General features: G+C 42.8%; 109 protein-coding genes, 5 tRNA genes, 2 pseudogenes and 1 riboswitch (2 of these 117 only partly in view). Of the genes and pseudogenes, 59 read left to right on the plus strand and 57 right to left on the minus strand.

The genetic code is table 11. The features are described 5' to 3' along the window. The 3 genes from ruvC to ruvB all read left to right on the plus strand — a co-directional run. Positions 1-178, plus strand: the final stretch of a protein-coding gene (gene ruvC, locus AC30SH_RS02585; protein WP_212509851.1) for a crossover junction endodeoxyribonuclease RuvC. It extends 395 nt beyond the left edge of the window; 178 of the gene's 573 nt are visible here — the last part of the coding sequence; its start codon lies beyond the left edge, outside the window; its stop codon occupies positions 176-178. A 63-nt stretch (positions 179-241) separates the two neighbouring features. Next, the gene (gene ruvA, locus AC30SH_RS02590; RefSeq protein ID WP_048749051.1) at positions 242-856 is read left to right on the plus strand and encodes a Holliday junction branch migration protein RuvA; all 615 of its coding nucleotides are present in this window, start codon (positions 242-244) and stop codon (positions 854-856) included. Positions 857-871: 15 nt separating this feature from the next. After that, positions 872-1,885 (plus strand): Holliday junction branch migration DNA helicase RuvB, encoded by a 1,014-nt coding sequence (gene ruvB / locus AC30SH_RS02595; protein WP_109860031.1) that lies wholly within the window; start codon positions 872-874, stop codon positions 1,883-1,885. Between the two features lie 51 nt (positions 1,886-1,936). Here the strand turns inward: ruvB and AC30SH_RS02600 are convergent, their stop codons facing one another. After that, positions 1,937-2,260: a DUF5339 domain-containing protein gene (locus tag AC30SH_RS02600; RefSeq protein ID WP_109860032.1), complete on the minus strand. Its 324-nt coding sequence runs from the start codon at positions 2,258-2,260 to the stop codon at positions 1,937-1,939. A gap of 444 nt (positions 2,261-2,704) precedes the next feature. Here AC30SH_RS02600 and AC30SH_RS02605 point away from each other — a divergent pair, with 444 nt between their 5' ends. From AC30SH_RS02605 to recC, 17 genes are all read left to right on the plus strand, one after another. Then, positions 2,705-4,270, plus strand: a complete 1,566-nt coding sequence (locus tag AC30SH_RS02605; protein ID WP_048749055.1) for a cytochrome ubiquinol oxidase subunit I — start codon at positions 2,705-2,707, stop codon at positions 4,268-4,270. Between the two features lie 14 nt (positions 4,271-4,284). Next, on the plus strand, positions 4,285-5,424 hold the full coding sequence (gene cydB / locus AC30SH_RS02610) for a cytochrome d ubiquinol oxidase subunit II (protein ID WP_212509848.1): 1,140 nt from the start codon (positions 4,285-4,287) through the stop codon (positions 5,422-5,424). A gap of 113 nt (positions 5,425-5,537) precedes the next feature. Beyond that, on the plus strand, positions 5,538-5,825 hold the full coding sequence (gene ybgE / locus AC30SH_RS02615) for a cyd operon protein YbgE (protein WP_006719001.1): 288 nt from the start codon (positions 5,538-5,540) through the stop codon (positions 5,823-5,825). A gap of 114 nt (positions 5,826-5,939) precedes the next feature. Then, positions 5,940-6,344 carry a tol-pal system-associated acyl-CoA thioesterase gene (ybgC, locus tag AC30SH_RS02620; RefSeq protein ID WP_006718999.1) on the plus strand — a complete coding sequence of 135 codons (405 nt, stop codon included), beginning with the start codon at positions 5,940-5,942 and terminating at the stop codon, positions 6,342-6,344. Between the two features lie 29 nt (positions 6,345-6,373). Continuing rightward, positions 6,374-7,063, plus strand: coding sequence for a protein TolQ (gene tolQ / locus AC30SH_RS02625; protein WP_006718998.1), 690 nt, complete (start codon positions 6,374-6,376; stop codon positions 7,061-7,063). An 85-nt stretch (positions 7,064-7,148) separates the two neighbouring features. Next, positions 7,149-7,571 carry a colicin uptake protein TolR gene (gene tolR, locus AC30SH_RS02630; protein WP_006718996.1) on the plus strand — a complete coding sequence of 141 codons (423 nt, stop codon included), beginning with the start codon at positions 7,149-7,151 and terminating at the stop codon, positions 7,569-7,571. Positions 7,572-7,588: 17 nt separating this feature from the next. After that, positions 7,589-8,704, plus strand: coding sequence for a cell envelope integrity protein TolA (gene tolA / locus AC30SH_RS02635; protein ID WP_314885284.1), 1,116 nt, complete (start codon positions 7,589-7,591; stop codon positions 8,702-8,704). A gap of 33 nt (positions 8,705-8,737) precedes the next feature. Beyond that, positions 8,738-10,018 (plus strand): Tol-Pal system beta propeller repeat protein TolB, encoded by a 1,281-nt coding sequence (gene tolB / locus AC30SH_RS02640; protein WP_212509846.1) that lies wholly within the window; start codon positions 8,738-8,740, stop codon positions 10,016-10,018. 14 nt (positions 10,019-10,032) lie between these two features. After that, a complete protein-coding gene (pal, locus tag AC30SH_RS02645; protein WP_006718991.1) occupies positions 10,033-10,485 on the plus strand; it encodes a peptidoglycan-associated lipoprotein Pal in 453 nt (150 codons plus the stop codon). A gap of 197 nt (positions 10,486-10,682) precedes the next feature. Beyond that, positions 10,683-10,758: transfer RNA gene (locus AC30SH_RS02650), tRNA-Lys, on the plus strand. Between the two features lie 24 nt (positions 10,759-10,782). Beyond that, positions 10,783-10,858: transfer RNA gene (locus tag AC30SH_RS02655), tRNA-Lys, on the plus strand. Positions 10,859-10,883: 25 nt separating this feature from the next. Next, positions 10,884-10,960: transfer RNA gene (locus AC30SH_RS02660), tRNA-Lys, on the plus strand. A 218-nt stretch (positions 10,961-11,178) separates the two neighbouring features. After that, complete coding sequence (locus AC30SH_RS02665) at positions 11,179-11,700, plus strand: prepilin-type N-terminal cleavage/methylation domain-containing protein (protein WP_212509845.1); 522 nt, start codon at positions 11,179-11,181, stop codon at positions 11,698-11,700. Next, positions 11,687-12,430 (plus strand): hypothetical protein, encoded by a 744-nt coding sequence (locus tag AC30SH_RS02670; protein WP_371817614.1) that lies wholly within the window; start codon positions 11,687-11,689, stop codon positions 12,428-12,430. The genes AC30SH_RS02665 and AC30SH_RS02670 overlap by 14 nt, the downstream gene beginning before the upstream one ends. Then, complete coding sequence (locus tag AC30SH_RS02675) at positions 12,427-13,122, plus strand: DUF2572 family protein (protein WP_212509844.1); 696 nt, start codon at positions 12,427-12,429, stop codon at positions 13,120-13,122. The genes AC30SH_RS02670 and AC30SH_RS02675 overlap by 4 nt, the downstream gene beginning before the upstream one ends. Beyond that, a complete protein-coding gene (locus tag AC30SH_RS02680) occupies positions 13,097-13,399 on the plus strand; it encodes a DUF5374 domain-containing protein (protein ID WP_212509843.1) in 303 nt (100 codons plus the stop codon). The genes AC30SH_RS02675 and AC30SH_RS02680 overlap by 26 nt, the downstream gene beginning before the upstream one ends. 38 nt (positions 13,400-13,437) lie before the next feature. Then, positions 13,438-16,833, plus strand: a complete 3,396-nt coding sequence (gene recC / locus AC30SH_RS02685; RefSeq protein ID WP_212509842.1) for an exodeoxyribonuclease V subunit gamma — start codon at positions 13,438-13,440, stop codon at positions 16,831-16,833. 2 nt (positions 16,834-16,835) lie between these two features. Here recC and rimI read toward each other — a convergent pair whose 3' ends face one another. Both rimI and AC30SH_RS02695 read right to left on the minus strand, forming a co-directional pair. Further along, a complete protein-coding gene (gene rimI / locus AC30SH_RS02690) occupies positions 16,836-17,279 on the minus strand; it encodes a ribosomal protein S18-alanine N-acetyltransferase (protein WP_212509841.1) in 444 nt (147 codons plus the stop codon). Between the two features lie 12 nt (positions 17,280-17,291). Continuing rightward, positions 17,292-17,732: a DNA polymerase III subunit psi gene (locus AC30SH_RS02695; protein WP_212509840.1), complete on the minus strand. Its 441-nt coding sequence runs from the start codon at positions 17,730-17,732 to the stop codon at positions 17,292-17,294. A gap of 67 nt (positions 17,733-17,799) precedes the next feature. Here AC30SH_RS02695 and rsmC point away from each other — a divergent pair, with 67 nt between their 5' ends. The 5 genes from rsmC to glyA all read left to right on the plus strand — a co-directional run bounded on the left by rsmC (position 17,800) and on the right by glyA (position 25,059). Further along, positions 17,800-18,804: a 16S rRNA (guanine(1207)-N(2))-methyltransferase RsmC gene (gene rsmC, locus AC30SH_RS02700; protein ID WP_212509839.1), complete on the plus strand. Its 1,005-nt coding sequence runs from the start codon at positions 17,800-17,802 to the stop codon at positions 18,802-18,804. Between the two features lie 85 nt (positions 18,805-18,889). Beyond that, on the plus strand, positions 18,890-20,311 hold the full coding sequence (locus tag AC30SH_RS02705) for a sucrose-specific PTS transporter subunit IIBC (protein WP_314885288.1): 1,422 nt from the start codon (positions 18,890-18,892) through the stop codon (positions 20,309-20,311). A 189-nt stretch (positions 20,312-20,500) separates the two neighbouring features. Continuing rightward, positions 20,501-22,102 (plus strand): bifunctional phosphoribosylaminoimidazolecarboxamide formyltransferase/IMP cyclohydrolase, encoded by a 1,602-nt coding sequence (gene purH, locus AC30SH_RS02710; RefSeq protein WP_315028453.1) that lies wholly within the window; start codon positions 20,501-20,503, stop codon positions 22,100-22,102. A 191-nt stretch (positions 22,103-22,293) separates the two neighbouring features. Further along, a complete protein-coding gene (gene purD, locus AC30SH_RS02715) occupies positions 22,294-23,583 on the plus strand; it encodes a phosphoribosylamine--glycine ligase (RefSeq protein WP_212509836.1) in 1,290 nt (429 codons plus the stop codon). 213 nt (positions 23,584-23,796) lie between these two features. Further along, entirely contained in the window at positions 23,797-25,059 is a 1,263-nt protein-coding gene (gene glyA, locus AC30SH_RS02720) for a serine hydroxymethyltransferase (protein WP_006718964.1), read from the plus strand. 161 nt (positions 25,060-25,220) lie between these two features. Here glyA and secF read toward each other — a convergent pair whose 3' ends face one another. From secF to AC30SH_RS02785, 13 genes are all read right to left on the minus strand, one after another. Next, positions 25,221-26,186, minus strand: a complete 966-nt coding sequence (secF, locus tag AC30SH_RS02725; RefSeq protein ID WP_032997941.1) for a protein translocase subunit SecF — start codon at positions 26,184-26,186, stop codon at positions 25,221-25,223. 17 nt (positions 26,187-26,203) lie between these two features. After that, the gene (gene secD, locus AC30SH_RS02730) at positions 26,204-28,054 is read right to left on the minus strand and encodes a protein translocase subunit SecD (RefSeq protein WP_212509835.1); all 1,851 of its coding nucleotides are present in this window, start codon (positions 28,052-28,054) and stop codon (positions 26,204-26,206) included. 30 nt (positions 28,055-28,084) lie between these two features. Further along, positions 28,085-28,384, minus strand: coding sequence for a preprotein translocase subunit YajC (yajC, locus tag AC30SH_RS02735; protein ID WP_006718961.1), 300 nt, complete (start codon positions 28,382-28,384; stop codon positions 28,085-28,087). Positions 28,385-28,546: 162 nt separating this feature from the next. Continuing rightward, on the minus strand, positions 28,547-28,768 hold the full coding sequence (locus tag AC30SH_RS02740; protein ID WP_212509834.1) for a sulfurtransferase TusA family protein: 222 nt from the start codon (positions 28,766-28,768) through the stop codon (positions 28,547-28,549). 19 nt (positions 28,769-28,787) lie between these two features. Then, the gene (locus tag AC30SH_RS02745; protein ID WP_314885293.1) at positions 28,788-29,306 is read right to left on the minus strand and encodes a hemerythrin domain-containing protein; all 519 of its coding nucleotides are present in this window, start codon (positions 29,304-29,306) and stop codon (positions 28,788-28,790) included. Positions 29,307-29,375: 69 nt separating this feature from the next. Continuing rightward, the gene (tgt, locus tag AC30SH_RS02750; RefSeq protein WP_111305335.1) at positions 29,376-30,527 is read right to left on the minus strand and encodes a tRNA guanosine(34) transglycosylase Tgt; all 1,152 of its coding nucleotides are present in this window, start codon (positions 30,525-30,527) and stop codon (positions 29,376-29,378) included. A 109-nt stretch (positions 30,528-30,636) separates the two neighbouring features. Continuing rightward, positions 30,637-31,728 carry a tRNA preQ1(34) S-adenosylmethionine ribosyltransferase-isomerase QueA gene (gene queA, locus AC30SH_RS02755; RefSeq protein ID WP_314885294.1) on the minus strand — a complete coding sequence of 364 codons (1,092 nt, stop codon included), beginning with the start codon at positions 31,726-31,728 and terminating at the stop codon, positions 30,637-30,639. A gap of 282 nt (positions 31,729-32,010) precedes the next feature. After that, a complete protein-coding gene (gene trhP / locus AC30SH_RS02760; RefSeq protein ID WP_212509830.1) occupies positions 32,011-33,399 on the minus strand; it encodes a prephenate-dependent tRNA uridine(34) hydroxylase TrhP in 1,389 nt (462 codons plus the stop codon). Between the two features lie 178 nt (positions 33,400-33,577). Further along, entirely contained in the window at positions 33,578-35,593 is a 2,016-nt protein-coding gene (locus AC30SH_RS02765) for a YdgA family protein (protein WP_212509829.1), read from the minus strand. Positions 35,594-35,726: 133 nt separating this feature from the next. Then, on the minus strand, positions 35,727-36,773 hold the full coding sequence (gene fbpC / locus AC30SH_RS02770; protein WP_111305338.1) for a ferric ABC transporter ATP-binding protein: 1,047 nt from the start codon (positions 36,771-36,773) through the stop codon (positions 35,727-35,729). A gap of 16 nt (positions 36,774-36,789) precedes the next feature. Beyond that, positions 36,790-38,847 carry an ABC transporter permease gene (locus AC30SH_RS02775; protein ID WP_212509828.1) on the minus strand — a complete coding sequence of 686 codons (2,058 nt, stop codon included), beginning with the start codon at positions 38,845-38,847 and terminating at the stop codon, positions 36,790-36,792. Positions 38,848-38,871: 24 nt separating this feature from the next. Beyond that, positions 38,872-39,915, minus strand: a complete 1,044-nt coding sequence (locus AC30SH_RS02780) for an ABC transporter substrate-binding protein (protein WP_048749849.1) — start codon at positions 39,913-39,915, stop codon at positions 38,872-38,874. 155 nt (positions 39,916-40,070) lie between these two features. Continuing rightward, on the minus strand, positions 40,071-41,111 hold the full coding sequence (locus tag AC30SH_RS02785; protein WP_212509827.1) for an ABC transporter substrate-binding protein: 1,041 nt from the start codon (positions 41,109-41,111) through the stop codon (positions 40,071-40,073). A gap of 264 nt (positions 41,112-41,375) precedes the next feature. Here AC30SH_RS02785 and udk point away from each other — a divergent pair, with 264 nt between their 5' ends. From udk to AC30SH_RS02810, 5 genes are read left to right on the plus strand one after another with little or no spacing between them, the layout of a single operon-like run. After that, positions 41,376-42,026, plus strand: coding sequence for a uridine kinase (gene udk / locus AC30SH_RS02790; protein WP_048749854.1), 651 nt, complete (start codon positions 41,376-41,378; stop codon positions 42,024-42,026). 9 nt (positions 42,027-42,035) lie between these two features. After that, positions 42,036-42,620: a dCTP deaminase gene (dcd, locus tag AC30SH_RS02795; RefSeq protein ID WP_212509826.1), complete on the plus strand. Its 585-nt coding sequence runs from the start codon at positions 42,036-42,038 to the stop codon at positions 42,618-42,620. Continuing rightward, positions 42,621-43,823, plus strand: coding sequence for an AsmA-like C-terminal region-containing protein (locus AC30SH_RS02800; protein ID WP_212509825.1), 1,203 nt, complete (start codon positions 42,621-42,623; stop codon positions 43,821-43,823). A 2-nt stretch (positions 43,824-43,825) separates the two neighbouring features. Further along, the gene (locus tag AC30SH_RS02805) at positions 43,826-45,016 is read left to right on the plus strand and encodes a sugar transporter (protein WP_212509824.1); all 1,191 of its coding nucleotides are present in this window, start codon (positions 43,826-43,828) and stop codon (positions 45,014-45,016) included. Between the two features lie 18 nt (positions 45,017-45,034). Further along, entirely contained in the window at positions 45,035-46,858 is a 1,824-nt protein-coding gene (locus AC30SH_RS02810; RefSeq protein WP_212509823.1) for a DUF4153 domain-containing protein, read from the plus strand. Between the two features lie 40 nt (positions 46,859-46,898). On the opposite strand, the gene der is transcribed toward AC30SH_RS02810, so the two are convergent. From der to dnaQ, 4 genes are all read right to left on the minus strand, one after another. Continuing rightward, positions 46,899-48,440 carry a ribosome biogenesis GTPase Der gene (der, locus tag AC30SH_RS02815; protein WP_212509822.1) on the minus strand — a complete coding sequence of 514 codons (1,542 nt, stop codon included), beginning with the start codon at positions 48,438-48,440 and terminating at the stop codon, positions 46,899-46,901. A 203-nt stretch (positions 48,441-48,643) separates the two neighbouring features. Beyond that, positions 48,644-48,720, minus strand: a tRNA-Asp gene (locus tag AC30SH_RS02820). A 19-nt stretch (positions 48,721-48,739) separates the two neighbouring features. Beyond that, positions 48,740-48,816: transfer RNA gene (locus AC30SH_RS02825), tRNA-Asp, on the minus strand. A 93-nt stretch (positions 48,817-48,909) separates the two neighbouring features. Next, on the minus strand, positions 48,910-49,671 hold the full coding sequence (dnaQ, locus tag AC30SH_RS02830; protein WP_212509821.1) for a DNA polymerase III subunit epsilon: 762 nt from the start codon (positions 49,669-49,671) through the stop codon (positions 48,910-48,912). 67 nt (positions 49,672-49,738) lie between these two features. Here dnaQ and rnhA point away from each other — a divergent pair, with 67 nt between their 5' ends. Next, positions 49,739-50,206, plus strand: a complete 468-nt coding sequence (rnhA, locus tag AC30SH_RS02835) for a ribonuclease HI (protein WP_048750227.1) — start codon at positions 49,739-49,741, stop codon at positions 50,204-50,206. A gap of 67 nt (positions 50,207-50,273) precedes the next feature. On the opposite strand, the gene aroA is transcribed toward rnhA, so the two are convergent. From aroA to serC, 3 genes are all read right to left on the minus strand, one after another. After that, a complete protein-coding gene (aroA, locus tag AC30SH_RS02840; RefSeq protein ID WP_212509820.1) occupies positions 50,274-51,602 on the minus strand; it encodes a 3-phosphoshikimate 1-carboxyvinyltransferase in 1,329 nt (442 codons plus the stop codon). A gap of 10 nt (positions 51,603-51,612) precedes the next feature. Then, positions 51,613-52,710, minus strand: coding sequence for a histidinol-phosphate transaminase (gene hisC, locus AC30SH_RS02845; RefSeq protein WP_489582077.1), 1,098 nt, complete (start codon positions 52,708-52,710; stop codon positions 51,613-51,615). A gap of 79 nt (positions 52,711-52,789) precedes the next feature. Then, the gene (gene serC, locus AC30SH_RS02850) at positions 52,790-53,872 is read right to left on the minus strand and encodes a 3-phosphoserine/phosphohydroxythreonine transaminase (protein WP_489582078.1); all 1,083 of its coding nucleotides are present in this window, start codon (positions 53,870-53,872) and stop codon (positions 52,790-52,792) included. Positions 53,873-54,069: 197 nt separating this feature from the next. Between serC and AC30SH_RS02855 the strand changes: the two genes are divergently transcribed. Further along, positions 54,070-54,405, plus strand: a complete 336-nt coding sequence (locus AC30SH_RS02855; protein ID WP_109859429.1) for a DUF496 family protein — start codon at positions 54,070-54,072, stop codon at positions 54,403-54,405. Between the two features lie 130 nt (positions 54,406-54,535). Here the strand turns inward: AC30SH_RS02855 and AC30SH_RS02860 are convergent, their stop codons facing one another. Together AC30SH_RS02860 and AC30SH_RS02865 are read right to left on the minus strand one after the other, a co-directional pair. Continuing rightward, positions 54,536-55,750 carry an aromatic amino acid transporter gene (locus AC30SH_RS02860; RefSeq protein ID WP_489582079.1) on the minus strand — a complete coding sequence of 405 codons (1,215 nt, stop codon included), beginning with the start codon at positions 55,748-55,750 and terminating at the stop codon, positions 54,536-54,538. Positions 55,751-56,162: 412 nt separating this feature from the next. Further along, positions 56,163-56,426 carry a GrxA family glutaredoxin gene (locus AC30SH_RS02865; protein WP_048750232.1) on the minus strand — a complete coding sequence of 88 codons (264 nt, stop codon included), beginning with the start codon at positions 56,424-56,426 and terminating at the stop codon, positions 56,163-56,165. Between the two features lie 135 nt (positions 56,427-56,561). Here AC30SH_RS02865 and nfsA point away from each other — a divergent pair, with 135 nt between their 5' ends. Genes nfsA through ycfP form a run of 3 tightly spaced genes read left to right on the plus strand, consistent with a single transcriptional unit; the run spans position 56,562 to position 58,756 of the window. Then, entirely contained in the window at positions 56,562-57,296 is a 735-nt protein-coding gene (gene nfsA / locus AC30SH_RS02870; protein WP_489582080.1) for an oxygen-insensitive NADPH nitroreductase, read from the plus strand. A gap of 6 nt (positions 57,297-57,302) precedes the next feature. Further along, complete coding sequence (locus AC30SH_RS02875) at positions 57,303-58,220, plus strand: ATP-grasp domain-containing protein (RefSeq protein WP_489582081.1); 918 nt, start codon at positions 57,303-57,305, stop codon at positions 58,218-58,220. Further along, entirely contained in the window at positions 58,217-58,756 is a 540-nt protein-coding gene (ycfP, locus tag AC30SH_RS02880) for an alpha/beta hydrolase YcfP (protein ID WP_489582082.1), read from the plus strand. Before AC30SH_RS02875 ends, ycfP begins: the two co-directional genes overlap by 4 nt. Before the next feature lie 52 nt (positions 58,757-58,808). Here the strand turns inward: ycfP and AC30SH_RS02885 are convergent, their stop codons facing one another. Continuing rightward, positions 58,809-59,414 carry a hypothetical protein gene (locus tag AC30SH_RS02885; RefSeq protein WP_489582083.1) on the minus strand — a complete coding sequence of 202 codons (606 nt, stop codon included), beginning with the start codon at positions 59,412-59,414 and terminating at the stop codon, positions 58,809-58,811. A 97-nt stretch (positions 59,415-59,511) separates the two neighbouring features. Continuing rightward, on the minus strand, positions 59,512-60,906 hold the full coding sequence (fumC, locus tag AC30SH_RS02890) for a class II fumarate hydratase (protein ID WP_109128058.1): 1,395 nt from the start codon (positions 60,904-60,906) through the stop codon (positions 59,512-59,514). Between the two features lie 221 nt (positions 60,907-61,127). Between fumC and AC30SH_RS02895 the strand changes: the two genes are divergently transcribed. The 4 genes from AC30SH_RS02895 to AC30SH_RS02910 all read left to right on the plus strand — a co-directional run bounded on the left by AC30SH_RS02895 (position 61,128) and on the right by AC30SH_RS02910 (position 65,506). Continuing rightward, positions 61,128-61,574: a DNA polymerase III subunit chi gene (locus AC30SH_RS02895; RefSeq protein WP_489582084.1), complete on the plus strand. Its 447-nt coding sequence runs from the start codon at positions 61,128-61,130 to the stop codon at positions 61,572-61,574. A gap of 76 nt (positions 61,575-61,650) precedes the next feature. Then, a complete protein-coding gene (gene yqfB, locus AC30SH_RS02900) occupies positions 61,651-61,959 on the plus strand; it encodes a N(4)-acetylcytidine aminohydrolase (protein WP_489582085.1) in 309 nt (102 codons plus the stop codon). 12 nt (positions 61,960-61,971) lie between these two features. Then, positions 61,972-62,604 carry a hypothetical protein gene (locus AC30SH_RS02905; protein WP_489582086.1) on the plus strand — a complete coding sequence of 211 codons (633 nt, stop codon included), beginning with the start codon at positions 61,972-61,974 and terminating at the stop codon, positions 62,602-62,604. Positions 62,605-62,641: 37 nt separating this feature from the next. Next, the gene (locus AC30SH_RS02910; RefSeq protein ID WP_489582087.1) at positions 62,642-65,506 is read left to right on the plus strand and encodes a valine--tRNA ligase; all 2,865 of its coding nucleotides are present in this window, start codon (positions 62,642-62,644) and stop codon (positions 65,504-65,506) included. Positions 65,507-65,588: 82 nt separating this feature from the next. Here AC30SH_RS02910 and AC30SH_RS02915 read toward each other — a convergent pair whose 3' ends face one another. From AC30SH_RS02915 to AC30SH_RS02935, 5 genes are all read right to left on the minus strand, one after another. Further along, entirely contained in the window at positions 65,589-66,869 is a 1,281-nt protein-coding gene (locus AC30SH_RS02915; RefSeq protein ID WP_315028466.1) for a type II toxin-antitoxin system HipA family toxin, read from the minus strand. After that, complete coding sequence (locus AC30SH_RS02920; RefSeq protein WP_315028469.1) at positions 66,869-67,147, minus strand: helix-turn-helix domain-containing protein; 279 nt, start codon at positions 67,145-67,147, stop codon at positions 66,869-66,871. The genes AC30SH_RS02915 and AC30SH_RS02920 overlap by 1 nt, the downstream gene beginning before the upstream one ends. Positions 67,148-67,301: 154 nt before the next feature. Beyond that, the gene (locus tag AC30SH_RS02925; protein WP_315028472.1) at positions 67,302-68,357 is read right to left on the minus strand and encodes an ABC transporter substrate-binding protein; all 1,056 of its coding nucleotides are present in this window, start codon (positions 68,355-68,357) and stop codon (positions 67,302-67,304) included. Between the two features lie 82 nt (positions 68,358-68,439). Continuing rightward, positions 68,440-68,542: riboswitch (TPP riboswitch) on the minus strand. Between the two features lie 67 nt (positions 68,543-68,609). Beyond that, positions 68,610-70,127 carry a DHA2 family efflux MFS transporter permease subunit gene (locus tag AC30SH_RS02930; protein ID WP_314885380.1) on the minus strand — a complete coding sequence of 506 codons (1,518 nt, stop codon included), beginning with the start codon at positions 70,125-70,127 and terminating at the stop codon, positions 68,610-68,612. A 9-nt stretch (positions 70,128-70,136) separates the two neighbouring features. Further along, positions 70,137-71,297, minus strand: coding sequence for an EmrA/EmrK family multidrug efflux transporter periplasmic adaptor subunit (locus tag AC30SH_RS02935; RefSeq protein ID WP_489582088.1), 1,161 nt, complete (start codon positions 71,295-71,297; stop codon positions 70,137-70,139). A 189-nt stretch (positions 71,298-71,486) separates the two neighbouring features. On the opposite strand from AC30SH_RS02935, the gene AC30SH_RS02940 reads away from it, so the two are divergent. Further along, positions 71,487-71,969, plus strand: coding sequence for a Dps family protein (locus AC30SH_RS02940; RefSeq protein ID WP_314885334.1), 483 nt, complete (start codon positions 71,487-71,489; stop codon positions 71,967-71,969). 122 nt (positions 71,970-72,091) lie between these two features. Here AC30SH_RS02940 and rnb read toward each other — a convergent pair whose 3' ends face one another. The 12 genes and pseudogenes from rnb to AC30SH_RS03000 form a co-directional block, all read right to left on the minus strand. Continuing rightward, on the minus strand, positions 72,092-74,071 hold the full coding sequence (rnb, locus tag AC30SH_RS02945; RefSeq protein ID WP_314885336.1) for an exoribonuclease II: 1,980 nt from the start codon (positions 74,069-74,071) through the stop codon (positions 72,092-72,094). Between the two features lie 122 nt (positions 74,072-74,193). Continuing rightward, entirely contained in the window at positions 74,194-74,982 is a 789-nt protein-coding gene (locus AC30SH_RS02950) for an enoyl-ACP reductase FabI (protein ID WP_486130760.1), read from the minus strand. A 116-nt stretch (positions 74,983-75,098) separates the two neighbouring features. Next, positions 75,099-75,377, minus strand: coding sequence for a hypothetical protein (locus AC30SH_RS02955; protein WP_489582089.1), 279 nt, complete (start codon positions 75,375-75,377; stop codon positions 75,099-75,101). 11 nt (positions 75,378-75,388) lie between these two features. Beyond that, a complete protein-coding gene (locus AC30SH_RS02960) occupies positions 75,389-75,772 on the minus strand; it encodes a phage holin family protein (protein WP_297928911.1) in 384 nt (127 codons plus the stop codon). 95 nt (positions 75,773-75,867) lie between these two features. Next, the gene (locus tag AC30SH_RS02965; RefSeq protein ID WP_021615926.1) at positions 75,868-76,179 is read right to left on the minus strand and encodes an ElaB/YgaM/YqjD family protein; all 312 of its coding nucleotides are present in this window, start codon (positions 76,177-76,179) and stop codon (positions 75,868-75,870) included. Between the two features lie 117 nt (positions 76,180-76,296). Beyond that, positions 76,297-76,646: pseudogene (locus AC30SH_RS02970) on the minus strand (Nif3-like dinuclear metal center hexameric protein); the annotation flags it as partial. 2 nt (positions 76,647-76,648) lie between these two features. Continuing rightward, positions 76,649-76,855: pseudogene (locus AC30SH_RS02975) on the minus strand (exoribonuclease II); the annotation flags it as partial. A 122-nt stretch (positions 76,856-76,977) separates the two neighbouring features. Beyond that, positions 76,978-77,766 carry an enoyl-ACP reductase FabI gene (locus tag AC30SH_RS02980; protein WP_005703676.1) on the minus strand — a complete coding sequence of 263 codons (789 nt, stop codon included), beginning with the start codon at positions 77,764-77,766 and terminating at the stop codon, positions 76,978-76,980. Positions 77,767-77,856: 90 nt separating this feature from the next. Continuing rightward, the gene (locus tag AC30SH_RS02985; protein WP_212509797.1) at positions 77,857-78,612 is read right to left on the minus strand and encodes a Nif3-like dinuclear metal center hexameric protein; all 756 of its coding nucleotides are present in this window, start codon (positions 78,610-78,612) and stop codon (positions 77,857-77,859) included. 326 nt (positions 78,613-78,938) lie between these two features. Then, positions 78,939-80,447: a lysine--tRNA ligase gene (gene lysS, locus AC30SH_RS02990; protein WP_212509796.1), complete on the minus strand. Its 1,509-nt coding sequence runs from the start codon at positions 80,445-80,447 to the stop codon at positions 78,939-78,941. A 49-nt stretch (positions 80,448-80,496) separates the two neighbouring features. Next, positions 80,497-81,595, minus strand: a protein-coding gene (gene prfB / locus AC30SH_RS02995; RefSeq protein ID WP_111305374.1) for a peptide chain release factor 2 whose coding sequence is annotated in 2 segments (ribosomal slippage) — positions 80,497-81,519 and positions 81,521-81,595 — 1,098 coding nt in all. Because the reading frame shifts where the segments join, the coding sequence is not laid out codon by codon here. A gap of 140 nt (positions 81,596-81,735) precedes the next feature. Then, positions 81,736-82,206, minus strand: coding sequence for a hypothetical protein (locus AC30SH_RS03000; RefSeq protein WP_048750251.1), 471 nt, complete (start codon positions 82,204-82,206; stop codon positions 81,736-81,738). 193 nt (positions 82,207-82,399) lie between these two features. Here AC30SH_RS03000 and dsbC point away from each other — a divergent pair, with 193 nt between their 5' ends. The 12 genes from dsbC to hypE all read left to right on the plus strand — a co-directional run bounded on the left by dsbC (position 82,400) and on the right by hypE (position 92,525). Next, a complete protein-coding gene (dsbC, locus tag AC30SH_RS03005; RefSeq protein WP_109128038.1) occupies positions 82,400-83,083 on the plus strand; it encodes a bifunctional protein-disulfide isomerase/oxidoreductase DsbC in 684 nt (227 codons plus the stop codon). A gap of 12 nt (positions 83,084-83,095) precedes the next feature. Continuing rightward, positions 83,096-84,829 (plus strand): single-stranded-DNA-specific exonuclease RecJ, encoded by a 1,734-nt coding sequence (gene recJ / locus AC30SH_RS03010; RefSeq protein WP_489582090.1) that lies wholly within the window; start codon positions 83,096-83,098, stop codon positions 84,827-84,829. 7 nt (positions 84,830-84,836) lie between these two features. Continuing rightward, a complete protein-coding gene (locus AC30SH_RS03015) occupies positions 84,837-85,517 on the plus strand; it encodes a thiol:disulfide interchange protein DsbA/DsbL (RefSeq protein WP_314885382.1) in 681 nt (226 codons plus the stop codon). Between the two features lie 2 nt (positions 85,518-85,519). After that, positions 85,520-86,212 (plus strand): 5'-methylthioadenosine/adenosylhomocysteine nucleosidase, encoded by a 693-nt coding sequence (locus AC30SH_RS03020; RefSeq protein WP_314311262.1) that lies wholly within the window; start codon positions 85,520-85,522, stop codon positions 86,210-86,212. A 151-nt stretch (positions 86,213-86,363) separates the two neighbouring features. After that, positions 86,364-87,059: a DUF4198 domain-containing protein gene (locus AC30SH_RS03025; RefSeq protein WP_314311260.1), complete on the plus strand. Its 696-nt coding sequence runs from the start codon at positions 86,364-86,366 to the stop codon at positions 87,057-87,059. A 4-nt stretch (positions 87,060-87,063) separates the two neighbouring features. Then, positions 87,064-87,564, plus strand: a complete 501-nt coding sequence (locus tag AC30SH_RS03030; RefSeq protein WP_314311259.1) for a carboxypeptidase regulatory-like domain-containing protein — start codon at positions 87,064-87,066, stop codon at positions 87,562-87,564. Positions 87,565-87,566: 2 nt separating this feature from the next. Beyond that, positions 87,567-88,217, plus strand: a complete 651-nt coding sequence (gene cbiM / locus AC30SH_RS03035) for a cobalt transporter CbiM (protein WP_314311255.1) — start codon at positions 87,567-87,569, stop codon at positions 88,215-88,217. Beyond that, the gene (locus AC30SH_RS03040; RefSeq protein ID WP_314311252.1) at positions 88,214-88,879 is read left to right on the plus strand and encodes an energy-coupling factor transporter transmembrane component T family protein; all 666 of its coding nucleotides are present in this window, start codon (positions 88,214-88,216) and stop codon (positions 88,877-88,879) included. Before cbiM ends, AC30SH_RS03040 begins: the two co-directional genes overlap by 4 nt. Further along, positions 88,876-89,499: an energy-coupling factor ABC transporter ATP-binding protein gene (locus AC30SH_RS03045; protein ID WP_212509790.1), complete on the plus strand. Its 624-nt coding sequence runs from the start codon at positions 88,876-88,878 to the stop codon at positions 89,497-89,499. Before AC30SH_RS03040 ends, AC30SH_RS03045 begins: the two co-directional genes overlap by 4 nt. Before the next feature lie 78 nt (positions 89,500-89,577). Then, positions 89,578-90,384 (plus strand): hydrogenase nickel incorporation protein HypB, encoded by an 807-nt coding sequence (gene hypB / locus AC30SH_RS03050; RefSeq protein ID WP_212509789.1) that lies wholly within the window; start codon positions 89,578-89,580, stop codon positions 90,382-90,384. 15 nt (positions 90,385-90,399) lie between these two features. Next, on the plus strand, positions 90,400-91,512 hold the full coding sequence (hypD, locus tag AC30SH_RS03055; protein WP_212509788.1) for a hydrogenase formation protein HypD: 1,113 nt from the start codon (positions 90,400-90,402) through the stop codon (positions 91,510-91,512). Next, positions 91,512-92,525, plus strand: coding sequence for a hydrogenase expression/formation protein HypE (gene hypE, locus AC30SH_RS03060; protein ID WP_212509787.1), 1,014 nt, complete (start codon positions 91,512-91,514; stop codon positions 92,523-92,525). The genes hypD and hypE overlap by 1 nt, the downstream gene beginning before the upstream one ends. 349 nt (positions 92,526-92,874) lie before the next feature. On the opposite strand, the gene AC30SH_RS03065 is transcribed toward hypE, so the two are convergent. From AC30SH_RS03065 to AC30SH_RS03085, 5 genes are all read right to left on the minus strand, one after another. Beyond that, entirely contained in the window at positions 92,875-93,243 is a 369-nt protein-coding gene (locus AC30SH_RS03065; RefSeq protein ID WP_212509786.1) for a hypothetical protein, read from the minus strand. Beyond that, positions 93,236-93,979 (minus strand): tetratricopeptide repeat protein, encoded by a 744-nt coding sequence (locus AC30SH_RS03070; RefSeq protein WP_212509785.1) that lies wholly within the window; start codon positions 93,977-93,979, stop codon positions 93,236-93,238. Before AC30SH_RS03070 ends, AC30SH_RS03065 begins: the two co-directional genes overlap by 8 nt. A 200-nt stretch (positions 93,980-94,179) precedes the next feature. Beyond that, positions 94,180-94,995 (minus strand): shikimate 5-dehydrogenase, encoded by an 816-nt coding sequence (locus tag AC30SH_RS03075; protein ID WP_314311247.1) that lies wholly within the window; start codon positions 94,993-94,995, stop codon positions 94,180-94,182. A gap of 260 nt (positions 94,996-95,255) precedes the next feature. Further along, a complete protein-coding gene (gene hypF, locus AC30SH_RS03080; protein ID WP_489582091.1) occupies positions 95,256-97,541 on the minus strand; it encodes a carbamoyltransferase HypF in 2,286 nt (761 codons plus the stop codon). 291 nt (positions 97,542-97,832) lie between these two features. Continuing rightward, on the minus strand, positions 97,833-99,323 hold the full coding sequence (locus AC30SH_RS03085) for a leucyl aminopeptidase (RefSeq protein WP_314885342.1): 1,491 nt from the start codon (positions 99,321-99,323) through the stop codon (positions 97,833-97,835). A 152-nt stretch (positions 99,324-99,475) separates the two neighbouring features. Between AC30SH_RS03085 and lptF the strand changes: the two genes are divergently transcribed. From lptF to metF, 3 genes are all read left to right on the plus strand, one after another. Continuing rightward, the gene (gene lptF, locus AC30SH_RS03090) at positions 99,476-100,570 is read left to right on the plus strand and encodes an LPS export ABC transporter permease LptF (protein ID WP_048750268.1); all 1,095 of its coding nucleotides are present in this window, start codon (positions 99,476-99,478) and stop codon (positions 100,568-100,570) included. Positions 100,571-100,585: 15 nt separating this feature from the next. After that, the gene (gene lptG / locus AC30SH_RS03095; protein ID WP_048750269.1) at positions 100,586-101,653 is read left to right on the plus strand and encodes an LPS export ABC transporter permease LptG; all 1,068 of its coding nucleotides are present in this window, start codon (positions 100,586-100,588) and stop codon (positions 101,651-101,653) included. 173 nt (positions 101,654-101,826) lie between these two features. Next, the gene (metF, locus tag AC30SH_RS03100) at positions 101,827-102,711 is read left to right on the plus strand and encodes a methylenetetrahydrofolate reductase (RefSeq protein WP_109104167.1); all 885 of its coding nucleotides are present in this window, start codon (positions 101,827-101,829) and stop codon (positions 102,709-102,711) included. 88 nt (positions 102,712-102,799) lie between these two features. On the opposite strand, the gene znuB is transcribed toward metF, so the two are convergent. Continuing rightward, positions 102,800-103,585: a zinc ABC transporter permease subunit ZnuB gene (znuB, locus tag AC30SH_RS03105; RefSeq protein ID WP_212509781.1), complete on the minus strand. Its 786-nt coding sequence runs from the start codon at positions 103,583-103,585 to the stop codon at positions 102,800-102,802. An 11-nt stretch (positions 103,586-103,596) separates the two neighbouring features. Continuing rightward, positions 103,597-104,370, minus strand: coding sequence for a zinc ABC transporter ATP-binding protein ZnuC (znuC, locus tag AC30SH_RS03110; protein WP_489582092.1), 774 nt, complete (start codon positions 104,368-104,370; stop codon positions 103,597-103,599). Positions 104,371-104,563: 193 nt separating this feature from the next. Between znuC and mepM the strand changes: the two genes are divergently transcribed. Further along, positions 104,564-106,096, plus strand: coding sequence for a murein DD-endopeptidase MepM (gene mepM / locus AC30SH_RS03115; RefSeq protein WP_239303991.1), 1,533 nt, complete (start codon positions 104,564-104,566; stop codon positions 106,094-106,096). An 87-nt stretch (positions 106,097-106,183) separates the two neighbouring features. Here the strand turns inward: mepM and AC30SH_RS03120 are convergent, their stop codons facing one another. The 4 genes from AC30SH_RS03120 to AC30SH_RS03135 all read right to left on the minus strand — a co-directional run bounded on the left by AC30SH_RS03120 (position 106,184) and on the right by AC30SH_RS03135 (position 109,825). After that, a complete protein-coding gene (locus tag AC30SH_RS03120; RefSeq protein ID WP_109104170.1) occupies positions 106,184-106,942 on the minus strand; it encodes an iron ABC transporter ATP-binding protein in 759 nt (252 codons plus the stop codon). An 11-nt stretch (positions 106,943-106,953) separates the two neighbouring features. Then, entirely contained in the window at positions 106,954-107,895 is a 942-nt protein-coding gene (locus AC30SH_RS03125) for an iron chelate uptake ABC transporter family permease subunit (protein ID WP_109104171.1), read from the minus strand. Then, positions 107,885-108,850, minus strand: a complete 966-nt coding sequence (locus tag AC30SH_RS03130) for an ABC transporter permease (protein WP_109104172.1) — start codon at positions 108,848-108,850, stop codon at positions 107,885-107,887. Before AC30SH_RS03130 ends, AC30SH_RS03125 begins: the two co-directional genes overlap by 11 nt. Before the next feature lie 75 nt (positions 108,851-108,925). Then, a complete protein-coding gene (locus tag AC30SH_RS03135) occupies positions 108,926-109,825 on the minus strand; it encodes a siderophore ABC transporter substrate-binding protein (RefSeq protein WP_109128015.1) in 900 nt (299 codons plus the stop codon). Positions 109,826-110,068: 243 nt separating this feature from the next. Here AC30SH_RS03135 and cpdB point away from each other — a divergent pair, with 243 nt between their 5' ends. Continuing rightward, positions 110,069-112,045, plus strand: a complete 1,977-nt coding sequence (gene cpdB / locus AC30SH_RS03140) for a 2',3'-cyclic-nucleotide 2'-phosphodiesterase (RefSeq protein WP_489582093.1) — start codon at positions 110,069-110,071, stop codon at positions 112,043-112,045. Between the two features lie 88 nt (positions 112,046-112,133). Here the strand turns inward: cpdB and fdhE are convergent, their stop codons facing one another. Continuing rightward, positions 112,134-113,051, minus strand: a complete 918-nt coding sequence (gene fdhE, locus AC30SH_RS03145; protein ID WP_489582094.1) for a formate dehydrogenase accessory protein FdhE — start codon at positions 113,049-113,051, stop codon at positions 112,134-112,136. Positions 113,052-113,141: 90 nt separating this feature from the next. Beyond that, a complete protein-coding gene (locus AC30SH_RS03150; protein WP_376921989.1) occupies positions 113,142-114,257 on the minus strand; it encodes a pyridoxal phosphate-dependent aminotransferase in 1,116 nt (371 codons plus the stop codon). Between the two features lie 129 nt (positions 114,258-114,386). Here AC30SH_RS03150 and AC30SH_RS03155 point away from each other — a divergent pair, with 129 nt between their 5' ends. Both AC30SH_RS03155 and AC30SH_RS03160 read left to right on the plus strand, forming a co-directional pair. Beyond that, positions 114,387-114,803, plus strand: a complete 417-nt coding sequence (locus tag AC30SH_RS03155) for a YgiW/YdeI family stress tolerance OB fold protein (protein ID WP_295976662.1) — start codon at positions 114,387-114,389, stop codon at positions 114,801-114,803. Positions 114,804-114,892: 89 nt separating this feature from the next. Next, a protein-coding gene (locus AC30SH_RS03160) for a response regulator (RefSeq protein ID WP_314311217.1) crosses the window boundary here: on the plus strand, positions 114,893-115,343 show its 5' portion. 215 nt of this gene lie beyond the right edge of the window; the window shows 451 of its 666 coding nt (coding positions 1-451); the start codon lies at positions 114,893-114,895; its stop codon lies beyond the right edge, outside the window.

The following is a 115,343-nucleotide window of genomic DNA, read 5'->3' on the forward strand; positions in this document are numbered from 1 at the left end:
TTCCAATAAGCCACAAGCCGATGCGGCGGATGCTTTAGCGATCGCCATTACGCATGCTCATTCCATACAACACTCTTTCCATGTGGCAGATGCCGTGGGTCAAAACGAAACGCAGGAAAAATTGACCGCACTTTTACGCACGCGATATAGTCGAGGCCGTTTCCGTTTAAAAATTTAACTGGATATTTATCCAGTTTTATTTTATGCTACGCACAATTTTTTACAGTTAACGAGAATTGCTATGATTGGTCATCTCACCGGTATTTTAATGGAAAAACAGCCGCCGGAAATTTTGTTGGATGTGCAAGGTGTCGGCTATGAATTGTTGTTGCCGATGACAAGTTTTTATCATCTGCCGGAAGTGGGCAAACAAACCAGCTTATTTACCCATTTGGTCGTTCGTGAAGATGCTCATTTACTCTTTGGATTTGCGCAAAAAACGGACCGCACTTTATTTCGTGAATTGATTAAAACTAATGGTGTTGGGCCTAAATTGGCGTTGGCGATTTTATCTGCTATGTCGGTGGATGAGTTTGCTTATGCCATTGAACGAGAAGAATTGTCAAAATTAGTGAAGATTCCTGGTGTTGGTAAAAAAACGGCTGAAAGGCTCTTAGTTGAACTCAAAGGCAAATTTAAAGGCGTAAAAAATAACGACTTCTTTATGCAAGCGGATCATTTGCCAAGTTTTAGCATGGAAACCGTTGTAACCGCCGAGCCTTCTAATGAGGCTGTGGCAGCATTGATCGCTTTGGGTTATAAGCCGGTTGATGCAGAGAAAATGGTGAAAAAAGTCTCTAAACCGGAGCTTTCCAGTGAACAGTTAATTCGTGAAGCTTTAAAAGCCGCATTGTAATTTGAGATAGACAAGATGATTGAAGCAGACAGAATTATCAGTGCTACGGCAAAATTAGACGAAGATGTCATTGATCGTGCCATTCGCCCAAAATTGCTGGCGGATTATGTGGGGCAACCACAAGTTTGCGAACAAATGGAAATTTTCATCAAAGCGGCACAATTACGTCAGGATGCATTGGATCATTTATTGATTTTTGGCCCGCCGGGATTAGGAAAAACCACACTGGCTAATATTGTCGCCAACGAGATGGGGGTAAATATTCGCACGACATCCGGTCCGGTTTTAGAAAAAGCGGGTGATTTAGCCGCAATGCTGACGAATCTTGAACCTCATGATGTGTTGTTTATTGATGAAATTCATCGCCTTTCCCCTGCTATTGAAGAAGTATTGTATCCGGCAATGGAAGATTATCAGTTGGACATCATGATTGGTGAAGGTCCGGCTGCCCGTTCCATTAAATTGGATTTACCGCCTTTTACGCTTATCGGTGCGACGACTCGAGCGGGTTCTTTAACCTCCCCATTACGTGATCGTTTTGGCATTGTGCAACGTCTAGAGTTTTATTCCGTGCCGGATTTAACGTCTATTGTGTCAAGAAGTGCGGTCTGTTTGCAGCTTAAAATTGATGATTCGGCAGCCTATGAGATTGCACGCCGTTCTCGCGGAACACCGCGGATTGCGAATCGCTTATTGCGTCGAGTGCGAGATTATGCCGATGTACGTAATAACGGCGTGATTACCGAAGTCATTGCGAAAGCGGCGCTGTCTATGTTGGATATTGACGATGCTGGTTTTGATTATTTGGACAGGAAGTTGCTGACGGCTGTTTTAGAGCGTTTTGATGGTGGTCCGGTGGGATTAGACAATTTAGCGGCAGCCATTGGCGAGGAACGGGATACCATTGAAGATGTGTTGGAGCCTTATTTAATTCAGCAGGGATTCTTACAACGAACACCGCGAGGAAGAATAGCAACCTCAACAACTTATCGCCATTTTGGCATTGAAAAACTTTCCCGAGAAGACTAAAAAATAAAAGGCTTATTGATTTTCAATAAGCCTTTTATTTTTATCTTGTGATTATTGTTGCTGTTGTTTCATGCTGTTGAGTTTCGCTAATGCCACATCGCAACTTTTGATCTGTGTTGCCAATTCCATTTCAAGAATTTGCTGTTTGCTTTGATTGAGTTTGCTTCGAATCTTGTTTACTTGAGTATGTGTGCCGGGTTGTTTTTCTGCTTCAGCAATCAGGTCTTCAGTTTCGTTGAATAAATCCTTGCATTGCTGTGGCATTTCTGATGATTTCTTCGCGCTATTTTCAGCGGCATTTACTACATTTGAAAAACTCATCACGGCGGTAGCCATGCAAAGTGCGGTCAAAATTCGTGTTGTTTTTGTTGCCATTTGAAATACCCTTGAACCATTCAAGTAAAAACTAATATGAATAAACTGGCAGGGAAACTATCAAAATATTGGTTAAAAGTCCAGAATTTCTTTCTAAATTTGTGATCTGGCGAATTTTGATTTGATAAATGTTGCAAGTTTGTTTAGAAAACATATAATTTGATGCAGATCAATTTTGCTTGAAATGCTTATTTTTAGTTATTGTTGATTTAGTTCGAAAAATGTGAGCTAGGCAACATTTCTACTATTCTTTATCCCTATGTTTAGTAGTAGAATGTGTCACTCATTTGGGTTATCTGTGTAATAATCGACTTAAACAACTGCAACTAGCGGTCATTATAAAGATAATCTTACATGAAAAATTCAAAAGATATTTTGAGTTTGTGGGGTGATTACGAAGTAATCATAGAATTTAAAAACTTGTAGCTTTTACAAGGAGACGAGATGTTAGACGTTGTTGAACTCTCAAGATTACAGTTTGCTTTAACCGCGCTGTATCACTTCATTTTTGTACCGCTGACACTTGGATTGTCTTTCGTGCTTGTCATCATGGAAACAATCTATGTCGCAACGGGTAAAGAAGTATATAAAGATATGACAAAATTTTGGGGTAAGTTATTTGGTATTAACTTTGCCCTAGGCGTAACGACCGGTATCATTATGGAATTCCAATTTGGTACAAACTGGTCTTACTATTCTCACTATGTGGGTGATATTTTTGGTGCGCCATTGGCGATCGAAGCATTACTTGCATTCTTCTTAGAATCCACTTTCGTGGGGCTATTCTTTTTCGGTTGGGATCGTTTAACTAAAGGTAAACACTTACTCGCAACTTACTGCGTAGCCTTTGGTTCAAACCTTTCTGCGATGTGGATTTTAGTCGCGAATGGTTGGATGCAACATCCGGTAGCGGCAGAATTTAACTTTGAAACTGTTCGTATGGAGATGACCAGTTTCCTAGATCTTTGGTTAAACCCGGTTGCTCAAAGTAAATTCTTACACACGTTAACGGCAGGTTATTCAACTGGTGCAATGTTTGTATTAGGAATCAGTGCATTCTATTTATTAAAAGGTCGTGATATTGGTTTCGCTAAACGTTCATTCTCTGTGGCGGCAACTTTTGGTTTTATCGCTGCATCAGCGGTATTAATTATGGGTGATGAATCAGGTTACGACATCGGTAAAGCACAACCTGTGAAATTAGCTGCTATGGAAGCTGAGTTTGAAACGCATGCCGCACCGGCGCCGTTCCATCCAGTCGCGATTCCGAATACGGCAGAAATGCGTCATGATTTTGCGATTGAAATTCCTTACTTAGGTGGTTTAATTGCAACTCGTTCTTTAGACACTGAAATTGTTGGTTTGAAAGATATTCAAGCGAAAAATGAAGGTCGTGTTCGTAACGGTATGGTTGCTTATGATTTATTCACACAATTAAAAGCAGAGAAAAAATCAGCAGGCCAAGTAAATCCAGAAACTAAAGCAAAATTTGATGAAGTCAAAGGTGATTTAGGTTTCGGTTTATTATTAAAACGTTACACAGATAAAGTTGTAGATGCAACGGATGAACAAATTAAACAAGCAGCACGTGATACTATTCCAAATGTAGGTCCTAACTTCTGGGCATTCCGTGGTATGTTAGCGGCTGGTGGTTTAATTATTTTACTGACCTTTGGTGCATTTGTTCAAAATTTACGTAACAAAGTGACTTCTTCTCGTTTATTACTTAAAGCATTGCTTTGGGGGATTCCATTGCCATTCTTAGCGATTGAATTTGGTTGGTTCTTAGCTGAATTTGGTCGTCAACCATGGGCGATTTATGAAGTATTACCGGTAGGTGTGTCTGCCTCTAACTTGAGTGTAGGTGACTTATGGTTCTCTATCGGTTTAATTTGTGTACTTTACTTCTTCTTCATTATTGCGGAAATGTATTTGATGTTTAAATATGCACGTTTAGGTCCAAGTGCATTGAAAACCGGCAAATACTATTTTGAGCAATCATCTAAATAAGCAGGAGATGGATTATGCTTGATTATGAAATTCTACGTATTATTTGGTGGGTGCTAGTTGTTGTATTGCTTATCGGTTTCTCTGTAACAGATGGATTCGATATGGGCGTGACCGCACTTTTACCCGTAGCAGGTAAGAAAGAAGTAGAAAGACGTATTATGATTAACTCTATTGCTCCACACTGGGATGGTAACCAAGTTTGGTTATTAACTGCTGGTGGTGCAATCTTCGCGGCATGGCCGATTGTTTATTCTGTAGCGTTTTCAGGCTTCTATATTGCCTTATTCCTCGTGTTAGCCGCGTTATTCTTCCGTCCAATCGGTTTTGAATATCGTGCAAAAATTGATAATCCAACATGGCGTGCTGTGTGGGATTGGGGCTTGTTTGCCGGTGGTTTTGTACCTGCATTAGTATTCGGTGTAGCATTTGGTAATTTATTACAAGGTGTACCATTCGAATTAAATGAGCTTTCACAAGCAACTTACACAGGTTCTTTCTTTGCATTATTAAACCCATTTGCATTACTTTGTGGTGTGTTAAGTCTTGCAATGTTAGTGACTCACGGTGCGAACTGGTTACAAATGAAAACCACGGCAGCATTGCGTGATCGTGCAAGAGCAATTACACAAATCGGTGCATTAGTGACATTAATTACTTTTGTACTTGCGGGCGTGTGGCTTTCTTTCAAAGAAGGTTATGTTGTTACTAGCGTGTTAGATCACTTTGCGCCATCTTCACCTGCAGTAGGTAAAGAGGTGGCTGTTGAAGTCGGTGCATGGTTTAAGAACTTCAATGAGACTCCTGCTTTGTGGGCATTCCCAGCATTGGCTGTTGTGGGCGCATTATTGAATGTGATTGCATCTAAAGCAAATCGTTGTGGTTTTGCCTTCTTCTTCTCTGTATTAACAATGGCTGGTGTGATTATTACTGCGGCAGTATCAATGTTCCCATTTGTAATGCCTTCAAGTACCCACCCTGCACAAAGCTTGTTAATGTGGGATGCGACTTCAAGTGAATTAACATTAACCTTAATGTTCTACCTTGCATTAGTATTCGTCACCATCTCATTGCTTTACACTATTTGGTCATACTACAAAATGTTTGGTCGTTTGGATGAAAGCTTTGTTGAAGAGAACAAAAACTCATTATACTAGGGAGAATAATATGTTATATGCAATTTGGGTCGTAGGCGTTTTATTCGCTGTAGGCGTGAGTGCAAAGATTACAATGAACAAAGAACGTTCAGATAAATTTGACGAGTAATTGAATGATTAATTCATTGTATCAATTAGTAAATAAGGGTTCATTACGAACCCTTTCATTTATTTTAGCGCTGACTTTAACGGCGTTTTTCTTTTTTAATATTAATCAATTTTCAACGCAATTAAGAGCGGTCGAATTTTATTATGTTTTTATTTTGATCTGGAGCGTTGGGATTTTATGGATTCATGGTTTAGGCTTTGAGATCAGAGCAACGCTATGGCGTCTGATTTTCATGCCATGGATTGGTTATCTCGCAGCAATCATAAGTTTGTTGCATAATCTATTAACTTAGAATCAACGAGTTAATTTTTTTAATAAGTGTAATTTCAAGCTTGCTAATCATTTTGCGGCACTCTAAAATAACCGACCTCCTGCTTTCTAAATTTCATTAAATGGGGAAGAAAAGTTGGAACAGAACGTTTTTCATTATTCTGCTCGAGTTTATTACGAAGATACAGATGCAGGTGGTGTGGTTTATCATGCACGCTATTTACATTTTTTTGAGCGGGCAAGGACAGAATATTTAAGAACATTTAATTTTTCCCAACAAGAATTGTTAGCAGAAAATAAAGGGGCTTTTGTCGTTAAATCAATGAATATTGATTACTGTTTTCCGGCAAAATTAGATGACTTGCTACAAATAGAAACGCTTGTCACAGAAATAAAAGGCGCGTCAATTATTTTCTCTCAAATTATTAAACGGAATGAATTAACGTTATGTCGGGCTACTGTAAAGGTAGCCTATGTTGATCTTGGTAAAATGAAACCGGTGGCAATTCCATCGCAAATCAAGGCAACACTAGTCAATTAACTATTAGTGAGTTGTTTTCGGAGTATCCAATGACCTCAGAATTAAACTTTTTAGATCTCTTTTTAAAAGCCAGTATTGTGGTTCAATTAGTAATTCTCATTTTAGTGAGTTTTTCTATTATTTCTTGGGCGATTATTATTCAACGTAGCCGAGTATTAACGAAGGCATTAAAAGAATCTATGGCATTTGAAGACCGTTTTTGGTCCGGTGAAGATTTAAATAAATTATATGAAGGATTATCTAATCGTCGTGATGGTTTAACTGGGAGCGAACAGATTTTTTATGTTGGTTTTAAAGAGTTTACTCGTTTAAAACAAGCAAACCCAGATGCACCGGAAGCGATTATTAAAGGTAGTACCCGTGCCATGAATTTATCTATGAATCGTGAAATTGAAGATATTGAAACTCGTGTTCCGTTCTTGGCAACCGTAGCATCCATTAGCCCATATATCGGTCTTTTTGGTACGGTTTGGGGAATCATGCACGCTTTCATGTCCTTGAGTGGTGCAAAACAAGCTACATTACAAATGGTTGCGCCGGGGATTGCGGAAGCGCTAATTGCGACAGCAATCGGCTTATTTGCGGCAATTCCGGCGGTAATGGCTTATAACCGTTTAAGTTTACGCGTGAATAAACTTGAACAAAATTATGGTAATTTTATTGATGAATTTACGACGATCTTGCATCGCCAGGTTTTCGGTAAAAATCACCATAGTTAATTAATCATATTTTCAGCCGCACTTTGTGTTAAAAGTGCGGTCACTATTTTAGATGTTTTTTCGATTATAAGTTTAGAAGGTTGATATGTCTTATCGTCGTCAGCGCCGCGATATCAAATCTGAAATCAATATTGTTCCGTTTTTGGACGTGCTTTTAGTATTGGTTTTGATTTTTATGGCTACTGCGCCAATCATTAGCCAGAGCGTAGAGGTTGAATTGCCGGATGCCGTGCAAAGCCAAAACGTGTCTGCAGAAGACAGAACACCGGTTATTTTAGAAGTTTCCGGTGTTGGTCAATATGCGATTTCAATTGGAGGAAATCGTACGGAAAATTTAACTGAAGATATGGTTACCCAGTTATCTAAACAAGAGTTTGATAAAGATAACAATACAATGTTCTTAGTTGGTGGCGCGAAAGACGTACCTTATGAAGAAGTGATTAAAGCACTTAATTTGCTTCATCTCGCCGGAATTAAGTCAGTTGGGTTAATGACAAATCCAATTTAATGAGATAGGTAACCATTGTGCAGAAAAAGCGACAAAAAGGTGATGTTGATGCAGTTGTGATTTCGGTCATAATGCACTTGATTTTGTTTGGTTTGCTTATCCTCAGTTCTTTGTACCACAATATTGATATTATGGGTGGTGGTGAAGGTGAGGATGGCGAAGTGATTGGTGCTGTGATGGTGGATACCGGTTCTGCGGCTCAGGAATGGGGACGAATTCAGCAGCAGAAAAAAGGCCAAGCGGACAAACAAAAGAAACAAGAATTGGAAGATAAAAAACAAGAAGAACAGCAACGTCAACAAGAGCTCGAGAAGAAAAAAGAGCAAGAAAAACAAAAACAACTTGCTGAGCAAAAGAAACAGCAAGAGGAAAAAGCTCGTTTAGAGGCATTAGAGAAACAAAAAGAAGCTGAAGAGGCGAAAGCTAAGCAAGTTGCAGAAGCCGCTAAATTGAAAGCTGACGCAGAAGCTAAGCGTTTAGCTGCTGCAGCTAAACAAGCGGAAGAAGAGGCAAAAGCAAAAGCCGCAGCAGTAGAAAAAGCAAAACAAGAAGCTAAAGCGAAGGCAGAGGCTGAAGCGAAGGCAAAAGCGGATGCCGAAGCTAAAGCAAAAGCTGAAGCGGAGGCTAAAGCCAAGGCTAAGGCAGAAGCAGATGCTAAAGCGAAAGCCGAGGCGAAAGCGAAAGCTGATGCTAAGGCAAAAGCAGACGCAGCGAAGCGTAAGGCTGATCAAAATGCATTAGATGATTTCTTTAATGGCGGTGATCTTGGTGGCGGAAGTGCAATCAAAGGTGGAAATGCGAATAAGCAAGGTAGTCAAGGTGCCGGAGCATCAATGGGGGCTGGCGATGGCGGTAAAACAGGTTCTGCATATGCGGGCGTTGTTTACTCTTCGATAAAACCTTATTTCCGTGGAGATACACGCTTTATAGGTAAAGTTTGCGATATTAAGATGGAAATTGCCAGTGATGGAACTATTTTATCGTATGAGAAAAAATCCGGGCCTAATGATTTGTGTGCAGCTGCATTAAATGCGATTGAGCAAGCTAAAAAAATGCGTAGAGCACCTACTCCGGAAGAGTATGAAATGTTTAAGAGCTTTACTCTTGGGTTTGACCCAAGAAAAGTGCGGTAATTTTTCACCGCACTTTGAACAATAGGAGAAAAAATGAAAAGAGTTATTCAAGTATTTAGCTTATTTATTATGCTATTAGGATTGACTTCACTAGCTCGTGCAGAGGTTCGCATCGTTATTGATGAGGTTATGGATTCTGCGCGACCTATTGCTGTTGTTCCGTTTAAGTGGAATGGTCCAGGCAGTGCGCCGGCAGATATTGCAGATATCATTGCATCAGACTTACGTAATAGTGGAAAATTTAATCCACTTTCTGTCAGTAAAATGCCTCAGCAGCCGACTACAGCTGCAGAAGTTAACCCTAGTGCATGGTCTGCATTGGGTATTGAGGCAGTAATTGTTGGACAAGTAACTCCATCTAATGGTGGGTTTGATATTGCTTACCAATTAGTCGATACCATGGGTAGTGCTGGTTCAATTTTGTCTCAAAACCAATATACGGTAACTCAAAAATGGGTTCGTTACGGGGCGCATACTGTGAGTGATGAAACCTTTGAGAAACTAACAGGGATTCGTGGCGCATTTCGGACTCGTATTGCTTATGTCGTGCAAAAAAATGGTGGATCACAACCTTATGAGGTCCGCGTAGCCGACTATGATGGTTTTAACCAATTTATTATTAATAAGAGCTCTCAGCCTTTTATGTCTCCGGCATGGTCTCCGGATGGCAAAAAATTAGCGTATGTTTCTTTTGAAAATAAAAAAGCGCAAATTATTCTGCAAGATCTTGGTTCAATGGCACGTAAAGTGATTGCTTCATTCCCAGGACACAACGGAGCTCCGGCCTTCTCGCCAGATGGCTCAAGATTAGCATTTGCCTCTTCAAAAGACGGCGTATTGAATATTTATGTAATAAATTTGGGTAGTGGACAGGTTTCTCAGTTAACCAGTGGCTCAGGTAATAACACTGAACCTTCTTGGTCGCCTGATGGGCAGTCAATCGTGTTCACATCCGATAGAGGCGGCTCTCCGCAAGTTTATCGCATGAGTGCATCCGGTGGTGGAGTATCTCTTGTTGGTGGACGTGGTAGTGGTCAAATCAGCTCAGATGGTAGTACGTTAGTAATGATCGATGGAAGTAATAACATTGTGAAACAAGATTTGGTTTCAGGTGGTTCTGAGGTACTAAGTTCAACTTTCTTAGATGAAAGTCCGAGTATTTCACCAAATGGTATTATGATTATTTATAGCTCTACCCAAGGCTTGGGAAAGGTGCTACAATTAGTGTCCACAGACGGACGCTTTAAGGCACGTTTACCAGGGAATGATGGACAAGTTAAATTTCCAGCTTGGTCACCATACTTAACTAAATAAACAAGGAGAAATCAATGAATAAATTTACTAAAGCATTGTTAGTTGCTGGTTCAGTAGCTGTATTAGCTGCTTGTGGATCATCAAAAAATGAAAGCGCAAACGGCCAAACTTTTGGTGGTTACTCTGTTCAAGACTTACAACAACGCTACAACACTGTATATTTCGGTTTCGACAAATACAATGTTGAAGGTGAATATGCTCAAATCTTAGATGCTCACGCTGCATACTTAAATGCAACTCCAGCAACTAATGTACGTATTGAAGGTAATACTGACGAACGCGGTACTCCGGAATACAACATGGCATTAGGTGAACGTCGTGCTCACGCAGTACAAAGTTTCTTAACTGCTAAAGGTGTACAAGCAGGTCAAATCTCTACCGTTTCTTACGGTGAAGAGAAACCAGCAGTATTAGGTCATGACGAAGCAGCTTACGCGAAAAACCGTCGCGCTGTGTTAGCATACTAATTTTTTGCTATTTCAAATAAAAAGCCGGGTTAATACCCGGTTTTTTATTTTTTACTGTGGTGTACGATTCTGCTTTTTAGTTAGAATTACGCATATTTGATTGCTTTTATTTTGATGCATATTCAAGCGAATAAATAAAAAAACAAAATTTTTTATTGATTCTTGAAATAAAATCAGTATTATAAGCCCTCGTCGTTGGGTCGTTAGCTCAGTCGGTAGAGCAGCGGACTTTTAATCCGTTGGTCGAAGGTTCGAATCCTTCACGACCCACCAATCAATAAAATACCCCTTTCTCGAGGGTCGTTAGCTCAGTCGGTAGAGCAGCGGACTTTTAATCCGTTGGTCGAAGGTTCGAATCCTTCACGACCCACCAATTTAAAGCTGTATTTCCCAAACATGGGTCGTTAGCTTAGTCTGGTAGAGCAGTGGACTCTTAATCCATTGGTCATAGGTTCGAATCCTATACGACCCACCATTGAAACTCTTTGTGCATCATATAAATTTATAATTCTGAATTAATGTTCAGATACGACATCTTTTTTATTTATGTCGTAAATGTGACGTAGTTTTTTGTCCCCTTGTTAATTTTTCTCCAAATTAATTTTACTTTGCGATCTTGCTCGCAAAATTCTTCTTCCTGCATGTTTTAGTCCTGGTTATTCCCTTAAAGTGCGGTCAAAAAAAGGAACGTTTATGCAAAAGGGATTTACTTTGTTGGAAATGTTAATCGCACTTTTCATTCTTAGTTTATTGTTGATGCTTGCTTTGCCTACATGGCAGCAATCTTCACAGCAGAATATCTTACAAAAAGAGCAACAAAAACTTTATGCGTTTTTACGTCAAATTCAGGCACGCGTAGAAAATTCTTCTGATATCTGGTTTCTCATGGCAAGTCGCGATTTGTCAGGAAAACGTTGGTGTTTAACTGCGCAGATTAAAAATCATCATCTATGTGATTGTTTGGCCCTCCAAGGTTGTCCTCCTCATGTTTCTGCACATTTTTATTATCCTGCTTTCTCGGACACCATGTTGATTAGCAAGCGTTATTATCCTCTGGAACTCACGCGGTTAAGTGGCATTCGTAACACCGCGTCCACAGCCTGTTTTGTGTTGCAAGCCAATCATCAACGAACCCTCTTTTCGTTTTTTAATGTGGGCAGTTTGAAATTAAAAGATAACCAATCCTTAAGTGCTTGTGTAAATGATGAAGAATAGAATGAGGTTAAAACAAAAATGCCTTTCAGGGCAAAGTTTAGTGAGTTTAATGCTTTCGGTGTCGCTTTCTTCGTTTTTACTTTTAGTGATTTTGCAGTTTTATAACCAACATCAGCAGCAAAATCGGGAAATGCTTTTGCGTTTGCAGTTACAAACGGAGCTGCAGCGTGTGATTCAGCTCATCGGAAAAGATTTGGCGCGTGCCGGTTTTCGCGCGGTGAGCGAGAAATTAACCCGAAACAATTTATCCTTATTTGAACAACCGAATCCGCCCTCGGCAATGACTATTGCGCAAATGAATGGTGAAAAAAGCAACAGTTGCGTTCTCTTTTTCTATGATCTGAATGTGAACGGCTGTATAGGCGGACAATACAAAGGCAATACCTGTCTTGCAAACGAGAAAAATGCCACCAAAGAAATTGAACGTGAATTATTCGGTTATCGACTCAATAAGAAAATGGTAGAAACCCGTTTAACCTATAAAAGTGCGGTCAAACAAAATTGCAGTTTTGAAGATTGCCAACGTTATACCCAACAATCTGCCTGTAATCACGGTGGCTGGGTGGATTTGTTAGATGAAAAAGAATATGAAATTTCTGATTTCACTTTTACTTGGTTAGCGGAACAAAAAGGCGTTGAAGTGCGTTTAATGGGAAATTTAAAGCAGAATAAAGAAATTACCTACGAAACCGCCATTGTTGTGCCCTTATTAAACCGAGAAGAACCATGACAACACCCCAACGCGGCATCATGACCCTCACCTTACTGATATTACTCAGCGGATTTTTACTTCTTACCATGCTGTTTAATGATGATTTACTTCGTTTGTATTCATCTATTGCCGCTCAGCGGCATAGGTATGTGGAACAACAACTCACCTTGCAACAACTTAGCGTGAATGAGAAAAAGCCGCGCTGTGAGCAGCTTTCCACGCAGGAAAACGGTGATACCTTTCTCTTAACATTTCGGCTGGAGAATAATCCATTTGCTGATGGCTTAAGCCATTATGCTTGGTGTCAACGGGATAAGTTATTTCAAAAACAACCGGTGCGAAACCAACATGAAAAATTGTTTGATCAGTTTATTTCCAAAGAAGGGCTTGCGCTTTTTCGTTCACAATTGCCGTCGCCTCCGCTCATGTTAGGCTCATCATCGCCCGCGGCATTGTATTGGTTCACAGCGGAAGAAACCGAATGGGAGATTCACAAAAATGTGAATGCGGTGATTGTCGCCGAAGGCGATTTACACATTCGAGGGCAAGGTAAAATTAGCGGTTCGATCATTACTAAAGGGCGATTGACGTTAGATGAAAATATTAAAGTGACTTATTCCAAAAGTACGGTTACTCAGATCGTGCAACAATATAGTCGTTGGCGATTAGCAGAGAAGAGTTGGTATGATTTTGTCGTTCCCAAAAATTAATCAGAAAGGCATGAGCTTGGTGTCCTTGTTGGTGGCTTTATCTGTATTTAGCGGGCTTTTCCTCACGTTTAACCAATGGGGAAATTTACAACGCAAAAGTGCGGTGGAAATTTATCAACGTTTTCAAGCTATTCAAATTGTTGAGAATCAACATCAACGGCGTTTTCTTGGGTTACCTTGTGAATCGAACGTGCTACAGAATCAAATTCGTTTTCGCGTTACGTGCACGCAAAATCAGGTCACGGTGAAATATCCTCGCGGTGAAATTAGTTTATAATAGCGCAAATTATAGTTAGGCTTATTTCCGGAGGCGGCGTGTTTACTGTTTATCATTCGAATCAACTTGAGGTGCAAAAGGACATTCTCGTTGAATTAATTCAACGTCAACCGCTGAGCAATCCATTACAGCCGGAAACCGTGCTGGTGCAAAGTCCGGGCATGGCACAATGGTTACAGTTACAAATCGCAGAGCAAAAAGGCATTGCAGCAAATTTTGCGTTTCCAATGCCCGCCAGCTTTATTTGGCAGCTTTATGCAGAAAATTTGCCCGATGTGGCGCAAAGCAATCAATTTAATAAAAATGCCATGATGTGGCGTTTGATGCGCTTAATTCCTCAATATTTAGAACAAGAGGCTTTTCATCCTTTACGCCATTATCTGGCGCATTCTGTTCAATCGGAGCAATTTAAACTCTACCAACTTGCCGGCAAGATCGCGGATTTATTCGACCAATATTTGGTTTACCGCCCGAACTGGATTGCCGCTTGGGAAGCGCACCAAGAGGCAGATATTCATCATCAAATTGAAGCTCAATCCAATTTCAATAATGATCGTTTATCGGCACAGATTGAACAAAATATTGCCTGGCAGGCGAGCCTGTGGCGGGCTTTGGTACAGGCAGTAAAAACCGAAACCGGATTGGATTTAGTACAACACCGAGCGCATTTACACCAGTTGCTGTTAGAAAAACTCCGTGAAAATCGACCGCTCTTTTTACCGGAACGTCTTTTCATTTTCGGTATTCCTGCCTTGCCAAAAGCCTATTTAGAAATTTTTCAAGTCATTAGCGCATATTGTGATGTGCATTTGTTCTTCAATAATCCTTGCGAGGAATATTGGGGCGACATTGTGGATCCAACATTTGTTGAAAAATTAGCACTACGCACTCGTACCGATTATTTCAACCAAGTCAATAGACCTTTGTTATCCGCAGAACAAAGAGAGCAGGTAGAGCGGCAATGGGAGGTGACTTACGCACAAGAAAAATTGCAAGTCGGTAATCCCTTGTTGGCTTCATGGGGAAAATTGGGACGCGATTTTTCTTATTTATTAACGCAGTTGGAACCGAATGAGATTTCTGCCTATGCGGAGATTGAACCGAAGAATTTATTGAGTCAAATTCAGCATCAGATTTTGCATCTTATGCCGAGTGGCAGCGAGCCGTTAAACTATCAGGAAAATGACCGCACTTTAACCTTCCATGCTTGCCACAGCACGATGCGGGAAGTGGAAGTCTTGCAGGATTATCTGCTGCATTTATTACAAGAAAATCCACATTTGACCCCAAAAGACATCATCGTGATGGTGGCGGATATTGATAAATACACCCCTTATATTCTCGCGGTTTTCGGGCAACATGCTACGCCGCAAACTGCCATTCCATTTTCTATTTCGGATAACAAATTATCGGAAAATGATGTAGTTATTGCCGGTTTCCTTTCTTTATTGCATCTCAAAGAAAGTCTTTTCAGTGCAGAAGACGTGTTGGCGCTGTTAGATGTACCAGCAATACGCCAACGCTTTAATATTGAATTGCAGGATTTGGCGCAAATTCGAGATTGGGTGAAAAATGCCGGCGTGCGTTTTGGTTTAGATAAACAAAGTGCAGAGAATCATGATGAGACGCAAAACAACTACAATTCCTGGCAAGCCGGTTTGGAACGTATGTTGTTGGGGTATGCCTTACGGGAAGAAAATGGTATTTGGCAAGACAGCCTTGGATTGGACAACAGTTTCGGCTTAAAAGGTCAGCTGGCAGGGCAACTGGCTGAGTTTATCGCCGCATTATCAGATTGGTTCCAAACGTTGCAACAGCGCTATTCCGTGGCGCAATGGCAACAACATTTGTTGACCTTAACGGATAGTTTCTTTGCTGCGACAACGGAAACCGAAGAAACCTTGTTTTATATTAAAGACGTGATTCAGCAATTTGCAGAACAGTTACAGGACGTGCATTTTGACGAGCTCTTGGCCGTTGATGTTGTGGCGGATGTCATGAGTGGTGCGTTAGAAGAAAACCCGAATCATTACCGTTTTTTAGCCGGCAAAGTGAATTTTTGCACGTTGCTGCCGATGCGTTCTATTCCGTTTAAAGTGGTCTGCCTGCTCGGTATGAATGACGGTGAATACCCACGTCAACAGCCGCCAAATAGTTTTGACTTAATGCAGTATCACCGCATTAAAGGCGATCGTGCGCGCCGTGATGATGATCGTTACTTGTTCCTTGAGGCTTTGCTGTCTGCGCAAGAATATTTGTACATCAGCTATATCGGTCGTTCTATTTCGGATAATCAAGAACGTGAGCCGTCGGTGTTGGTGAGCCAGTTGTTGGATTACATCGTGGAAAATCTGCCGAATGAAGGCAAAGATTGGCGGGCATTACTGGTGCAACAACACGGCATGACGGCATTTAGTCGAAAAAACTTTGAAAAAAACGACCGCACTTTTAGCCAATCTTTTGCGCAACAATGGTTGCCTTTGGTGAATTCGCAATCCAATCAGGCATTGTCGAATTTCATTCAACCGACGATAGCGCAGGATGGTTTCGAACAAGAAACGGAGATTGAATTTTCTCGTTTGGTGGCGTTTGTGAAAAATCCGGTGAAATTTTTCTTTGAGCGCCGCCTCGGTGTGAATTTTTCCGAGCAGGAAGAAAGTATCGCCGACAGTGAAAATTTCGTTTTGAATAATGGCTTAGAGAAATACCTGATTCATGCGGACTTAGTCGATGTCGATGAACACCAAATCGACGCGTTTTTTGATCATTTGAAGGTGAAAGGTGTCTTGCCAAGAGGCGAATTTGCGACACTCTACGCCAATAAATTATTGGATGAAGTGGCGGAATTTAAACACTATATTGCCGATTATGTGGAACAAACGCCACAAAACCGTTTTGTACAAATGACCTTGCCGACGGCATTCGGTAATATCACCTTATCAGGCAATATCTCCCACTTATATGGCGACCCGTTACAGCGTGTGACTTGGCGCATGGCAACTATCAAAGACAAAGATCGTATTGAAGCTTGGTTATATCATTTATTGTTGTGTGCCACGCAGCCGCAGCCGACGGAATCCATTTTCCAAGGCAAGGACAAACGCGAGATCTTTCAAGTGGTGTCTCAACAGGATGCCCTTGCGCAACTGCAAATTTATGTAGAAAGCTATTTAGCCGGGCAGTCGCAATTGCAGCTGATTCCAACACAGGGCATTGAGGCATACCTAAAACAGATTGCTAACGAAGAGACAGTTGAGGATGATAAGTGCTTTGCACAGTTAATAAAAATTGCCGAAGGGGATGATTATTCCCGTGGCGATTTATATTGGCAACGTGTGTTGGGACAAACGCAGGAATTGGACTTGGCGTGGATAAATCAGCAGGTGAAAGCGTGGTTTGTGCCGATGTTGCAAGCAATTAAGAGGGAAAAATAGTCTTATAAATAGGCTGCCATGACCACGGCATCTTCCCGTTTGCCATCAGGGGTAGGGTAATAATTTTTACGGATATCCACTTGATTAAAGCCCAGCGAATCATAAAGCGCTTGGGCTTTTTTATTGGATTCGCGCACTTCTAGCCACAATGTCAAAATACCTTTTTGTCTGAGTTGGGTGATGAGCTCGTTTAAGAGTTGTCGTCCGAGTCCCAAGCCTTGTTTTTGCGGATCGATAGCAATATTAAACAGGGTGGCTTCATCTAGTACGGTCTGACAAATAGCAAATCCATAAATCTGATGGCCTTCGGCGATCTTTAAATTGAGATAACGCTCGCCTTGGTTATTTTTCAACGTGCCTAAACTCCAAGGCACGGCGTGAGCTGCCTGCTCAATGGCATAAAGTGCGTCAAAGTCTTGTTCTTCAATCAGCGAAATGGTTATCACGACAGTTCCTTGTTATTCGGCATTGATGGAAGGGGATTGTTGAATGGTTTGCCAAAATTGACGTTTTGCCTGCGGATTTTGTTTAAATTCCTCAAGATCATCAGACTGCCACACATTTAACGGTTGTGGGAGAGATAAAGTGCGGTCATTTTCCGAGGTGTTTTGAGAAAGCAACCAATAACTGACTTTATGGTTAACTTGCAAATAAGCAAGCTGTTCAAAGGTGATGTTTAATACTTGCTCGCTATCCAGTGTCAGGCTGCGTAACACATCCTGCACAACAGGTTGTTGCAATAGATTTTGCTGACTGATGATAATCAAACGAATATGCTCGGCGACAGTGATATTCATTGCGCCTTTCAACGCTTCCGGGCGCACTAACTGCCATTGGCTAATGCCCATTTGTTGCAGTAATACATCTCGACGGGAGTAAGGTTGGCGCGTTTCTTGCATATCTAAAATCAATTCAATCCAGTATAATGGGCGCCCATTTTAACCAATAAGGCAGAGGATTAATAGCGTGATTTGTGCAGAAAGCGAAGTGTTGGAACGGCATTTAGATTTTTTAACAGGGAAGTCGTTATTGCTTACGGGAGCCGTGAACGATGAATTTCTTTCCGATTTACGACGCCAAGGTTTTAACGCCCGCGCTTGGAGTTGGTATTTTGATTACGCCAACCGAGAAAATCAAAAGCAACAAAGTGCGGTGGATTTTTCCCTCGAATTTCAACGCCAAGCCGATTTGATCCTGTTTTATTGGACGAAGAACAAGCAGGAATGTCATTTTCAATTAATGCAAATGCTTGCCAAAAGCCCGGTGGGACAAGAAATTCTCATTGTCGGCGAAAATCGAAGCGGCGTACGTTCTGCCGAAAATATGCTTGCGGACTTCGGCGATATTCACAAAATCGACTCTGCCCGCCGTTGTAGTCTTTATCATTTTCAGCTAAAAAATCCACCGCACTTTGAGCTGAATTTCTTCTGGAAATCCTACCAATCACCACAACTTGCCGATGTCACCGTGTATGCCTTGCCGGGCGTCTTCAGCGCCGCCGAACTGGATGGCGGCACGGCATTGTTGTTGTCCACGTTAAAAAATGTGTCGGGCGATGTACTGGATATCGGTTGTGGCGCCGGCGTGATTGGCAGTTACATTCAAAAACAATATCCGAAAACCAAGCTGGTGATGACGGATATTCACGCCATGGCGCTTGAATCGGCACAGCGAACGTTGCGAGAAAATCAGTTGCAAGGCACAGTATTGGCAAGCGATGTGTTCTCTCATGTGGAAGGAAAATTTGACCTGATCATTTCCAACCCGCCGTTTCATGATGGCATTGATACCGCCTATACCGCCGTTAATGAATTGATTAAACAAGCCAAATGGCATCTTAAAACCGGCGGTGAATTGCGTATTGTAGCGAATGCCTTTTTGCCTTATGCCGACTGGCTGGATCAACATTTCGGCAGCCATGAGGTATTGGCGAAAAATAACAAATTTAAGGTATATTCAGTGCGCGGATGAGTGAATAGTGCATTAAATTTCGCTAGTCTGACAAAAACCTTTTAGCTAGAATTCTACCTATTATTTACTACTTTGGGAGAAGACTATGAACTTTCCTAATATCGCCCAACAAGTCATTGAAAAACTTGGCGGCAAAGAAAATATTGTCACAGCGGCTCACTGTGCTACCCGTTTGCGTATTGTGCTAAATGATGAAAGCAAAGTGGACAAGGGAGGCATCGACAATATTGAGGGGGTAAAAGGGCAGTTTGCTGTTGCCGGGCAATATCAAATTATTTTTGGTTCCGGCACAGTGAATAAAGTCCACGCTGAATTAACCAAATTACTGGGTATCGGCGATGTGAGTAAAGCGGAAGTGGCAGAAGCGGCAGGCGGTAATCAAAGTTTGTTGCAACGTTTGGTGAAAGGTTTAGCGGATATCTTCGTACCGATCATTCCGGCCATTGTGGCAGGCGGTTTGTTGATGGGTATTTACAGCATGCTCACCGCCAAAGGGTTCTTTGTGGATGAACTCAGCGTCATCGACATGCATCCTGAACTCAAAGATTTAGTAGATTTCATTAACACCATTGCAAACGCACCATTTGTGTTCTTGCCGGTATTGCTTGGTTTCTCTGCCACCCGTAAGTTTGGTGGTAACCCATTCCTTGGGGCCGCATTAGGGATGTTATTGGTTCACCCGGCACTGGCTGACGGTTGGAACTATGCTTTAACTCTGGCAGAAGGCAAAATCCAATATTGGAATGTGTTTGGTTTGGAAATTGAACGAGTAGGTTACCAAGGCACTGTGATCCCAACCTTAATTTCCGCTTGGGTGTTGGCAACGTTAGAAAAAACGTTTCGTAAATTTGTGCCGTCTTATTTAGATAATTTGGTCACACCGTTATTTTCTTTGTTTATCGCCGGCTTCTTGGCGTTTACCCTCATCGGCCCAATCGGACGTGAAGCAGGTTCATTAATCGCGGCAGGGTTAACCTGGTTATATGACACATTAGGTTTTATCGGCGGTGCGATTTTCGGTACTTTCTACGCCCCCATCGTGATTACCGGTATGCACCAAACCTTCATTGCGGTGGAAACCCAATTATTGGCGGAAATGGCACGCACCGGCGGTACCTTTATTTTCCCAATTGCGGCAATGTCTAACATTGCCCAGGGCGCCGCCTGTTTGGGCGTGGCATTTGCCTTAAAAGATCCGAAAGTTCGCGGCTTGGCCATTCCTTCCGGCATTTCTGCGTTGCTTGGTATTACCGAGCCGGCCATGTTTGGGGTGAACTTGCGTTATCGTCAAGCCTTTATCGCAGCCATGATTGGCTCCGGTCTGGCGAGTGCCTTTATTGCCTTCTTTAACGTAAAAGCCATTGCCCTTGGTGCGGCAGGTTTCTTAGGGATTCCGTCGATTAAACCGGACAGCCTTGCCATGTACAGCATTGGCATGGCCGTTTCCTTTATTGTGGCATTCAGCCTTTCCACGATTTTAGTGAAACGGGCGCAAGCCAAAGCATAGTTTGCCAACCTTGAGAAAGCACGAATTTGTGAAAGCGGATTCGTGCTTTTTCTTTTGTTCAAATGTAAAAATGCCTTTAAAAACGACCGCACTTTTTTACAAATTTTTCGTGCATTTCTACATAAACGCAAACGTTTGCGTTATAATACGCCACCTCAAATTTACTTCATAAATCAAAGGAAATTATTCATGCAATCAACTCGTCCCATTCGCCAAGCATTGCTTAGCGTGTCCGATAAATCCGGTATTGTGGAATTCGCCCAAGGCCTCGTAAAACGCGGTGTTAAACTGCTTTCTACCGGCGGTACGGCAAAACTGTTAGAGCAAAACGGCTTGCCGGTAACCGAAGTGTCCGATTACACCGGTTTTCCGGAAATGATGGACGGTCGCGTGAAAACCTTACATCCGAAAGTACACGGTGGGATTTTAGGTCGTCGTGGTACGGACGATGCCATCATGCAGCAACATGGCATTGAAGGCATTGATATGGTGGTGGTGAATTTATATCCTTTTGCCGCAACCGTGGCTAAGCCAAATTGCACGTTAGAAGATGCCGTGGAAAATATTGATATCGGTGGCCCAACCATGGTGCGCTCTGCTGCGAAAAACCATAAAGATGTGGCGATTGTTGTGAACAATCAGGATTTTGATGCCATTCTTGCCGAAATGGATCAACATCAAAACAGCTTAACCCTGGAAACCCGTTTTGATCTTGCTATCAAAGCATTTGAACACACTGCGCAATACGATTCCATGATCGCGAACTATTTCGGTCAGTTGGTGAAACCTTATCATGTTGCTGCTGAAGAAGATGCGGAGGCGAAGTGCGGTCAATTCCCGCGGACTTTAAATTTGAATTTCGTGCGTAAACAAACCATGCGTTACGGCGAAAATGCCCATCAAAATGCCGCATTTTATGTGGATCTCAATGTAAAAGAAGCGAGTGTGGCAACGGCAAACCAACTGCAAGGTAAAGCCTTGTCTTATAACAATATTGCCGACACCGACGCAGCCCTTGAATGTGTAAAAGAATTTGATGAGCCGGCATGTGTGATTGTGAAACACGCCAATCCGTGCGGCGTGGCCTTAGGCAAAGATATTTTAGAGGCCTATAATCGCGCCTATCAAACAGACCCAACTTCAGCCTTTGGCGGTATCATTGCGTTTAACCGTGAATTAGACGAAAAAACGGCAAATGAAATTGTCGAACGTCAATTTGTGGAAGTGATTATCGCACCGAAAGTGTCTGCGGAAGCTGTTGAAGTGGTGAAACGTAAGAAAAATGTCCGTTTGCTTGAATGTGGAGAATGGCAAGCGCGTACCCAACGTTTAGATTTCAAACGTGTGAACGGTGGCTTGTTGGTGCAAGATGCGGATTTAGGCATGGTGGACTTGGATGATTTAAAAGTGGTCAGCAAACGTCAACCAACGGAACAAGAATTGAAAGATTTATTGTTCTGCTGGAAAGTGGCGAAATTCGTGAAATCCAATGCGATTGTTTATGCCAAAGATAACCAAACCATCGGCATTGGTGCAGGCCAAATGAGCCGCGTGTATTCGGCTAAAATCGCCGGTATTAAAGCGCAAGATGAAGGCTTGGAAGTAGCCGGTTGTGTGATGGCATCTGATGCGTTCTTCCCATTCCGTGACGGCATTGATGCGGCGGCGAAAGTAGGCATTCAATGCGTGATTCATCCGGGCGGCTCAATGCGCGATCAGGAAGTGATTGATGCGGTAGATGAGCATAATATGGTGATGGTATTGACCGGAATGCGGCATTTTAGACATTAATTTATGTTATAACTTCGCTCAATGAGCGACTTACTTTTTTACTTATCCCCTCTCTTTCGTAAAGAGGGGGCTGGGGGGAGATTTAAAACGATGCTAAATGTACTATGAGGTTGAAATAACTTCTGCCAAATCTCCCCTACCCCTCTTTGCTAAAGAGGGGATTAAATTCAAAAAGACACAAGGACTACAACATGAATATCCTTATCATCGGAAACGGCGGCCGTGAACACGCCCTCGCTTGGAAAGCGGCGCAATCTCCATTAGCGGATAAAATTTTCGTTGCACCGGGCAATGCGGGGACGGCGTTAGAACAAAAAGTCGAGAACGTGAATATCGCTGCAACGGATGTTCCTGCGTTGGTTAAATTTGCCCAAGATAACCACATTGGTTTAACGATCGTGGGGCCTGAAGCGCCACTTGTGATTGGGGTGGTGGATGCGTTTCGTGCAGTCGGTTTAAACATTTTCGGACCAACGCAAGCAGCAGCGCAATTGGAAGGTTCAAAAGCTTTTACCAAAGATTTTTTAGCGCGTCATAAAATCCCAACAGCGGAATATCAAAACTTCACTGAAGTCGAGCCGGCATTGGCTTACTTGCGTGAAAAAGGCGCACCAATTGTCGTTAAAGCGGATGGTTTGGCTGCAGGCAAAGGCGTGATTGTGGCGATGACGTTGCAAGAAGCGGAAGACGCGGTGCGGGATATGCTGTCCGGTAATGCCTTTGGTGAAGCTGGCAGTCGGGTGGTCATTGAAGAATTTTTAGATGGCGAAGAGGCGAGTTTTATCGTTATGGTGGATGGCAAAAACGTCGAACCTATGGCGACCAGTCAAGACCATAAACGTGTGGGCGAAAAAGACACGGGCTTGAATACCGGCGGCATGGGGGCTTATTCTCCTGCGCCTGTGGTGACACCTGAAATTCATGAACGCGTGATGCGTGAAGTTATCTATCCAACGGTCAACGGCATGGCGGCAGAAGGCAATGTTTACACCGGTTTCTTGTATGCCGGTTTGATGATCATGCCAAATGGTCAGCCGAAAGTGATCGAATTTAACTGTCGTTTCGGTGATCCGGAAACCCAACCGATCATGTTGCGTTTAGAATCGGATTTGGTGGAACTTTGTCTTAAAGCCTGTGATGGCAAATTGGACGAAGTGAAATCCCAATGGAATCCGAAGGCTTCTTTGGGTATCGTATTGGCTGCAGAAGGCTATCCGGGGGATTATCGTAAAGGCGCTGAAATCAGCGGTTTGCCTCAAAGTGCGGTCGAAAATGAGAAAGTTTTCTTGGCGGGCGTAGAAGCGAAAGCGGGCAAGTTAGTTACTAATGGAGGCCGCGTGCTTTGTGCTACGGCATTGGGTGAAAGCGTATTTGAGGCACAACAGAAAGCGCTGAAACTGGCTGAACAAATCCAATGGAACGGACGTTTTTATCGTCGTGATATCGGCTATCGCGCCGTGGCACGTGAGCAGAAAAAATAGCAAAAAAAATGATTCGTAAGTTCGTCTAAGTACTTGCGAACCAGATGGCGGTGCCGGCAAAGGCGACGTTAAAAATCTAATGGATTTTTTGACCGCACTTTTATGAATAGTTTTCATTGATTTGATGAAAATTTAGGACTTAATTTTTAATTAAATTTCAATCCATAAACAGTTAAACTATACCACTCAAAATTACATAACGAGGAAAACACAATGTTTAAAAAGAGCATGAACATCGCTGATTACGATCCGGTTTTATGGCAAGCCATTCAAGATGAGAATCGTCGTCAAGAAGAACATATTGAATTAATCGCTTCTGAAAACTATGCCAGCCCGCGCGTAATGCAAGCGCAAGGTTCTCAATTCACCAATAAATATGCGGAAGGCTATCCGGGCAAACGCTATTATGGTGGTTGTGAGTACGCTGACATTGTGGAGCAGTTAGCGATTGATCGTGCGAAAGAATTATTTGGCGCAGATTATGTGAACGTGCAACCGCACTCTGGTTCACAAGCGAATGCAGCCGTTTATATGGCATTATTAAATCCGGGCGATACCATTTTAGGCATGAGCTTGGCACATGGTGGCCACTTAACCCACGGTGCTTCCGTGAGCTTCTCCGGTAAAATCTATCATGCAGAACAATATGGTATTACGGATGAAGGTTTGATTGACTACGATGCTTTGCGTAAACAAGCCCATGAAGTGAAACCGAAAATGATTGTGGGCGGTTTCTCTGCTTATTCTCAAGTGGTTGATTGGAAAAAAATGCGTGAAATCGCAGATGAAGTAGGCGCCTATTTATTCGTGGATATGGCGCACGTTGCCGGTTTAATTGCGGCGGGCGTCTATCCGAATCCACTTCCGTATGCTCATGTTGTTACAACAACAACGCATAAAACCTTAGGTGGTCCACGTGGCGGTTTAATTTTATCTGCCAGCGGCGATGAAGAAATGTATAAAAAACTTCAATCTGCAGTCTTCCCGGCTGGTCAAGGTGGTCCATTAGTTCACATTATTGCGGCAAAAGCGGTATGTTTCAAAGAGGCGTTAGAGCCGGAATATAAAATCTACCAACAAAATGTCTTGAAAAATGCAAAAGCCATGGTGGAGGTGTTTAAACAACGCGGTTACAAAGTGGTTTCAAACAGCACCGAAAATCACTTGTTCTTGGTGGATTTAGTTCAACAAGGTTTAACCGGTAAAGCGGCGGATGCGGCACTTGGTAAAGCAAACATTACCGTGAATAAAAACTCGGTACCAAATGATCCACAAAAACCATTTGTGACTTCCGGTATTCGTGTAGGTACACCTTCCGTTACCCGTCGTGGCTTTAACGAGCAAGACTGTCGTGAACTTGCCGGCTGGATGTGTGATGTGTTAGACGCACTCGGTAAAGACAATGAAGAACAAGTGATTGCGGCGACAAAAGAAAAAGTATTGGCAATCTGTAAACGTCTTCCGGTTTACGCCTAATTATTCAGGCATTTCTCTTTAAGCGGCGAATTTCGCCGCTTTTTTATTGCTTAAAGTGCGGTCGAAAAATAAAACGTTTTTATGGCGTTATTCGGAAAATGTGATGAGCCTTGGAAATAAAAAAGGTCGTTAAAAAACGACCTTTTTTGTTTTAGTGATTTTTATGGTAACTCTTCAATATCATCTTTATTCACTTTCGGTTGAACCATGTGTTCACGGGTTAAACCTAAGTCATAGGCGATAGCAATCGCAATGAAGATGGAAGAATAGGTACCGAATCCAATCCCGATGAGCAAGGCTAGTGAGAAACTGTGAATGGTCGGCCCCCCGAAGATGAAGAGGGCGATAACGACAATTAACGTGGTGAGCGATGTCATAATGGTACGGGATAGGGTTTGGGTTAAGGAAATATCGATGATGTCGATGGCAGAAATCCGTCTGATTTTACGGAAGTTTTCACGCACACGGTCGAATACCACGATACTGTCGTTTAACGAGTAACCTACCACGGAAAGGATCGCCGCAATAAAGGTTAAATCCATTTCGATTTGTAAGTAAGAGAATGCACCAAGGGTGACAATCACGTCGTGCGCTAAAGAAAGCACACCACCGGTTGCTAAACGCCATTCAAAACGCATGCCCACATAAAGCAAGAGCATAATGAGGGTGGCTAAGGTGGCGTAAATTGCCCCTTGGGTCAATTCTTCACCTACGTTAGGTCCGACAAACTCAATGGAGCGGATTTGAATATCACTATCCAAGGTGTTCAGCATTTTTTTGACATGATCGCCGATTTGTGCATCATCGGTTGCCGGTAGGCGAATCATCACATCGCGGACCCCACCGGTGGTTTGCACGAGTGGACTCTCAATGCCGTTTTGTACTAACGTAGAACGGATTTTTTCCAAATCTGCCGGTTGAGAGAAGTGGGTATCAACCACCACGCCACCGGTGAAATCTAAGCCCCAGTTGAAACCTTTGGTAAATACAAAGAATAATGAAACCGCGATAATCACAACGGAAGCAAGGTAGCCCCATAGACGGAATTTCATGAATTCCACTAAACGGAAAGGGAGTTTAATGCCTTGAATTTCTTTAATTGGCTGACTTCTATTTTCTAAATTCACAATATATTTCCTCACCGTTAAATTGATAATTTATCAATTCGTTTGCCGCCGTATAAGAAATTCACGATTGCGCGTGTTCCGGTGATTGCGGTAAACATGGAGATAGCAATCCCTAAAGATAAGGTGATTGCGAAGCCTTTGATCGGACCCGTCCCTACAGCATAAAGTGCTACCGCAGTCAAAATGGTGGTTAAGTTCGCATCGAAGATAGAACTGAATGCACCGCTATAACCTTCGCTAATAGCTTGTTGAACAGGGCGACCGTTGCGAATTTCTTCTTTTATTCGCTCAAAGATTAACACGTTTGCGTCCACGGACATCCCTACTGCCAATACGATACCGGCAATCCCGGGCATGGTGAGCGTGGCGCCCGGTAATAAGGACATCAAGCCGACCAATAAAATGATATTGGCGATTAAGGCGACATTGGCAATAAGACCGAATTTACGATAGTAAATGACCATAAAGGCGACGACGATCATTAAGCCCCAAAAACTTGCTTGCAAACCTTGTTCGACGTTTTGCGCACCAAGAGATGGACCAATGGTGCGTTCTTCCACGATTTGAATCGGCGCAATTAACGCACCGGAACGAAGTAACACCGCAAGGTTTTGTGCTTCTGCCGGAGAGTCAATGCCGGTAATTTGGAATTGACTACCGAAACGGCCTTGAATGGTGGCAACGTTAATCACTTCTTCGTGTTTTTGTAAAATGGTTTTGCCATTTTCGTCTTTTTTGCCGCTATCTTTATATTCCACATACAACGTCGCCATTGGTTTTTGGATGTTGGCGCGTGTAGTTTGTGACATGATTTCGCCGCCTTCGCTATCCAAGGTGACGCTTACTTGCGGTCTAGAGGTATTTTGATCCACACCGGAACTGGCGTTCGTAATGTGCTCACCACCTAATACGGCACGTTTATATAGCACGATAGGGCGATTGTTTCTGTCATATTTTACTTCAGAATCAGAAGTCACCATGCCGCGAGCGGCTGCCTCTAAGTTTGCATTACCATTGACTAAGCGGAATTCAAGGGTCGCCGTAGCACCCAGAATTTCTTTCGCGCGAGCCGTATCTTGTACCCCCGGCAATTCAACCACGATACGTTCTGCGCCTTGGCGTTGAATTACGGCTTCTGCGACACCAAGTTCGGTGACACGTTTACGCAAAATACTTAAGTTTTGTTCAATCGCACTTTCGCGAGCTTCGTTTAATGCCGCATCAGATAACGCCAAAGACAGGGTATTATCAGAAATCGCACGAATGTCTAAGGTCGGATGCTGTTTGCGCAAATAACGTTGTACATCAGATAACTGTTCCGGATTAACCAAACTTACGATTGTGGAAAAATTCTCCGCTGACTTAATAGCGCTGTATTGATATTTTTCTTTGCGCAATTCGGCACGTAAGGAATCTTGTAATTGCTCTTGACGTTTGGTGAGCGCAGAATTCATATCCACTTCCATCAGGAAGCGTACACCACCACGCAAATCCAAGCCCCATTTCATCGGATTGCCGCCAATGCTACTTAGCCATTTTGGCGTTGCCGGTGCAAGGTTTAGGGCGATAGAGTAGTTATTGCCTAATTTTTCAGTGATTTTATCTTTGGCGAGTAATTGGTTATCGGTATTGTTAAAACGTACAAGAATAGAGCCGTTTTCTAACACGATGGATTTAGTTGCCAGATTATTTTCTTTTAGGACAGTTTGAACTTCGCTTAGCACGCTGGAATTAGCTTCCTGACCACGAGTTCCTGAGATTTGTACGGCAGGATCTTCACCGTAAAGATTTGGAAGAGCGTATAAAATACCAATGGCGACCAAAAAGATCACCATTAGATTCTTCCATAAAGGGTAACGATTTAACATAGATTTCCTGTTCCCTTGAGGAATGTAAGATTAAAGGGTTTTAATTGTGCCTTTCGGTAATACCGCTGCAATGTAGTTGCGGTTGATGGTCACTTCAGTGCTGTCGTTTAACGCGATAACGATGCTGTCGCTGTTTTCAACTACTTTGGTGATTTTACCAATGATACCGCCGGCGGTTAATACTTCGGTGCCTTTGGTTAATTCGGACATTAATTTTTTGTGTTCTTTATTTCTTTTTGCTTGCGGACGATAAATCATGAAATAGAAAATCAATCCGAAGATGATGAAAATAAATAACATTGACATTGGGCTGCCTTGTTGAGCTTCCATTCAAATTTCCTTTTAGTTAATGAAAAGAGAAGACGCTATGGAGCGTCCGTAAACTGATTAAAATCGGCTGTTAAAATACCATAAATTCGCTTAAATGTGAAAATGATATTGTAAAAATGACGGCAAAAATGACCGCACTTTTTAAGGCTGAAAATAGGGCGGTTACTTATTGATTTTAGTGATTTGAATGGTACGTTGAGATTGACTTATTACAGCAAAAGACAACTGCTGTACTTCGCAAAATAAACGAAAATCTTCGATGTCACTTTCCGCAGCAAGCCACACCGTCAATACATCATTTGGGGCTAATGTGTTGACGGCATTTTTCGTCATCAATAACGGCAGAGGACAACGATACTCACGAGTATCAAGTTGATATTCCATAATTTAAATCAACGATAGCTTAAGCTTGTACGCGACGACGGGCGCTCATGATGTTGCCGATTTCGCGTAATTCCGATTCCGACAAATGTTGTTTACCAAGCTTAAATAACGGCTCTTCCAAGGCGATATGTTTGTCGTAGCCTGAGACCACATTGTTGATCAACGCCATATCGACATTCTCCCGCTCGCCATTCAACAAGGCTTGCAACTGTTCAGATAATTTTGCCCAGTTATCATGCAAGGTCATGTGCTGTCTTTTTAATTCATCAATGTCTTTTTGCGCTTCCGGCACATATTTCACCAACAATGGGAAAAAATCTTTTTCCTCATCATCATGGTGCAATGGGGCTGACTGATTGAAATAATTGAGAATTTGCTGAACGTCATTTTTCACCGCCTGATTACAACCGTTTTTTGCCAAATAATCAGGCAAAATGGTTAGCTGACGACAAAAGCGTTTCACTTTGCTATGGCAGGCATACAACATTTCAATGGGTTCATTCCAACTGGCGAATTTTTGAGGTTCAAGGATTTGCATAGGAACTCCTGTGAGAGATGAAAGTGCGGTCGAAAAAACACGTAAATTTTCCACCGCACTTTTAACTGATTATTTTTCTGTTTCTGCAAGTTGTAACGGCGGAACAGGCTTGCCGATTCTCGCATAAAACTCCACCACGAAATCATCGAAGCGATCGTCTTCAATGGCTTGGCGGATTTCCGCCATTAAACGTTGGTAATAACGCAAGTTGTGGATGGTGTTTAGGCGCGCCCCGAGGATTTCACCGCATTTATCCAAATGATACAAATAGGCTTTGGTGTAATGCTTACAGGTGTAGCAATCACAGTGCGGATCTAACGGGCTGGTATCGTCTTTGTATTTAGCGTTGCGTATTTTCACAATGCCGTCGGTGACGAATAAATGACCGTTACGTGCATTACGGGTTGGCATCACGCAGTCGAACATATCGATGCCGCGGCGTACACCTTCCACTAAATCTTCAGGTTTGCCCACGCCCATTAAATAGCGTGGTTTGTCGGCAGGGATTTGCGGGCAAATGTATTCCAAAATGCGGTGCATATCTTCTTTCGGTTCGCCTACGGCTAAACCGCCCACGGCATAACCGTCGAAACCAATGTTCACCAACCCTTCCAAAGATACTTTGCGTAATTCTTCAAAGGTACCACCTTGGATAATGCCGAATAAGGCGTTTTTGTTGCCCAATTCATCAAAACGGTTGCGGCTGCGTTGCGCCCAGCGTAAAGACATTTCCATGGATTTTTTTGCATAGTCGAAGGTTGCAGGGTAAGGGGTACATTCATCGAAAATCATCACAATGTCGGAACCTAAATCATATTGGATTTCCATGGACTTTTCCGGTGATAAGAAAATGCGTTCGCCGTTGATCGGGTTTTGGAATTTCACGCCTTCTTCGGTAATTTTACGCAACTTGCCCAAGCTGAACACTTGGAAACCACCGGAGTCCGTGAGGATCGGACGATGCCATTGCATAAAATCGTGTAAATCGCCATGTTTACGCATGACTTCTTGCCCCGGGCGAAGCCATAAATGGAACGTGTTACCAAGGAGAATTTCAGCACCGGTGGCGCGTACTTCTTCCGGGGTCATGCCTTTTACCGTGCCATAAGTGCCCACGGGCATAAACGCCGGGGTTTCAACGGTAAAGGTGCCTTGTGGGCGTTCAAATACCAAGCGACCACGACGGGCGTTGCCACTGGTTTTATCTAATTCATACTTCATTTCATTTCCTCAACGAATAAACAGTTCGAAGGTTTTTAGTCAATAAAAAAGCCTGAGTAACAGGCTTGAGTTGCAGGATTTTAGGTGGAGAACCTAAATAAGTCAATTTCTATTCCATTCCCTTCACATTCGGATTTTTGCTGATAAACATAGCGTCGCCATAACTGAAAAAACGATAGCGATTTTCCACTGCACTTTTATACGCATCCATGGTATGGCTAAACCCTGCGAAAGCAGAAACCAACATAATCAATGTGCTTTCCGGCAAATGGAAGTTAGTAATTAAACAATCCACCACGCGGAATTTTTTGCCCGGATAAATGAAAATAGATGTATCGGAAAAATACGGCTCAATTAACACATCACGTTGTTTTTCTTCCGCCGCTAATGCTGCACTTTCAATGGATCGCACGGAGGTTGTTCCCACGGCAATCACGCGCTTGCCGGCTTTCTTGGTGGCTAGAATTGCATCACAAACCTCTTGCGGCACTTCCACGTATTCTGCGTGCATAACATGATCTTCAATGTTTTCAACACGTACCGGTTGGAACGTTCCCGCGCCCACATGCAAGGTTACAAAGGCGAAATTGACGCCTTTCTCTTTGAGTTTGGCTAGAAGTTCATCATCAAAATGCAAACCGGCAGTCGGGGCGGCAACGGCTCCCGGCACTTTGTTATAGACGGTCTGATAACGCTCTTGATCCGCTTCTTCGTCAGGACGATCAATATAAGGTGGCAAAGGCATATGCCCGATTTGTTGTAAAACGTCAAAAAGTGCGGTCTGTTTTTCAGCGATTTCAATTTCAAATAAACTGCCTTGGCGACCAACCATTAAGGCTTTTACGCCGTTGCCTTCGCCTAATTTATCTTCCCCTAAAATCAGTTCAGCGCCTTCTTTCGGCGCTTTGGAGGCGCGAACATGGGCAAGAAAACGGGATTCGCTTAACACGCGCTCCACCAAGACTTCTATTTTTCCGCCACTAATTTTGCGCCCGAACATCCGCGCAGGAATAACACGGGTATTATTGAAGATCATCAAATCGCCCGGATGAATCAATTCCAACACATCGGCAAAAGTGCGGTGGAAAATGTCCCCGTTTTCGCCATTCAACTGCAATAAACGGCTGGCAGTTCGTTCTGTTTTGGGATAACGGGCAATCAACTCATCTGGTAAATCAAAATAAAAATCAGCAACACGCATAATGGAATATCTGGTTTGAAAAAGAGGGCGGTAGTCTAGTGCGAATTGGGGAGAATCTCAAGGAAATAAAAGAAATCACGCTAATTTCTTTTGGCGAATATGTAGAAGAAAGTATTTGTACGGCCTAATTCATCCTTTAATCTATGTTTTATTTTTCTCAAGGCAAAAAAAAGCCCTTTCAAGGGGGTAAGGGCTAAAAGTATTTGGAGTCATATTTTTTTTAGGGTACGAGTTGCATTATATGCTTCCAAATTAATAATGCAACATTTATTTAACAATAAATTAACTTTTCTTTTCGTGCGGATTGCGCGTGTTGGTATCAACCAAATTTCGCATGAGCAACGCATAGTCCAAATGAATGTCTTGCGGCACGTCTAAGAAGACAAAATGCCCGTCGCCCAAAGCGGCATCGATTTCCGCATTTTTACGGTTGAGCATTTTGTTGATTTTAAACACGATGTTGCCTTGTGGCGTCATCATTTCCACTTCATCGCCGAGCAAGAATTTATTCTTCACTGCCACTTCTGCCATGCCAAGTTCATTACGTTTACCGGTGAATTCGCCGACAAATTGTTGACGATCGGAAATGGAGTAGCCGTAGTCATAATTTTGGTATTCATCGTGGGTGTGGCGACGTAGGAAACCTTCGGTATAACCACGGTGAGCAAGGGACTCTAAGGTGTCCATCAAGCTTTCATCAAACGGTTTGCCGGCAGCCGCATCGTCAATGGCTTTGCGATACACTTGGGCGGTACGGGCACAGTAATAGAAGGATTTGGTACGACCTTCGATTTTTAAAGAATGCACGCCAAGTGCGGTGAGTTTTTCCACATGTTGCACGGCGCGTAAATCTTTCGAGTTCATGAAGTAAGTGCCGTGTTCGTCTTCAAAGGCGGTCATTTGCTCGTTAGGATTTTGCGCTTCGGTATAAAGGAACACTTTATCGGTCACTGCGCCTTCGCCTAGGGTTGGGGCGACATTTTTTACCTCAATCTGTTGGCTTGGGTCGAATTTCGGCACGATATTGCCTACGTCATCCACTTTGCCTTCTTCCATTTTGTATTCCCAGCGGCAGGCGTTCGTGCAGGTGCCTTGGTTTGGATCGCGTTTGTTGATATAGCCTGAAAGCAGGCAACGGCCGGAATACGCCATGCAAAGTGCGCCATGCACGAAAATTTCCAGTTCAATATCCGGTACTTGTTGGCGGATTTCGGCGATTTCATCAAGAGAAAGTTCGCGAGATAAAATCACGCGGGTTAAGCCCATTTGCTTCCAGAATTTCACAGTCGCCCAGTTCACCGCATTGGCTTGCACGGAAAGGTGAATATCAATGTCAGGGAAGTGTTCGCGTACCAGCATAATCAAACCGGGATCGGACATGATAAGCGCATCCGGCCCCATGTCGATAACCGGTTGTAAATCCTTAATAAAAGTTTTGAGCTTGGAATTGTGCGGCGCAATGTTCACGACGACATAGAACTTTTTGCCGAGCGCATGGGCTTCATCGATACCGATTTTTAAATTAGCGTGATTAAATTCATTATTGCGTACGCGCAAGCTGTAACGCGGTTGGCCGGCATACACGGCGTCTGCGCCATAAGCAAAGGCATAACGCATATTTTTTAAGGAGCCGGCGGGGGAGAGTAATTCAGGTTTAAATGAGGTTGTCATAGTTGTCTCTTATGGTCTGATTTCAAGTCAGGAATTTGCGCAAGGCAAATCGTAAAGAGGGGTATTTTAGGCGGATTTTGCTTTTTGTAAAGGATAAGTGCGGTGGAAAAATAAAATGTTTTTTAGTCGAAACTGAATGAAAAAAGTGGGCGTGTAGCCCACTTTCTTGTGATGGTATTTAGTCTTTACTTTCCGGCTGAGAAGAATCCATCAGTTCATGTTGCTTCAGAAGTTCTTCTACGGTTTTTCCGTTAATTAGAAAACGGTTATTGTCTCTTTCTAATGTCAGAACATAGTTATCGCCTTCTTCGATAAATATCGGAAATAGTCGTTCTTCCGGTTTAAGCTCAGTCAACAAGGCTTGCCAAAATGGTGAGACTTTTTTGATTTTTAAACTTTCTTCATCAGAAGTCTCCGCGAGCCCTTTGCTTAGAATAATATTGGTCGTGCTTTGCATATTTTCGATGAACATATCTGCGATGGACTGTTTATCTTTAGTTGTTTTTAACGCGCCTTTCAGGTGGATACTCACCGGATAGGCTTTTGTGGTTGGATAGGTATTTAAATTGAAGGTGAGGGTTGTGTTATCACTGGCTAAATCTAGATCTTTCCATTGATTTCCAAGGAGTTTTTGTGTGGTTTCCGTTGTGAAATAAGCTGAACACAATGATGCAGTCAACCCAAAGCAAAACTGATTTTCTGCAAATTGAGCAATATTATTCACGGTGAGCGGTAGATTGAAAGCAAGATCTTCCATTTGCGCTTGTGCTTCAGACAACGTCAGTTTTTTTAGTGAAAGTGTGGAATTTCCACGATATTGGTTGTTTTCCTCTGAGCCTTGATGTTTTAACGCTAATGTTTCCAAAGAGACATTTTGGTAATTAAATGCTTGTAATGAGATTTCTGCATTGCTGTTTCCAGCCATTGTGTTTGCCCATTGTTTCTTCAGCTTTAATAAGCTCTTGTTATCTTCTTTGGGGGCATTTTTGATGGAAAGGGCATCTAAATAGAGTGGAATAAATGCCAATTTGTTTTCCAAGTTATAGCCATCAAGTTGATAGACGATTTGAGCCCCTTTGGCTTCCCATTGTTTGCTTTGATCTTCCGGCGTCTGCTTGATGCTAGCAGCATTTAATTGCAAAGTCAGATTGGCTTTGGCGAGATCTGCATTTGCCATCGTTAAATTGAGTTTCGCCTCATTTAAATTAAAGTAAGGCTTTTGATTTTTAGGTGCATCCACGGATTTGACGGAAAGGGTTCCGTTAAATATGTGGTTTTGCGTGAGGACGGCGGATAAAAAATTGGCTACCTGTTTAATATTTTGCTCACCGTTTAGCTGTTTCTTAAATTCATTGGCAAAATCCACCGCACTTGTTACACCTTGCTGTTGTACATTTAGCATTATGCCGTTAATCACGGTTTGGCTTTCTTCTGTCGTACGTTCTTTGTTGGCAATGCGTAAGGTGTCGCTACTCAATTGGGTGGAAAGATCGCGCAAGTCTGTATCAGCCGATTTTTTTACAACAAATTGATAACGGGCGTTTTTCAGTTGGATTTTGGTGTTTTCGCCATTTAACAAATCCCATTCGGCATTTTTAGCATTGAGTTCAAGGGTTGAAATGTCGTATTGGTTTTCGCCAACGGGCACCAGTTTAATCTGGGCACCAATTTGTTCTAATTTGCTGTTTTTATCATAGTTAAAGCCGCTTAAATTGGCATTAAGCTCTACGTTTTTTGTACCCGCATTAAAGTCTAGAGTGACTGAAAGCGTTTGCGCTTTGTTCGTAAAATCACGGAAGTCGGTGAGGACGTTTGATTGCAGGTAATCACCTACCGGTGAAAATTTGCTGTTAATGGTGTTTTTATCAATGGTGATATTGAGATCTTTGTTTAATTGACGTACCAATTGTTCGGAAAGTTTAGATTCCGCCGTAATGAAAAAAGGCAACGCCGTCAGTTTGGTAGAAATAATATTGGTTTTTTGGCCATCATTATTTTCTAAACTAAAGGTAAGCTCACGACTGAAAAAGTTCTTGGCACTTTCTGTCACATTGAGGCTGAGTTGATTATCTAAAGAATAAGGGAATTTTTGTAAAACCTGATCCACTTGCTGATTGGTATAAAACTGCGCGCCTCCGCCAAGTACAATGATAATAGCAGCAAGGGTTAAAGTGACTTTTCTTTTTTTACTCATGTGATTCTCAAACTTAGGTTAAGGTTGTTTCGATGACGATACGGAACGCCAACGTTAAAAATGCCGTAAATAATAACCGCACTTTACTCTCTTGAATATAAAGTGCGGTTAAAATTTTAATTATTTTTGATTTTTATTGGTTTTTTAACAGGAAAACGCCTTGTTCGGAAAGATGCACATAGGCTTCTTGCGATGCCGGGTTGAACTGTTCCGGACGGCAGTTAATCAACAAATCTTGACCATGCCATAACGCTACGACTTCCCAATGGTTGCCCATGTACACCGCACTTTTAATCGTGCAACGTTGGGCTTCTGTGCCGGTTTCATGGAGATAAACAGCTTCCGGGCGAACGCCTGCCAAGCAATCCCCGTCCGGTAAATTGAATTGAGCGGCATTATTTAAGGCAAGTTCATAGCCATGAATGTTAACGGTATTTCCTTGCAATTTCGCCGGGAAAATACTGGATTCGCCCATGAAGTTAGCTAAGAATAAGGAGTTCGGGCGTTGATACAGATCTTTTGCCGGCGCCTTTTGCATGATTTTCCCTTTATTCATCACGATAACTTCATCGGATACCGCAAAGGCTTCTGTTTGGTCGTGGGTCACGTATAGAGACGTGATGCCAAGGCTTTGTTGTAATTCACGGATTTTTTCCCGCATTGCGCGACGTAAGTTAGCATCGAGGTTACTTAAGGGTTCATCGAACAGTAACACTTTCGGCTTGAGAACAAGCGCACGAGCAAGCGCCACACGTTGTTGTTGACCACCGGAGATTTGGTCCACATAACGATCTTCAAACCCAGCCAAATCCACCAATTCCAAGGCTTCTTTAACGCGCTGTTTACGCTCTTCCTTGCTCACGTTTTGCATGCGTAAGCCGTAGCCCACGTTATCACCGATACTCATGTGTGGGAACAACGCATAGGATTGGAACACGATACAAATATCACGGTTTTGAATGGACGATTTGGTTACGTCTTCACCGTCAATGAAAATTTGTCCGGAGGTTGGATTTTCAAGACCGGCAACTAAACGCAAGATGGTCGTTTTACCGCAACCGGATGGACCAAGCAACGTCACCATGGTGCCGCGTTTAATGGTTAAATCCAAATCATCAATTACCACAGATTTGCCAAAGGCTTTCGTGACATTTTTTAATACTAAGAAATCATTACTCATATTTTTTACCTACAACTTAATTCATTTTTTTCGCTTTGGAACGGGAAATGCGGGTGTCACCGACAATCCAGTCGAAGAATAAAATAATCGCCATCATCACCACAATTAAGATAGAGCCGTATGCAATGGCAATCCCATACTCGCCGTCTTCGACACGGTTTAGGATGTATGATGTAGCAACCCTCGTATCAGCAGTAACTAAGAATACAATGGCACTGACGGTGGTCATTGCACGAACAAAGCTCGTTACTAAAGCTGATAATAAGGCGGGTTTTAACAGTGGAAATACAATGAAACAAATTGTTTTAAATGAACTGCCTTTAAGTGAAAGAGAGGCTTCATCTAGAGATTTGTCCAACTGACCTAGCCCGGCTATAGCTGCGCGCATACCTATAGGCATATTACGCATAACCATTGATAAGATAACAATTAGGCCCGTTCCTGTAATATAAATAGGCGCATCATTAAATGCGAGAATATAAGATACCCCTGCAACAGTACCAGGCACAGCAAAGCAAAGTAAGGTTAGAAATTCTAGAGTCTTCTTACCCTTGAATTCACGACGCACGGTAATATAGGCAATTAATAAACCAAATAATGCCGTTATAGGTGCAGCAGTTGCGGCAAAAATAACAGTTTGAATTAATGATGGCCAAGCTCCATCACTGAATCCCTGACCAAATAGGGTAATATAATTTTTCAATGTTAACGTGTAATTTACGCCCCAGTTTACGGTGAAACTACCATAGAAAATACTGCCGTAAAGTAATACGTTGAATACTACCCAAAATCCCAAAATAAAGGTAATTGTATACTTCATTGTGGTTGGTAACTCTTGTACGTCACCGCGGTAAGATTTACCGGATACTGTTGTGTAAGAGCGATTACCTATCCACCAATATTGGATAATGAAAATACCTAAAGAGAAAATTAACAATATTGTTCCTAGAGTACTTGCGGACGCGTAATCTAACTGAGAACCTGCTATGTAGAAGTAGATTTGTGATGAAATTACGTCAAAGCTTCCACCTAAAACTAATGGTGTACTAAAGTCTGCAATAGATTGGATAGCAACAACTAAAAATGAATTTGCTAACGCAGGTTTCAACAATGGAAAAATAATATTGAAAAAGGTTTGGTAGCGATTTGCTCTTAAAGTATAAGAAGCCTCTTCAATTGATGGATGGATTGATTTTAATGCCCCTTCTAAAATCATAAAAGACATTGGTGTTAAGGCAAGTGTATGTGCGATAACGATACCTGTGAAGCCATATAGCCAGTTACTATCAAATCCTAAATATTCAACTAAATATTGGGTGATATAACCAGAGCGACCTAACATTAAGGTCACACCTAATCCCACTACAAAAGGTGGGGTTACGATAGGCAGTATGGAAAAGATTTTACCTATTACAGCACTTCGTTTAGCAATTCTTGTTGTATATAGTGCAAATACTAAACCAAAGACTGTAGCTAGTACCCCAATTGTTCCTGCAACAGAAAGAGAATTTAGAATAATTCTAACGACATAAGGCTGTTTCACTATATCAATGACTTGTCCAGGAATAAACTCTGAACCCTTGTAAAACATTGATACAAAGATTGTCAATGTTGGATAAACAATAAAAAAGAATATGAGCAAGATAATACTAATTAAAGAACCGATAATAAATTTATCGCTTTGCATCACCTTCATTTTTGCAAGAGCATTAGTAGAAATTGCAATTAATGCTAGAGTCAGAATAAAAATAGAATATCCTAAGCTTATCTTAGCAAGTGTGGCTGAAATCATCACAAATGCAAAAATGATACAGGATAAAATAAATTCAATTTTCCCTTGAGATACGGCACCTTTCTTTTTCCATAAAATAGAAAATAGAGGAATAAGGAATAAGGATCCAAACCATGCCCATGTTAAATTAGGTTGATTCCATCCCATTGCAGCAATGACTTCATCTGAAGTAGAGTCAAAAATGCCGTAATATAACGCCAATGATGGTAGGCAAAGAAAGCCTACCATCGCGAACATTACCCAAAAGAGATTGGAATTGAGAAAATTATACAGCTTTCTCATAAAGCCTCCATTTTTGGTTATAAATTATTTATTTAATTTGACTTCACGTACCCAACGATCAATTAAACCACTGCGAATATCAGAAGATCCAAATTTATCAAAATCATATTTAATTAAATTTAGCTCATTTGATTTTAATGCGTAAGGAGAACCTTTAGCATGAACATTAGTTAAGATATGGTGAGATTGCCCTTTTTCCCAAGATAGTTCTTGAGACTCTTTGGACATTGCCCAATCGACAAATAATTGAGCATTTTTTAAATTTCTAGCATTCTTGATAATACTTACTCCACCTAATTCATAACCTGTTCCTTCACAAGGAACAATGACCTCAATTGGTGCTCCATTTTGTTTTTCAAAAGAATAGTTTTGTAGGAAACCAATACCGATAGTTGTCTCTCCTCGTGCTAAATTATGTGCTGGTGCAGTCCCCGCTTTAGGGTATTGTGAAATGTTTTTATCAAGCTCTTTTAGATATTTAAAAGCCTCATCTTCTCCCCAAAGTTGTACAAAAGTGGCTATTGCAGTATAGGCAGTACCGGCACTTTGTGGATCTGAAATTTGGATTTCATTTTTGAATTTTGGATCTAATAAATCTTTCCAGCATTTTGGGGTTTCAGTAATACCTAGCTTTTTCAATTTTTCGGTGTTTACACCAAAACCTAACACTCCCATATAAACAACAGAACTGTAGTTACCTTTACGGCGACCAGGATCTTTAAATTCTGGCATAACTTCATTGAGCATTGGTGATTGATATGCAGTTAATAAATCCATTTCGGCAGCTTGTGAATGAGTATCAAACGTTCCACCGTACCATACATCTGCTTGTGGATTGTTTGTTTCAGCTTTCATTTTTGCTAAGGTGCTTCCAGAGCTGTTACGGACAAATGTTGTATTAACGTCATATTTTTTAGAAAAAGCTTGGACTTGAGTTTCACAGACTGAATTTTGTGCGCTGCAGTACACAACTAATCGCCCTTCTGCAACTGCTTGACTAGAAAAGAATACGCTACTGAATAAAGTTGCTGATGTGGATACGGCTAACGCAATTTTTGAGAGTTTCATTTCAACACTCCTGTGTTTTTGATGTCGAGGTAACGCACTTTTGTTGATGTGCGTTCTGATGATAGTGATAGGCTCGCGTCGTAAGGACACGAGCCATCAATATAAGAAAAGTGCGGTGAGAAAAATACAAGAATTTTCGACCGCACTTTAGCGTGTTATTTCGCTAATTTAACGTCTTGAACCCATTTTTCAATTAAGGCTTTGCGTTGTTCGGCAGCGCCGTATTTTTCAAAGTCATAATTGATAAGGTTCAATTTGTTTGGATCGAATGCCGTTGGAGATTGCTCTGCCGTTGTGTTGGTTAAGATTTGTAAGGATTCACCTTGTTTCCATGCCAATTCTTGACCTTCTTTAGATAACGCCCAATCCACGAATAATTTTGCGTTGTCGATATTACGTGCGCCTTTTAAGATGCTCACGCCGCCTAACTCATAGCCGGTGCCTTCACATGGCACCACGAGTTCCAATGGCGCACCATTGCGTTTTTCAAGGGCGTAATCGTGTAAGAAACCGATACCGACAACCGCTTCACCGCGGGCGGCATTACGGGATGGGGTGACACCGGATTTGGTGTATTGGGAAACATTCGGATGTAAAGCTTTTAAGAAATCAAAGGCTTTGTCTTCGCCCCAAAGTTGTACGAACGTGGCAAGCGCAGTATAGGCTGTACCGGCACTTTGTGGGTCAGCAATTTGTACTTCGCCTTTCAAACGTGGATCCGTTAAGTCTTTCCAGCATTTTGGCACTTCTTTGATGCCTAATTTTTCAAGACGTTCTGTGTTCACGCCGAAACCTAAAATCCCCATGTAAATGGCGGATACGTAGTTGCCTTTAGTTTTTGCTGGATCACGGAAACGTTCTACGATTTGATCAATGTGTTTAGATTTGTAAGGTTCGATTAAACCCAATTCAGCGGCTTGCGCTTGTGGGTCGAATGTACCGCCGAACCACACGTCTGCTTGCGGGTTATTTTTTTCTGCTTCTACTTTGGCAAAGGTACTGCCTGAGCCGTTACGAATAAAGGAGGTTTTAACATCATATTTTTCACCGAAGGCTTTCGTAGTGGTTTCGCATAAAATGTTCGTCGCACTACAATACACGACTAAACGTCCTTGTGCCGTTGCGGCTTGTGATACGAATAACCCACTGGCCAAAAGTGCGGTTGAAATTGCAAGAGAAAGTGATTTTAGTTTCATGTTGTACCTCTTTATTGTTCATAAAATGAAAATGTAATATGAAATGCGCTCAAGCAAGTGCTTTCAAGGTTTGCATGTTACATAAAATACCCCTTAATTAATGTGAGAAGTCTCACAAAACGAAGAATTTTATGAGCGAATATGTTGCGTAAAAAATTAATTGTAGAAAAATTGTTTGTAAATGGATCTATTTATGTCAAAAAAAGGCTTTTTTCTTTATAATTTCGCCAATTTATTTACCTTAATGAGAGAAAGGGAAACGGTATGTCAGATCATCAAATATCATCTTGTATTATTATCGCCATTGCAGGCGCTTCGGCTTCAGGAAAAAGTTCTATTGCCTCTACGGTGCACAAAGAGCTTTGTCATGAATTAGGCTGTGAAGAAATCGGTATTATTGCAGAAGATAGTTATTACAAAGATCAAAGCCACTTAGAGATGTCTGAACGGGTTAAAACGAATTATGACCACCCAAATTCTATGGACCGTGATTTGCTCATTACCCATTTGAAAGCCTTAAAAGCCGGCAACGCCGTTGATATTCCCGTGTATAGTTATGTGGAGCATACCCGAACCGATGAAGTGACCCATTTCACGCCAAAACGTATTGTGATTTTAGAGGGGATTTTATTACTCACAGACGAGCGTGTACGCCAGTTGGCAGATATTTCCGTGTTTGTGGATACGCCGTTAGATATTTGCTTTATTCGTCGTTTACAGCGTGATATGGAAGAACGTGGTCGCACCTTGCAATCCGTCATTGATCAATATCGTGCTACTGTTCGTCCGATGTTCTTGCAATTTATCGAACCCTCTAAACAACACGCTGACATTGTGATCCCTCGCGGTGGTAAAAACCGTATTGCTATCAATATGTTAAAAGCGCAAATTATGCAATTATTAAGCCAAAAATAGGAGCCTGGCATGAGATTATGTGATACTGACATTGAACGTTATCTGGATGAAGGCTTGATTTCTCTGAGTCCGCGCCCGTCTAACGATAAAATTAACGGGGCGACCATTGATGTTCGCTTGGGGAATTCTTTTCGCGTGTTTCGTGAGCATTCCGCACCTTACATTGATTTAAGCGGCCCGAAAGAAGAAGTGTCCGCACAGTTGGAATTGGTCATGAGCGATGAAATTATTATTGCTGATGATGAAGCCTTCTTTTTGCACCCAGGCATGCTTGCATTGGCGACAACCTTGGAGTCTGTGAAATTACCGGCCAACATTATCGGTTGGTTGGACGGACGTTCTTCTTTAGCGCGTTTGGGTTTAATGGTGCATGTGACGGCACACCGTATCGATCCAGGTTGGGAAGGCAAAATTGTGTTGGAGTTTTATAATTCCGGTAAATTGCCGTTGGCGTTGCGTCCGAATATGGTAATTGGCGCTTTGAGTTTTGAAGTGTTAAGTGGCGCGGCGGCACGTCCGTATAACAGCCGCAAAGACGCTAAATACAAAAATCAACAAAACGCGGTTGCCAGTCGCATCGATGAGGATAAATAAATGAAAAAGATCGCCTTGATGACATTGGTCGTGTTGTTGGCGATCTTGGCTTTTTTTTATGTTCAACTTAACAAACTCGAAAGCGCGGTGACAGCCAAATTGGCACAATATGAAACTGCATTTCACGCGTTTAATCTAGGTATTCTCCCGCAACCTTATATTTCCTTCGATAAAGTCCGGCATAACCGAATCAGTATTGAAAAACTGACAGGCAAGTTCCCCTTATCGGTACTGTTGTTCGGTGATGTCAAATTGCAGGAAATCGACATTCAAAATCTCAAACTCTCTGAAAATGCACAAAACGCGGCAACTATTCAAATGCGTTTTTCTGATTTTTCCTTGGATAATATTACTACCGACAACATTGCATTGAGTGGCGATAGTCAAATTGCGGTGGAATTAGCAAAACCACTGTACGGCAACAATCGCATTTTTAATTTTCATTTTATGAAAGGCGGTATTCAGCGCAGTGATGAGAGAAAGCTTGTCGCCTATTTTGATCATGTTGTTTTAAATGAAGAAAAGGTAGGCTTTGTTAAAACGACATTGGATTTATCCCAATACACCAAACATCTCACTGCAGATATTGATTCTTATTGTACGGCGCATTCACCTTGCCTCGCGCACGTGGATTATGTGAGCGAGCTGGAACAAAGTGCGGTCGCTTTTTCCGCTAAAAATTACCCTATCGAACGTCTATTAACTTGGCTTGCTTTCCCCAAAACCATGACGGGGTCCGCTGATGTGGAAATTGCCGTGCAATTTGCCCATTCTCAAATTATTAACGGCGAATTCTTTTTCGATGCCCAAAACGGCGAATTATTAGGTTTGAATCTGCTAGACTTGGCAGGACGGTATTTGCCGATCAATTGGAATGATTCGGAACTGAAAGATAAAACTGACTTAAACACCAAATATGACCATGTCGCCAGTCTTTTCAAACTTAATGGGCATCAACTGGACATTGAAAAAATATCGTTAAAAACCACCGCACTTTTAGGTGAAGGTTCGGGCATTGTGGATTTACAATCTATGCAATGTAACGTTGATTTAAATCTGCAGCCGACCGATAAAAAGTATGCGGAGTTCGTTTTGCCAATTCGCTTTTTTGATAGCTGCTATTCACCACAATATGAAGTGCGATTTGACAAAGACTTGCGCAATCAAATTAAACATCTGATTAAACGTAAATTAGGACAGTAATAATGGCGACTTTAGAAATCGTTCGGCGTCTGAAATTTTTTCGTGTCATTTTGCTGGCATTTGCTGGATTTGTCTTTAATACCACAGAGTTCTTGCCGGTCGCTTTATTGTCAGATATTGCCAACAGTTTTCACATTCCGGTGGAACAAGCCGGCTTGATGATCACGCTCTATGCTTGGATTGTGTCGCTCATGTCGTTGCCTTTTATGCTCATGACAGCAAAACTGGAGCGACGCAGTTTACTCATTAAATTATTGATTGTTTTTGTAGCAAGCCATGTGCTTTCTGTGTTGGCGTGGGACTTTTGGGTATTACTGCTTTCTCGCATCGGTATTGCTTTTACGCATGCGATCTTTTGGTCCATCACTACCTCACTTGCTGTTCGCGTTGCGCCAAAAGATAAAAAAGCGCAGGCTATAGGGTTATTGGCGATTGGCAGTGCTTTGGCGATGGTGCTTGGGTTGCCCCTTGGGCGGGTTATCGGGCAATATTTCGGCTGGCGCGAGGCGTTTGCCATTATTGCCGTGTTAGCGTTTACGATTTTAATTTTGTTTTATCGTTTCTTACCACATTTGGAAAGTCGTAATGCCGGCTCGTTGCGCAGTCTTCCGTTACTGATCAAACGCCCTTTATTACTTGGGCTTTATGCTTTAACCATATTGATTATTTCAGCACACTTCACGGCGTATAGTTATATAGAGCCTTTTATGGTGCGTATCGGTGAAATGAGCGATGCTGCCGCTACGGCGATTCTCTTGATTTTCGGGTTATCGGGCATTATAGCCAGTTTGCTGTTTAATCGCTTTTATCAACGTTCGCCTACCGTTTTTTTATTGGCTTCTATGGGCATTTTAATGCTTTCTCTTGTCTTATTGTTGCCGCTAAGCGAGAACCAATTTTCGATGTTTTTACTCGCATTTATTTGGGGGATTGGTATTTCGGGCATCGGTTTAAGTTTACAAGTGCGCGTGTTACAACTGGCATCCGATGCAACTGATGTGGCCATGGCCATTTATTCGGGGCTATATAACATTGGTATAGGAGGAGGTGCGTTGTTTGGAAATCAAGTGATGCAACATCTTGGTTTAGCCAATATCGGTTTTTCCGGGGCGGCCTTTGCAGCTATGGGGTTACTGCTGTTTATTTATATTCATTTTCGCTATGGAAAAGCCAATAGCGGAAATAATCTCTAATAAAAAGAAGGAAATTTTATGAAAAAATGGCTCTTGCAATTTGTTCAACTTGCGAAGCAGGCTTTGATTCGACACCCGGTTGAGCTTTTATTGGTGGCAATTTGTGGTGCAATCCCGATTTTTGCCCCTGAACCCAAGGCGATGATGGAGCGTTATGCCGACTTTTTGCTATGGGCGCCAATGGCGTTTATGTTGGTTAATTTGACCCATGGAAATAAATATTATCGTTTGAGTATTTTTATTCCTATCGCGTTTGGAGTGTTGGCGACATTGGTTGATCTTAACGATTTCACACAAAGTGCGCGTTTCGGTATTTTAAACCTTGCCGTATTAGTAATTTTCTTGTGTAAAAACGTGGCAAAAAACAACCGCACTTTTATGAGCATCTTGCTCAATAATATGCTCAATGCTGTGATTGCCACATTGTTTGCGCTGATCATCGGTGGAATAGGCAACGGATTGGCAGCAGCCATTCAAGCATTATTCCATGTGGATATGTATGCCTTGTCGATGTATTCTCGGATTTGGTTAGTGACGTGGTGGTGGATTTTCCCACTGGCATATTTAAGTTTGTCGCAACGAGAAAATCTCTTTAGCGGGCGTTTTAATGAATTAAGCAAGATTCTGCTAAACTGGATTTTATCCCCTGCGTTGGTGATTTATACTCTGATTATTTACGCTTATGCAGTGTCGATTTTGATCCAAGGTAAAATGCCGGAAGGCATGATCGCCAATGTGGCATTTCCTTATTTGATGTTTGGCATTGTGCTTTATACCTTGCAAATCCTGTTGGATAACGAAAAATGGCAGAAGTTTTATCGTCTGTTGCCGTGGCTCAATTTATTGCCGTTGGTGATGTTGTGGTATGCCATGTCTATTCGCATTCAGTATTATGGCTTGACCCAAGATCGCGTGTATTTACTCATGGGGGCTGTGGTTCTTGCATTATGGAACTTCATTTTGCTCGTGCCGAAAATTAGACAATATCGTCTTCTTGCCGGCGTGCTGTTGCTAGCGTTATTAAGTAATGCTTTTGTGATTGACGCAAACCAAATCGCTTACGAAGATCAATTGGCTCGTTTTGATAATTTTGTAAAAACTCAACAATTATTAGATAGCAATGGCAAATTAACTGAAGAGCACATTAAACAATGGACAGCGACTCGAGGAAATGATGCTAAATTGTCTGATGAATTTCGCAATAGAACTTATGCAGTGTTGTTACGAGCAGATGAACAATGGGTTGAGGAATTCAAACAACATTATGGTATTCCGAAAGAAAAATCGCTTTATGAATGGTTGCCTGAATCGAATGGTTATCAAGAGGAATTAGTGTCTTATTTTGAGATTGAAAATAAACAAGAGCAGTTTATGGACATTCAGAATTACAACCGTTTCCTGTGGCTTAACGGTGAAGTAGCAGATCGTCGATTTACCATTAGTGAGCTTAATTCAAAAGAAGATGATTGTCAGATTGGATTGGAAGCGGTTTTAGATTCGCACGGCAAATTAAATGGTGCTTATGTCAAATGCGGAGATTTCTTGCGCAACAATAACCCGCCGGATTTTTTGTTAAAAATACAACGAAAAGAGGGTGGAGAATACGTTACATGGAATCTTGATGCCTATTTGCGTGATTTGTTTGCCCGACACAATTTGGATATTCACAAAAAATACACTAAAAATGAGTTGGCCATCTTAACAAAAGACGCTAAACCTTATGTAGTACTAGGTGACGTAGTGGTCTTTTTTGATTATTTAACTATTGAATATGACGAAAGAGGTGACTACAAAGGTTATGCCGCACAACGGCTATCCATTAACGGCGTATTCTATAAATAGAAGATAAAAAAGTGCGGTGATTTTTCACCGCACTTTTTGTTTATCGTTTTGCTTTCTTAATAAACTTCATCAAACGTTTACGTTTACGTAATTGGTTCGGCGTGAGTTTATTGCGTCTGCCGGCAAACGGATTGTTGCCTTCTTGGAATTGCAGACGAATCGGCGAGCCGATAATTTTCAAGCTACGACGGAAATGGTTGGATAAATAACGCTTGTAGGAATCCGGCAGTTTATCCACTTGGTTGCCGTGAATCACGATAATCGGCGGGTTGTAACCACCCGGGTGGGCATATTTCAATTTCACCCGACGACCGCCAATCATCGGCGGTTGATGCTCATCCACCGCAATTTGCAGAATGCGGGTAAGCATGGATGTGGTCATTTTCTGCGTCGCACATTCGTAGGCTTCTTTGACCGAATCAAATAAATTACCAACACCGCTGCCGTGTAAGGCTGAAATAAAGTGCACGCGGGCAAAATCAATAAAATCTAAACGACGATCGAGTTCGGATTTCACGCGATCTTTGACATCGGTGTCTAATCCATCCCATTTGTTCACCACAATTACCAGAGAACGGCCGGCATTTAAAATAAAGCCGAGGAGGGACAAGTCTTGGTCGGAGATGTTCTCACGGGCGTCAATAACCAATAGCACTACGTTGGCGTCTTGAATGGCTTGTAATGTTTTGATTACAGAGAATTTTTCTACCGCTAAATGCACTTTACCGCGTTTACGCACACCGGCTGTGTCGATTAACGTGTAATTTTGGCCATCACGCTCCATTGGGATGTAAATACTGTCGCGGGTGGTGCCTGGCATATCGTAAACCACCACGCGATCTTCACCTAAAATGCGGTTAGTCAAAGTGGATTTGCCTACATTCGGGCGACCTACAATGGCGATTTTAATGTTTTGTTTATCCGGTGTTTGTTCTTGCGCCAGTTCTTCATCTAAAAGTGCGGTGTCTTCTTCGTTTGAAAAATCGAAATCTTCATCCCATTCGTCAAATTCAGTCGTTTCAGAAGAAACATCCGTGGTTTCGACCGAACTTTCTTCTGTTTTTTCTGCGTCTTCTGCCATTTTTTCTGCTAATGGGGTAAGCACTTGCTCCATTAAGCTCGCGATACCACGGCCTTGAGAGGCGGCAATTTGCGCAATTTCACCTAAGCCTAATTGATAGAACTCTGCGCAGTGGGAATCAGCATCAATGCCGTCCACTTTGTTGGCAACCACCACGGTGGTTTTGTTTTGGCGTTGGCGCAAATAGTTTGCAATGCCGATATCTGCTGACGTTAAGCCGGCACGGGCATCCACTAAGAATAAAACGATGTCTGCTTCTTCAATGGCAAGCAACGATTGCTCCGCCATTTTTTCTTCTACGCCTTCTTCCGTGCCGTCGATACCGCCGGTGTCAATGACGATGAAATCGTGTCCGGCAAGATGCGCTTGGCCATATTTACGGTCGCGCGTCAGACCGGGAAAATCAGCGACTAATGCATCACGGGTGCGGGTGAGACGATTGAATAGGGTTGATTTGCCCACATTTGGGCGACCCACCAAGGCAACTACGGGAGTTGTCATAAAAACCTCTTATAAATGAATGTGCCATGGGATCATTGATATCGGCACTTGAAAAATGACCGGCATTATAGCGGATTTTGCTCATGATGAGAAATGACACGGCTTTTGCGGAGGTATTTATTTTTAAAAGTGTCTTGAAAAATTCTACGGAAGAATGTGAATTCAAAGATAAATGCAGGTAAGAATGATTTTATTGATAAAATTGGCGGAACGGACGGGACTCGAACCCGCGACCCCCTGCGTGACAGGCAGGTATTCTAACCAGCTGAACTACCGCTCCGAATTAGAATAGATAAAATTGGCGGAATGGACGGGACTCGAACCCGCGACCCCCTGCGTGACAGGCAGGTATTCTAACCAGCTGAACTACCACTCCGCACAGGTGAGGTGCATAATAATGGCGACGGAGCATTCCGTCAACTTTTTTTTTCTCTTTGGGGCTCACTTGTTTAATCGGTGAACGATTTGTTTAGTGCAAGGTTTCTTCTTGAGATTGGCGCGTCCACAAGCAATTATCTTTGCTCTTTTTATTGATTAATTTGAGGTATTCCAAATGCGCCTGCAACTCGTCTTCAGTGGGGGTAAGTAAGCGTAAATTGTGTGAAAAAGCCACCGCACTTTGTATCTGCTGTTCGTTAACCTGTTGAATAATTTCTGATTCGTTTTCATCAAAAAGACTGGTTTGCCCGCCTGTCATGGCAAGGTAAACGTCTGCTAGAATTTCCGCATCCAGTAACGCGCCGTGCAGGGTTCGTTTACTGTTATCAATGCCTAAACGGTTACATAGTGCATCCAAGTTATTTTTCTTACCCGGATACATTTGACGCGCCATCGTGAGGGTATCGGTCACTTGGCAAATATCGTTGGTTTTTATCGGTAAATTGAGTTTGGCAAATTCATAATCCATGAACCCTACGTCGAAGGGCGCGTTGTGAATCAACAACTCAGCACCTTTAATATACTCAATAAATTCATTGGCAATTTGACTGAAATCCGGTTTATCCGCAAGCATTTCATCGGTGATGCCGTGTACTTTAATCGCTTCAGGATCAACGGGACGATTTGGCTTGATGTAAATATGAAAATTATTACCGGTGTAACGACGATTGATCATTTCCACCGCGCCGATTTCAATAATGCAATGGCCTTCATAGTGGGCGCCTAACTGGTTCATACCGGTGGTTTCCGTATCCAGTACAATCTGGCGATTCGGGTTAATTTGAATACTCATAACTTGACTTTTTATCCGCAAAAATTTCGGGTATTATCGCCCCATTTAAAATAAATTAGTAGTCAATATGCGCAAACAAATTGAAATTTTCACCGATGGATCTTGCCTTGGCAATCCTGGCCCGGGCGGCATTGGCATTCTGTTACGTTACAAACAACATGAAAAACAACTGTCCAAAGGTTTCTTGTTAACCACCAATAACCGCATGGAATTATTGGCCGTGGTGGAAGCGTTAAATAGTTTGAAAGAACCTTGCGACATTCATTTATACAGTGATAGTCAATACATGAAAAACGGCATCACACAATGGATTTTCAACTGGAAGAAAAACAATTGGAAGGCGAGTAGTGGCAAACCGGTCAAAAATCAAGATTTATGGATTGCGTTAGATCAGGCTATTGCTCGCCACAATGTGGATTGGCGCTGGGTAAAAGGGCACGCGGGACATCGTGAAAATGAAATTTGTGATCAACTGGCAAAACAAGGCGCCGAAAATCCGACATTGAATGATGAGGGCTATCAGCCGGAAACGTAAATCTTCTTAAAAACAGACCGCACTTTATACGATAAAATATAAAGTGCGGTTTGTTTTTTCTGTGTTTTTAATTATTGTCGTTGGACGTATGTGCGATAGCTAAAAATTCCTCAAAAAACGTTGGGAATGTTTTGGCTGTACAGTCCGGATCCAAAATGGTGACCGGCGTGTCAGATAACGCCACCAAGGCGAAACACATTGCCATGCGGTGATCGTTATAGGTTTCGATTTCTGCGGCCTTAAAATCTGTTAATTTTAAGGGTTGAATACGAATAAAATCTTCGCCTTCTTCCACGTCAGCACCCACTTTGCGTAGTTCGGTTGCCATGGCGGTTAAGCGATCCGTTTCTTTCACCCGCCAGTTGTAAATGTTACGAATCACGGTTTCCCCGTCGGCAAACAACGCAGTCGTGGCAATGGTCATGGCCGCATCAGGAATATGGTTCATGTCCATATCCACACCGTGTAACAGAGCTTGTTCTGCTTCAATGAAATCCTCGCCCCAGGTGATTTTTGCCCCCATTTTTTCTAACACATCAGCAAATAAACGGTCGCCTTGAATACTGTTTTTGCCGATGCCTGTGACTTTCACTTTGCCTTTAATGGCACCTGCCGCCAAGAAATAGGACGCAGAGGAGGCATCGCCTTCTACCAAGAAAGTACCGGGTGATAGATAAGATTGTTTGCCTTTCACGATAAAGCGTTGATAGTTTTGGTTTTCAACTGCCACACCGAAGATTTTCATCATGTTAAGGGTGATGTCGATGTACGGTTTGGAAACTAAATCACCAACAATTTCAATTTCACTGTCGCCTTCTGCAAGGGGAGCTGCCATTAAAAGTGCGGTTAAAAATTGCGATGAAATGGAGCCGTCGATTTTAATCGAGGCACCACGCAAACCGGTGTTACGAATGGCAATCGGTGGGAACCCCTCGTTTTCTAAATAACGAATGTCGGCACCAGCCTGTAACAGCGCGTCGACTAAGTGCTGAATCGGGCGCTCTTTCATGCGCGGCTCGCCGGTTAAAATCACTTCATTTTGTGCGGAAGCGCCTTCACGCGCCAAACAAAGTGCCGCTGCTAACGGGCGCATGGCGGTGCCGGCGTTACCTAAAAATAACGCTAAACCGTCATGCCATTGAAAGGCGCCACCTAAGCCCTGTACCTCGCAGACGGATTTATCGTCAGACAGCGAATATTGCACGCCGAGGTGTTTTAAGGCGTTGAGCATATGGCGGATATCATCGCTGTCTAATAAATTCGTGACGTTGGTCGTGCCTTGAGCCAACGCAGCCAATAATAAGGCACGGTTGGACAGACTTTTCGAGCCGGGTAGGTTGATCGTGCCTTCCACATGATGGATCGGCTTAAGCGTAATGGAAGTGGCGTGTTGCATAAATCGTCCGTTATAAGCCTAAAATATCACTAAGTGCGGTTAAAAAACGCTGATTTTCTTCCGGCAAGCCGATGCTGATACGCAAATGGTTTGGCAAACCGTATCCAGCTAGCGGGCGCACGATCACGCCTTTGCGTAACAGTGCTTGATAAATCGGTGCGGCAGGTTGCTGCAAATCCAACATTACAAAATTGCCTTTGGACGGCACATAACGTAAGCCTTTTTCATCAAAGAAGTTTTGCAATAATTGCAAGCCGATTCGATTATTTTCTGCCACTTTGGCGACAAATTCATCGTCTTGAATGGCTGCGGTGGCTGCGGCAAGGGCAAGACTGTTGCAGTTAAAGGGTTGGCGTACACGATTTAACAAGCCCGCAATTTCTGTCGAGGAAACGGCATAACCGATGCGTGAACCGGCTAATCCATAGGCTTTGGAAAGGGTGCGGCACACGATCAGGTTCGGATATTTTGCTAATAAACCGAAAGAATCCACCCGTTCGCTCTGCTCGGTAAATTCTACATAGGCTTCGTCCAATGCCACGATCACTTGCGGTGGCACTTGGGCCAAAAAGTCAGAAATTTCTACCGCACTTGAGAAGGTGCCTGTCGGGTTATTTGGGTTGGCGAGGTAAATTAATTTTGTTTTTGGCGTGATCGCTTTCAGAAAAGCAGGCAAATCGTTGCCATAATTTTTCGCCGGAATTTCTATCCGTTTGGCATTCAAGGCTTGACTAATTAATGGGTAAACAATGAAGCCATATTGGGAATAAATCACCTCGTCTTGTTCGGAAGCAAAGGTGTGCGCAATGAGTTCGATTAAATCATTAGAACCCTTACCAAGCGTGATTTGTTCAGGCTGTAAGCCGAATTTTTTGGCTACCGCTTGTTTGAAATAAAATCCGTTGGAGTCGGGGTAAAGATGAAGGTTGTCTAATTGTGCTTGGATAGCTTTTTTAGCACTGGGCGGTAAACCGAACGGATTTTCGTTGGATGCGAGTTTGATGATGTTTTTAATGCCTAATTCACGTTCTAATTCTTCAATAGGTTTGCCGGCTTGATAAGGTGAAAGCGCTTTTACACCTGCATTGGCACGATCAAGATATTGCATAAGATGCTCCGAGTAGTCATAAAGAAAAAGAAAGTGCGGTAGATTTTTGTGATGAATGTCGACCGCACTTTGAAGAGGATTAGGCGTTTTCTTTGGCAAATTTTTGCATAAATTGAATCAATGCTTGTACCCCTTCAATCGGCATGGCGTTATAAATGGACGCGCGCATACCGCCTAACACTTTGTGTCCTTTTAACGCTTGTAATCCAGCTGCGGTGGCTTCGGTGACGAATTTTGCATTCAGTTCATCATTGCCGGTCGTGAAGGTGATATTCATTAAAGAGCGGTTGGCTTTCGCCACGTTATTTTGGTAGAAATCGCTACTGTCTAAATAATCGTACAACAATTTGGCTTTTGCCTGATTGCGTTGTTCGATTTCCGGCAAACCACCGATAGACAATAAATGTTTGAACACTAAAGCACATAAATACCACGCGAACGTTGGTGGCGTATTGATCATGGAATCGCTGTTTTTCTGCGTTTCATAATTCCAAATCGATGGCGTGGTTTTACGGGCTTTGCCAATTAAATCATCACGCACGATAACAATGGTGATCCCTGCCGGGCCAAGGTTTTTTTGCGCGCCGGCGTAAATTAAGCCGAATTTGCTGATGTCTATTTTGCGGGAAAGAATGGTAGAGGATAAGTCGCCCACTAATACGGCGTTGCCGACGTTCGGTACATCAAAAATTTCCACGCCGCTGATCGTTTCGTTCGGGCAGTAGTGTACGTAATCGTATTGTTCTGCAATATCGCTAAAATCAAGAGATTTTACTTTGAGTTCATCGCCCGCTTCTAAAATGTTGATTTCATCAATTTCACCGAAAGAACGGGCTTCTTTTGCCGCAGTAGCAGACCAGTGACCACTGGTTAAATACAGAGCCTTGCCGTTTTCACGCAATAAATTCATTGGAATGGCAGCGAATTGACCGCGTGCGCCACCTTGTAGAAATAACACTTGGTAGTTTTTAGGAATGTTATAGAGTTTGCGAAAATCCGCTTGGGATTGGGCAATTAATTCCATGAACAATTTGCCGCGGTGGCTCACTTCCATGACGGAGGTGCCTTGGCCTTGCCAATTTAATAATTCTTGTTGTGCTTGTTCTAAAACTGCTTTAGGCATCATTGCCGGACCGGCACTGAAATTAAATACGTTTGCCATGGGATTTCCTCTGATTTAGTGAAAAATTGACTCCAGTTTTATCACCTCACCGTTTTCTAATCAATGATTTTTACGGAAATTTTTTGAATTTATCGGGAGGGGAAATAATCCCCTTTTAAAAAGGGGAATTTTTTGACGAAATCCACAAAAAAGGCTACATTATCGCCAATTTATTTTTACTATAAGGGAGCAAATCAATGGAAAACGTCAACAAGTCTTTTCAGGATGTTTTGGAGTATGTGCGTATGTATCGCTTAAAAAATAAACTATTGCGCGATATGGACGATAACAACCGTAAGATTCGCGATAATCAAAAACGGGTGTTGTTGCTAGAAAACTTAGATCAATATATTCGTGATGATATGTCGATTCGAGATGTACGTACTATTATTGAAAGCATGCGGGATGATTACGAAAATCGTGTTGACGACTACATTATTCGCAACGCTGAATTATCTAAACAACGCCGCGAAATCAGTAGCAAAATGAAAAATCAAATTAATCCTCCCTGTGAATTTTCTAAAAAATCGTAAACCTTACTATTTAATTGAAAGAAACGCTGACTAAGTTCAGCGTTTTTTGTGGGTTTTATCGAGAAAATAAGATAAAAATAGACCGCACTTTGAATCCCAAAATCAAAGTGCGGTCTTTTTTTAGGTGTTTTTAACCCACCACAAACGGCAGATAGCCGGCGCGGATGGCGAATGGGATGGACGTAATGACCACGCCAAGGAGTAAAACAATGAGTAGCGTGGCTTTACCGCCCCAGACTTTATACGACAAATTCGGGTGAATGCGGCGCGCTTTCCATACTAGCGAAACCGGAAGAACCACGGCGTAGAACGCAAACATTTGTCCGGCATAACCTAACGCTAAAATGAAACCTTGTGGGTAGAATAAGGCGAAGATGATTGGTGGGATGAACGTCATTAAACCCAAGGAAAAACGTCCTGCATTAATGTTAAAGGAACGTTTTAATAAGTCTTCAATACATTCTAATAAGCCAAGCCCCACGCCCAAGAATGAGGTGATTAATGCCAAGGTGGAGAAGATCTTCACGGCGTTTGCCATCATACTGCTTTGGGTGATGGTTAAGGTGGCGGTGACTAAGCCGTTCAACGTGGCATCTTGTTGCAAGATTTGCAAAAACTCATTTTGTGTGAGCAAACCGTGGGTGGAGAGTTGCCATAAAATGTAGGCGAACAAGGTGATACCGGAACCCACTAAAATGGATATACGCAAGGCTTTCACGTTGCCGCCAAGGTATTTGTTTAAGCTTGGAATAGATCCGTGGAAACCAAACGCGGTAAAAAATACCGGGCTGGCGGAAATGATCAGCGCATTATCAATCGGCATTGCCATCAAGTTGTCGAGTTTAATTTCCGGCAACATCAAACTTAACACCATCACGAACGTGGCAATCATCACAAAGAATAACACGCGGTTAATTTTATCTACGCTGTGCGTACCGATAATGATAAAAGCGCCGAAGAAAAGGGTGAAAATCAATACGGCGACTTTGCTGGTGGTATCACGATCAACGATGGTTGGTAGCGTATCGGTCAACAAAGAACCGCCGCCACTGATGTAGGCCGCAATGAGCGCGTATAAAAAGACAATTAATACGGCGGTGGAAACAATCCGTCCCGGGCGACCGAAATATTGCTCTGCCAGCGTGCCGATGCCGGCGTCACTTGGTGCGGTTTGGTAAAGTTCAACGAACAACAACGCACTAAAGGTTAAAAGCGTCCAAAGCCCAAGCAGAAGAAATAAGGTAGCGCCAAAGCCAATGCCGGCGGAGGTTAACGGCATGGCTAACATGCCTGCGCCAATCATGGTACCAGCTACGAGCAGCGTACTTCCCACTGTTTTATTCATAGATGTTCCTTGTTGTGTATCTAAAAATTGACATTAATTGTATTTTAAATTTTACACTATGTAAAATAAAGAATGTGATATGACTCACAAAATGTTAATTTTCCATGAAGTTTTAGAATGGCTTGTCTATGTTTTAGAACCTTGATTTGCTATTGAACCTTTGCCGTGATATGGATAAATGACTTTCAAAAGCTTGATGTATGACATATCAAAACAACATTATACTTTTGGTTGTTGTGTAATGAATTGTTTACGGTGTAATGGTGAAATCACGTTATTGGATTAAAATAGTGAGATGGTAGTTATTTGAAAAGACAGGAAAATACCCGTCATTAAGGATATTTCTAGGTTAAAGTGCGGTTAGAAAAACGAATGGATTTTTAACCGCACTTTTGGCTTTATAAAAGAAGTATCAAGCAATGTCGGGGAATTGCTCTTGCATTAAGGCTTCAAAATCGGTGCAACCGCCAATGGATTTGTCGTCAATTAATACCTGCGGCACGGTTTGTACCGGTTTGCCGATGATTTTCGCAATGTCTTCTTTTGTCATGCCCTGTTCGATGATGTCGATGTAACGATAATCAAAATTTTCCACGGCATTTTTTAGTTTTTCGGCTAAGTTTTTCGCACGTACGCAATACGGGCAACTTAAACGTCCATAAATAGTAACAAACATAATTTTTCCTTGTTGTGATGAATCAGTATGGCGATTCTACGACCTCTCTAAAAAAGAATAAAGGGGTTTTGGGGAGGGCGCGTAATTAGTGTAAGATAGGAACAAATTTGATGTTTGTTACAGTAAGGAATGTTTATGTCTGAGAAAAAAACCACTTCTTCGACGTTAGATTGTATTTTAGCTCACCGCTCCATTCGTCAATTTACTCATGAGCCAGTGTCTGACAAAGTGATTGAACAGCTTGTGAATGCTGCACGTTTTGCCTCTACGTCTAACCATTTGCAATGTGTTTCTATCGTGCGTATTACCGATCCGGCTATTCGTGAGCAAATGATGGCGTACAGCTCCAATCAGGAATATGTGAAATCCGCCCCGGAGTTTTGGGTGTTCTGCGTTGATTTCCATAAGCATAAACAAATTTGCCCAACAGCACAGTTGGATTATGCGGAAGTCTTGCTCATCGGTGCGGTGGATACCGGTATCATGTCGCAAAATGTCTTGTTGGCGGCAGAAAGTTTAGGGCTAGGCGGCGTGTATATCGGTTCTTTGCGTAATGAAATGGAAGCGGTCGGCAAGTTGTTAAATCTGCCGGAACATTGTTTACCGATGGTGGGCATGTGCTTGGGATATCCCGATCAGGATCCACCGACAAAACCACGTTTGCCGAAAGAAGCCTTGTTCTTTGAAAATGCTTATCAGCCGTTGGATACCACTAAACTTGACGAATATAACGCCACCGTTGCGGAATATTATCGTCAGCGTAGCAACATTGACATGGATTGGTCGCGTAATGTGATTAAGAGTTTGGATAAACCGATTCGGCCGAAAGTGTTGGCTTATTTGCAACAACAAGGTTTCATTAAAAAGTAATTTTGTATGAAGTTGTTAATGTTGTGTCGTGAGCCGCGTTTATATAGCTGTCAGCGGCTAAAACGTGCGGCGGAAGAAAACGGGCATCAAATGGATATTTTGGATCCGAATCGTTGCTTAATAAAACTCCGTAAAAATCCACCGCACTTTGCTTTGTATTACCAGGCAGATCCTGAAAATGAAGCACAATTATTACCGCAATATGATGCGGTCTTGCCTCGTTTTGGCACGACCAGTATGCTCATGGGCTGTCGCGTGTTGCACTATTTCCAAGCGTTAGGCATTCCTTGCTTGAACAGTGTAGAGGCTTTTCGTCATGCTCGAGATAAGTGGTTAAGCCTGCAGATGTTGTTACAACATGGCATTGCCGTGCCGGATTCTTTACTTGCCGGCATGGAAGTGGAGGCTAATCATGCGGTACAACAGATTGGCGCACCGACCATCTTGAAAACCTTAAGCGGTTCGCAAGGTATCGGTGTGATTTTGGCGGAGCGGGCACAAAGTGCGGTCAGTATTTTGGATACCTTAAAGCAATCGGATGTACCCGTGTTGTTGCAAGAATTTGTGGCGGAAGCCAACGGCACCGATTTACGCTGTTTCGTGATTGGCGGACGGGTGGTTGCCGCCATGCAACGTGTCGGGCAGAACGGCGAGTTTCGCGCAAATTGCCACCGTGGTGCCACTGCGGAAAAAGTGATACTGACCGAACAGGAAAAGCAAATCGCCTTAAACGCCACGAAAGCGTTAGGCTTGGATGTTGCCGGGGTAGATTTAATTCGTTCGGCAAATGGCCCGTTGGTGTTGGAAGTGAACGCCAGCCCGGGGCTTGAAATGATTGAGAAAACCAGCGGCATTAATATCGCCTTGCAAATGATTTTATATTTAGAGCAGAAAACCCGTAATCAAGTGGGAGTAATAAAATGATTATTTATTTACATGGTTTTGATTCCAGCAGCCCCGGTAATCATGAAAAAGTCATGCAGTTAAAATTTATTGATGACGACGTGCGTTTTATCAATTACAGCACCTTACACCCGCGTCATGACATGACTTTTTTGCTGAATGAGGTGCATAAACTGGTGTCTGAATCGAAAGACAAGAACCCGTTGATTTGCGGCGTTGGGTTGGGTGGCTACTGGGCGGAGCGTATTGGCTTCTTGTGCGGCATTAAACAGGCGATTTTCAACCCGAATTTATTCCCGCAAGAAAATATGACGGGCAAGATCGATCGTCCGGAAGAATACGAAGACATTTCTACTAAATGCGTGGAAAATTTCCGCATGAAGAATAAAGGTCGCTGTCTGGTTTTTTTATCCGTTGAAGACGGCGTGCTGGATTCCAAACGTAGTGCGGAGGTTTTATCCCCGTATTACGACATTGTGTGGGATGAAAAAGAAAGTCATAAATTCAAGCAAATTTCTCATCATTTACAGCAAATCAAAGCATTTAAAGAAGCGTAAGGTTTTGAGATAAAAAGAAGGGTAGCGTTTCGCTACCCTTTGTTTTTGCATTCTAACCAAATTCCGGATTCTTATTATTTAACGGAAAATTCGGCGGTAATTGTGGACTGGCATCATCTTCGCTCAGCGGCGCAATTTCCGGTTGCGTTTTAAATTCTTCTGCCGGTGTGGCATTTTTTTCTTTGCCTAATAATTGCGGCTGTAATTTTATAAAATTGCTGTTTGGCGCTAACCAAATGCCGGCAAATAAACGGCTAAATTCCGGATCAAATTCATGATCTAAAATCGAGTCGTTTAACATGAAATAGCCTCTATCGGGTAACGCAATGTAACGCAATACATCGTTTGGTGAGAAATCCGGGAAAATAGCCTGCATGTCTTTTAGCCACACATCACTTTTCGCTTTATCCGCTTTTAGAAATTCTATTTCTTTAATTAAGCTAATCGCAAAATTTTTACCTTCAACGGGCTTTTCATATTTGAAGGAAAGCATGATAGGCAATTGATTTTCCTGATATGCACCGTCTTCAGTCGCCAAATCAATGGAATAAACCAAGAACGGCCCCCAGTTATAGTCGGCAGTGCCCACATTGACCCAATGGGCAGAAAGTGCGGTAGGAAATAAGCTTAAAATAAACAGCAGCGATTTTAATTTCATAAAAAATCCGTCATAAAAATTTATGTGCGCGATTATAGCAAAAAAGACGGGAAATGATCCCGTCTTCTTTACTCATGGCTTAATTTAACGCATCACGTTATTTTAAGCTGCCTACCATATCTTCCGGACGCACCCATTTGTCGAAGTCTTCCGCAGAAACTAAGCCAAGATTAATGGCTTCTTCGCGTAAGGTGGTACCGTTTTTGTGTGCAGTTTTCGCAATTTTCGCCGCATTTTCATAACCAATATGGGTATTAAGTGCGGTGACCAACATCAATGAATTTTCAAGTTGTTGTTTAATGCGAGGGTAGTTTGGTTCGATACCGGTTGCGCAGTGTTCGTCGAAAGAAACACAGGCATCTGCCAATAATTGGGCGGATTGTAAGAAGTTCGCAATCATTACCGGATTGAATACATTCAATTGGAAGTGACCTTGAGAGCCGACGAACGCGATCGTGGTGTCGTTACCAAACACTTGTGCGCATACCATGGTCATGGCTTCACATTGGGTTGGGTTAACTTTACCCGGCATGATGGAAGAACCCGGTTCATTTTCAGGAATTAAGATTTCGCCGATACCGGAACGCGGACCGGATGCCAATAAACGAATGTCGTTGGCAATTTTGAACAAGCTCATAGCAAGTTGACGTAATGCGCCATGGGTTTCCACGATAGCATCATGCGCTGCCAAGGCTTCAAATTTGTTTTCTGCGGTGATGAACGGCAGACCGGTGAATTTAGCAATGTATTCAGCCACTTTCACATCATAGCCTTTCGGCGTATTCAAACCGGTACCCACTGCCGTCCCACCAAGGGCCAATTGGCGTAAGTGCGGTAGGGTATTTTTCAATGCAAGTAAACCGAAGTGTAATTGCGCCGCATAGGCAGAGAATTCTTGACCTAATGTTAATGGGGTTGCATCCATTAAGTGCGTACGGCCGATTTTCACCACATCTTTAAAGGCTTCAGATTTTGCTGCAAAGGTTTTTTGTAAACGTTCTACGGCAGGAATGGTGGTTTCGACAACTTTTTTGTATGCGGCAATGTGCATTGCGGTTGGGAAGGTATCGTTGGAAGATTGGGATTTGTTCACATCATCATTCGGGTGAATAATGGATTTTTCGCCCAATTTGCCACCGTGTAAAACGTGAGCGCGGTTTGCCACCACTTCGTTCACGTTCATGTTGGATTGTGTACCGGAACCGGTTTGCCAAATCACCAACGGGAATTGATCGTCTAATTTATTTGCTAAAATTTCATCGCAAGCTTGTGCGATTAAATCACGTTTTTCAGCAGGCAACACACCTAAATCATGGTTGGCGAATGCCGCCGCTTTTTTCAAATAACCAAAGGCTTCGATGACTTCATGTGGCATAGATGCCGCAGGACCGATTTTGAAATTGTTGCGGGAACGTTCGGTTTGAGCAGCCCAGTATTTGTCTGCCGGAACTTGAACTTCACCCATGGTGTCTTTTTCAATACGAAATGCCATTGTAATTACCTCTTATTGATTATTAATGAAAAGTCAGCCAAATTTTAACACCGCCTGACTCATCTATGAACTGAAATTACAAACAGAAAATCGGTTTTGTGACTTAGATCATAAAGTGCGGTCGGTTGGCGGCGAAAGGTTTCGGAAATTAACATTTTATATTTCAGCCGATTTCCGCTAAAATCTTGCAACTCATTTTTCCTAATTGGGACGTGTTATTTATGCCGAAAAACGCGCAATTTTACCTGCTTTCCGACAGATCTCCTGCGCAGTCAAATTTGTCTGCCGTGGAAAGCCTTGCTTGCGATTTAGCGGCATCCGCTTGGCGTTTGGGAAAACGTGTTTTATTAGTGTGTGAAAGTGAAGCGCAGGCGCTCAATATTGATGAGGCGTTGTGGCAAAGAGAACCCGACGAGTTCGTTCCGCATAACCTTTCCGGCGAAGCTACCACGTATGCCACGCCCATTGAAATTAGTTGGACGGGCAAACGGAATGCACAAAGCCGTGATTTGCTGATTAATCTGCAACCGCAACTGCCGGAATACATTAATAGTTTTAACCAAATTATCGACTTTGTTCCTGTGGAAGAACAACCAAAAGCCTTGGCGCGTGAACGTTATAAACAACTGAGACAGTTAGGCTGGACGTTGACTACGGAGCAGGTATAACGATATAAAAAAACGCCCCTCTTTGCCAAAGAGGGGGATGGTTACAAAAAACACTTAAAAAATTGACCGCACTTTTATGAACGACATCACTTTTTACCAACGCTTTGAAGCCGATATTCTCGCTGGGCGCAAAACCATCACCATTCGGGACAAATCCGAAAGCCATTTTAAAGCAGGCGATATTTTGCGTGTGGGTCGATTTGAAGATAATCAATACTTCTGCACCATTGAAGTGTTAAGCGTGTCGCCGATTACTCTTGATGAACTGACGGAACGACATGCGAAGCAGGAAAATATGGGGTTGGAGGAATTGAAAGAAGTGATTCGGAGTATTTATCTGAGTGAAGGTAAGTTTGTATTAATAAATTTTAGATTGAAAAATTAGAGGAAATTTGTTTTGAGAAAATATATTAAATCAATTTTATTATTTTCAATTTCACAGTTGTTAATTTCATGTACTAATTTAGATGTTGTTTCTTCAAGGTATGAAGATTATACAGGTGAAGATTATGCTATATTAAGTGTTAATAATTTTGCGACGAACATGATTTCTATTTATAAAAAAGATGAAGCTAGACAGTGTCTAGTTCAGGATGGTTTTTCTCAAGTATTAACTTTAAAAGAACCACTGATACCTAATTTTACTAGAGGTGTTTTTAGTAACTCACCGTTTAAGCATTTAGAAAAGTATTTATCTGAAAGTAAGGTAAAAGCTGACGCTTATGTTAAATTGGTTGAACGTTCCAATAATGCATTGATTGAAGATCAAGTTTTTAAATTTATAGCTCAAGATAAGGGATATTATTATCTTCAACAAGTAGCTAATAAACCTATTTATAATTTAGATATAGATACAATTATTGATGAAGTGTTCTATCTTTTACCAAATGAAAAGGGACTTTATAATACTGAAATTTATTTCAAAGAAATAAAAAAATATCATTTTAAATTTAGTCCAGCTAAAACAGATAGCGTTATTCATTATAAGGATGGAATTCCAGCAAAAAAATGGGATCTGCCTGAATGCTAAATAATTAAATTTCACGCTAGGTAAAGAGAAAAAATAAATGACACAAAAATTCGAAATGGCAGACCGTTTCAATCCGTCTGCGGTAGAACAAGCCCTTTATCAACATTGGGAAGAGAGCGGTTATTTTAAACCGTCTGAAAATGAAAATGCGCCGAGCTATTGCATTGCGATTCCGCCGCCGAACGTCACAGGTTCCTTACACATGGGACACGCGTTCCAGCAAACCTTAATGGATACCTTAATCCGTTTTAACCGTATGGAAGGGCATAACACCTTATGGCAAGCGGGGACAGACCACGCGGGTATCGCCACCCAAATGGTGGTGGAGCGTAAAATCGCTGCAGAAGAAGGCAAAACTCGCCATGATTATGGTCGCGAAGCGTTCATCAACAAAATTTGGGATTGGAAAGCCTATTCAGGCGGTACGATCAGCCAACAAATGCGCCGTTTAGGTAACTCCATCGACTGGGAACGTGAGCGTTTCACTATGGACGATGGTTTATCTAACGCAGTAAAAGAAGTGTTTGTTCGCTTGCACGAGGAAGGTTTAATTTACCGTGGCAAACGCTTGGTAAACTGGGATCCAAAACTTCACACCGCGATTTCTGATTTAGAAGTGGAAAACAAAGAGAGCAAAGGTTCCCTTTGGCATTTCCGTTATCCGTTAGCTAACGGCGCAAAAACGGCGGATGGCAAAGATTATTTAGTGGTGGCAACCACGCGTCCGGAAACTATGTTGGGCGATACGGCGGTTGCAGTTCATCCGGAAGATGAGCGTTATCAATCTTTAATTGGTAAAACCGTGGTTCTGCCATTGGCTAACCGTGAAATTCCGATTATTGCCGATGAATATGTGGATCGTGAATTCGGTACCGGTGTAGTGAAAATCACCCCTGCGCACGACTTTAACGACTATGAAGTGGGTAAACGTCACAGCTTGCCAATGGTTAACGTCTTAACCTTAAATGCGGATATTCGTGATGAAGCAGAAATTATTGGTACTGACGGTAAACCGCTTGTCGGCTATGAAGCGACAATTCCTGTTGATTTCCGTGGCTTAGAACGTTTCGCTGCCCGTAAAAAAATTGTGGCAGATTTTGAAGCACTTGGCTTATTAGACGAAATTAAACCGCATGATTTGAAAGTGCCTTATGGCGACCGTGGCGGCGTGCCGATTGAGCCAATGCTTACCGATCAATGGTATGTGAGCGTGAAACCGCTTGCCGATGTGGCAATTAAAGCAGTGGAAGACGGCGAAATCCAATTCGTGCCGAAACAATACGAAAACCTTTACTTCTCTTGGATGCGTGATATTCAAGATTGGTGTATCTCTCGCCAACTTTGGTGGGGACACCGTATTCCGGCGTGGTATGACGCGGAAGGTAACGTTTATGTCGCGCGCAACGAAGCCGAAGTGCGGTCAAAATACAGCTTAGATTCTGCGGTGGAACTGAAACAAGATGAAGATGTGTTAGATACCTGGTTCTCATCAGGCTTGTGGACGTTCTCCACCTTAGGCTGGCCGGAGCAAACCAAAGAACTCAAAATGTTCCACCCGACCGATGTGTTAATCACTGGCTTTGACATCATCTTCTTCTGGGTTGCGCGTATGATTATGTTTACGATGCACTTCGTGAAAGATGAAAACGGCAAACCGCAAGTGCCGTTCAAAACGGTGTACGTGACGGGCTTAATCCGTGATGAGCAAGGCCAAAAAATGTCGAAATCGAAAGGTAATGTACTTGACCCAATCGATATGATTGACGGCATCAGCCTTGAAGATTTACTTGAAAAACGCACCGGCAACATGATGCAGCCGCAATTAGCAGAGAAAATTGCAAAAGCGACCCGCAAAGAGTTTGCTGAGGGTATTGCTGCTCACGGTACAGACGCATTGCGTTTCACATTAGCGGCATTGGCTTCAAACGGTCGTGACATCAACTGGGATATGAAACGCCTAGAAGGCTATCGCAACTTCTGTAACAAGTTGTGGAATGCAAGCCGTTTCGTGCTCACCAATGACAAATTAGATTTAAGCCAAGGCGAAATTGAATTCTCTGTGGCAGATCGCTGGATTCAATCTGAATTCAATCGCACAGTAGAAACTTTCCGCAGTGCATTAAGCCAATACCGTTTCGACCTTTGCGCGAATGCGATTTATGAATTCACTTGGAACCAATTCTGCGACTGGTATTTGGAACTCACCAAACCGGTATTTGCCAACGGCAGCGCTGCGCAAATTCGTGCAGCAAGCCAAACCTTGGTTCATGTGTTGGAAAAATTGTTGCGTTTAGCACACCCGCTTATGCCATTTATTACCGAAGAAATTTGGCAAAAAGTGAAAGGTTTCATGGGTATCACCGCGGACAGCATTATGTTACAACCTTTCCCACAAGTGGAAGAAAACGCCTTTGATGCCGAGGCTGAAACCGATATCAATTGGCTTAAAGAAGTGATCGTTGCCGTGCGTAACATTCGCGCCGAGAGCAACATTGCACCAAGCAAAGGCCTCGATCTGTTATTCCGTAATATTCCTGCGGACGAGCAAAAAATACTGGAAAAACAGACCGCACTTTTACAAGCCATGGCGAAGTTAGACAACGTCAGCGTACTTAAAGAAGGCGAACAAGCGCCATTGGCTGTGGCGAAGTTAGTCGGCAACACCGAAATTCTCGTACCGATGGCAGGTTTCATCAACAAAGAAGCCGAGCTTGCCCGTTTAACTAAAGAGATTGAAAAATATCAAAACGAAGTTAAACGCATTGAAAGCAAACTCAGCAACGAAGCCTTCGTCTCCAAAGCCCCGGAAGCGGTTATCGCCAAAGAGCGCGAAAAACAAGCCGAATACCAATCCGGATTAGAAAAAATTCGTGAGCAGTATAAAGCGATTGAAGCGCTTTAATAGAGTAATAAAAAAACGTCGGTTATGCCGACGTTTTTTATTTTCAGAAACAAAAAAGTGCGGTGGAAATTCACCGCACTTTTTAACTTATCTTTCTCATCTGCATATCCAATCCCATGAAAATAGGATCGACAATTTCATCAGGCAATCCATGGGTATTTATGTCATTTACTCTTGGGTATAGGCTACTGATTTCATGCAAAATGTCTTCTACTGTTTCCTTTGCTAGGCCGGCGAGTTTAGCAGTGTTGAAAATGTGGCGCAGTTGTATTTTATCCCATAAATAATGTTTATTTTCTCCGTGCCACGCCATTGCCATTTTGACTTTTTGCTTTTGTAGTCCGTTGTGTTTGATGAGCGGATAGGCGGACATCACGTCATAAAATGGTGTGAGACGATAGCGATTCTCTTGTTCCAAAAATAAACTGAAATTTTTGCCATGGCCGTCAATGGCACAAAGTAGCCAGAAAACAATTTGCGCTTTAAAAAACTGCTTGCGATCTGCTTGGGCGTTGGATGAACCGTTGAGAAGCGACATAATTTGCAGAATGCTCGGCCCGCCGTCATTTTCATATTTTCGTGCAGGAGCGATGTTGAGTGCTTGGCACATATCTTCCTGTGGCAAACGAATTAGCCAACTCCTATTTTCAGACCAACGGCGATCAAAGCGCTCCACAATCAGCACTTTCATTTCACCAAAATACTGAATTTGGCTTCGAGGAACCGGCAAACCGAAGGCTTTCATAATATTCAAGCAAAGCCATTCATTTTCACAGCTGCCGGAAAGATCAAGCTGCCCTTGTGCCACCATACCAATCGGGAGTTTAAAAATATGACTGGTCGCGGTGGAATGCAAAGGGCGCTGCCATTGATTCTGATAATAAAGTAGCGCTGTTTTTTCCTGAGCACCGGCCAAAGAAATTCGGAAATCCTCGCTTTCTTCCATGCCGAGAGGAAAAGTGCGGTAGTTTTTCAGCACGTTTTCCACCTCTTTGTCATTTAGCGGTTCTGCATAAATTTGACGTACTGAGCGGCTTTGCCCCTGATAAAGCTGAATTGCACCAATACAATCTTGTCCAATCGCAGAAAGCAAATCAAATGGCGATTTCGTTGAGGTTTGGAAACGTTGTTGAATACGTGAACGGATCTGTTCGTTGTCGGGGAGGAGATTATCGAAGAAATTGTAAACGGAATCTCCTCGATAAATTTTGTGCGACAAAGGCAGTGACAATGAAATGGGACGCGAACGCACAGACTCCAACCATTTTTCAGCGTATTGAAATTCGGTTGCGCCACTGGTCAGTTTTCGCCATTCACCGACTAACAAGCCATTCATGGCAACGTTTAGAATCGAGTTACTCATCACCATGCCTCATCGTCATCGTATGTTGCTGTTGGCTCTTTGATTGATAGATTAGTATCAGATGACTTTTTACGTGGTTGCACAATAAGCTCTAGCTCTAATCCTGCCAAAATCTTAAACAGCGTTTCTAATTTAGAACGCTCCGGCTCATTCTCAAACGCTGAAATTCTGGCTTGAGTCGTTCCGGCGAGTTTAGCAACATCGGTTTGTGAGAGCTCGCCTTGATAGCGAAATTCCCGAATTACATGAGAAAGCATTTTTGCGGTGGTAATAACCATTTTTACTCCTTATACGGTATAGCGTATAGAATTCACTTTATACTTTATGGAGTATAAGTTTGATTTTATATCTTGTAAAGTATAAATTATGTTTTATATCTTATGAGATATAAATTATAAAATGATTAAAATTTCCACCGCACTTTTTTCTCAGCTATTTTTCTCCTTTTACCGTTTCAACCCAGCGCTCAATTAAGCGTTTGCTTTCAGAATCGGAACCAAAACGGATGAAATCAATATCTAATAATTTTAATTTGCTTGGATCGCTGGCTTTTGGGGAGGCTTTTGCATGAATATTAGCAGGGATTTGGTAAGAGTCGGATTCGCGCCATGGGATTTCTTGCGCTTCGGTGTCGAGAACGAAGTCCACGAAGTGTTTGGCATTTTCTAGATTACGTGCGCCTTTGATAATGCTTACCGACCCTAACGTGTAGCCCACGCCTTCACAAGGTAAAATGCCTTTTACCGGTGCGCCTTTGCCTTTTTCACGTACATAGCCATGCATAAAGGCAATATCAACGCCTACTTCACCGGTCGCTAAGTTGCCGGTGGCTAAGCCACTTTTGGAATATTGGGCCACGTTCGCATTGAGTTTTTTCAAGTAATCAAACGCTTTTTCTTCGCCCCAAAGCTGAACTAATGTCGTCAGAAAAGAATAGCCCGTGCCGGATACGCGAGGATCGGCATATTGAATTTGATTTTTGAATTCCGGTTTAAGCAAATCGGCAAAGCATTTTGGTTCCGGAATATTGAGCTGTTTTAATTTTTCCGTATTCACGCCAATGGCGACTTCCATTAAATAGATGATTGATGTGTAATCGCCTCGTTCATCCATTAATTTCTTAAATTGTGGCATGATGTTTTTTTGTAACGGAGAACGATAGGTCGCGAGTAAACCTTGGTCGGCGGCTTGTAAGTGCGGTTCAAATGTGCCGCCAAACCATACATCGGCTTGTGGATTTTCTTTTTCTGCTTTGATTTTACCGAGTACGGTGCCAGTGCTATTTCGTACAAATTGGGCATCGACGTTGTATTTTTCGGCAAAGCGTTTCGTAACTTTTTCACAGGTGACATTTTGTACGCTGCAATAAATGGTCAGTTTGCCTTCCGCTTGGGCGTTTTGTGTATAAAACAGCATTGGAAGTAAGCAAAGTGCGGTTGTTTTTAAGGATGTTTTTAGTGGTGAATAATTTTTAGAAAGCTTGGTCATTGATTTAATCCTTGGTGAGATTGAAAAACAAAACCAGCTAACAACTAAACGGGGAAATTGGCTGAAAGAAGCCATGGAAGCAGAGTGAAGTGCATTAGTTTCCTACGTCAGTGCTAACTGTATCAGGTTCACGGGTATTTCTCAGCTCCGTTATTTAAACCAACGGAGCACCCCGACTAACGCGCATTACTATAGGTGTTTGTTATTGATTTGTAAATAAAAGTGAAAAATATTTATTTTTTGGATCGCACTTTAGCTGCGGCTTCCAAAAGGCGGTTTGGCAAACCAGACCAAAATAAATAATGCCAAAAACAGCACGGCGGATAACCAGAAAATCTCGTTGGCGCCGAGGATAAAACCTTGCGATGTGATGTTACGGGCAAGCAGGGAAGAAGTTTGTTCTTCACCCATACCGAAACGCTCCATCATTTGGTAGTACTGTTGTGCAGTAGGGTTATACGGCGTAATGGCTTCAGTCAGCTGTGAGTGGTGAACGGCTTCACGGTTATACCACAAGAATGTCGTAAGGGAAGTACCGATGGAGCCGGCAAGGGTACGCAAAAAGTTAAACAAGCTTGAGGCGGATGCCATTTTGTGTGCCGGTAAATCGGACAGCGTAATAGTCGTAAGTGGCATGAAAAAACAGGCGACGGCTAACCCTTGCACCATTTGCGGCAGTGCTACATCGGCAAAACTCATTCCCGGCTCAAAGGTAACGGCACGCCAATAAAAGGTAATGGCATAGACCACAAAGCTGACGGTGACCAAAATACGCATATCGATTTTATGTCCAAACTTACCGATAAGAGGGGATAACAAAATAGGAAAGAGCCCTACGGGGGCGGATGCTAAACCTGCCCAAGTGGCGGTGTAGCCAAAAACCTGTTGCAACAACAAGGGAATTAATACGACGGAGCCGAGATAAATTAAAAATGCCAAGCTGGTGGATAAACAGCCCACAGTGAAATTGCGTTGCTTGAATAGGGAAATATCTACTACCGGGTTGTCGTCCGTCAGTTCCCAAATGACAAGCGCGGTTAAGGTTACGGCGGAAATGACGGCAAGGATAATGATTTCAGTGGAGTTGAACCAATCTTGTTCACGCCCTTGATCCAGCATTAATTGCAAGCAACCTACGCCCAACACCAATAAGACTAATCCCACCGTATCAATCGGTTGGTGCTGAATTTTACTTTCTCGTGGCATTAATATTTTCCAACTGGTACTGATAATGAACAGTCCAACGGGTACATTAATAAAGAAGATCCACCCCCAATGTAAATTATCACTGATCCAACCACCGAGAATGGGACCGAAAATCGGTGCAACTACTATGGTCATTGCCCAAAATGCCAATGCCATGCCCCGTTTTTCCGGAGGATAGTTATTGAGTAGCAAACTCTGAGACAGCGGAATAATCGGGCCTGCCGCTAATCCTTGGAAAATACGGCACAGAATCAACATTTCCAAGCTATGGGAAATGCCGCATAGCCAAGAGGCTAACACAAAAAGTGCGGTGGAAATGAGGAATAATTTTACTTCCCCAAAACGTTTGGCAAGCCAGCCGGTAATGGGAATAGAAATGGCATTGGCGACGCCGAAAGAGGTAATCACCCAAGTGCCTTGGCTGAACGATGCGCCGAGATCGCCCGAAATCGTGGGGATCGCCACGTTTGCAATGGTGGAATCCAATACTTGCATGAACGTGGCAAGAGACAGCGCTAACGTAATGATGCCAAGGGCAGCACCTTCAATGGGTTTTTGCATGATGGGCAAGCCTTAGTTTGTGTTGTCGCGAATAATTTTTTCGATGAGATTTTCCACCGCACTTTGATCATAATTCAACGTATTGGTGGAATAGAGCGGCGTAGTACGTTTTTGTTGCGACAATATTTCACCGTTGGTATCTGAAATATTCACTTCAACCAAGGTAGATAAGCCCATACGCAACGGGTAGTTAGCGATTTGTTGTGCATCTAGGCTAATACGAACTGGCACGCGTTGCACCACTTTGATCCAGTTACCGGTGGCATTTTGGGCAGGGAGCAAAGAAAATGCGCTGCCGGTACCCATTTCGATACCTTCTACTTTGCCGTCAAATTTCACATCATGGCCGTATAAATCAAAGGATAATTTCACCGGTTGACCGATTCGCACGTCTTTTAATTGTGTTTCTTTGAAATTGGCATCTACCCACATTTGTTCGTTGGAAACAATCGCCATTAGCGAGCTACCCACGGCAACTTTTTGTCCCACTTGCGCGCTTCGGCGCGCCACATAGCCATCGACCGGGCTGGTGATTTTGGTACGTTGTAAATTGAGCCATGCCTGTTTGACCGAACTGATGGCTTTTTGAATTTCCGGCTGTTCTTTCAGCGGCACATTCATTAATAAAGATTTATTAGCAGCAAGTTGGTTTTTAACCGCTTTTAAGTTGGCTTCCGCTGTCATTACCGCTTCTCTCGCGTGTTGTAGCGATTCTTTATCAATCGCTCCGCTTTTCCCTAACAGTTCACGGCGCGCTAAATCGCCTTGTGCTTTCGTCAACGCCGTTTGGTTGGCTTGAACCGTTGCTTCCAGTTGTTTAACGGTGTAGCCCAGCTGCGAAATTTGGCGTACTGCACTTGCTAAGGTACTTTGCGCTTGATTGAAACTCAGTTGATAATCCGTGTCATCCAACTCAAGTAATACATCTCCCGCGTGCACAAAATCCATGTTTTCTGCATTAATTTGTCGCACATTTCCGGCAATTTGCGAGGAAATCATGACTTGATTGCCACTCACGTAAGCGTCTTCGGTGGTTTGGTAATTTTTAATAAAAAAGAACCAATATAATCCGGTGAGAACGGTGATAAGAATGAGGATAACGAAGAAAATACTTAGGGCTTTTTTCCGTGTGTTTTTTTGAGTGGATATTGTTTCTTGAGTTGTGTCTGTCATTTATATTTCCTTTTGATAGCTTTTGAAAATTGTTTTCAATTTTTTAATTTTTATTATCTATCAATTCTATTTGGTGTAACAATTGGCGCTATTATGTGCTTTTTTCTATACTTACGCCAACAAAAACGAATGGTTTGAGGTTTAAATCGTTCATCTTTTATAAATTAACAAAGTATAGGAGAACACATTATGTCAAAAACAATGATTGGTTTAGATACCGCAAAATCTGAAGTCTTAGCAGCAAAATTAAATGAATTATTAGCCACTTACCAAGTGTTTTATACCAACGTGCGTGGATATCACTGGAATATCAAAGACGTGAATTTCTTTGAATTACATGCAAAATTTGAAGAAATTTATACTGATCTTGTGGAAAAAGTGGATGAAGTTGCAGAACGTATTTTGACCTTAGGTTATACGCCGAACAACGCATTTAGCCAATATTTAAGCCATTCCCGTATTAAAGAAGAAATTGCAGTGAGCAGTGCGGCGGCTTGTTTAAGAGGCACTTTAGAAGGTTTCAAAGTGTTGCTGACACAACAACGTGAAATTCTTGCGTTGGCTGGGGATGCCGATGACGAAGGTACTGCTTCACAAATGAGTGATTACATTAAAGAGCAAGAAAAATTAGTTTGGATGTTCCAAGCCGCTTGTCAAACTTGCGCAAACTAAAACATAGCCTGCATAAAAGAAAATCCTGCTTAAGCTTGATGTTTAAGCAGGATTTTTTATAGCAAGTGCGGTGGTTTTTTTATGGTGTTTTATAAAACATCTGTAAAACCTACCGCACTTTTTTATTTAATCACTACGCCAACAATGCTGCGTGTGTCTTCACGGACTTCGGTTAACTTTACACGCAAGATATCGCCAATTTTGTATTGGCGCTGATCTTTCACATAAAAAGCGATTTCATCAGGATTAATTACAACCTCTTCTTTATTGTCGTGCAGCGTTGAGGCGGGAATAAACATGGAAGCGCCGTTTTCCAGCAATAACACGCGTAAACCACCGCGGCTCACATCTTGCACTTCCGCTTCAAATTCCGGTTTTTCGGCGACTTTATCCGCCAAATAACGGCAATATAACCAGTCGGCAATATCTCGCTCCACCAAACGATTTTGGCGACGGGCTTCTTGCAAGCGCGCGAGTACGCTTTCCTCCGGTTTAGCAAAATCTCGGCCCGCTAAATGGGCTTTGATTAAGCGATGGTTCACCATATCTGAATATTTTCGAATTGGCGACGTCCACGTGGCGTAGCCATTTAAGCCCAGGCCAAAGTGCGGTGCCAATTCTGCTTTAAATTCAGCAAAAGTGAGGAAACGACGCAAACGGAATTCCAAATAATCCCCTTCAATCGGTTCAATATCATGGCGCATTTGGCAGTAACCTTTTAAGGTCGCCAAATTTTCTGGCGCATAACGACTTTGTAATTCTGCTTTATTTTCATCATTGGCTAAATTAGCTAACAAGAAATTGTGCGCGTTTTCCAAGAATTTTTTATCGAATCCGCTGTGCGTGTTGAAAATGCCGCATTGCAGATTTTCATGTAAAAATTGGGCGGCGCAAATATTGGCGATAATCATGGATTCTTCCACGATTTGGTTGGCAATACGGCGGTATTCCGCTTTAATTTCTTGCACTTTGCCATTTTCTGCCAGCACAAAAGAATAATCCGGTTTTTCTTTAAAAAGCAGTGCGTAGGTTTTGCGCCATTGCGTTCTGGTCAGGGTAAATTGATGCAACCAGTGAATTTGTTGTGCTGTTTCCGGGTTTTCAGGCTGCCAAGCATTGGCTTTGCCTTCTAAGTAATCGGAAACTCGGTTATACGTCAATTTATCTTTTGATTGCACATCGGCTAACACAAATTTTGCCGGCGCGCTGATGTTGCCCTGTAAGTCCGTTTGAATGTAGCAAACCAATGCCGGACGGATTTCGTGGGGTTTTAAGGAACAAAGCTCATCGGAAAGTTCGCGCGGCAACATCGGAATATTGAAGCCGGGCAGATAATTGGTGAAACAACGTTGTTTGGCGTCTTTTTCGATTTGTGAATTTAAACTGATGTAAGCCGTCGGATCGGCAATGGCCACCACTAATTGCCAGCCGGTTTGTTCACCGTTTGAGGTGATAGGCTCAATATATAAGGCATCGTCCATGTCCTGCGTGGTTTCAGAGTCGATGGTGACGAAGTGAAGCGCGGTCAGATTTTCGCGCGTTTCTTGATCCTGCATTTCATAGTGATCTTGTCCTTGCACCGGTTCACGCGGTTGTTCGTGACGAGCAAGGGTTACCCACCAAGGTGCCAGTTCATCCTCGGCGTGGCAAATAAATTGAGTGATTTGCGCATAGAAAAAGCGATCGTCGCGCAACGGGTGGGTTTTTAAGGTTGCCACAACCCAATCGCCTTCCTGTAATTCTTCTTTGACGGCTTTGCTTTGTGCGGCGCCAATGGGCTGATTGATGTTAGGGTGATCAACAAGCACCTGTAATTTCTTGTCTTTATTGAACCGCACTTTCGCGATAAAACGGGTAAGCATCGGCTCGATTAAGGCTTCCGGTTCGGCTTGTTCTTTATCGCCTTGTTTTTCGATAGTGGCGCTGATCTTATCGCCGTGCATGACTTTTTTCATGGCAGGTGGCGCAATAAAGTAGCTTTTTTTATCACATTCTAAAAAGCCATAGGCTTTATCGGAGCCTTTTACCGTGCCTTCTACACGTTCTTTACTGTCATGAATTTGTTGTTTGAGTTGTGCGAGTAATGGGTTGTCTTGGAACATAATTATTTTTATCGTAGGGCAGCGTGGAGGCAGCCGAAATCATCATAAAATGGCGGAGTAAACTCCGCCTTACAAATAGAAAAGGCAGGTTAAAAACCTGCCGATAAATAAAGGAAGAAAAATTATTCTTCGCCTAATTCGCCCATGGCGGTGATGCTAAAGCCTGCATCAACATGGACGATTTCACCGGTGATCCCGGAGGCTAAATCAGAGCATAAGAACGCAGCGGAGTTACCCACATCTTCGATTGTCACGGTACGGCGTAATGCAGCAGTTTTCTCGAAGGTTGCCAACATTTTCTTGAAGTTTTTAATGCCGGAAGCCGCTAAGGTACGAATCGGGCCTGCGGAAATGGCGTTCACACGAATACCGTCTTTACCTAAATCAGCTGCCATCACACGGGTTGCCGCTTCAAGAGAGGCTTTGGCTAAACACATCACGTTGTAGTTTGGAATGGCACGCTCTGCACCTAAGTAGGACAACGTTAATAATGCGGCATTCGGATTCAAATATGGACGTGCTGCTTGCGCCATTGCCACGAAGCTGTATGCGCTGATGTCGTGGGCAATGCGATAACCTTCACGGGTTGCTGCATTGACATAGTCGCCGTCTAATTGATCGCCCGGTGCGAATGCGATGGCGTGTACGAAACCATCGAATTTATCCCAATGTTTGCTTAATTCTGCGAAGCAGTTTTGAATGCTTTCATCGGTGGCAACGTCTAACGGAAGCACGATGTTTGCGCCGAATTCTTTGGCAAATTCTTCAACACGCGGTTGTAATTTTTCATTTAAATAAGTGAAAGCCAATTCTGCGCCTTGCTCTTTCATCGCTTTTGCAATGCCGTAGGCGATAGAACGATTGCTAGCGAGACCTGCAACTAAAATACGTTTACCTGTTAAGAAACCCATAATTATTCCTGTTTGTTTTAGTGAAAAAATTGGCGAGATTATACTTGTTTTGCCTTATAGGAGCAATTATCAGAGTAAGTGTTCCGATATGTTAGGGTAATTTATTAAAAGCTAATTTATTCAGATTGATTATGCTGACTATGTTTGCCAAGTGCATAGAGCGTAACTAAGCCTAATCCAGTAACAACAATGCTGCGGGCGGTAAACAGTTTTTTACTTACTGCCGTGAATAGTAAAGAACGTATTAAGGGTTGATTTAACACTGAACCTAAGAAATTTATATTCTGGAGAGGAGATGAAATTTCTCGTTTTGTTGTATTACCTTGTGAACGTAATTTAAGTCGCAATATATTGCCCTTGAGTACTAAAAGTTCTTTTTCTTCTTCTAAACGCATTATCACTTCTCCTACTCTTGTTTGGATTTACCTATAATATTTTTTAATGCATTAATGTCTTGTTGTATCTCTATTACTGTATCCATCATAAATGTTTTTTGTTTTTTCAAAAAACGCGATAACCCAAAGGCTAAAAACAAAACAATCAATAGTGCGATAACACTGATAGAAAAAAATGCGGTAATTTTATTTTCTGGAGAAAGGTAGGAATTCAAACCAAATAATAAACTAATAAAAGAAACTAATAAAAGTAAGAAGGCGAACAGTATAATAACGAGAGTTGATAACAAAGAATTTTTTAGCTGGATAAAGTCAATCCGAAGCATTTGCAAACGGATTTGTGTTAACTCAAGGGTTGTAATCAATGTATTTTTAATTTTTTGTATGATTTGCATTCCATCTCCTTAAGCTGTCTGAAACGAAAATTGGCTGCGCAGAAAAACTAGTATACGCAGCCATTATTTAGTAGAACGATTTTAGTAAATAACAACTATTTTTTACTGATGAGTACGCCCAGTAATAACCCAATAACACCAGCAGTGCCGATGGCTTTGTAAGGATTTTCTTGCACTAGAGTATCGGTGCTTTTAATCACCTCTTTGGTTTTTTCAACGGCTTCTTCTTGAAGAGAACTAAATTGTCCTTTAATTGTTTTAATTTGAGAACTTAAATTTTTTTTCAATTTTTTCAGTTCTTCTGCGCCTGCTTCACTTTTTTCATTAAAAAGCTCTTCAGCATTATTTAAAATGTCATTCAGTTCTTCTAATAGTTCTTTGCGTTTTGCATCAAATTCTTTACTCATAGTGTTTCTCCTCTTGTTAAAATGTAATAATTAAAATACCAGCAGAAATAATACTTTTATTCCTACATGGTTACTATTCTATACATATATTTTATAGAGAAGTCAAGGGTAAATCTGTTATGTCGGATTATCCATATCCTTAAATTCCACCTCAAAACCGTGTTCTTTTGCCAGCCACTCGCCCAAGGCTTGGTGACCTGCAGCAAAAAATGAATCCCTTGCTCCCTCGTAGAATGGATCGTTTGTTCAGATACTTCGCCTGTAATAAAGGCGTCGCAACCTTGGGCTGCAGCAAGATCAATGTAACCTTGACCTCCACCGGTGCAGATACCGATTTTGCTGATAAAGTGCGGTCCGTTTTCCGTACAAATTAATGGTTTGCGGTTTAACACCTGTTCGATACGTTCGGCAAATTGTTCGGCTGTTAACGGTTCTTTTAAGGCGCCCCAAATAGGAATGCTGGCAGAGCTTTATCGCCTTGTTTTTCGATAGTGGCGCTGATCTTATCGCCGTGCATCACTTTTTTCATGGCAGGTGGCGCAATAAAGTAGCTTTTTTTATCACATTCTAAAAAGCCATAGGCTTTATCGGAGCCTTTTACCGTGCCTTCTACACGTTCTTTGCTGTCATGAATTTGTTGTTTGAGTTGTGCGAGTAATAGGTTGTCTTGGAACATAATTATTTTTATCGTAGGGCAGCGTGGAGCCTGCCGAAATTATCATAAAATGGCGGAATAAAATCCGCCTTACAAATAGAAAAGGCAGGTTAAAAACCTGCCGATAAATAAAGGAAGAAAAATTATTCTTCGCCTAATTCGCCCATGGCGGTGATGCTGAAACCGGCATCAACATGGACGATTTCACCGGTGATCCCGGAGGCTAAATCAGAGCATAAGAACGCTGCGGAGTTGCCTACATCTTCGATAGTCACGGTACGGCGTAATGCAGCGGTTTTCTCGAAGGTTGCCAACATTTTCTTGAAGTTTTTAATGCCGGAAGCCGCTAAGGTACGAATCGGGCCTGCGGAAATGGCGTTCACGCGAATGCCGTCTTTACCTAAATCAGCTGCCATCACACGGGTTGCCGCTTCAAGAGAGGCTTTGGCTAAACACATCACGTTGTAGTTTGGAATGGCACGCTCTGCACCTAAGTAGGACAACGTTAATAATGCGGCATTCGGATTCAAATATGGACGTGCTGCTTGCGCCATTGCCACGAAGCTGTATGCGCTGATGTCGTGGGCAATGCGATAACCTTCACGGGTTGCTGCATTGACATAGTCGCCGTCTAATTGATCGCCCGGTGCGAATGCGATGGCGTGTACGAAACCATCGAATTTATCCCAATGTTTGCTTAATTCTGCGAAGCAGTTTTGAATGCTTTCATCGGTAGCCACATCTAACGGAAGCACGATGTTTGCGCCAAATTCTTTGGCAAATTCTTCAACACGCGGTTGTAATTTTTCATTTAAATAAGTGAACGCTAATTCTGCGCCTTGCTCTTTCATCGCCTTTGCGATGCCGTAGGCGATAGAACGATTGCTGGCGAGACCTGTAACTAAAATACGTTTACCTGTTAAGAAACCCATAATTATTCCTGTTTGTTTTAGTGAAAAAATTGGCGAAATTATATTTGTTTTGCTTGTTTTGAGCAATGTAGCGATCTTTGGTTTAACCAGTTATGCTGGATTATCGATATCTTTAAATTCCACGTCAAAACCCTGTTCTTTTGCCAGCCACTCGCCCAAGGCTTTTACGCCATAACGTTCAGTGGCGTGGTGGCCTGCCGCAAAGAAATGAATCCCTTGCTCCCTCGCAGAATGGATCGTTTGTTCCGATACTTCTCCTGTGATAAAGGCGTCACAACCTTGGGCTGCAGCAAGATCAATGTAACCTTGGCCTCCACCGGTGCAGATACCGATTTTGCGGATAAAGTGCGGTCCGTTTTCTGTGCAAATTAACGGCTTGCGGTTTAAAACGCGCTCAATGCGTTCAGCAAACTGTTCGGCAGTTAAAGCTTCTTTTAAGGTTCCCCACACCGGAATGCTGACTGTGTTTTGTTCTAGCGGTTGAAGGTTGTCGATGCCGAGCAATTGGGCGAGCTGGGCGTTGTTGCCTAGCTCTGGATGAACATCTAGAGGCAAATGATAGCCGTATAAATTAATGTCATTGACTAATAACGTTTTGATTCGCTTGCCTTTCATGCCGCGAATACAAGGATTTTCGCTTTTCCAAAAATAACCATGATGAACGAGCAATGCATCGGCTTTTTGTTCAACAGCATAATCAATTAACGCTTGACTGGCAGTGACGCCGGTGATGATTTTTTTGATTTCCGCTTTGCCTTCTACTTGTAGGCCATTGGGGGCGTAGTCGTTGATGGTAGCGCTATTGAGCTTTTGATTGAGTAGATTTTCTAGGGCTAAATTGTGCATAGATGTTCTCTGAATGAAGAAAAAGAATGGCGTAATGATAATGGCTTTAGTAGGGAATAAGAAGAAAAAAATGGCCGGTGCGAATATCTTTGGTAAAGACGTGGGGGAGTGTTTGCACCGGCCACTGTGTTTAAGAATGACGACTATCTTAAATGAAAACGATCTCATTATACAAATTATTATATAGCGATCAAGTGAAATTTAACGATGTGGTTAAAAAAGTTTATTTCATATTGATGGGCTTAGTGTGTATGTAATTAACATGTTGAAAATAAAAGGTAAATAAAAAAGGAAGTCGAACGACTTCCTTTTTTTTTATAGGTTAATTATTTCTGACGCATTGCCGGGAATAAAATCACATCGCGGATGGATGGGGCGTTGGCGTAAAGCATGGCGAGACGGTCGATACCTAAGCCTTCGCCGGCTGTTGGTGGTAAACCGTGTTCAAGGGCGACAACGAAATCTTCATCTTTGAACATCGCTTCGTCATCGCCGGCTTCTTTAGCCGCCACTTGAGCGTCAAAGCGTTCATTTTGATCTTCCGCATCGTTTAGCTCGGAGAAACCGTTACCGATTTCACGTCCACCAATGAAGAGTTCAAAGCGATCGGTGACTTCCGGGTTTTCATCGTTACGACGTGCCAACGGTGAAATTTCCGCCGGGTGTGCCATTAAGAAAGTCGGTTGAATTAAATGATGCTCTGCCACTTCTTCAAAAATGGCGTTGACAATGCTACCTAAGCCCCAAGATTTTTGCACTTCGATACCTAAGCGAGCGGCAACTGCTTTTGCGCGATCAATATCATATAAATCTTCTTTAACGATGCCTTTGTCTGCACCGTATTTAATGGTGGCTTCGTGTAACGTGATACGCTCGAATGGTTTGCCAAAGTCAAATTCGTATTCACCGTATTTCACGATGGTTGTGCCTAAAATGTCGATGGCAAGTTTGCGTAACAATTCTTCGGTGTTATCCATTAAATCGTGGTAGTCGGCATAGGCTTGGTAGTATTCAAGCATGGTAAATTCCGGGTTGTGACGAACTGACACGCCTTCGTTACGGAAGTTACGGTTCAATTCAAATACACGTTCAAAACCGCCGACCACTAAGCGTTTTAAGTAAAGCTCAGGGGCAATACGCAGGTACATATCTACGTCTAATGCATTATGGTGTGTTACGAAAGGACGTGCTGAAGCACCGCCCGGAATCACTTGTAACATCGGAGTTTCTACTTCCATAAAGCCTTTGGAAATGAAGTAGTCACGAATACCGGCAACCACTTTTGAACGAATGATAAAAGTACGGCGGGATTCTTCGTTAGAGATTAAATCCAAGTAACGTTGACGGTAGCGCACTTCTTGGTCAGTTAAGCCATGGAATTTATCCGGTAACGGACGCAATGCTTTGGTAAGCAATTGTACTTCGGTGGCTTTAACGGTGAGTTCGTTGGTTTTGGTTTTGAATAATGATCCTTTTACGCCCACGATATCGCCTAAATCCCAGTGACCGACATCATCGGCATACACGCCCTCAGGTAGATTGTCGCGTGCAACATAAAGCTGGATTTTGCCGCTCATATCTTGGATGGTGATAAACGTGGCTTTACCCATAGCACGACGCGTCATGATACGACCGGCAACCGCAATTTCAACGTGCTGTTCTTTTAATGCTTCACCTTCTTCCGCATCATATTTATCATGCAAATCTTGAGCGAGTGCGTCACGACGGAATTGGTTTGGGAACGCATTACCTTTCGTGCGTAGGGCGGCTAATTTTTCACGACGGACTAACATTTCGCCGTTTAAATCTAATTCTTTTACTTCTTGTTCTGACATTTTTGTTTACCTTTAATTTTAAAAAACGTGTTTAAAAATGACCGCACTTTTAGAGTCCGGCCTTGAGACTGGCTTCGATAAACCGATCTAGATCACCGTCTAATACGGCTTGTGTATTGCGGTTTTCTACACCGGTACGTAAATCTTTAATACGAGAATCATCTAACACATAAGAACGAATTTGGCTGCCCCAGCCGATGTCGGATTTGTTGTCTTCCATGGCTTGTTTGTCGGCATTTTTCTTTTGCAATTCCAATTCGTACAACTTCGCTTTCAGTTGTTTCATTGCTTGATCTTTGTTCTTGTGTTGGGAGCGGTCGTTCTGACATTGCACCACAATGCCGCTTGGCATATGCGTAATTCGCACCGCACTTTCAGTTTTGTTCACGTGCTGACCACCTGCACCGGAGGCACGATACACATCGATACGCAAATCGGCAGGATTGATTTCAATATCAATATCATCGTCAATTTCAGGATACACAAACGCAGCGCTGAATGAGGTATGACGACGGTTATTGGAGTCAAACGGGCTTTTACGCACCAAACGGTGAATACCGGTTTCTGTGCGTAGCCAACCGAAGGCATATTCGCCGCTAACACGAATGGTAGCAGATTTAACACCGGCCACATCGCCGTCGGAGACTTCCATCAATTCGGTTTTGAATCCTTTGCTTTCGGCCCAGCGCAAATACATACGAAGTAACATTTCCGTCCAGTCTTGCGCTTCGGTACCACCGGAGCCTGCTTGCAAATCTACATAACAATCACACGCATCGTGTTCGCCGCTGAACATGCGGCGGAATTCCAGTTTGGCGAGTTGTTGTTCCAGTTCGTCTAATTCGGCAACGGCTTCGTTGAAGGTGTCTTCGTCTTCCGCTTCTACGGCCAGTTCCAACAAGCCGTCCACATCTTCCAAGCCTTGCTCTAAATTTTTAATGGTATTGACCACCTGTTCTAAAGAGACGCGCTCTTTGCCGAGTGCTTGCGCTTTATCTGCGTCGTTCCATACATCAGGCTGTTCCAATTCGGCGTTGACTTCTTCTAAACGCTCGGTTTTGGCGTCGAAGTCAAAGATACCCCCGAAGCACTGAAGTGCGGTCGGTTAAATCGGTGATTTTATTTTTGATAGGATTGATTTCAAACATGATGATTAAATGTGTTTAAATACTAAATTAAGTGTGGGATTATAAGGGATTTTGCGGGGATTTGGTAGGTGATGGAATAATAAAAAACCTTATTCATAAGGAATGAATAAGGTTTTAAATTGATTTAACCTAAAACTGAATTACTCGTCAGCAGGGAATTTTTCTTCTAATTGATCTGCTAATTTGTCAATAGCATCGTCTTTTGCGTTTGCTTTTGCGACAGCTTCAGGAACTTTACCAGCGTTGTCAGTAGATGGTGATTTGACTTGAGATAAAATTAGCTGAGCTACTTCTTTTTCAGCATCTACATATTCTTTATACATAGCAACAAGTGGTGAAACTTCTTCACTTTTAATGCCTAATGCTTCTAATTCAGCTACATGTTCTGCTGCTTTTTTATCAAATTCTGCAACAGCAGTTTCAGTTGCGGCCACATTGCTACTTGCAGAGGCAGTAGCAATTGCATCAAAACTTGCTTCAAGTTTTTGGCCAGCTGTTTCTTCCCAAGCTTTAAATTTTTTCACTTCTTCAGCTTGTTGAGACGCAGCGAATGCGCTAACGGAAGCTAATGTGAGTGCAGATACTGCAGCGACTTTGAAAAGTTTTTTCATTAGGATTACCTCTTATGAGTAAATTTAAGATGTAAAGTTGTTGTACAAGAAAGCTTGTACGCTTTTTAGAATATAAAAAGTTGAGTTTTATAGTCAAGTATTTTATTGGGTTAGTATAATGCGCCCAATTTTGCATAAGCCGCCAATTACTTTTATAATTCGCACTTATTTTCACAATTTAGGAACAATAGAAATGAAAAAAATTATTACCGCACTTTCTCTTTTTGCGATTTCTGTGGGGGCAACCGCAAGCGATGCCGTGTTGAAAAGTAAATTAGAAAAATTAGGCGCAAAAGACATTGAAATTCAAACCTCACCGATTAAAGGTTTGAAAACCGTTGTCAGTGATCAAGGTATTTTCTACGCCAGCGAAGATGGCAGCTATTTAATTCAAGGTAAAATTTATAAACTTACCGACAACGGCATCAGCAACGTTTCTAATAAATTGCTGATGGAAAAAGTCAATGCGTTGAAAGACGAAATGATTGTGTATCCGGCAAAAAATGAAAAACATGTTGTGACGGTTTTTATGGATATTACCTGTCATTACTGCCATTTATTGCATCAACAAGTTAAAGAATATAACGACTTAGGTATTACCGTACGCTATTTGGCCTTCCCGCGTGGTGGTTTGGATAATCAAACAGCACGTCAAATGGAAGCGATTTGGACGGCAAAAGATCCGATGTTTGCATTGAATGAAGCAGAAAAAGGCAATTTGCCGAAAGAATTGAAAACCCCGAACATGGTGAAAAAACATTATATGCTTGGTGTGCAACTAGGCGTCACCGGTACACCGACAATCATTACGTCTGAAGGTGATGTTATCGGCGGTTATTTGAAACCGGCTGATTTACTTGCTGCCTTAGAAGGTTAATGCAGGTTCTTTGTGCAAAAACGAATCTTACGCCGCGATGTGCCGGCAGGCGATAAACTTTGTGACGATCCCTTGTTGGATCGTCTTTATCGTTCGCGCCACATTAAAAACGCCAACCAATTAGACCGCACTTTAAGTGCCATGCATCATCCGAATCTCATGTCGGGCATGGATACTGCGGTAGCATTTCTTCTAGAAGCCTATCAAAAACAACAGAAAATCGTCATTGTGGGCGATTTTGATGCTGATGGTGCAACCAGTACCGCATTGGCTGTGCTCGCATTACGTCAACTGGGCTTTGCTAATGTCACCTATTTAGTGCCGAACCGTTTCGAGCAAGGTTATGGGCTCAGTGTTGCCGTGGCACAAGAGGCATTGGCTTTAGGCGTTGAACTGTTAATGACCGTAGATAACGGTGTCTCTTCTCATGAGGGCGTAGATTTTTTAAAGGCGCAAGGCGTGAAGGTGATTGTGACAGACCACCACTTGCCACCGGAAACGCTGCCGAATGCCGACGCCATTGTGAATCCGAATTTGGCGCATTGCGGTTTTCCCTCCAAACATCTGGCCGGTGTAGGCGTTACTTTTTATCTTATGCTTGCCTTGCGGGCAAAATTCCGCGAACTTGGTCTATTTGATGCAAAAAATCAGCCGAATTTCACGGAATTGTTAGATTTAGTGGCATTAGGCACAGTCTCCGATGTGGTGCCGTTAGATCAAAATAATCGTATTTTAGTTTATCAAGGCATTGCCCGTATTCGCGCCGAACGTTGTCGTTGCGGCATTCGTGCATTGGCGGAAGTGGCGAAGCGGGACGTGACCCGTTTCGTGGCGGCGGATTTAGGCTTTTCCATTGGCCCGCGTTTAAATGCGGCGGGACGGCTGGATAATATGTCCGTGGGCGTGGAGCTTTTGTTAGCCGAAAACATGGAAACGGCTCGTGCGTTGGCATTGGAGCTGGATGGTTTAAATCAAGCACGCAAGGAAATCGAGCAGGGCATGAAGTTAGAAGCCTTAACCATCTGCCAAAATTTGTTTGCAAATGCCACCGCACTTGAAACGGACATTCCCCATTCTATTGTGTTGTATCAATCGGATTGGCACCAAGGTGTGCTCGGCATTCTTGCATCACGCATTAAAGAGCAGTTTCATCGCCCGGTGATTGCGTTTGCTCAAGATCAAGGAGGCATGTTGAAAGGGTCTGCGCGTTCCATCCCCGGGTTACATATTCGCGATGTGCTGGAACGGATTTATTCACAGCATCCGGATTTAATTCTGAAATTTGGCGGGCATGCCATGGCGGCAGGATTGAGTATTCAAGAAAGCCGTTTTGACGATTTTCGTCAGATTTTTAATCAGACGGTTAGCGAATTATTGGCGGAAGACCAATTACAAGGCACGATTTGGACTGACGGTGAATTAAATGCGAATTTGTTAAATTTGGCAACGGCAGAAACCTTGCGTCAAGGTGGGCCTTGGGGACAGGCATTTCCTGAACCGATGTTCGACGGTGAATTTAAAATCCTACAACAACGCTTAGTGGGTGAAAAACACTTGAAAATGATGGTGGAACCCAAACTGGGCGGACCTTTGTTGGATGCTATCGCCTTTAACATAGATACGCGCTATTATCCTGATTTATCTATAAAAACTGCAAGATTTGCGTATAAATTAGATATCAATGAATTTCGTGGTAACCGCGATTTTCAATTATTAGTGGATTATATTGAACCATTGGAAAGTTAGGCACATGATGTCACGGGTCGGATTACTCATCGTTTTATTCTTTATCAGCGGATTTACCGTTGCGCAAGAAAGCGTGTCTCATCCGCCAGCCGTGGATGAAGCAAGCCGACCATTTGAAGATGGCAAAGATTATTTTTCTTACCAAGAACCACTCATGTTGCCGCCTCGGGAAGATAACCGCATTCCGATTCAATTCTTTTTTGATTACGATTGCCGCGTTTGTTCTTCTGCACAAGATATTCTTGAACTTTATAGTCAAATTAATCGCGATCGCGTGGTGCTTAGTGAATATCCGGTGGCAACTGCCAAAGCCCGTTTTTCTGCGATGGTTTTTTATAGCTTGCAGGCGTTAAATGCCGATAACGTGTCTTCTGCGCTAATGTTTGAAACGGCTGAAAAAAGCCAATATATCAAACTTGCTCAGCAGGAAAATCTCTTGACTTGGCTTGAGCAACAAGGCATTGAACGTAGCAATTTTTTACAAACCTATTATTCGGAACCTGTTAAACAACAGGTGGATGAGGCAGTCCGTTTAACCGAAGATTACGGTGTGTTTACTTTTCCTTATGTCATTATTGATGGCAAATATGTGTTGACTGCCAGCACCTTATATAACGACGATTATGCCCTCGCGGTATTAGATTTTTTAATTAACAAAAAAACAATAGCAAACAAACACAAAGGATAGTTATGAAAATCGGTATTGTTGGCGCAATGGCGCAAGAAGTAGAAATTTTAGTCAATTTAATGACGGATAAGATCGTGACAAAATTAGCCTCTGGCACGATTTATGAAGGCATGATTCGCGGTAAACAAGTTGCCTTATTGCAATCCGGTATCGGCAAAGTTGCCGCCGCCATGGGAACAACGGCGTTATTGCAATTAGCCAAACCGAATCTTGTGATTAATACCGGTTCTGCCGGTGGCGTAGCGGAAGGGTTGAACGTAGGCGATGTGATCGTTTCTACTGAAACCCAATATCATGATGCGGATGTGACGGCTTTCGGTTATGCCAAAGGGCAATTACCGGCGTGTCCGGTCACGTTTTTGTCTGATACGAAACTTGTTGAGCTGGTAGAGCGCGTTGCAACCCAATTAGGACAACACGTGAAACGCGGGTTAATTTGTTCCGGCGACAGTTTCATTCAAGGCGGTGAACGTTTGGCACAAATTAAACAAGATTTCCCGAAGGTGATTGCTGTGGAAATGGAAGCCACTGCGATTGCGCAAGTTTGTTACGCGTTTAATGTGCCTTTTGTAGTGGTTCGCGCGATTTCTGATGCGGGGGATGGCAAAGCAAATATGTCCTTTGAAGAATTTCTCCCCCTGGCGGCGAAACAATCCTCTGACATGGTTGTTGCTATGTTGGCGGAATTGAACTAATCCCTTCTCTCCGCGTACGGTGTATCGTACGCGGACGACATCTTCTGACCTATCTCTCTTATTTTTCATCTATTTTTCTAAAAAACGCTTGATTCTAGAGTTGCTCCATATTTTATCATGAGTCAAACTTAACGATAAAAGGAGACATCAAATGAAATTTCTAAAAACAAGCGTAATTTGTACCGCACTTTTCGCTGCATCCCTTGCTAACGCGCATAACGTTTGGTTAGAGCCCGTTAAAGACGCCAATGCTGCAGGGCAATATGTGGTGAAATTTGGTCACGAACAGACAGAAGCTTACCCTGAACAAAAATTGAAAGCGGTGAAGTTGCTAGATAGTAAAGGCAATGTTACTAATGCAACCTATCAATTTAAAGAAGGCGAAGCTTATCTTAATGCGGAGAAAGCCTCACAAGTGTTTATCCGTTTTGATAACGGTGTTTGGTCTAAATTGCCAAGCGGTAAATATGTAGAAAAAACCAAACAACAAGAACCGACAGCCGAACTTTCTGTGAATCCGGTGAAATTCGGTAAAGCCGTATTACACTGGGACGAGCAAGCGATGAAAGCGCACGGTATGGAATATGAATTGGTACCACAAGCACAACCCAAAGCCGGAAAACCATTGCAAATTTTAGTATTGCATAAAGGTAAACCGGTGAAAGACATTAAAGTGGGATTGGGTGAAGATGCGCCATTTAACTTAACCAACGACAAAGGTATCGCTGAATTTACCCCACAAGCTGGTTACAACAAAGTTTGGGCTGAATTTGAGGAAAACGTCAAAGGCAATCCGGATTACGATAGCCGTTCTATTGAATACATGTTGACCTTTGATGCCGAGTAATCGCATGAAAAAAACGTTGCGTATTCTGACCGCACTTTTCCCCTTGTTGTTTGCCCCTCATGCTTTCGCGCACGCGCTTTATGTGTTCGCCCAGTATGATGGGCAAACCGTGACGGGAAAATCCTATTATTCCGATATGACCCCGGCTGCGGAAACTTATGTGGAAGTTTTGCGCCATGGGGAAAATCAGCCATTGATGACGGGGAAAACCGATAACCGTGGTTATTTTCACTTTCCGTTAGTGGTTGAACCGAAAGTCGCCTTAAAAGTGGTGGTTGAAGGGGAAGAAGGGCATCGGGCGGCGGTAGTGGCAGATCGCATCACCGCAACGCCAAATACGCCAACTCAAGCGAGCGATGAAAGCTTGTTGTTACTGCGTGGTGATATTGCGCAGTTACGCGACAAAATTTACCTGCACGATATTTTAGGTGGCATTGGCTACATCGTTAGCATTGCGGGTATTGCTGCGTGGCTAAGTGCCCGCAAATTAAGAAAAGGGCGTTAATAATGCATTTGTCGGAAGGCGTATTACATACGCCGGTATTGTTAGCGGGCGTTGCTTTGGCGGTAGTTGGTGTGGCTGTCGGATTACACCGTTTAGAAAGTGAACGTTTGCCTTTAACGGCGTTGTTTGCTGCCGCATTTTTTGTTGCCGGCACTATTCATGTGCCCGTGGGCATCGGTAGCGTTCACTTGATTTTAAATGGCATGGCAGGTTTATTTCTTGGTTGGGCGGTATTCCCAGCCTTTCTTATTGCGTTGTTGTTGCAAGTGCTGTTCTTTTCCTTCGGCGGTTTTGCTGTGTTAGGCGTGAATTTATGCGTTATGGCATTGCCGGCGGTCGCGGCACATTATGTATTGCGTAGTTATTTAAGGCCGGATATGGGAGCTATGGCAAAATTATTCACCGGCTTGGGCGCGGGCATTATTGGTGTTGGTGGTGCCGGCGCATTAGCCTCTCTCGTTTTAGCGTTAGATGGCGGCAAACATTATCAGGATTTAATCGCCTTATTGCTGTTGTCACATTTGCCGGTATTCGTGTTGGACGGCATTATTAGCTACGGCGTGATTTCTCTCCTCAGCAAAATGTACCCTAGCGCATTACAATCTATTGGCACTTCACTGAACGTTGATGATAACAAACGGTGCGTACAATGAGCCCCGTTTTTCAGCGTTTTTTTTCACCGCACTTTTTTGCACCTCACTTGCGCCTGATTTACCTATTCCTTTGGGGCTTGGTGATCAGTGCCTTATCTCAACCTTCTTTGTTGCTATGGTTAAACGGCATCGCCTTAATTTTATTGGTGATCCTGATTTATTGTTGTCGTGATCCTTATTTTCCTTATCTAAAACGCTGGCTGGTCTTCAACGGATTTACCTTATTACTTTGGGCAACCTTAAGTTGGCGTATCGGCACGGAAGGCATTGAACCTAATCCCGAGGGCATGGAAACAGCCTTGTTAATTAGCTTACGCATGAACCTGTTGTTGTTTTCCGTATGGTTATTGCTATGGAAAATGAATGACACGGTGTTGGTACAAGCCATTGGTAAATTGCCCTTGCCGCCCAAATTAATTTGGCTTTTTGTCCTCACGGTGCGTTATATTGCCCTGTTAGGTGAGTTGCAACAAAAAATGGATTTGGCGATGCGTGCGCGAGGCTATCATGCCGGTTTGAATCGTCGAACGTTATATGTCACTGCACAACGGGTTGCGCTTTTACTGGTGCGTGCGTTACTCAAAGCTGAGACGGCACAAATCGCGCTCCAATGCCGCGGCTTTCGCTTTGGTGAAAAGACAAATTTAAGTGGGGAAAAATGACGGTTTTACAAGTCAACGGATTGCAAATTAAACGAGGAGAACGGCAGATTATCGACAATCTGTCTTTTCAAATTGAAGAAGGCCAACGCTTTTTTGTGCAGGGCGAAATCGGCACAGGAAAAACCACTTTATTGCTTGCTTTATTAGGCTTTGTGCCTGTTGCGCGCGGTGAGATTCGTCTATTCGGGCAATTGTGTCGAGAAGAAAAAGATTTTGCACCTTTTCGTGGCACCGTAGGGTTTTGTTTTCAGCACGCCGATGATCAACTGTTTGGTCCCACCGTGCTGGACGATGTTGCCTTCGGACCGTTAAATCAAGGCTTGTCTCACCAACAGGCGTATGCCGTTGCTTTACAGCAACTGGAACGCTTGGGTATTGCTCATTTGCAGGATCGCACTGTGCATACGCTCTCCGGTGGGGAAAAAAATTTCACAGCGTTGGCGGGCGTGTTGGCGATGCAACCGAAAATGTTATTGTTAGACGAGCCGACTAACGGATTGGATCGCAAAAATACCGAAAAACTGACCGCACTTTTGCGTGAGCTGTCACTGCCTACGTTGGTGGCGTCTCATCATCAAGGATTTACGGCTGAATTGGCTGATGATGTTCTGACTTTATGATCTCAATCAACCCGAAAAATCAAAGGTTGTGCTACCCTAGCGAGGTTTTTTGTAACCAGATAGTAAAGGGGCAATATTATGTGTACAACTTGTGGTTGTGGACATCCGGAACAAGTCAGAATCGGTGAAGTAGCACATTCTCATCATGACCATGACGGCACGCAAAGTGCGGTCAAAAATCCGAACTTTTCTCATTTCAAATTTCACTCGGTAGAATCGGCTTCTGAAGCCAGTGAAACGCAAAAACGCCTGTTAAAAGTAGAGCAGGACGTGTTAGGTAAAAATAATCAAATCGCGGCGCACAACCGCTTTCTTTTCCAGCAACAACATATTCTTGCACTGAATTTGGTGTCCAGCCCGGGTTCCGGCAAAACCACCTTACTCACCACCACGCTAAACGCGCTGAAAAATGACCGCACTTGTTATGTGATCGAAGGGGATCAACAAACGGAAAATGATGCGGATCGTATTCGTGCTACCGGTGTCTCTGCGATTCAAGTGAATACCGGCAAAGGTTGCCATTTAGATGCCCAAATGATCAATGATGCGTTGTTCAAACTTGAACCGAAACAAAACAGTCTGCTGTTTATTGAAAACGTGGGTAATCTGGTTTGTCCGTCCGAATTTGATTTGGGTGAAAAAGCTAAAGTGGTGATTTTGTCCGTGACTGAAGGTGAGGACAAACCGCTGAAATATCCACACATGTTTGCGGCGTCTAAGTTAATGATTTTAAATAAAGTCGATTTATTGCCATATCTTAATTTTGATGTGGAAAAATGTATCGCTTACGCCAAACAAGTGAACCCGCAAATTGAAGTGATTCAACTTTCCGCGACCACCGGAGAAGGCTTAAAAGCCTGGTTGGATTGGTTACAGGCACAATAAGGATTGTGGAACAAAATGCAGTTTATTGATGAGTTTCGTGATCCGAAATTAGCGAAAAGTTTAGTCAATCGCCTGAATGAATTAATGGCGAAATTGCCGCAATATACGGCAGAAAATCCGCTCTATTTAATGGAAGTTTGCGGCGGACACACCCATACGATTTTTAAATTCGGCTTAGATCGTTTGTTGCCGAAAAGCATTGAATTTATCCACGGACCAGGTTGTCCGGTGTGTGTGTTACCCATGGGGCGCATTGACGTGTGCATTGAAATTGCACAGAAACCGGATGTGATTTTCTGCACTTTTGGCGATGCAATGCGGGTGAAAGGGCGTCGTGGTTCCTTGTTGGAAGCCAAAGCTAAAGGTGCCGACGTGCGAATCGTGTATTCACCGCTGGATGCGATGAATATTGCCGTGAACAATCCTGACAAAAAAGTCGTGTTCTTTTCTCTTGGTTTTGAAACCACCATGCCGAGCGCCGCAGTGACTTTGCAGCAGGCGAATAAATTAAATATTCAGAATTTCTGGGTAGTTTGCCAAAACATCACCATCATTCCAACATTGCACAGTCTGCTTTCACAAGATTATGTGAAAATTGACGGGTTTATTGCGCCGGGTCATGTGAGCATGGTGATCGGCACGTCGCCTTATCAATCCATCGTGGATAAATACCACAAACCTTTTGTCATCACGGGCTTTGAGCCGTTAGATATTTTGCAAGCTATTGTGATGTTGGTGCAGCAATTTGTGGACGGGCGTTGCGAAATTGAAAATCAATATAAACGTATCGTGCATTCCGAAGGTAACTTGCTGGCGCAACAAGCCATGCGTGAAGTGTTCCAACTGAAAAAATCCAGCGAATGGCGTGGCTTGGGTGAAATTGAAGAGTCAGGTGTAGAACTGACCGATGCTTATAAACGCTTTGATGCAGAAGTGTATTTCCACAGCCAACCGCAACAAGTGGCAGATGACCCGAATTCTCGTTGTGGTGATGTGCTCACCGGCAAATGTAAACCTTCAGATTGCCCGTTATTTGGCACACAATGTAACCCGGACAATGCCTATGGCGCGTTGATGGTGTCCTCGGAAGGGGCGTGTGCCGCCTATTATCAATATCGGAGAGAATAATGACAGATTTCATCACCATGGCGCACGGCAACGGCGGCGGTGCCATGCAAAAACTTATTCAGGACTATTTCGTCGAAGCCTTTGATAATCCCATTCTTGCGCAGGGCGAAGACCAAGCCCGCTTGCCTTTAGCAGAGCTCATGGCACAAGGGAAACAGCTTTCTTTTAGTACCGACAGTTTCGTTATCGACCCGATTTTCTTTCCCGGTGGCAATATCGGCAAGCTCGCTGTGTGTGGTACGTTAAACGATGTGGCGGTGTGTGGTGCCGTGCCGAAATATCTCTCTTGCGGTTTTATTTTAGAAGAAGGTTTGCCGTTAGCCGAACTCAAAGACATTATTCAAGCCATGGCAAAAGCCTGCCAAGCTGCCGGTGTGCAAGTGGTGACGGGCGACACTAAAGTGGTGCAAAAAGGCGCGGTGGATAAAATCTTCATTAACACCAGCGGCATTGGCGTTATTCCGCAAGGCATCGATTGGGGTATGCATCGTATTGACGCGGGCGACAACATTATCGTCAGCGGCACCATCGGCGAACACGGCGCGACCATTCTCAACTTGCGCGAAAACCTAGGGATTCAAACGGATCTCAAAAGCGACTGCGCTGTTCTTGCACCACTCATCGATTTATTGCGCCCCATTGAGGGCGTAAAAGCGGTACGTGATGCTACTCGTGGCGGCGTAAATGCGGTGTTACACGAATTTGCCGCCGCCCAGCAATTAGGCATGCAGATCAACGAAGACGATTTACCTATCCGCCCTGAAGTCCGCGGCATTTGTGAATTACTTGGGCTAGAAGCCTTAAACTTTGCTAATGAAGGCAAATTGGTGATCATCGCCTCTCCTGAAAAAACATCTGAAATTCTGACCGCACTTCATTCCCATGAATTAGGCAAAAATGCCGCCGTGATTGGCGAAGTGACCACGGATAAAAAAGTAAGATTATTAGGCAGTTTCGGTCAGTCACGGTTGTTGGATTTACCGATGAATGAGCCGTTGCCAAGGATTTGTTAGGTTGTTCAACTTTCTTGCTTGTGCAAGAAAGTAGCAAAGAACACACCCCGGATAAATTGCTGTTCCTCCCTTTATTGCCATTTTCTTCACGGAAAATTTCGAACTCGCCACTGCGTGGCTCAAACAAAGCGAAATTTTCCTAAAAATGCCAAGTCGTTCGGGCAATTTATACGGGGATTTTATTTGAGCGTTATTGGATAAAAAGAGCGGTGGAATTTTGGATTGTTTTTTATGTGAAAAACGTTTTGGATTTCAACCGTACTTTCTTTTTCATGATGGTTCAAGCGTCCACGCTTAGACCCAAAGAAACACCAGCGTGGATGCGAGCTCTATAGGGCGAATACTGACTTTATTTAATAAGATTACTAAAACGTTCAATGTACTTTTCACATTCTAAAATATGTTGACTTGCTAACTGTTTAGTAAAATTATTCTTATCTAGAGAGTAACAAGCATTTACACGTCTATTTCTTAAACGTCTTAGTATATCTCCTAATTTTCTACCTTCTTTATCATTAATACTTTTCACTCTACCTATTAATTGTTCGTGACTACCCATTTTTTGATCATTGCAATTAATATTTTTTTCATTTAATAATAGGTACACGGTGTGATAAACATAGTAATATGAAAGTTTAATGCTTTCTCTTAATATAACTTCATTTTCATCTAGTGAGAATTCTTTTGCTGTACTCAAAAGATTATCAGGTTTAATCATTCATAACCTCACAAGATACAATGAAATTACTTAAATTAATATTAAACTCATCTTCAAATTCAATTTTCATATCTGAAATATCAAAATTACAATTCACAATATCACTAATATTTTCACTCTCTACATTAAGTATCATATATAATGAATTATCATTACCTTCAAAATATGTTCTTTTGGCTGATATTAAATTATTATTATAAATTATATATCCAACTTTTATAATAAACTTCTCAATAAGTTCTAAATTAAAGTTATTTTGATTAAAAAAATGGGTTAATAGTTTTAAATTGTTATCTTCTGGGGATTTTAATTTTGCTAATTTATTATTAATAACAAGTAGTTCATTTATGGATAGAGAAGCCATAAATGCATGATGATATCTTTGTAGTAAATCAAGATTTAAAGGATCAATAAACTTCATTCCTTCTTTTAGGTTTTCTAAAGAAAGGGATACTTCACCAACACGATTTAATGAAACTGCAAAATTATAATAGACGTAGGGATCATTTCCCAAACCAATAGCTTTTTTATAGTTAGAAATTACATTTTCTCGTTTGTTTTCTAGTGATGCTATAACACCTAATAAATCATACGCGCTTTGAGCATCTTGTTTTATTAATTTATTTGCATCACGTTTAAAGCCCTCGATAACAAGTGGAGGAATAGTTTTTTTAAATTGATATTGCAACATTCTTTTATATAGACTTGATGCAATAGACTTAGGCTGCACAGACATGATAGTTTTCTCCTTAGGTCTACTGATTCTATGTAAATTTTAAGAGAAAATCAAATAGGTGTGTAGTTTTATTACACCTATCCCCCCTTGATAGCGTACGCTTCCCAGCGTGTGCTGTAACTTCTTGAGATTAAAGGCACAGGTTATGAAACGTGCGCCAGCAAGATATTTAAAAAAACACGCTCAAAACCCACCGCACTTTACGCATTTTTTCTTGCATAATCTGCCGCTTCGGCGATAAGTGCTTCGCTCGGTCTTTTGCCGGTGTAGAGTTCAAATTGTTCGACGGCTTGTAACACAATCACTTCCGCGCCGGAGATAGTTTGTTTACCGAAGGCTTGGGCGGTTTTAATTAATGGTGTGTGGGCAGGTTGAGCAACCACATCAAATGCGGTTTTGGCTTGGTGGATCATAGCTTCGGGGAAAGCGAGATCGAATGCCTCTTTGCCACCTTTCATGCCGATTGGCGTGACGTTAACGAGAATCTCGGCAGTTTGGTTGTCGAGGGAAGCGATGTAATCATAGCCATAAAGTGCGGCTAAATAGTTGCCTGTTTTTTCGTTGCGGGCGAAGATGTTAACTTTTTCAAAGCCGGAATGCTTAAATGCCGCCACGACGGCTTTTGCCATGCCACCGCTGCCATGCACGATCACGCGATCGTTTTTGCTTAATTGGTATTTTTCGATCAGTTTAACAATGGCAATGTAGTCGGTGTTGTAGGCACGTAAAACACCGTTGTCATTAACGATGGTATTGACCGATTCAATGGCTTGTGCGGAAGGGGAGATTTCATCTAAAAAGGGCATGCAACTTTCTTTGAAAGGCATGGACACCGCGCTTCCACGAATGCCTAAGGCTCGAATGCCTTTGACGGCATGTTCGATGTCATTGGTAGTGAAGGCTTTATAAATAAAATTCAAACCGAGTTTTTGATAAAGATAATTGTGAAAGGTGGTGCCGAAATTACCGGGACGACCGGACAGAGACATACAGAGTTGGGTATCTTTGTTAAGCATAAGAAGTATTCCTTTTATAGATAAAGAAATGATGTCACGAGTATAGCAGATGGCTGTTAAAACGTTTGGAAAACCGACCGCACTTTTATGAATCATGCAAAAATAAGACGATTGAACCCTATCTGAGCCGCCTGAGCGATTTGCAATTTTTAGGAAATTTTCGCTTGTTTGAGCGTAGCGAGTTCGAAAATTTTTTCCTATAGATGGCGCGCGTCTCCTGACGCGTGTCCTTTACTGGCTTACTTCGCGGTACGCGTCCGTTATGCGGTTTCTATCTCATTGAATTGACTTGCGATGACCGCTTGACCCAAACTCAATCCGCCATCGCCCATTGGAAACTGATGCGCACTCAATACCTTAAATTCAGCCAAATGTTCTTTTATCAATCGCCGTAATAATTGGTTATGCCATACGCCACCGGAAAGCACGATTGTTTTGCACTGGTGGCGTTGAGTCTGTTGGCGAGCCAACTGAGCGAAGCCTTCTGCCAACGCATAGTGAAAAATAAAGGCTTTGTCGGCGTTGGAAGAATCGAGCGCAATCCATGTTTGCCAGAAATTGGCAAGATCCAATTTATTTTCGGTATTAAGCGGCATTAAGGTTGGAAGCTCTCTTTTATCGAAGGGCAAACTGGTGAGCACTGATTGAGAGGCAAGCACTTCCAATTGGCAAGCGGCTTCGCCTTCCCAGCTCAGTTGTGGCGGTGTGATGCCTAAGCCAAAGGCTACCGCATCAAATAAGCGACCGGTAGAGGAAATTCGCGGGCTGTTGAGGTGGCGTTCAATGGCCTTAGCGAGAAGCGGCCAGTCATAGTCGGCACAGGTTTGGGCGGCGATTTCTTGCCAGTGAGGCACGAATTGATGCAAATGCGCTAACCAGTTGCGCCAAGGTTGTTTGGCGGCAAGATCGCCTCCCGGCAATGCCACTGCAGGTAGCCCACCTAAATAATGGCAGTGTTTTTCATCGACCAACAAACATTCTCCACCCCAAAGTTGCCCGTTTTTCCCCATGCCGATGCCGTCCAACGCAAGTCCGATAACCTGTTCATGGCAGTGATGTTCTGCCATCACGCTGACAATGTGGGCGTGATGGTGAAGTAGTTCCATATAAGGGATTTGGTATTGTGCAGCCAAGCGTTTACCCACCTCATGGGTGAAATAACCGGCGTGGGAATCAATGGCAATAAGCTCAGGTTTGAATTGGTAGATTTGGCAAAATAGCGCAATATTCGCTTCTAATTGCGACCGCACTTTTTCGTTCGAGGTGTCGCCGATGTGTTGGCTGACGGTGGCTTTATTTTGACGCAACAAACAGAACGTATTTTTTAAATCAGACCCTAATGCCAGCACATTGTGCACGCTGTGTTGATCCAACAGGGTTTCGTCAGGCACATAGCCGCGCGCACGGCGCAAAGTTTCCACGCCATCGAAAGCGGCACGCACTAAGGAATCGTCGGCGCGTTGCAAAATGTCGCGGTTGTGGCAGAGAAAATAATCCGCCAAATCACTTAACTGTTTTACTGCACTTTTATTATCCAATACCGGTGGTTGTCCGCTTGGGTTGGCGGAGGTCATCACTAATGGGTGATTGACTTCTCGTAATAATAAATGCTGTAACGGGTTGCTTGGTAACATCACACCGATTTCATTGAGTTGTGGCGCAATCTGTTCGGCTAATGAGGGGACTTTGTGTTTTGCCAATAGTACAATGGGCGCCGCGGTGCTGGTGAGTAAGGTGATTTCTGTTTCGGTGAGATCGTTTAAAAAAGACACATCCGGTACCATCACAGCCAAGGGTTTGGTCGGGCGGCGTTTGCGGTCGCGCAGTAATTGCACGGCATCAGCATGAGTTGCATCACAAGCCAAATGGAAACCGCCGATGCCTTTTACTGCAACAATCTTGCCTTGTTGTAAGAAATGTGCGGTAGTTTTTATTGGCGTTTTTTCATCGATAAGTTCGCCTTTCTGATCGCTTAACCAAACATGAGGGCCGCACACGGCACAGGCGTTCGGTTGCGCATGAAAACGACGGTCGGCAGGATTTTTATATTCTTCAGCGCAATCAGGGCAGAAAGGAAAATCAGCCATAGAAGTGTTTTTGCGATCGTAGGGAATGGCTTTAATAATCGTAAAACGCGGACCGCAGTGGGTGCAGTTCGTGAAAGAGTAGTGATAGCGCCGATTGGTCGGGTCAAATAAATCCTTCAAACAGGCGGGGCAAGTGGCGGCATCTGGCACGATTTGGGTATCCATGGCGTTGTTTTCGCTTTCACGGATTTCAAAGTCTTCAAAGTGCGGTGGATTTTCCCACTGTTTTTCCTGTTGCTGAATGTCGGTAATCAGCGCAAGCGGGGGCAGTTGGGTTTGCAGATCATGCAAGAATTGTTGCAGTTGTTGCGCTGTTGGTTCAAGCAGGCGGATAAGTACGCCTTGCCCGTCGTTGTTGACATCGCCGCGTAGTCCGTATTGATTCGCCAATAACCAGACGAAGGGACGAAATCCCACGCCTTGCACTTTGCCTTTTATGCGTAATTCAATGCCCTGCATATGTTTCCTGTTGTGTTTTTTATTGCTTTTAAGTATGAAAAAATATTTAACAGTATGAACAAGTTATTTACTTTTAGTGGTTTATTTTACTGGATTTATGGCTTGGCTATGAGGCGGTTTTACGAAAACCATCAAAAATGATGATCTTCGTCAAGGAATAATTCTTTTGAGATATAAGTGACCAAAGTCATGACCGCACTTTGGGATCGTTCTCAAAGTGCGGTCATTTTTTTTCATTTTTTGAAGATGTTGGCTGTGCCAGTGTTCAAAGCCTGTGCCGTTCTTCGTGTTTTATTTCACTTGATTTAACAGGAATTGTACGAGCAAGGAAACCGGTTTGCCGGTAGCGCCTTTGTTTGCGCCTTGTAGCCATGCGGTGCCGGCAATATCGAGGTGTGCCCATGGGTATTTCTTCGTGAAATTGGAGAGGAAGGCACCTGCCGTAATGGCGCCGCCCCAACGTCCGCCGATATTGGCTAAATCGGCAAAGTTGGATTTTAGCTGTTCTTGATATTCCTCGCTTAACGGCAAACGCCACGCCTTGTCGGCACTTTGTTGTGCGGCTTGTTCAAGCGCGGCTGCAATGTCGTCATGGGTGGAAACCAAACCACTGTTGTGTTGTCCTAATGCGACTACGCAAGCCCCTGTTAAGGTGGCAATGTCAATGACCACTTCAGGATCGAAACGTTCTACATAAGTGAGCGTATCGCATAAGACGAGGCGACCTTCTGCATCCGTATTTAACACTTCTACGGTTAAACCGTTCATGGTGGTGAGAATGTCGCCTGGGCGATAAGCGTTGCCGTCTGGTAAGTTTTCACAGCCAGCCATGACACCGATCACGTTTAACGGCAGCTGTAGTTGTGCTAATGCATTCATCACCCCATAAACGGAGGCTGCACCACACATATCGTATTTCATTTCATCCATATCCGCAGCCGGTTTTAGGGAAATACCGCCGGCATCAAAGGTTAAGCCTTTGCCCACTAACACGATCGGTTTCGCATTCGGGTTTGGGGCATTACGGTATTCCATAATGGCTAATTTTGCCTCGTTGTGCGCTCCGCGTGATACGGCAAGATAGGCACCCATGCCTAATTTTTCCATTTCTGCTTCGTTGACAATGGTGGTTTTAATCAGCGGTGAGGTTTCGGCTAAGTTTAGCGCTTTGTCTGCCAAGTATGCCGGGTTGCACACATTCGGAGGGCAGTTTGCCACATCTTTGGCAAGGCGTACGCCGAGGGCGATTGCTGAGGCATGCTGAATCGCTTGTTCGGCGGATGCCAGCTCATCTGCGTCAACGTTAAAAATTACCTCTGAAAGTGCGGTAGATTTTTCTGCTGTTTTTTGACTTTTGAATTGAGTGAATTGATATAAATCCTGTTCGATAGTTTCAATAGCAAAGCGGATGTTCCAGTAAAGCGTCCGTTGATTAAGCGGAATTTCAGTTAAAAAACTGACCGCACTTTTGGCTTGGGTTTCTTTGAGTGCTTGTGTCGTTTTTTGCATAAGTTGCTTAAATTGACGCTCGTTGAGTTCACCGCGTTTACCACACCCCACCACGAGAAGTCGTTCGGCAGCAAGGTTTGGCACATTGCGCAATAACGTGGTTTGCCCAAGTTTGCCGCTAAGTTCACCGCTTTCCACCAAATGGAGGAGATAATTATCAGAAATCTTGTTAATTTCCACCGCACTTTGGGATAGTTTTTTTTCTTCAAAAATGCCCACAATCAGGCAATCCGTCGCTTGATTTACGGCATAATGTTGTGCGCTAAACTTCATTTTTTCCTCGCTTATTTTGCTGTTTTAAATGTCAAATTAGGGTATCATACGCCACCTATTCTTTAGGTAAGCCAAACCCGATTTGGTTTTTTCAAAGTGAAACGAATTTAATCTCTTTTGCTGAAATAGCAAGAGAAAAATAGGCAAAAAAAGTGATTTTAACCCGATATTTAACCAAAGAAGTTTTTAAAAGCCAGATTGCGATTTTGTTCATTCTGTTACTGATCTTTTTTTGTCAGCAGCTCGTTCGCGTACTGGGCTCTGCCGCGAATGGCCAGGTGCCGGCAGATTTAGTCTTTTCTTTGCTAGGTTTAGGCATGCCGACCATGGCACAACTGATGTTACCACTTTGTTTGTTCATTGCGATTTTGTTGACCTTAGGTCGTTTATACGCCGAAAGTGAAATCACCGTCATGCGTGCCTGTGGCGTCGGGTCAAAAATTTTAGTGAAAGTCGTTTTGATTCTGTCGCTATTTACCGGAGCATTGGCAGCATACAATGCATTATGGTTGAGTCCGTGGGCGATTAATAAACAAGTGGCGATCATTGAGGAAGCAAAGGCAAATCCGAATATGGGTGCCTTGTCTGCCGGTCAATTTATGACGGCAAATAACAGTGATTTTGTGCTGTTTATTGATGACATTCAAGAAAATCAAATTAATAACGTTTATGTGTTCCAAACCCAGCCAAAAGGCCAAACTAAGCCGTCAGTCATTGTGGCGGAGCAGGGGGAGTTAAAATCTTTACCAAACGGTGATCAAATCCTTCGTTTGCAAAATAGCGATCGTTTTGAAGGCACCGCGATTTTGCCGGATTTCCGCATCACTCATTTTGATGAATACCAAGCCTATTTGGGACATAAAGCGGTCGAAGATGATTCAAATGAAGCAGGTGAAATGAGCTTTATGCAACTGTTAAATGCCGATACACCAGCGATGAAAACTGAATTTCATTGGCGTTTAACCTTAATTCTTGCTGTGCCTATCATGGCATTGTTAGCCGTGCCGTTAAGTCGTGTTAATCCACGCCAAGGTCGTTTTGCCAAAGTGTTACCGGCGTTATTGTTGTATTTAATTTACTTCTTATTACAAAGCTCATTGAAATCAGCCGGTGGTGCAGGCAAATTGGATGCCTCGTTGTTTATGCCACTGGTGAATGGGGGCTTTTTCTTATTGGCGATTTTGCTCAACAGTTGGGATAGCGCATTCATGTATCGTATTCGTTATTCATTGAATAAAAAGCGCTAAAACAGGGATGACAGAATGAATACCTTAGAACGATATATCGGTAAAAGTATTTTAGGCACGATTTTCGCCACCTTGTTCATGTTAGTGGGATTATCCGCCATTATTAAATTTGTAGAACAATTCCGTAGTGTGGGGAAAGGCACTTACGACATCTTACAGGCTATTGCTTATACGGTGTTGACTATGCCGAAAGATGTCGAAACCTTTTTCCCTATGGCGGCATTGCTTGGTGCATTAATTGCCTTGGGGAATCTTGCTAGTCGTAGTGAATTAGTGGTGATGCAATCGTCAGGATTTTCACGCATACGCATCGGCATTGCGGTGATGAAAACGACTATTCCGTTGGTATTATTTACGATGGTAATTGGTGAATGGGGAATCCCACAAACCGAGCAATTTGCTCGCGATATGCGCTCCAAAGCTATTTCCGGCGGTTCTATGCTTTCGGTGAAAAATGGCATTTGGGCAAAAGACGGCAATAATTTCGTGTATGTGCGTAGCATTTCTGATGATGTGGAATTGAACGATATTTATATTTATACCTTCAATGAACAACGCCAATTAGAAAAAATGAAGCATGCAAATCAAGCATCTTTTAACAATGGCAAATGGACGTTGCGACAAGTGAATGAATCCCGTATTCAACCTGATGAAGTGGTGACCATTAATCGTTTGAATGAAGACTGGGAGACCAATTTAACGCCGGATAAACTTGGCGTGGCATCATTGCGTCCAACATCGTTGTCTATTTCGGGGTTATCGAATTACATTGCCTTCTTGAAGGAAACCGGACAGGATTCTAGAAATTTTGAGTTGACCTATTGGCGTAAATTGCTCCAACCGGTGTCGGTGGGGGTGATGATGATGTTAGCGCTTTCCTTTATTTTTGGTCCGTTGCGTAGCGTGACTGCCGGGGCGCGTATTCTTATCGGGATTTCTTTCGGCTTCTTGTTCTATGTGGTGAATGAGTTATTTGGTAAATTCAGCTTAGTGTATAACAGCACACCGCTTATTGGTGCGTTGATGCCAAGTGTACTGTTCCTGCTGATTACTTGGTGGCTGTTGGCGCGGCGTCGCAATTAGACAAAAGTGCGGTAAGAAAAAACAATGTTTTTAAAGCCCGTGATTGTCGCGGGCTTTTTACACTAAACATTAATTTCATTCATTCAATGAATGAAATATTTGAAATTGACACATATTCTCTTTCTCTTTAATTTAAATAACATCTTTGACAGAGTTGAAATGAGGTAACTTGCATGAGTTATGCAAAAGAAATTGATAATTTAAATCAACACTTAGCCGATTTGAACGGCAAAATTAACGTTTCCTTTGAATTTTTCCCGCCTAAAAATGAAAAAATGGAAAATATTTTGTGGGAATCCATTCATCGTTTAAAAGTCTTAAAGCCAAAATTTGTTTCTGTGACTTACGGGGCAAACTCCGGTGAACGTGAACGCACGCACGGTGTTGTAAAACATATTAAACAGGAAACCGGTTTAGAAGCGGCACCGCATTTAACCGGCATTGATGCGACACCGGACGAATTACGTCGCATAGCAAAAGATTATTGGGACAGTGGCATTCGCCGTATTGTGGCGTTGCGTGGTGATGAGCCGAAAGGTTATGAGAAAAAGCCTTTTTATGCCGCAGATTTAGTGACATTGCTTCGTGAAGTAGCGGACTTTGATATCTCCGTTGCAGCCTATCCGGAAGTGCACCCGGAAGCAAAATCAGCACAAGCGGATTTAATCAATTTAAAACGTAAAATTGATGCCGGCGCTAATCATGTGATTACGCAATTCTTCTTTGATATCGATAGTTATCTGCGCTTCCGTGATCGTTGTGCTTCTATCGGCATTGATGCAGAAATCGTGCCGGGCATTTTACCGGTCACTAACTTCAAACAGCTTCAAAAAATGGCAGAAATCACCAATGTGAAAATTCCTGCCTGGATGGCGAAAATGTATGATGGGTTAGATGATGACCAAACAACTCGTAATTTAGTGGCGGCAAGTATCGCCATGGATATGGTGCGCGTATTATCTCGCGAAGGGGTAAAAGACTTCCACTTCTACACCTTAAACCGTAGCGAACTCACTTATGCGATTTGCCATACTTTAGGGATTCGTCCGACGTTGTAATTTAAAAAACGAAAAAAAGCGACCGCACTTTAGATTATCCTCTTAAAGTGCGGTCGTTTTTTATGTATTTGTTGTGGTGAATGCAAATTTAATTCGGTTCTTTTTTCAGTAATGAACACAAAAAGAGAAACGTGGCGCAAATGACGACGGAGGGGCCAGCGGCGGTGTCGTAATAGGCGGATAAGGTTAACCCCATGGAAACCGCGAGCATGCTAACAAGCACGGCAACGCCAACCATGCTTTCCGGGGTGCGGGCAAAGCGCTTAGCGGCGGCAGCCGGAATAATGAGGAGGGAGGTGATAATTAATGCGCCAACAAATTTCATACTTAAGGCAATGGTTAATGCTGTTAAGATCATTAGAATAAAACGCATTCTTTTCACGTTAATGCCTTCCACTTGGGCTAATTCGGGGCTGATCGTGGTGGAAATTAGCGGTTTCCAAAAATAGATTAAGGCAGCAAGCACAACAATAGCACCAAGACTGATATAAATGAGATCGTCATAAGTGATCGCCAGTAAATCGCCGAACAAGTAGGACATCAAATCTACCCGCACATTTTGGAGTAAACCGACCGTGACAACCCCGATGGAAAGACAGCTATGCGCAATAATGCCAAGCAACGTATCCACAGAAAATTGCGTATTATTTTCCAACCAAACCATGGCAATGGAAAGCAAGATCGTGAGGACTAAAATGGCGATGTAAGGGTTGATTTGCAAAAAAATACCAAGCGCAACACCCAATAACGCCGAGTGGGAAAGCGTATCACCGAAATAGGCCATTTTGCGCCAGACCACAAACGCTCCGAGAGGCGCTGTAATCAGCGAAAGTACCATGCCTGTAATCCAGGCGGGAAAAAGAATATCAAACATAATATGAATCGTTAGTGTGAATGGGGCGATTCCATACCGCAAATATCGCCGTGCATATCATGACGATGATTGTGGTGATGGGTGTAAACCGCGATATTTTTAGAAAACTGATCGCCAAAAAAGTGAATAAACGTTGGATCGTTTGAAACAGTTTCAGGCGTGCCGGCGCAACAAATATGCTGGTTAATACACAGCACTTCGTTAGTGTCAGCCATGACAATATGTAAATCATGCGACACCATCAGAATTGCGCAATTTAATTTTTCACGGGTCTGCTGAATCAGTTGATAAAGCTCTGCTTGGCCGGTCATATCTACGCCTTGAGTAGGCTCGTCCAACACCAATAAATTCGGTTTATTTAAAATCGCTCGTGCCAGTAAAACCCGTTGCATTTCACCACCGGAAAGTTTTTGCATACTGTTGTGAATGAGATGGCTAATAGACAATAATGCCATTGCGTCTTGAATATCCTGACGACAAATTCCTTTTTTTAAGGATAAAAACTTTTCAACGGTAATGGGTAAGTTATGGTCTAAATGGATCTTTTGCGGAACGTAACCGATACGAATATTTTTGTTGTAGCGCACAGAGCCGGACGTCGGTTGTTGTAGTTTGAGTAAGACTTTTAATAGTGTGGATTTACCACCGCCATTAGGCCCCACAATAGTAATAATCGAGTTTGGGTAAATGGTGAGGTTAATATGACTGAGTGCGACTTGTTGCCCGTATTTTACATTGATGTCTTTTAATTCGACCAAGGGCACTTTTATTGCATTGATTTGCATGATGGGTTCTATTTGAGATTTCATTGGAGAAAAATTGCGCTAAAAATAGCTTATTTTTTATGATTTAACAAGTTCCCCGATAATTTATGTGTATAATTGCGCCGTTTGTCAGGAATTTCGCTTTACCCGTTGAATTTTTTTATTTTTATTGAGTCATAAGTAAACTTAGTTTATCCGTTGTAAGGAAACCACAGTGGTACAACACGTAAAATTAGCAAGAGAACGTCGCCAAAGAAAGTCGCGTATTAAAGCGCTTATTTTCTTTTTGGCGCTTTTGTTGATTTTTACCGGCTTTTTTCTGCATTTAAATGACACCGCAGAAGACAAAATCGAAAGTGTTAAAAATCCCACCTATTCCAACCTTTCGACCCAAAATACACTTTCTGATACGAATCATCTGCTTCAGGAAATTCTCTCGTTAGGTGAGCTTTATCCTGTTTCTTCCTATGTCGTTTCTTTTACCAATGAAGCTGTTCAAGAAACACAAATTTTAGCCGACACCTTTAACCTCAATGCTGTAGATGAGGCCACTTCTTATGAGGATGATGTGGGGAAAGACGATGAATCTGAAGAAGTCAAAACCCATGATGAATTTGATGATCTGGATACATTGCCAAGTGATGCGAAAGATGCTGTCGTGAATATTTTAGATGTGGCGGATCAAGCAATGAGAATCAAAGATCAATTTAGTCACACCGTGGTGAAAGGCGATAGCTTAAAGGATGTATTGGAACTTTCCGGTTTAGAGGATGATACCAGCAAGCAACTGATTGCTGCTTACCCTGAACTCAAACATTTGCAAGCAGGTCAACAATTCTATTGGATTTTGAATAATGACGGTGAATTGGAATATTTGAATTGGTTGGTTTCACAGAAAAAAGAATACATCTATGAATTACAGTCAGAAGGCAAGTTTACCCGTCAAATTCTGGAAAAGAAAAGCGTTTGGAAACGGGAAGTATTACGTGGCGAAATGGATGGCTCTTTCGTCAATAGCCTAAGAAAATTAGGTTTAGATAATCGTCAAATTTACCAACTGATTTCTGCGTTACAGTGGCAGGTGAGTTTAAAACAACTGAAAAAAGACACCAAAATATCGATTTTAGTTTCTCGCGAATATTTGGAAGATAAACGTACCGGTCAAGGTAACGTAGAAGCCATTCATATTATGAGCAGCGGTAAAGGGTATTATGCGATTCAAGCTGCGAACGGACGTTACTATAACCGCCAAGGGGAAACCTTAGGTAAAGGTTTCTCCCGTTATCCTTTGCAACGTCAAGCGCGTGTATCTTCACCGTTTAACCCACGTCGTCTTCATCCTGTTACAGGTCGTATTGCGCCACATAAAGGCGTGGATTTTTCCATGCCGATAGGCACACCGGTGATTGCGCCGGCAGACGGTACGGTAGAAAAAATTGCGTATCAGGCAAATGGCGCCGGTCGTTATGTGGTCATTCGTCATTCCCGAGAATACCAAACCGTGTATATGCACTTAAGCCATCCGTTGGTGAAAGCCGGGCAAAGTGTGAAGAAAGGGGAGCGTATTGCATTGTCGGGGAATACCGGTCGCTCAACCGGCCCGCATTTACACTATGAATTCCATATTAACGGACGCCCGGTGAATCCGCTCACGGTTAAACTTCCGGGGGGAAGTAGCGGAATGGCAACGGCTGAACGTAAACAATTCCTTGTTAAAGCCAATGAAGTAGAACGCTTGTTACGTTAGTTTTGAAAGTGCGGTGGTTTTTCCAGCTGTTTTAAAAACGTTGTGAAAATCGACCGCACTTTTTTATAAAAGCCGTACCACCATTTATCAAATATGATGTATCACTAATCTTTTCCCTTGATAATCCAACACGTCTGCATCCAAATTAAACACAGATTTTAAGTTTTCTTTCGTGATAATTTCGGTAGGTGTGCCAATCATTGCGATTTCACCGTTTTTCATGGCGACAATGGTGTCAGCGTAGGCGGCCGCCATATTGATGTCATGCACCACCATTACCGTTGTCAGCGCCAGTTCATCGGTAAGCTGGCGTAGCAAGCGCATGAGTTCGCGTGCATGGAACATGTCCAGATTATTGAGCGGCTCATCTAACAAAACATGATCGGTTTGTTGGCAAAATGTCATGGCGATGAGCGCTCGTTGGCGTTGACCGCCGGAAAGTTCGCTAAGAAAACGATTAGCTAAGGGGGCTAATTCAAAACGTTGCAAGGCATCGCGGATAATGACATTGTCTTCTTCCGTCGGGCGCCCCTGATGGTGCGGATAACGGCCGAAAATCAACAAATCTTTTACCGTAATGCGACTATGAATCACGTTATCTTGGGTCAGAATTGCCAGGTTTTGCGCAATGGTGCGTGATGGCGTGGTGCCAATATCCATATCATTTAGCCAAATTTGCCCTTGTTGAATCGGATTTAAGCGCGCAACCAAAGAGAGTAGCGTGGATTTACCTGCACCATTAGCGCCGATCAATGCGGTAATACCACCGTTGGGGATGGTGAGATTAATGTTATTTAAAATCGTCGTCTGATTAATTTTATAGGTTATATTTTCAATTTTTATCACAAGACATTCCTTTATTTTGCCCGTCTTAACATCAAATAGATAAACACCAATCCACCGACAAATTCGATAACTACGCTAAGCACACCCTGCATCTTCATTACCTGTTCGAACACGGCTTGACCGCTTACTAATGTGATGGCCGACACCATAAACGTCATTGGGATGCGAATGCTGTGATGCATGGTTGGGCTGATGGCATTGACGATAGCACATACCAATAAGCCTAAAAACAGAATCGGTCCCACAAGTGCGGTGGAAATTGACACTAAAAATGCGCAGCAAATGAGTAATTGGCGGCTGAACTGATGATATTCCAAGCCTAATCCGATAGCGCGTTCACGCCCCAGTAGGAGTACATCTAATTTAAAACGTTGTTGCCAAATCCACAGGGCACTGACCAATGTAATGACAGTACCAATCCATAATAAGGTAGGGTTCACCGTGTTAAAACTGGCAAAGGAAGATCCTTGTGCAACGGCGAATTCATTGGGATCGATCATGCGCTGTAGCAGGTTATTTACACTGCGGAAAAGCACACCGAAAATAATCCCTACCAAAATCATGCGGGCGAGATCGCTGTTGTTTTTGCTGAGTGTACGGAATAACAGGAGTGCACCAAGCAACATAAGCAAGGTTTCAAAGGCAAATTTGCCGGCCACATTGAGTTGTGTAAATCCAATCCCGCCGAAGAGAAACACTAAAATGCTTTGCACCAATAAATATAAGGAATCAAAGCCTAAAATGCTGGGTGTTAGAATCGGGTTATTAGTTAAGGTTTGGAATAGCAATGTAGATATGCCAATGGTGTAGGCCATCATCAGCAATAACAACAGTTTCTTTCCACGAAACGGCAAAATGAAATCCCAGTTACCATTGGCGTGATAGGTCATAAAAAAGACGCAAGCAAACGTGAGTAGGGCACCGAGTAATAACATGACGCGATTATTTTGCATTGGCTTTCCCCTTAAATAACAAATAGAGGAAAATCAATGTGCCGACAATGCCGAAAATGGTCGAAATCGGTACTTCATAAGGTGCGTTAATGACTCGACCTATAATGTCGCAAATCAAGACCAAATTGGCGCCGAGCAATACAACCGAAGGCAGATTTTGGCGTAATCGGTCACCGGCTAAGCGGGAAATAATATTTGGTACAACCAGACCGATAAAGGGAATTTGCCCGACGGTGACTACGACTACCGCAGTAATCATCGCCACCACAATTAATGCAAACCACGTCATTTGGCGGTAATTAATCCCTAAGCCGGTACTGATATTTTTCCCCAGTCCGGTAATGCTCAGACGATCGGCCATGATATAAACCACCACGGCAAGGGCGGCGGTAAGCCATAATAATTCATAACGTCCTGCCAAAATGCCGGAAAAATCGCCGGAAAACCAAATGGACAAGGTTTGTAAGCTGTCTGTTTCGTAGGCAAGAAAGGTGGTCATCGCCTCAATAATATTGCCGAACACAATCCCCACCAACGGCACCATGAGACGCTGATGTGGCGGTAATTGCTGTAACAATAAGGTAAAAATGCCCATGCCGATGAGTGCGGAGACGGTGGCGACGGACATTTTGAGAAGCAAGGCGGCGCTTGGAAATAATAGGCTGGCGAATAAAATCCCCAATGCCGCGCTTTGACTGGCGCCGATCATGCCCGGCTCAATAAAGCGATTTTTTAAGACAATTTGTAATACCATGCCTGCTACGCCAAGGGTTGCTCCCACTAAAATCACGGCGAAGGTACGAGGTAATCGACTGACTAACAGGACTTGCATTTGTTCCGGCTGAGAAAAAAATTGAGACCAATGAAAATCGGCTACGCCCACGGTAATGCTTAATGCGGCGAGTAACACAAGAATGAAAAAATTTATCCGATTTAGGGTAAAAATATTCGACATGGCGTTTTTTAGGCAATAAAAAGTTCTCTTCATTATTGCCTTAGTTTGACACAATGAAGAGAACGATAAGCGTGATTATTTTTTCTCGAAAGCGGTTTTGATCGCGTTTAAGTCCGTTTTTAATTGTTCCGCACCGCCCGGGGCTAGGTAGGAAGCGCTACTGAGATAAACGACGTGACCGTTTTTCCAGGCTTTAGTGCGACGAACCAATTCATTATCCAATACGTCTTTGGCGGTTTTACCTTCTTCGCCAATAGCAGAAATGCGATCTAACACAAACAACCAGTCAGGATTGGTTTTTTCAATAAACTCAAAGCTCGCCGGTTGGCCATGACCGGTACCTTTAATACTCGGATCCGCCATTGGTACGCCAAGTTCATCATGAATAAAACTTAAACGATAACCGCTACCGAATGCGGAAATTTTGCCACCGTTGACTAAAATAATTAAACCGTTGCCTTTGTCTTTCACGGCGGCTTTAGTGTCTTTTAATAAGGTTTCCAATTCACCTTTTAACTTATCTGCTGCCGCTTGTTTATCAAATAAACGGCCGAAACTGTCAATGCGTTGAATGCCGCTTTCCACTAATTTATTACCGTTATCGGTTAAATCGATCGTTTTTGCAATAGCGCTGACATCATCAAATTTTTTCGCCGTGCGGGTGCCGACAATAATTAAATCAGGTTTAAGTTCATTTAAGGCTTCAAGGTTTGGCTCAAAAATGGTGCCGACATTTTTTGCCGAATCTAAGGTTGGTTTCAGATACGGAAGGAGTTTTGCCACATCCGCTGCGCCATCGACTTTCACGCCTAAGGCTTGCAAGGTATCAAGGCTTCCCGTATCAAACACCGCTATTTTGGCTGGCGGTGCTGCTAATGTCACTTCTCCTCGTGCCGTTGGAATCGTAATTTCTTTTGCGCAAGTAGAGACAGCGATGGTGATGCAACTTAATGCTAATAATGTTTTTTTCAACATTCTAAAACCTCTTTATTTGAAATTGAAAATTATTCTCATGTATTCTATCTCAATTTAGTAAAAGGTAAATGTAAATGTTGGAAAAAATCGTTATTTCTCAATGCGGAGAAGAAGATGGAAAGATAAAAGTGCGGTTAAAAAACAGACATTTTTCTGACCGCACTTTTCCTTTCAAAGCCCTCGCAATTTACTTACAATAACGCCGTATTTTTTAACCCATTTTCCCTAACGAAGGAGTTTATTATGATGAATAGAAGACGTTTTATTCAAATCGGTGCGACCAGTGTATTAGCGCTCAGTTGTAACCGTATGGCTTTCGCGAAAAGCGATAACCAAGTCGATTTACGCATTATCGGTACCACTGATATTCACAGTTTTTTGACGGACTTTGACTATTACAAAGACGCGCCGACAGAGAAATTCGGTTTTACCCGTGCGGCAAGTTTGATTCGTCAAGCTCGTGCGGAAGTAAAAAACAGCGTGTTGGTAGATAACGGCGATTTAATTCAAGGCAACCCGATTGCCGATTATCAAGCGGCAGTGGGCTATAAAGAAGGTAAACCAAATCCGGCGGTGGATTGCTTAAATGCCATGCATTATGAAGTGGGGACATTGGGTAACCACGAGTTTAACTACGGCTTGGATTATTTAGCCGATGCCATCAAACAGGCGAAGTTCCCGATTGTGAACGCCAACGTGGTGAAAGCGGGAACTGAGGAGCCGTATTACACGCCTTATGTGATTCAGGAAAAAACGGTGGTGGACAACAAAGGCAAATCTCATAAGCTAAAAATCGGTTATATCGGTTTTGTGCCGCCACAAATTATGGTGTGGGATAAAGCCAATTTAACGGGCAAAGTGGAAACTCACGACATTGTAAAAAGTGCGCAAAAATATGTGCCGGAAATGAAGAAAAAAGGCGCAGATATTATCGTGGCGTTGGCGCATACCGGCCCATCCGACGAGCCGTATCATGAGGGCGCAGAAAACTCCGCGTTCTATCTTGCGGATGTGCCACACATTGATGCGGTGATTTTCGGTCACTCCCACCGCTTGTTCCCGAATAAAGAATTTGCCAAATCACCGAACGCAGATATTGTTAAAGGTACCGTAAAAGGCGTGCCGGAAAGCATGGCAGGTTACTGGGCGAACAATATCAGTGTCGTGGATTTGGTGTTGAGCGAGCATAACGGTAAATGGATTGTCACTGACGGCAAGGCGGTATTGCGTCCGATTTATGATGCGGAAAACAAAAAGGCGTTGGCAGAAAATGATCCGGAAATGACCGCACTTTTAAAAGAAACCCATGAAGCGACCCGTAAATTCGTTGCACAGCCGATTGGTAAAGCCACCGACAATATGTATAGCTATTTGGCATTGGTGCAAGATGACCCAACCATCCAAATTGTTAACCAAGCGCAAAAAGCTTATGTGGAAAAAGTTGCCCCAAGTGTACCGGCGATGGCTGGCTTGCCAATTTTAAGTGCGGGCGCACCGTTTAAAGCGGGCGGACGTAAAAACGATCCGACAGGCTATACCGAAGTGAACAAAGGCGAGTTAACGTTCCGCAATGCAGCGGATTTATACTTGTATCCGAATACCTTAGTGGTGGTAAAAGTCAGCGGTGAGCAATTGAAAGAATGGTTGGAATGCAGCGCGGGGATGTTTAAGCAAATCGATCCTGCCAGCGATAAACCACAATCTTTATTGGATTGGGAAGGCTTCCGCACCTATAACTTCGATGTGATCGACGGTGTCAATTACGAATACGATTTAACCCAACCACCACGTTATGACGGCGAGTGCAAGTTAATCAATCCGGATGCCCACCGCGTGGTGAATTTGACTTACCAAGGCAAACCGGTGGATCAGAAAGCGGAATTCTTAATCGCGACCAATAACTACCGTGCTTATGGTAATAAATTCCCAGGTACCGGCGACAAGCACATTGTTTACGCGTCACCGGATGAAAACCGTCAAGTGTTGGCAGATTACATCAAAGCCACCAGTGAAAAAGACGGCGCAGTGAACCCACGTGCCGACAAAAACTGGCGCTTCGTGCCGATTAAAGGCAACGATAAATTAGATGTCCGCTTTGAAACTTCACCAAGCGAACAAACGGCGCAATTTATCAAAGAAAATGCTCAATACCCAATGAAACAGGTGGGTACTGATGAAGTGGGATTTGCTGTGTATCAAATTGATTTATCCGGCAAATAATTCACTCCAAAATAAAAGGCATCTCATGGATGCCTTTTTATTGTTAAAGTGCGGTAGTTTTTTCGCACGTTTTTGGAATTGTTTTGATTTATTCCGCCGGGAACACAAACGGATTCAAACCGCTTTTCATAAAGCCTTTTTTCTCCATTTCCATATCCAAAAAGATAGACGCTAAATCATCAGCAATCACTTCCATTTTCGGATCTTTTTCTTGGTATAAGGCTTTAAGGTAACTACGGCAGCTTCCGCAACTTTCGCTGCGAACTGCCGCTAAATGCTCATCAAGGGACCAATAATCTAAATCGCTGCTTTCTCCACAGTTTGTGCATTGTGTGCGCACCATATTCCATTCGCTTTCACATAAAGAACAGTGCATGTAGCGTAACCCTTGATTTGTACCTAAATGAATCATGCTGGCCGTTGGAGAGGCGCTGCAAACCGGGCAAAGATGTAAATCTTCGGTACTTTCTTGTTTGGCGTTGTGCGGAATTTGTTGCACTAATTGGAACCAATACAAGGATAATGCCGCCCATACAAAGACGGCTTTATCACTGGAAATAGTGGCAAATTCTTGTGCCAAGACTTTATCGGCAAGGTCTTCCAATTCACTGTCTGCGGCTTTTTCTAACCATTCAATCGTGGTGAGAATCTGGTCGTTGGCAGAAGGTTTTAATTTCTCTAAAAGTGCGGTCAATAATTTGCGCCAAATTGGGTCACGCAGCCAGTTTTTCACATCTAGTGGCTTATTTGCTAATTGCTCACCGGAAAGCGCTTGTAATCGAGGATCTTGTGGAATCGGCATGCTTTCAAGCAAGACTAACTGCGCATCGGCAATCGCGGCGGCAAACAACAGATAATCAGCGAGCGGATGATCCTGCGCTAATTCTCTTAAACGTGTGGCACGGCGTTGATATAAATTTTTCGGGTTGGAAAACAACAGTGGCGGCGCAGTATAAGAGGCTGCCGCTTGTTTAATTTCATTTTCAGGTAGAATTCGGATACTCATAATTTTAGGGCTTATTGTTAATAGAAAGTGAAAATTCATGCCTATTATAGGCGCATAAATTTACTGTTCAATGACCGAAACGGGTAATTTTTATTTATTTTCCAGCCATTGTTTAATGCGGTTTACCCCTTCTTGCAAATGCTCGATGTTGCGTGTGTAAGCAAAGCGCAAATAATGCTTCGTACCATTTTGCCCAAAATCAATGCCCGGTGTCGTGGCGACCTGAATTTCATGGAGCATTTGTTTGGCAAATTCATAGCTGTCATTGGTGTATTTCGACACATCAGCCCACAAATAAAAAGCGCCTTGGGGTTTAAACTCAATGGTAAAAATGTCTTTTAAGGCGTTATATAAAAAATCGCGACGTTCTTGGAATTGTTGTTTCACTTGCGCAAGATGGGCTTCGTCAAAGGCTTCTAATGCGGCATATTGGCTTAATGTTGGTGCGGAAATAAAGATATTTTGCGCAATGATTTCAGCTTCACGCACTTTATCCTCCGGCACGATAATCCAGCCTAAACGTAAGCCCGGCATACAGAAATATTTAGAAAAACCGTTGATGACATAGGCCTTATCGTTAAATTGCAATGCGGTTGCAGCAGCTTCGTCATACACCAAACCGTGATACAACTCATCGGAAATAAACGCAATGTCGTGTTCACGACAATATTCGTTAAGCGCTTTCAAGCGTTCGGTGGTGTAAATATTGCCTGTCGGGTTTGCCGGCGAGGAAATTTGTAACGCTTTAATTTGATGGCGTTTTAATTGCTCTACACTTAATTGATAACAATCTTGTTTATCTACCGGCATGAATTCCGGCTGAATATCCATCATGTAAGCAAAATTTTTATAACAAGGATAAGACGGATCCGTTAAACCCAATTTGTCACCGTTATTTAAGGTGAGGGCATAAGCCACTAGGAATGCACCGCTGGTACCGGGCGTAAGCAAAATCCGATTCGGATTGATTTTCACCTGATAAGTGCGGTCATAATACGCGGCGATTTTTTCTCGCAACGCCAGAAGTCCAAGGCTTTCTGTGTAACTAAATTGATTGTGCTGCACGGCATCTTGCAACGCGGCTTTAACCTTATCGGAAGGCGGTAAATCCGGCTGACCGATTTCAAAATGAATGGCGTTCGGGTATCTTGCCGCTTCTCGTACAATATCCATCACAATAAAAGCGGACATGTTGTCGTAACGCATAATGTTTCCTTTTTCTCTTTTTTTAGAAAATTTTAAGCTTCTTAATCTTTTCTTAATTTTTACTTGATTTAATAGCTCTCAACAAAGCAAGGGGCTTTGTGATGATGAACTTTATGAAGGAGATTTCAAATGAAGAAACGTAGTTTAGCAACAATTTTCGTATTAGCAACCGTTGCCGCAAGCGGCGCTTTTGCCAAAGGTGGTTTCCAAGATCCTAATGCGTCACAAGTACAACACCATCAAAAAGGGGATTTTAAACGTGGTGGGTTTGTTAATGGCGAACAAACACTAAGCAAAGCAGCAGACGCCACTTCGTGGGTTGACGATCAATATGTGATTTTACAAGGCAATATCGTTAAACAAGTGGGTAAAGATGACTATATTTTCAAAGATGCCAGCGGTGAACTCCAAGTAGAAATCGACCGCAAAGCATGGCGCGGTCAGGATATTTCCCCAAGCGATGAAGTAAAACTTTACGGTGAAGTGGATAAATCTTGGAATAAAACGGAAGTCGATATTGATCGTGTCGAAAAAATTGTAAAATAATCCGACAAAAAACAGAAAGTGGTGATGAGCCACTTTTTGTTTGTTCTGATAATAGCGATTTCTCAAGTGAAAAGTGCGGTGATTTTTTTATGCGAATTTTATTAATCGAAGACGATGCGCTTATTGGCAACGGCATTCAAATCGGTTTGACCAAATCGGGCTTTGCAGTAGATTGGTTTACTGACGGCAAAAGCGGATTGGCGGCAGCACAAGGCGCGCCTTATGATGCGGTGGTGTTAGATTTAACGTTGCCGAAAATGGACGGCTTAGATGTGCTGCAGGCATGGCGTAAAAACGGGCAGGATGTGCCGGTGTTGATTTTAACGGCGCGAGATACCTTAGATGAACGCATTACGGGCTTACAACGTGGCGCAGACGATTATTTATGCAAGCCGTTTGCGTTGGCGGAAGTGGTGGCGCGCTTGCAAGCGTTGATTCGTCGTCGTTATGGGCATGCCAGCCCGATTATTCAGCATAGCTGCGTCAAATTCGATCCGAATCAACGCAAAGTGTTGTTGAATGAACAAGAAATTGCATTAA

This window comes from Aggregatibacter sp. HK296 (assembly GCF_980469475.1).

Excerpts from the sequence above, each read along its gene's own strand:
- ruvA (WP_048749051.1), top strand. The coding sequence starts at position 242 with ATGATTGGTCATCTCACCGGTATTTTAATGGAAAAACAGCCGCCGGAA.
- ruvB (WP_109860031.1), top strand. The coding sequence starts at position 872 with ATGATTGAAGCAGACAGAATTATCAGTGCTACGGCAAAATTAGACGAA.
- AC30SH_RS02600 (WP_109860032.1), bottom strand. The coding sequence starts at position 2,260 with ATGGCAACAAAAACAACACGAATTTTGACCGCACTTTGCATGGCTACC.
- AC30SH_RS02605 (WP_048749055.1), top strand. The coding sequence starts at position 2,705 with ATGTTAGACGTTGTTGAACTCTCAAGATTACAGTTTGCTTTAACCGCG.
- cydB (WP_212509848.1), top strand. The coding sequence starts at position 4,285 with ATGCTTGATTATGAAATTCTACGTATTATTTGGTGGGTGCTAGTTGTT.
- ybgE (WP_006719001.1), top strand. The coding sequence starts at position 5,538 with ATGATTAATTCATTGTATCAATTAGTAAATAAGGGTTCATTACGAACC.
- tolQ (WP_006718998.1), top strand. The coding sequence starts at position 6,374 with ATGACCTCAGAATTAAACTTTTTAGATCTCTTTTTAAAAGCCAGTATT.
- tolR (WP_006718996.1), top strand. The coding sequence starts at position 7,149 with ATGTCTTATCGTCGTCAGCGCCGCGATATCAAATCTGAAATCAATATT.
- tolB (WP_212509846.1), top strand. The coding sequence starts at position 8,738 with ATGAAAAGAGTTATTCAAGTATTTAGCTTATTTATTATGCTATTAGGA.
- pal (WP_006718991.1), top strand. The coding sequence starts at position 10,033 with ATGAATAAATTTACTAAAGCATTGTTAGTTGCTGGTTCAGTAGCTGTA.
- AC30SH_RS02665 (WP_212509845.1), top strand. The coding sequence starts at position 11,179 with ATGCAAAAGGGATTTACTTTGTTGGAAATGTTAATCGCACTTTTCATT.
- AC30SH_RS02670 (WP_371817614.1), top strand. The coding sequence starts at position 11,687 with ATGATGAAGAATAGAATGAGGTTAAAACAAAAATGCCTTTCAGGGCAA.
- AC30SH_RS02675 (WP_212509844.1), top strand. The coding sequence starts at position 12,427 with ATGACAACACCCCAACGCGGCATCATGACCCTCACCTTACTGATATTA.
- AC30SH_RS02680 (WP_212509843.1), top strand. The coding sequence starts at position 13,097 with ATGATTTTGTCGTTCCCAAAAATTAATCAGAAAGGCATGAGCTTGGTG.
- AC30SH_RS02695 (WP_212509840.1), bottom strand. The coding sequence starts at position 17,732 with ATGCAAGAAACGCGCCAACCTTACTCCCGTCGAGATGTATTACTGCAA.
- AC30SH_RS02705 (WP_314885288.1), top strand. The coding sequence starts at position 18,890 with ATGAACTTTCCTAATATCGCCCAACAAGTCATTGAAAAACTTGGCGGC.
- purH (WP_315028453.1), top strand. The coding sequence starts at position 20,501 with ATGCAATCAACTCGTCCCATTCGCCAAGCATTGCTTAGCGTGTCCGAT.
- purD (WP_212509836.1), top strand. The coding sequence starts at position 22,294 with ATGAATATCCTTATCATCGGAAACGGCGGCCGTGAACACGCCCTCGCT.
- glyA (WP_006718964.1), top strand. The coding sequence starts at position 23,797 with ATGTTTAAAAAGAGCATGAACATCGCTGATTACGATCCGGTTTTATGG.
- secD (WP_212509835.1), bottom strand. The coding sequence starts at position 28,054 with ATGTTAAATCGTTACCCTTTATGGAAGAATCTAATGGTGATCTTTTTG.
- yajC (WP_006718961.1), bottom strand. The coding sequence starts at position 28,384 with ATGGAAGCTCAACAAGGCAGCCCAATGTCAATGTTATTTATTTTCATC.
- AC30SH_RS02740 (WP_212509834.1), bottom strand. The coding sequence starts at position 28,768 with ATGGAATATCAACTTGATACTCGTGAGTATCGTTGTCCTCTGCCGTTA.
- AC30SH_RS02745 (WP_314885293.1), bottom strand. The coding sequence starts at position 29,306 with ATGCAAATCCTTGAACCTCAAAAATTCGCCAGTTGGAATGAACCCATT.
- tgt (WP_111305335.1), bottom strand. The coding sequence starts at position 30,527 with ATGAAGTATGAATTAGATAAAACCAGTGGCAACGCCCGTCGTGGTCGC.
- queA (WP_314885294.1), bottom strand. The coding sequence starts at position 31,728 with ATGCGTGTTGCTGATTTTTATTTTGATTTACCAGATGAGTTGATTGCC.
- trhP (WP_212509830.1), bottom strand. The coding sequence starts at position 33,399 with ATGACAACCTCATTTAAACCTGAATTACTCTCCCCCGCCGGCTCCTTA.
- AC30SH_RS02765 (WP_212509829.1), bottom strand. The coding sequence starts at position 35,593 with ATGAGTAAAAAAAGAAAAGTCACTTTAACCCTTGCTGCTATTATCATT.
- fbpC (WP_111305338.1), bottom strand. The coding sequence starts at position 36,773 with ATGAGTAATGATTTCTTAGTATTAAAAAATGTCACGAAAGCCTTTGGC.
- AC30SH_RS02775 (WP_212509828.1), bottom strand. The coding sequence starts at position 38,847 with ATGAGAAAGCTGTATAATTTTCTCAATTCCAATCTCTTTTGGGTAATG.
- AC30SH_RS02780 (WP_048749849.1), bottom strand. The coding sequence starts at position 39,915 with ATGAAACTCTCAAAAATTGCGTTAGCCGTATCCACATCAGCAACTTTA.
- AC30SH_RS02785 (WP_212509827.1), bottom strand. The coding sequence starts at position 41,111 with ATGAAACTAAAATCACTTTCTCTTGCAATTTCAACCGCACTTTTGGCC.
- udk (WP_048749854.1), top strand. The coding sequence starts at position 41,376 with ATGTCAGATCATCAAATATCATCTTGTATTATTATCGCCATTGCAGGC.
- dcd (WP_212509826.1), top strand. The coding sequence starts at position 42,036 with ATGAGATTATGTGATACTGACATTGAACGTTATCTGGATGAAGGCTTG.
- AC30SH_RS02800 (WP_212509825.1), top strand. The coding sequence starts at position 42,621 with ATGAAAAAGATCGCCTTGATGACATTGGTCGTGTTGTTGGCGATCTTG.
- AC30SH_RS02805 (WP_212509824.1), top strand. The coding sequence starts at position 43,826 with ATGGCGACTTTAGAAATCGTTCGGCGTCTGAAATTTTTTCGTGTCATT.
- AC30SH_RS02810 (WP_212509823.1), top strand. The coding sequence starts at position 45,035 with ATGAAAAAATGGCTCTTGCAATTTGTTCAACTTGCGAAGCAGGCTTTG.
- der (WP_212509822.1), bottom strand. The coding sequence starts at position 48,440 with ATGACAACTCCCGTAGTTGCCTTGGTGGGTCGCCCAAATGTGGGCAAA.
- dnaQ (WP_212509821.1), bottom strand. The coding sequence starts at position 49,671 with ATGAGTATTCAAATTAACCCGAATCGCCAGATTGTACTGGATACGGAA.
- rnhA (WP_048750227.1), top strand. The coding sequence starts at position 49,739 with ATGCGCAAACAAATTGAAATTTTCACCGATGGATCTTGCCTTGGCAAT.
- aroA (WP_212509820.1), bottom strand. The coding sequence starts at position 51,602 with ATGCAACACGCCACTTCCATTACGCTTAAGCCGATCCATCATGTGGAA.
- hisC (WP_489582077.1), bottom strand. The coding sequence starts at position 52,710 with ATGCAATATCTTGATCGTGCCAATGCAGGTGTAAAAGCGCTTTCACCT.
- serC (WP_489582078.1), bottom strand. The coding sequence starts at position 53,872 with ATGGCAAACGTATTTAATTTCAGTGCCGGTCCGGCAATGATGCCTAAA.
- AC30SH_RS02855 (WP_109859429.1), top strand. The coding sequence starts at position 54,070 with ATGGAAAACGTCAACAAGTCTTTTCAGGATGTTTTGGAGTATGTGCGT.
- AC30SH_RS02860 (WP_489582079.1), bottom strand. The coding sequence starts at position 55,750 with ATGAATAAAACAGTGGGAAGTACGCTGCTCGTAGCTGGTACCATGATT.
- AC30SH_RS02865 (WP_048750232.1), bottom strand. The coding sequence starts at position 56,426 with ATGTTTGTTACTATTTATGGACGTTTAAGTTGCCCGTATTGCGTACGT.
- nfsA (WP_489582080.1), top strand. The coding sequence starts at position 56,562 with ATGTCTGAGAAAAAAACCACTTCTTCGACGTTAGATTGTATTTTAGCT.
- AC30SH_RS02875 (WP_489582081.1), top strand. The coding sequence starts at position 57,303 with ATGAAGTTGTTAATGTTGTGTCGTGAGCCGCGTTTATATAGCTGTCAG.
- ycfP (WP_489582082.1), top strand. The coding sequence starts at position 58,217 with ATGATTATTTATTTACATGGTTTTGATTCCAGCAGCCCCGGTAATCAT.
- AC30SH_RS02885 (WP_489582083.1), bottom strand. The coding sequence starts at position 59,414 with ATGAAATTAAAATCGCTGCTGTTTATTTTAAGCTTATTTCCTACCGCA.
- fumC (WP_109128058.1), bottom strand. The coding sequence starts at position 60,906 with ATGGCATTTCGTATTGAAAAAGACACCATGGGTGAAGTTCAAGTTCCG.
- AC30SH_RS02895 (WP_489582084.1), top strand. The coding sequence starts at position 61,128 with ATGCCGAAAAACGCGCAATTTTACCTGCTTTCCGACAGATCTCCTGCG.
- yqfB (WP_489582085.1), top strand. The coding sequence starts at position 61,651 with ATGAACGACATCACTTTTTACCAACGCTTTGAAGCCGATATTCTCGCT.
- AC30SH_RS02910 (WP_489582087.1), top strand. The coding sequence starts at position 62,642 with ATGACACAAAAATTCGAAATGGCAGACCGTTTCAATCCGTCTGCGGTA.
- AC30SH_RS02915 (WP_315028466.1), bottom strand. The coding sequence starts at position 66,869 with ATGAGTAACTCGATTCTAAACGTTGCCATGAATGGCTTGTTAGTCGGT.
- AC30SH_RS02920 (WP_315028469.1), bottom strand. The coding sequence starts at position 67,147 with ATGGTTATTACCACCGCAAAAATGCTTTCTCATGTAATTCGGGAATTT.
- AC30SH_RS02925 (WP_315028472.1), bottom strand. The coding sequence starts at position 68,357 with ATGACCAAGCTTTCTAAAAATTATTCACCACTAAAAACATCCTTAAAA.
- AC30SH_RS02935 (WP_489582088.1), bottom strand. The coding sequence starts at position 71,297 with ATGACAGACACAACTCAAGAAACAATATCCACTCAAAAAAACACACGG.
- AC30SH_RS02940 (WP_314885334.1), top strand. The coding sequence starts at position 71,487 with ATGTCAAAAACAATGATTGGTTTAGATACCGCAAAATCTGAAGTCTTA.
- rnb (WP_314885336.1), bottom strand. The coding sequence starts at position 74,071 with ATGTTCCAAGACAACCCATTACTCGCACAACTCAAACAACAAATTCAT.
- AC30SH_RS02950 (WP_486130760.1), bottom strand. The coding sequence starts at position 74,982 with ATGGGTTTCTTAACAGGTAAACGTATTTTAGTTGCAGGTCTCGCTAGC.
- AC30SH_RS02955 (WP_489582089.1), bottom strand. The coding sequence starts at position 75,377 with ATGCGTTTAGAAGAAGAAAAAGAACTTTTAGTACTCAAGGGCAATATA.
- AC30SH_RS02960 (WP_297928911.1), bottom strand. The coding sequence starts at position 75,772 with ATGCAAATCATACAAAAAATTAAAAATACATTGATTACAACCCTTGAG.
- AC30SH_RS02965 (WP_021615926.1), bottom strand. The coding sequence starts at position 76,179 with ATGAGTAAAGAATTTGATGCAAAACGCAAAGAACTATTAGAAGAACTG.
- AC30SH_RS02980 (WP_005703676.1), bottom strand. The coding sequence starts at position 77,766 with ATGGGTTTCTTAACAGGTAAACGTATTTTAGTTACAGGTCTCGCCAGC.
- AC30SH_RS02985 (WP_212509797.1), bottom strand. The coding sequence starts at position 78,612 with ATGCACAATTTAGCCCTAGAAAATCTACTCAATCAAAAGCTCAATAGC.
- lysS (WP_212509796.1), bottom strand. The coding sequence starts at position 80,447 with ATGTCAGAACAAGAAGTAAAAGAATTAGATTTAAACGGCGAAATGTTA.
- AC30SH_RS03000 (WP_048750251.1), bottom strand. The coding sequence starts at position 82,206 with ATGAAAAAACTTTTCAAAGTCGCTGCAGTATCTGCACTCACATTAGCT.
- dsbC (WP_109128038.1), top strand. The coding sequence starts at position 82,400 with ATGAAAAAAATTATTACCGCACTTTCTCTTTTTGCGATTTCTGTGGGG.
- AC30SH_RS03015 (WP_314885382.1), top strand. The coding sequence starts at position 84,837 with ATGTCACGGGTCGGATTACTCATCGTTTTATTCTTTATCAGCGGATTT.
- AC30SH_RS03020 (WP_314311262.1), top strand. The coding sequence starts at position 85,520 with ATGAAAATCGGTATTGTTGGCGCAATGGCGCAAGAAGTAGAAATTTTA.
- AC30SH_RS03025 (WP_314311260.1), top strand. The coding sequence starts at position 86,364 with ATGAAATTTCTAAAAACAAGCGTAATTTGTACCGCACTTTTCGCTGCA.
- AC30SH_RS03030 (WP_314311259.1), top strand. The coding sequence starts at position 87,064 with ATGAAAAAAACGTTGCGTATTCTGACCGCACTTTTCCCCTTGTTGTTT.
- cbiM (WP_314311255.1), top strand. The coding sequence starts at position 87,567 with ATGCATTTGTCGGAAGGCGTATTACATACGCCGGTATTGTTAGCGGGC.
- AC30SH_RS03040 (WP_314311252.1), top strand. The coding sequence starts at position 88,214 with ATGAGCCCCGTTTTTCAGCGTTTTTTTTCACCGCACTTTTTTGCACCT.
- AC30SH_RS03045 (WP_212509790.1), top strand. The coding sequence starts at position 88,876 with ATGACGGTTTTACAAGTCAACGGATTGCAAATTAAACGAGGAGAACGG.
- hypB (WP_212509789.1), top strand. The coding sequence starts at position 89,578 with ATGTGTACAACTTGTGGTTGTGGACATCCGGAACAAGTCAGAATCGGT.
- hypD (WP_212509788.1), top strand. The coding sequence starts at position 90,400 with ATGCAGTTTATTGATGAGTTTCGTGATCCGAAATTAGCGAAAAGTTTA.
- hypE (WP_212509787.1), top strand. The coding sequence starts at position 91,512 with ATGACAGATTTCATCACCATGGCGCACGGCAACGGCGGCGGTGCCATG.
- AC30SH_RS03065 (WP_212509786.1), bottom strand. The coding sequence starts at position 93,243 with ATGATTAAACCTGATAATCTTTTGAGTACAGCAAAAGAATTCTCACTA.
- AC30SH_RS03070 (WP_212509785.1), bottom strand. The coding sequence starts at position 93,979 with ATGTCTGTGCAGCCTAAGTCTATTGCATCAAGTCTATATAAAAGAATG.
- AC30SH_RS03075 (WP_314311247.1), bottom strand. The coding sequence starts at position 94,995 with ATGCTTAACAAAGATACCCAACTCTGTATGTCTCTGTCCGGTCGTCCC.
- hypF (WP_489582091.1), bottom strand. The coding sequence starts at position 97,541 with ATGCAGGGCATTGAATTACGCATAAAAGGCAAAGTGCAAGGCGTGGGA.
- AC30SH_RS03085 (WP_314885342.1), bottom strand. The coding sequence starts at position 99,323 with ATGAAGTTTAGCGCACAACATTATGCCGTAAATCAAGCGACGGATTGC.
- lptG (WP_048750269.1), top strand. The coding sequence starts at position 100,586 with ATGAATACCTTAGAACGATATATCGGTAAAAGTATTTTAGGCACGATT.
- metF (WP_109104167.1), top strand. The coding sequence starts at position 101,827 with ATGAGTTATGCAAAAGAAATTGATAATTTAAATCAACACTTAGCCGAT.
- znuB (WP_212509781.1), bottom strand. The coding sequence starts at position 103,585 with ATGTTTGATATTCTTTTTCCCGCCTGGATTACAGGCATGGTACTTTCG.
- znuC (WP_489582092.1), bottom strand. The coding sequence starts at position 104,370 with ATGCAAATCAATGCAATAAAAGTGCCCTTGGTCGAATTAAAAGACATC.
- AC30SH_RS03125 (WP_109104171.1), bottom strand. The coding sequence starts at position 107,895 with ATGCAAAATAATCGCGTCATGTTATTACTCGGTGCCCTACTCACGTTT.
- AC30SH_RS03130 (WP_109104172.1), bottom strand. The coding sequence starts at position 108,850 with ATGTCGAATATTTTTACCCTAAATCGGATAAATTTTTTCATTCTTGTG.
- AC30SH_RS03135 (WP_109128015.1), bottom strand. The coding sequence starts at position 109,825 with ATGTTGAAAAAAACATTATTAGCATTAAGTTGCATCACCATCGCTGTC.
- cpdB (WP_489582093.1), top strand. The coding sequence starts at position 110,069 with ATGATGAATAGAAGACGTTTTATTCAAATCGGTGCGACCAGTGTATTA.
- fdhE (WP_489582094.1), bottom strand. The coding sequence starts at position 113,051 with ATGAGTATCCGAATTCTACCTGAAAATGAAATTAAACAAGCGGCAGCC.
- AC30SH_RS03150 (WP_376921989.1), bottom strand. The coding sequence starts at position 114,257 with ATGCGTTACGACAACATGTCCGCTTTTATTGTGATGGATATTGTACGA.
- AC30SH_RS03155 (WP_295976662.1), top strand. The coding sequence starts at position 114,387 with ATGAAGAAACGTAGTTTAGCAACAATTTTCGTATTAGCAACCGTTGCC.